The following is a 111401-nucleotide window of genomic DNA, read 5'->3' as shown; positions in this document are numbered from 1 at the left end:
CGACTGTGTGCCGGAAGCCGTGAAGACCGCCGAGGAGACGAAGGGAAGGCAGTGGCCGAAACGAGATACGTGGACCCGATCCGCTACCCTTCGTACGCCTCGCAGTCCACACGGGATGTGCGGGCCTGGCTGCTGCTCCTCGTCACCGTCGTCGTCCCCGGCGGCGTCCAGCTGCTATTCGGACATCGTCGGTGGGCGAAGATCTCCCTGTCGATCACCGCGATCAGCTGGGCTCTGGCCATCCTCGCCGGAGTCACCGTCCTCATCAACCGGACGTTCCTGTTCACCATCGGCACGAACCCCTTCATCCTCACCTTCCTCACGATCTGGGTTCCGGTCATCGCGATCAACTGGGCCGTGTGCCTGTTCGACTCCTTGCGCCGGATCCGACTCGTCACGATCTCGCAGAGGGCCCGCAAACGCTTCGTCGCGGCGTTCTGTGCTCTCCTCCTCATCGTCGTCGGCCCGCTGGCCTGGGGGACGTCGATGCTGAACTCTCAGCGCGGTCTCATGAGCGACCTCTTCGCCTCCGGCAAGGCCCTCAAACCCGTCGACGGCCGCTACAACATCCTGCTTCTGGGATCCGACGCCGGCAAGGGGCGCACGGGCATCCGTCCGGATTCTCTGTCGTTGGCCTCGATCGACGCGAAGACGGGCAAGACCGTGATCATCGGGCTGCCGCGCAATATGGAGAACGTGCCATTCACGGAGGATTCGCCGCTGCACAAGAAGTACCCGCAGGGGTACAACTGCGGCTCGGAGTGCCTGCTCAACGCCGTATTCCAGCAGGGCGAGCAGCACAAAGACGAATTCGACGACCCGGAGCAGGCCGGCGAGCAGGCAACGATGGACGCCGTATCCGCGATCACCGGGCTTGAGGTCCAGTACTACGCGATGATCAACCTCAAGGGATTCGAGCACCTCATCGACTCCCTCGGCGGAATCACTCTGGTCTCGGGCAAGCGGGTGCCGATCTCTTCGAAGGTCGACCGGAAGACGGGCCAGCACGGCCCGGTCAAAGGGTGGATCGAGCCGGGCAAGCAGAAGCTCGACGGATTCCACGCACTGTGGTTCGCCCGCTCCCGAGAGTTCTCCAGCGACTACGAGCGGATGATCCGGCAGCGCTGCGTGCAGACGGCCATGGTCAAGCAGCTCGATCCGGCTACGGTGCTCACTCGCTACCAGGCGATCGCCAAGGCCACTCCGGGGGCTGTGGCCACGAACATTCCGTCCTCCCAGGTGGACTCCTTCGTCGACTTGGCTCTCAAGGTGAAGTCGCAGAAGATTGAGTCCCTCGACCTCACTCCGCCGCGCGTGACACCGTCGAATCCGGACTTCGATGTGGCACGACAGCTCGTAGCCGATAGGATCGAGGAGGCGTCGAAGTCCTCGAAGGAGGACAAGGACGCATTCTCGGCTTCCGGAAGCGATCTGTCAGCTGCCGCCGGAGTCGATGCGGGACTCGATCCGAACCCCGGTTCCGGGCCGCAGCTGCTGGCACAGAGTGCCGGCGACAACTCTGCTGACAACGGCGATGAAGCCGACGCAAAGGCGATCTGCTACGTGCCGTGAGGCACCGGAAGCGGCTCGGGCGGCCGAACAATGACCGAAAACGTCCGGCCGACGACGATTCCGGGAAAAACTTTTGCTCGGTGTGTCCCTTGCCAATACTGGGAACCACACTCGTGTAATTAGAATATTCCGCTCTGTGGCTAGTCTGACACGCCGAAAATGTGTAACAATTTTGAGATGTTGGGGTTGCCCGCCGTACTGCCAACGGTGCAGGGGACCTCGAGGCCTGAACTTCCCTGTCTTCCTCGAAAAGGCTGTAACGATGAAATATCTATTGCCCACTGTCGCGGGCTGCGCTTCTGTCGCACTCGTCGGCACCTTAGCGGTCACGGCATCGACGGCCTCTGCGGCCACGACGTCGCCTGACGTGTCCAAAGAGGCGCTGAACGTCAGCGAAGAGGGACTCAACGTCCCCGGTGCCCGTGATTCCAGCGATTCCACCGCCACTGCCGCCAACCAGAGCGCCACGAGCAATCTGCCGAACATCTTCAAGTCGCAGACCGCTTTGGCCGGGACCAAGGTGCCGGAGTTCGTCAACGCATCCGCCTCGGCAGACACCGGGTCGGCCGTCAACGCCTCCGCTGCGACCGGGACGGTCAACACCACATCCGCCGGACTCGCCTCTGAATCCGACGAGACCGTGCCGTCCGAGGGTTCCTCCCCGTCCGAGACGGAGCAGACCCCTGCCAAGAAGTCCGAAGACTCCGAGGACGAGGGCGGGCAGGACTCCGCCGAGGAGTCGGAGGCCAAGGACGACGAAGACATCTCCGGCTCGGTCCGGCAGAAGACCGAAGACGGCGTGAACATCGCACTCATCTCTGATGTCCTCGATGTTCCGACGAAGAACCCGAGCCTCGTCGGGTTCACCTTCTCCGAGTCGAAGTCGAACATCCGCATTCAGATCCGCATCAAGCACGGATCCGAGTGGGGCAGCTGGGACACTCTCGACGAAGAGGAGCAGGACGAAGCCGAGAACAAGGGTTCGGAGCCGATGACGGTGACGGACGCCTCCGGAGTGCAGATGCGCATCCTCGGTGATTCCGCACCGAGTGACGCCGAGCTCGTCCTCGTCGATCCGAAGCGCGACTCCGGTGACGCACAGGCCGTCGCCGAGAACGCCCCCGTCGACCTCGAACAGCAGAACGCCGACGACGCGGAGACCTCCGATGCCGCGTCCGAGGAATCGACCGACGCCGAGGCGGCCGAGGCCGAGAACCTCAGCGACGTCTCCGGCGCGACCGTGGCCAACCAGAACTATGTGCCCGGTTCGTCGACGGTGTCCACCGTCGCGAAGAAGGTTGCGAAGCCGAAGATCGGTTCGCGCAGCTCCTGGGGTGCGAAAGCCTACCGGGGCAGCCCTGACTATGCCAGCGGGATCAAGCAGGCCGTGGTCCACCACACCTCCGGTTCGAACAGCTACTCAGCCGAGGACGTCCCGGGAATCATCCGCGGTATCCAGGCCTACCACCAGGACGGCCGTGGGTGGAGCGATATCGGCTACAACGTCGTCGCAGACAAGTACGGTCGCCTCTGGCACGCTCGCGGCGGTGACGTCTCGAAGGCCGTCATCGGCGCACACGTGGCCGGACACAACACCGGAACCTTCGGTATCTCCGTGCTGGGCACTTACAACAGCGCAGCTCCTCCGAAGAAGACCCGTGACGCCGTGGCTTCGGCCATCGCCTGGAAGTTCTCGCTCAACGGAATCTCCAAGGCGACGAAGTCGAACCTGGTCGGCCACCGTGACCTGGGCAGCACCGACTGCCCCGGTGATGCCTTCTACGCAAAGCTGGGCGAGGTCCGCTCAACGGTCAACTCGATCCTGAAGACCGGCGAACAGCCCAGCGACAAGAAGGACGACTCGAATAAGGACGATTCCAAGAAGGATGACTCCAAGAAGTCTGAGAAGCCGAAGACGAAGACTGCGATCGAGAAGTACGCCGAGAAGAACAAGCTCGGCAAGGCTGTCGGCAAGGAATACGCGGTCAAGGGCATCTCGGGTGCCAAGGCTCAGAAGTTCGAAAAGGGTGTCGTCTACTGGTCCAAGAAGACCGGCGCCTACCACCTGTCAGGAGCGATCGCCTCGTCGTACAAGGGCGACGCGGTCACCAACTTGGGGCTGCCCACCTCTGCGGAGAAGGGCGGCCTCAAGGACGGGGGTGTCGCACAGCGCTTCGAGAAGGGATCCTTCTACTGGTCGAAGGCCACCGGCGCCCACTACACCACCGGTGCGATCATGAAGTACTGGGGTGACAAGGGGACTGTCAAGGGCCACCTGGGCTACCCCAAGTCCGACGTGGTCTTCAAGGACGGTCGCGGCGAGCAGCTCTTCGAAGGTGCTCGACTGGTCTGGGCCGAAGGATACGGCACCACCGAATTCTCTCCCAAGGGTTCGATCGCCGGCGGAGTGACGGATGATAATGCTTCGGGCGACACGACACCGCCGGGAGACAAGTCCACCGATGGCGATTCGCCTGCAGACTCCGGGGAAGGTTCTGCAGACGACGAAGACTCGAAGGATGATGAGTCCAAGGACGATTCCACAAAGGATGACTCCAAGAAGGACGATTCGAAGAAGGACGACAAGTCCAAGGACGACTCCAAGAAGGACGACAAGTCCAAGGACGACTCCAAGAAGGACGATTCGAAGAAGAAGGACGACAAGAAGAAGGATAAGCCGACCAAGGCAGAGAAGATCGCGGCTCAGCGTGCGTCCGTGATCAAGGATGCCAAGGCCAACCTCGGTGTCAAGTACGTCTGGGGCGGCACCTCGCCGAAGTCCGGTTGGGACTGCTCGGGCTACACCCAGTACGTCTACGCCAAGAACGGCATCAAGCTGCCGCGCACGACCAGCCAGCAGCGCTCTGCGGGCAAGGAGATCCCCATCAAGGACGCGAAGGCAGGCGACCTGATCTGGATCCCCGGTCACATCGGAATCATCTCCGAGACCAAGGGGCAGATGTACGATGCGGGATCGACCCGGACGAACACCACGAAGCGCAGCTACAGCTGGATGCTCAACCGTGGAGCGAAGGTCATCCGCGTCATCGGCTGATCGACAGCCTCGCAGCGGGAATTCCAAGGCCCCACTGACAGTGCCCCCGCGGGGATCCGGTTCCGGAACCCCGCGGGGGCACTGTCAGGTTCTCCTGCGGATTCTTCTCGCCCTCTCAGCGGGCCGGATACGTCCTTGCAGGTGGCGGCGGTGAATAGTGTGTGACTTCGGCTGAACAGTCAGTGAAGTGCCGGGTCCGAACGCGCTGGTGACGCTATCGTGGACAGTGCACACCCGGAACAGCCGGATGTGGTTTCGACACCGATCCATCCAAGGGGGCCTCCAGTGCACCGCTTGCACAACACGGTCAAGAACTTCGAATGGGGCAGCACGGACGCGATTCCCGCGCTCCTGGGCACCGCCCCCGACGGCACCCCCTGCGCGGAATTGTGGCTGGGTGCCCATCCGATGAGTCCTTCCCGGCTCGATATACACCAGGATCGGACCCGCGCGGTCGACGAACGCCGCAGCCGCCTCGGCGGCATCGACTCGACTGGAACGGTGGCGACGGAGACCGCGCGCGAACTCGGCCCCAACCTCATCGAATACCTGGCTGGAGACCCCACGGGTCTGCTCGGGCAGGAATCCGTCGAGGCCTTCGGTGCTCGCCTCCCGTTCCTGCTCAAGGTGCTCTCGGCCCGGAAGGCACTGTCGATCCAGGTCCATCCTGACCGAGACCAGGCACGGGCCGGATTCGCCGCTGAAGAGGCCCACGGGCCGACACTGGATGCTCCCGAGCGCAACTACAAGGACGCCTCGGCGAAACCGGAACTCATCTATGCACTCACTGACTTCCACGCTCTCACCGGATTCCGTCCGCGCAAGGCTGTCCGAGCAACCTTCGAACGGATGCTCTGCCAGCCGCTGACGCCGCCTTCGCTGGACTTCCTCGGCAACGTCATCGGCGCGCTGAAGTCCCTCGGAGAGGGCCGAGCGCTCTCACACGCCGTCGAACTCGTCCTCGGCGATCCGCGGGCCGCAGGACTCGTCGACGAGGTGGCCGCGCACGGGATGGACGAACTGCCGGAACGGCACGTGAGCCGACTCGGCAGCGCCGTCGACCCGGCGCAGACCTTCTGCGAGCTCGTCGACGACTACCCGCACGACCCCGGTGTGCTCGTGGGGCTCATGCTCAACCGTGTGCATCTGCAGCCGGGGGAGGCGCTGGCTATGGAGGCCGGGGTGCTGCATGCCTACCTGTTCGGCACCGGCATCGAGATCATGGCCTCGAGCGACAATGTGCTGCGCGGGGGTCTGACCTCGAAGCACGTCGATATCGCGGAACTGACGAAGGTCGCTGACTTCCGCGCGGGCAGACCGCGCATGGTCGAACCCGACCGTGCCGGCGTCATGTTCGGAGCCACAGACGACTTCGCTCTGCAGGCGCTGCGTTGCCCCAGGCTGGCCACGCTCGAACGCCGCGGAGCCGCTATCGTGTTGTGCACCGCGGGAACGATCACGCTGAACTCGCTGGGCTCCTCGCTCACCCTCGAACGCGGCGAGAGTGCCTTCATCGCGGCCAACGAGCCGATGGTGACCGCCGACGGCCACGGCGACCTGTTCGTCGCCACCACCGGGCTCGCCCCCTCCGGACTCGCCCCCGCCGGACTCGCCCCCACCCCGTCTCTCGCCTGAGCGAAGCTATCTCACGCTCGTGACGCGCGGGGCTTCCTCCGGCTTGGCGCTCACAACGAGAAGTGGTCACGTTCGGATACCAGAACCGAGATTCCGTATCCGAACGTGACCACTTCTCTGTTGTTGGGCGTCTCTGTCGCTGGGGAGGCTCGCCTGCTGTCACCGAGAAACGGGTCGCGTGCCGAAACGCGGGTGTACACGGTATGTGTCAACCCGTTTCTCGGCACGCGACCCGTTATTCGGCGAGCGGCCCGGCGCTACTTGGTCAGCGGCCCGGCGCGTTTCAGTCAGCGGCCCGGCGCTACTCGGCCAGCGGCCTGGCGCTACTCGGTCAGCGGCCTGCCGGACATCCGGAGATGCTCAGGCGGCGACCTCGATAGTGGGCACGTCGTCGGGGACGATCACCTCTGCGGCGGTCTTCTCCTTGACCTCATCGACGGTGACGCCCGGAGCGAGTTCGACGAGGGTGAAGGAATCACCGGAGACGTCGAGGACCGCGATATCGGTGACGATGCGCGAGACCACGCCCTTGCCGGTCAGCGGCAGGTCGCAGGACTTGAGCAGCTTGTGCGATCCGTCCTTGGCCACATGGTCCATGATGACGATGACGCGCTGAGCACCGTGGACGAGGTCCATCGCACCGCCCATGCCCTTGACCATCTTGCCCGGGATCATCCAGTTCGCGATGTCGCCGTTGACGGCGACTTGCATCGCGCCGAGGATTGCGGCGTTGATCTTGCCTCCGCGGATCATGCCGAAGCTCGCAGCGGAGTCGAAGTAGGCCGCGCCCGGGTTCATGGTGACGATCTCCTTGCCCGCGTTGATGAGGTCGGGATCGATCTCGTCCTCGGTCGGGTAGGGGCCGACGCCGAGCAGGCCGTTTTCGGACTGGAGCACGAGGTGGACACCCTCGGGCAGGAAGTTCGGAACCAGGGTCGGCATGCCGATGCCGAGGTTGACGTAGCTGCCGTCTTCGAGTTCCTGGGCGGCACGGGCCGCCATCTGATTGCGTGTCAATGACATTGCTGTGTCTCCTCAGGCTTCTCGTACGGTGCGCTTCTCGATGGGCTTGTCAGCCACCTGTTCGGGCGTCAACGGCACCACACGGTGGACGAAGACCCCGGGCACGTGGACATCATCCGGATCGATCTCGCCGGGTTCGACGAGCTTCTCGACCTCGGCGATGGTGACGCGTGCGGACTGGGCCGCCGGGGGATTGAAGTTGCGGGCGGAGGAATGGAACACGAGGTTGCCGTGACGGTCGCCGACCGCGGCGCGCACGAGGGCGTAGTCGGGCGCCAGCGACTCTTCGAGGACGTATTCCTTCTCTTCGCCGAAGGTGTCGAAGACCTTCGTCTCCTTCGCAGGAGACTTCTTGACGACATTGCCCTCGGAGTCGTACTTCCATGGCATTCCGCCCTCAGCGACCTGCGTGCCGGCACCGGTGATGGTGTAGAAGCCCGGGATGCCGGCGCCTCCGGAACGCAGCTTCTCCGCCAGTGTGCCCTGCGGGGTGAGTTCGACCTCGAGTTCTCCCGAGAGGTACTGACGGGCGAATTCCTTGTTCTCACCGACGTAGGAGGCGATGATGCGGCGGAGGCGTCCGTCGGCGAGCAGAATGCCCAGACCGCGACCATCGACACCTGCGTTGTTCGAGATCACCTCGAGGTCTTTGGCACCCTGGTCCTGCAGCGCACGGATGAGGAATTCGGGTACGCCCACGACACCGAAGCCGCCTACGGCGATCGATGATCCATCTGCAATGTCGGCCACCGCTTCTGCGGGGCTATCAACTACTTTGTCCATGTGCCCAGTGTGCCATGAAGCACTCCGAGGCCGTGGGCCAGGTCCGTCATACGAGCATCGTCGACACTGCTGGTGAGGAGGAGTTCACCACCGCCGAGGAGATGCTGCAGCAGCCGCGGCCACTCATCGGGCCGTGGGGTCGAGTTCGACGCCAGCAGACCCTGCGGTCTGCCGCCGACAGGAGCCGCCTGCTCTGCTCCCGCCCAGTCGATGATCTGCCCGTCGACTTCGAGAGTGCCCGAGGCGTCGAGGCGACGTGAGGCGACATCGGGATAGGCCCGAATCGCCGAATTGACGTCGATGAAGTCCTCATCGACCGGCGTGCTCAGAGCCAGCGCCGGCGGGTTGAAGACGAAGACCTCTTCGGCATCGGCCACGGAACCAAGGTCCTCGTGGCCGAGCGGAACGAAGGCCATGAAGTCCTCCGTCGGCGGTTCTTCGCCGATGCAGACACGACCGCCGGCGAGGAGGACGCTGAGCAGCGCGACGAGTTCGCGCCAGTGCAGGCGTTGTGGAAGGGGCGCGAAGAGGGTGAAGTCGGGTCCGAGGTCATAGTCGCCGAAGAGTCCGACGCCCTTGTTGACCCAGTTCGCCACGACCGGCCCGGTGAGGTCGAGGCGGTCGTGGTCGGGTCCGCGCCAGATGAGGACCGGCCCGCCGGTGTTCGCAATGACTGTCAGATCCATATCCGTATCCATCCTTGAGTGTTGACAGTTGTGGCACGGCCGTCTCCGCCCGCCGAGGCGGCACCTGCGTAGGACAGGACCGTGCCGTTCAGGGGACGATGAGTCCGATGTCGATGGTCACTCCGCGCGGGAACGCGCCGAGTTCGCCGTCGACCCAGTGGTACCTGGTGGAGGCGCTGAGATCCTCGGCGAAGAGCGCCGTGTGGAGTCGCTCGACCAGTGACCCGAGTCCGACCATCGCTTCGAGCAGCGGGGGACCTCCCGACTGCGCTGTTGCCGGCGAATCCGAGGGGTTGAGGGTGATCCGCGAGCCCGCGCCTTCGATGCGCATCCGCCATGCCGCATGGCCGGGTGTCCGCGACTGCCCGGCGCGCACCAGTCGGATCGCACGTGAGACGCGCTCGAGGATGTCATCGCTGCTGTCCCCGGCGGGCGCCCCGCCGGGAAGTTCGGTGACGCCGAGGCTGCGCTGGACGGCTTCGACGTGTCCGTAGCGGAACCAGTCGTCGCCGAGCTCGCGCGACAGGGCCTTCGCTCCGTCGCGACCGTTGTCGAGGTACCCGCCGGCGCCGCGCACGAGAGCCATCGGCAGACCGCGGGAAGAGCCTTTGACGAGATCCGCGGCTGCCGCGATCTCATCGGCGATGGCTCGCACCGTCACAGTCTGGACGCGGCCGTCGTCGTCGGGGCGTCCGCGCTGATCGTCGAGCCCGGAGAAGCCGGACAGACCGAGGGCGATGTCGCCGACGCCGATCCTCCACGGTCGAGAGCTCGTGTCGGAGACGACGAGGCCGATGCGCACGGAGAACGCCTGCTCCACCCTCAGCCGCAGCCGGTCGGCCGAGCGATCGCTGTCGAGCGGGTGCATGATGACGGCGCCGGCAGAATTCGACTGATCGAGTCCCGCCGCGGCCTGCACGGTGCCGGCCGGGGTGCGCACGACCTGGACGGTGGTGCCGGAACCATAGGAGCGTTCGGCGACGAGATGTGTGCCGGTGGCTGTGACGAGCTCTTCGAACTCGCTGCGATCGGCGACGGTGCGCAGACGGCCCTCGGCCTTGGACACGACCTTCGAGGCGACGACGAGGATGTCGCCGTCCTTGAGGTCGATGCGATTGCGTCGCAGGGCGTTGATGAGGATCGCGGCGAGGTCGGAACCCGGCGCGATGTCCTCCTCGACGGGAGGAGCGTAGACGGTGAGGAGTCGGTCATTCATGCTCGGCCGCCGGTGATTCCACTCTCATTCCTCCATAATCCCATCGACGGCGCGTTCTTTCTAAATTCTCCAGGTTTGCTCAGGCGGATCCCACAGGTTGTGCTGGGGCTCAAGGGCTCTCCCTACATATGGTGTTCCGGGCGCGTGTGCATGTGAACATGTGTTCTATTCGGGTCTCAGGTGCTGTCCCAATACTCCATGAGGGCTTGACGGAGCGGTAATGACACGCGTGTAATTTATACCTAAAGGGGAACGCGCCGAGCATGGATCTCAGGATTCGACCGTACATCGGACTGATCGGCTCAGTCACGGTGAAGGACCTGCTCGAGCGTGAGAAAGGGGAAGACCGTGCAAAGCGCACAGAGAGAATGGCGGGAGAGAGAAGACTTCACCGCCGCACCGGGAGTCACCTCCCGCCGTGCCGAAGACTGGTTCATCGAACCGGGAGCACGTACACCCGAGACGCTGCCTGATCCGCTCGCCGTCGATCCGAGTGATCTGACGCCGCTGCAGCAGGACAACGCCGCGGTCTCGCCGCTGTCGTTGCTTCTCGGTGCCGCAGAAGACGGTGAACTGTCGTGGCAGGACCAGGCCCTCTGCGCCCAGACCGACCCGGAGGCGTTCTTTCCCGAGAAGGGAGGATCGACTCGCGAAGCCAAGCGTGTCTGTGCATCCTGCGACGTCCGTTCCGAATGCCTCGAATACGCTCTGGCCAACGATGAGCGTTTCGGCATCTGGGGCGGCATGTCCGAACGTGAACGCCGCCGGCTCAAGAAAAAGGTCGTGTGAGGCCAGCCGTCACTGTCGTTGTCACCTCCGGTGACGACGCCAGCAAGGTCGAGCTCGAAACAGCTCTGCGTCCGCTTTTCCCCGAGATCCCAGTCGTGGATCTCGGGGGACGGACGCTGACCGAGGCAACCGAGGATCCCGCTGTCGCGAACTCGGACTATCTGTGGTTCCTCACCCCCGACTGCCGACCGGAACCCGGCTGTCTCGATGAGCTGCTCGACGCCATCGGGGAAACCGAATCCATCGCCGCCGTGGGCCCGAAGCTCATGCGCGGCGATCGCATCGTCTCCGCCGGTGTGAGCACCACTCCGGCGGGGGAGCGCTTCAATCCCGTGGGCTCCGGCGAAATCGATCAGGGGCAGCGTGACAGCCGCACCGAAACGCTCGGCCTCGACCTGCCCGGCCTGCTCATGGCCACCGCCGAACTGACGCGCATCGGCGCCCCCTCTCGCGTCCTGGGTCCCGCATATCGCGGGATCGAATACTCCCGTCGGCTGCGTGATCTCGGGCGTCGTGTGCTGTTGGCCCCGGGAGCACGGATGGAGATCTCCGCCGAGGCGGCCGCTCAGCTCCGGTCCTCTCCCCAGCCCCCGGTTTCGAAGTTCCAGATCCGCACCGAACAGCGCTACCGACTCAGTCTCGCCGGTCAGGGCCAGGCTGCTCTGCTCTTCCTGCTCGCCTTCTCGAACTTCGGGCACATCCTCGGTGGGCTGCTGTCGAACAACTTCCGGTCCGCCGGTTGGTACCTCGGTGCCCTCTTCGGTCTGCCCGCGGACGCGAAGACCACGGCGCCGCTGCGCCGCGCCAATGCTCGGCGCAGCCGATCGGCCAAGCGCACCTCCACCTCCCACGTCGCCGCACTCTATGCCGATGCGGACGAACTGGCCGTCCAGCGTCGGTCGATGGGCGGCGTGGACGATGACTCGCATCCAGCCGAGGTGCCCACCGGCGGGCCCGACGCCGATGCCGAGCTCAATCCGATCGGCGACACCGAAGAGGCCATCGACTCCTTCTCCCGACTCGAGATCTCCGGCGGTTCGAGTCTGCTGCGTGCGCCCCTGACCTATGTGGTTCTGGCCGCCGTGGTGATGAGCGGCTTCATCAGCTACCGGCTCTTCGGACCCGGCCACCTCGACGGCGGCGCCCTGGGGACCACGGATGTCGGCCTGGGTGAGATCTTCTCCCGCCTGCTCGGCCGTCACCTCGATGTCTCGACCGGCGCGGCAGCCCCTGCCGACCCCTACCACCTCGTCCTCGGGACTCTCTCACTCCTCTTCTTCGGCCATGTCGACATCATGGTCCGCACCCTGCTGCTCGCGGCGCCGATCCTCGCCGGGATCACCGCCTATGCCGGGGCCGGAAGCGTGCTCCCACGCCGCTGGGTACGCGGATTCGCCGCTCTGCTGTGGATCGCTTCACCGCTGTTCACCTCCGCTCTCTCAGACGGCCGCCTCGGTGTGGTGCTCGTCTGGATCTGCGCGCCGCTGCTGGCGCTGAGCCTGCGACGGAGTCTGCGCACGGGATCGATCGCGGCCGCGGCCGGCAGCGGACTGCTGCTCTTCGTCATCATCTCCGGCATCCCGCTGCTGCTCACCGTGGCGGTCCTCGGCACTGCGGTGCTGCTCGTGGCCGGGCGCGGGCTGCGCCATCTGTGGCTGCTGGCACCGACACTGTTCCTCGCCTGGCCCTGGCTGTGGGCTCTCGTGCGGGAGCCCGGAACGCTGCTGACCATGCCCGGACAGACCATAGCGGCCGAGACCGCGCCGACCTACCTGCTGGCCGTCGGATTCCCGGGACCGATCGACCTGTCCTGGTTGGCGGACCTCGCCGAACACTTCGGACTCGGCGGAATCAGCCCGGGAGCGCTCCAGCTGTGGGCACCCGTCCTCGTTCTCCCGATGCTCATCCTCGCCTTCTTCACTCTCATCGAGGCCAGGCTCGAACTCACTCGGCTGACCTGGGCGGTGGGACTCTACCTCGGCGGGCTCATCCTCGCCGCCATCCAGGTGCACCTGCCCGCACAGACCGGCCCATTCCATCTCATCGGCTCCTACCCGGCCGCCGGCCTGACCCTGATCAGCCTCGGGGCGATCCTGCTGCTGTCCCTGGGGGCCGATCGCACCTCGGCGAGTCGGACCGGCAGCGGACGGATGCCCATGCGCGGCCTCGTCGGCCTGGTCGCCGTCGCCTCCATCGGACTCATCGCCATCGGCGCCGGCCGGGCCGCGACCTCGCCCGAGGCCGTCACCGCCACCGAGGACAGCACCGTCCCGGCCCTGGCCGCCGACCGTGCCGAAGGGGACGCGAAGGCTCGCACCCTGCGCCTGGACAATGTCGACGGGGAGGTCCTCGCGACTCTGCTGTCGGCCGAGGACGGAACCGTGTTGGGCACCTCGACGGTGACCGCAGCTGAGACCGTCGGCGGATGGCCGTGGCAGCGACGCCCGCTGCCGATCCCTGACGACCAGGTGCTCGTGGCACAGGCGGCGGCCGCCCTGTCGGCCGACGACGCCGGAGACGTCAGCGATATCCTCGGCGAACTCGGCGCCGACTTCGTCCTCGTCGGCACCAACGCCGAGGGGCTGCAGAAATCCGTCTCGGTCGCGCAGGGGCTGATCGCCGTCGGGCCCACCGAATCCGGACAGCTGTGGCGAGTCGACAAGCCCTCCAGCGGGCGCTTCCTCATCCGCGATGCCGATGGACGGCTGAGCACCGCACCGATGCACGGCACCACCGCCGAGGTGCCCGCCGGTGAGGACGGACGCACACTGATCATCGCCGATGCCGCAGACGGGATCACCGCCCGTTCGAACGGCGAAGTGCTGCCGCAGCCGGAAAATTCCCAGGAGACCTGGGTGAGCGAATTCGATCTCCCCGCCTCCGGCGGCCGAGTCGAGCTCTCACTCAATTCGCCGGCCTATCCGGTCGGGGTCATCGCCGGCTGGGTGCTCGGTGCGCTGAGCATCATCGCAGCCATCCCCTTCGGCGGATCTCGCAGACACACCCGCGTGTCCAGCAGGCAGTCCGGCGCTGCGACCGGGCAGACGTGCCGGACGAGCCGGACGACCGAGCGGACGGGCCGGACGACCGGGCAGACGGGCCGGACGACCGAGCGGACGAGTCGGACGACCGAGCGCACCGACGGCCACGGCAGCAAGGAGACGAGCGCATGAAGAATCTGCGCAGCATCATGACCTTCGGGGCCATCGCCGTACCCGGAGTGCTCGTGGCCACGACCTCATTCCTCGCGCCAATGACCCCGGGCACCCTCGATCGCAGTCCGGAACAGGTGCGAATGCCCACCGCCGACACGCGCGTCGTGTGCCCCGGCCCTCTGCTCACCGACGGAACGGCCGAGGGCACGGACGCGGAGTTCGTCGACGATTCGAAGGTCTCGACGCGAGTCGTCGCCGCTTCGGCACCGATCGGGGCCGCGGACGGATCGACCTCCTCGGCGAGGCTGCAGGTCGCCGACCTCGGCGGCTCGGTCGACTTCGACAACCCTGCCGGGCAGGGTTTCGTCTCCGGCGACGACAGCATCGACTCGACGAAAGTCGTCACGGGATTCGCCCGCCCCGGCGCCCCCGCTCTCACCACCGGTCTCGAAACCGTCGAAGGCAGCTCCGGCGACCTCACCGGTCTGGCCACACTCACCTGCGCACAGGCCGCGAGCAGCTTTCGCATCCTCGCCGGCTCCGGTGCCACCGGCTCGAATTCGCAGCTGCTGCTGAGCAACCCCGGCGACGCTCCCGTCCAGGCTGAAGTCAAGCTCATGACCCCCGGTGGAGGCGCAGCCGAGCCGACCGAACTGAGCATCAAAGCCGGCGAACAGCGCGCCGTGCGTCTGGCCGGACTGGCAGGCGGAGCCGAAGCCCTGGCCGTCGATGTCACCGTCGACGGGGGAGTCCTTGCCGGCTCCGTGCAGGAGACCGTGCTCGACGGGCTCAAACCTCAGGGAATCGACCTTGCCGCAGCCGGCGCGGATGCCGACCGTGAGCAGGTGCTCACCGGCTTGAACGGCAAAGACGTCCGGGTGCGTGTGGCGAACCCGGGCAAGGGGCTGGCCGAGGTCGGACTCAAGGCCTTCGGCCCCGATGGCGAAATCGACATTCCCCGACAGTCGATGACCGTGGTCGGACACGGAGTCGCCGAAGCCGATCTCGGTGACCTCGAGGCCACGAGTCTCGTCATCGACGCCGATCAGCAGATCCAGGCGGGAGCATTCATCGGCCAGGACGGCAAGAAGGGCGCCAGCGATTTCGGCAGCGTCCAAGCCAGCGAATCCCTGGCCGAAACCCAGATCATGGCGCTGCCGCGCACCGGAGAGACCTCCCTGCACCTCTCACCCGGACAGGGGCGCGTGCAGGTGCAGGGCATGCTCGACAACGGTTCGCTGACCGACCCGCAGACGGTCGACCTCAACCCCACCGGAACGACGGTGGTCGACACCGGCACGGTCTCCGAGGAATCGGTGCGCGCTCTGGTCCTCAAGGGTTCCCAGGCCTCGGGCTCACGCGCCGAGGGAGTGCACGCCACCGCCGTCGTGACGACCGACGATGGAATCTCCACCGTCGCTCCGGCCCCGGCACCGACCGGTGTGGCCTACCGCGACATCCGCCTCGGCTGAGTCGGCTGCACGGTTCGGGCTGAAGCCGCTTCGGCTCCGAGTCTGTGGGGACCGCGCGGAGACGGCCGTCACGTACGGCGGAGGATATCGACCTGATCGGCGACCACCTCGGCGATGAGCGCGTCCCTGTTCTCTGTGCCGGCGTGATCTTCGATGACCCGTCGGTAGAGGACGATATGGGTCGCACGATTCGCCGTCGCCGGGAACACTCGACCGAAACTCGGCTCGGTCGAACTCGCCGGTGGAACCGCATCGACGGCCAGCACCACCTCGGCGAGGAGATCCGGTTCGCGGGTGCGCATCCGGGCGAATTCGGCGGCAGCGGCCTGGGCGAAGCTCTCGGCCCGACTCAGCTTGGCCGGTACCGCGGCCCGGTGCAGCGGGGAGCGCAGGCCCCGTCCGTGCCGGTCGCGATGTCGCCTCGATCTCATAGGACGCCATTCTACGTGCGAGGCCGCCGCGCCTGAGCGAATCGGTCGAATCCGGCGTGTAGAGTATTGGACTGTGTCAGCCGTGAGAATGTGTTCAAAAGTCAGCTGCTCGCGCCCCGCCGCCGCCACTATGACGTACGTGCACGCTGATGCGACCGTCGTCATCGGGCCGCTGGGCAGGCGCGCCGAGCCGGGTGCCCACGACCTGTGCGCCGAACATGCTGCCAAGCTGACCGCGCCCGTGGACTGGCAGCTCATCCGCATCGATTCCGGGCAGGCCCCGCCCGAGCGCAGTCGCGACGACCTCTTGGCCATCGCCGATGCTGTGAGGGAAGCCGCCGACCGTGCCGACCGGACCCCGGCCCGCGGCGAACAGACCGGCGCGAACGATTCCGCGCACTCCGGCCGCAAGCACGGACACCTGCGCATCATCGGCGACTCATGAGCCCCACCGGCTCGTCCTCGTCCGAAGCCTCGCCCGAGACACCGAACCCCGCTTCGAACGACGCGGGCCCGGCCCCGCACCGCACCGCCGCCCTCACCGCGGTCGTGGGCTCCTATGACATCCGCGGGCGCATCCCGGACGAGCTCGACGATGACGTCCTCTTCGCCCTCGGCTTCGCGACCGCAGCGACGATGGCCGAGCTCCACTCCACCACCGAGGTGGTCCTCGGACATGACATGCGCCCGAGCTCGCCCGGGTTCGCCCACGCCTTCGCCGCGGGAGTCGAAGCCGCCGGATTACGACCGATGCTGCTGGGACTGTGCTCGACCGACCAGCTCTACTTCGCTTCGGGGATCTTCGACATCCCCGGTGCGATGATCACTGCCAGCCACAACCCCGCCGACTACAACGGGATCAAGATCTGCGGCCCCCGCGCCGCCGGGGTCAGCCTCGCCTCCGGTCTGTCCCGAGTCAGGGAGCTCGCCGCCACGGCACCTCTCAACGATGGCCGTGCCGTCGCCGTCGACGAAGGGGCAGCGAAGACCATGCGCGAACAGTACGTCGCGCGGATGCGGGCACTGACCCGCATCGAAGAGGTCACGGGACTGAAGATTGTCCTCGACGCCGGCAACGGCATGGCCGGCCGGCTCCTCGGGGAGGTCTTCGGCACCGACGCGGGAGCCGCCTCGGTGCCCTTCGAGGTGATCGGGCTGTACACGGAACTCGACGGCACCTTCCCCAACCACGAAGCGAATCCGCTCAAGCCCGAGAACCTCGTCGACGCCGCCCACGCCATCGTCGAGACCGGGGCGGATCTCGGACTCGTCTTCGACGGCGATGCCGATCGCTGCTTCTTCATCGACGAGACAGGAGCGACGATGTCGGCTTCGGCCGTCGGCGCCCTCGTCGCCGAACGAGAGATCGCCCGCGCACGAGCTCAGGGCAACGAACAGCCCACCGTCATCCACAACCTCATCACCTCCCGCAGCGTGGCCGAGACGATCACGGCCGCCGGCGGGCGTGCCCTGCGCTCGAAGGTCGGACACTCCGGGATCAAGACCCTCATGCGCGAAACCGGAGCGGTCTTCGCCTGCGAACACTCCGCCCACTTCTACTTCGAGGAGTTCTTCGGCGCGGACTCAGGCATGCTCGCCGCCTGCCACCTCATCTCGGCCCTGGCCGAGTCCGGAGCACCCGCCTCCCGACTCGTGGACTCCTTCGACCGTTTCGCGCAGTCCGGGGAGATCAACTTCACCGTGGCCGACCCCGACGCCGTGCTCTCGGACTTCGCCGCACACGCCGGAGACTTCCCGGACAACACGGTCGACGACCTCGACGGCATCGGACTCCAAGGTCACGACTGGTGGGTCAACCTGCGCAAGTCGAACACCGAACCCCTCGTCCGGCTCAACGTCGAAGCCGCGGACGTCGCCCGGATGCAGGAACTGCGGGATCGGGTCAGCGACTTCGTCACCGCTCGCGCCTGACCGACCGGTTCTCTGTCCGCGGACCGGGCCGGGTGGGACAAGCCAGCTGTTCGGGCAATAGACTCGAACACGATCCGACAGCCCGCCATATGGAGGTACCGTGCTCGATTCCACCGACTTCAAGGTCGCCGATCTCACCCTTGCCGAGGCCGGTCGGCACCAGATCCGCCTGGCCGAACGGGAGATGCCCGGGCTCATGGCCTTGCGCGACGAGTTCGCCGCCTCAGCGCCTCTGTCCGGTGCCCGCATCGCCGGCAGCCTGCACATGACCGTGCAGACCGCGGTGCTCATCGAAACCCTCGTGGCCCTCGGCGCCGAAGTCCGTTGGGCCAGCTGCAACATCTTCTCCACTCAGGACGAGGCCGCAGCCGCCGTCGTCGTCGGCTCCGGGACACCCGAGGCTCCGGCAGGGGTCCCGGTCTTCGCGTGGAAGGGCGAGACGCTCGAGGAGTACTGGTGGGCGGCCGACAAGATCTTCGACTTCCCCGAGGGCCCGAATCTCATCCTCGACGACGGCGGCGATGCCACCATGTACGTGCTCAAAGGCACCGAATTCGAGTCCGCTGGGGGAGTACCCACCGCAGCCGAGGACGACCCGGAGGAATTCAAGGTCCTGCTCACCCAGATCGCAGCGGCGATCGAGGCGAACCCGGGCCGCTTCGCCCGGCTGGCCACCGGCATCAAGGGCGTGAGCGAGGAGACGACGACCGGAGTCAACCGCCTCTACCGCCTCGCCGAGCAGGGAGCGCTGCCGTTCCCCGCCATCAACGTCAATGACTCGGTGACGAAGTCGAAGTTCGACAACCGCTACGGCATCCGCCATTCCCTGCCCGACGGACTCAACCGCGCCACCGACGTGCTCATCGGCGGCAAGATCGCCGTCGTCGTCGGCTACGGAGACGTGGGCAAAGGCGCCGCAGAAGCCCTGCGCGGTCAGGGGGCGCGCGTCATCGTCACAGAGATCGACCCGATCTGCGCACTGCAGGCGACGATGGACGGCTACCAGGTCGATCACCTCGCCGAGGCGGCACCACAGGCCGACATCATCATCACCACGACCGGGAACACCCGAGTCGTGAACGTCGAGGTGCTGCAGACGCTCAAGCCCGGAGCGATCGTCGGCAACGTCGGCCACTTCGACGATGAGATCGACCTGGCCGGACTGTCCCGGCTGCCCGGTGTGGAGAAGATCGAGATCAAACCGCAGGTCCACGAATGGTCCGTTCCGGTGCCCGCCGAGGCGGGACTCGACCGGGCGCGGACGGACTTCCTCGTCCTCTCCGAAGGGCGGCTGCTCAACCTCGGCAACGCCACCGGGCACCCGTCGTTCGTCATGAGCGCGTCGTTCGCCAATCAGGTGCTCGCCCAGATCGAACTGTGGACCGCCCACGAACGCTACGATGATTCGGTGCACCGTCTGGCGAAGGAACTCGACGAGAAGGTCGCACGTCTGCACCTGCCCGCGCTCGGAGCGAAGCTGAGCGAACTGAGCAAGGAACAGGCCGAATACATCGGCGTCGACGTGGCCGGACCGTACAAACCCGATCACTACCGCTACTGACGCCGCCAGCGGCCTCAGTGCGCTTTCGCCGGCATATGCAGTGCGACGCCGCCGGGCAGGCTCAGCACGCTGTCGTCGACGCGCTCAGCGCCGTGCTGGCGGCTCGCTCAGCGGCGGTGGAGGCTCAGGCCGTGGGGGAGCGTGTCGACCCCGGCTCTGAACTTCTCCGCCCGGGCCGCGCGCTGCCGGAGCGTGTCGACTTCGGCGGCGCGGATTCGGTGGATGACCGCGGACAGGAACTGTTCGGGGAAGGTTCCCTCCGGTGGTGCCGGCGCGACATAGGGGTTGAGTTCGGTGGCGAGTTCGATCGCCCGCTGCCATCTCGATTCGTTGCCGAGCTGCGGCGCCATGGCGAGGAACTGGACGATGCGCCGGTGCAGGCCCGCGGGCACTGCGGACACGTCCGTGCGGGCCAGCCACGCCTGCAGCTGCGGTGCCACATGTGTGTGCATCGGCGGAGGCGGAGCGCTGCGTTCGCTCACCGCCACGGTGCCGGCCAGATAATCGCCGAGGCGCTTCGCCTGAGGTGAGACGAGCCCGGACAGAGCGGCGATACCGCCGCCGGTGGACAGGATCTCGAAGGGCCACAGCAGTGCGCGGATGAACGAATGACGCAACCGCACGGCGCCGCCGTCGTCGCGGACGATGCGCAGACCGAGGATGAGCTTTCCCAGCGACCGGCCGTGGCTGAGCACCTCGACGAGCATCGGCAGCAGCACGAACACGGACACCGTCATGATGGTCATGATCGAGGCCAGCAGCAGCCCATTGACGTCGAGCGCGGCCAGCAGCAGCCAGAACGTGGCGATGAGCAGCCCGATGTTCACGAGGGAATAGACGATGTAGTCGATGAGGCAGCTCAACGCGCGTGCCGCCAACGCGGCTGGCTGGACGTTGAGTTCGACGGCTTCACCGGTGACCAGAGTACTCACCGGTCCATCGTGTCATATCCGGCCGAGAAATCGTCATGAGGCATGCGGTCTCCGATAGAGTGGAGGCATGGATCCGAACCTTCTGGCCGAGCTGCATGGCGATGACTGGCAGGAGCTGTCGGCACTGGCGAAGAAGAACACGCTGACCCCCGATCAGACGACACGGTTCCTCGACCTCTACCGGGCGGCGTCGAAGGATCTCTCTCGGATCATGACCGTCGCCCCGGACTCGCTCGAAGCCGCCCGGCTCTCCGCGATCGTCCACCGTTCCCGCAACCATCTGTCCTCCGTACCGAGCGGGGGACTGTCGGGTCTGTCGCGTTTCTTCGTCATCAGCCTGCCGCTGTCGCTGTACCGCCTGCGCTGGGATTTCGTCATCGTGGCCGCGGCGTTCCTCGCCGTCGCCGTCGTCTCCGGAGTGTGGGCGGGAATGCACCCGGAAGTGCTCGAGACCTTCGGCGACCGTGAGTTCCGCAGACAGTTCGCCGAACACGATTTCGTCGACTACTACAAGGAGAACCCGAACGGATTCTTCGCGGTGGGCGTGTGGACGAACAACGCGTGGATCGCCGTCCAATTCGTCCTCCTGGGCATCACCGGCGTCTATGTCGTCGCCGGACTGTTCTCCAACGCGATCAACGTCGGCTTCTCCGGCGCCATGATGTTCGAGTTCGACCGAGCGTCAGACTTCTTCCTCTACATCCTGCCGCACGGGATCCCCGAGATCAGCTGCATCATCCTCGCCGCAGCCGCCGGCCTGCGACTCTTCTTCGCCTGGGTCGTGCCGGGGCCCCGACTCCGTCGTGACAAGCTCGCCTCCGAAGCCCGGTCGCTGCTCATCGTCGCCGGCGGACTCGTGATTCTGCTCTTCGGTTCGGGCCTCATCGAGGGGTTCGTGACTCCGAACCCGATTCCGCCGGTGCTCAAGATCGCCATCGGAGTCCTCTACACCGCGGCCGTCGTCCTCTATGCCCGGCACTTCGGCAAACGCGCGGCCGAGGCCGGGCTCAGCGCCGATCTCGACGAACATCAGGCCGGTTATTCCGTCATCTCCACCGACCATTAGAACACCCGGTCAGCGGCCGCCGACGGGTCCGTGTGAGCTGGCAGATGAGTCCGGGGCCGGGAACCCGTTCACAGGCCCCCGGTGACCTTGAGCCGGATGTAGAGGTCGGCCAGGGCACCGGGAAGATCCTCCGGTGCGGCCTGCACCGAGGACACACCGAGCCCGCGCAGACGGGTCCGCAACGAGGTCGTCGTCAGCAGCTCCGCCTCGGCGGCGGCCGCGGTGTAGATCTCCTCGGCATCACCGCGAGCCTCGGCGAGGTCACGCAGGGAAGGATCCTCGACACTGGCCACGACCACCCGGTGACGGCTGGTCAGGGTGGGCAGGACCGGCAGAATGTCGTCGGCGAGCGTCGACTCATCGAGCTGCGTGACCAACACGACGAGCGCCTGCTGACGAGCCGTGGCCAGCACCGAGGCGGTGATCGACTCCCAATCCGCGTCGAAGAGCTCCGGATGCACCGGGGTCAATGCCACCGACAGGTCATGGACCGGGTCGTGGGCGCGTCGGCTCGAGGCCATGGCGCGCACCCGGGCATCGGCGACGATGACATCGACGCGGTCGCCTGCTCCGGTGGCCAGGGCGGTGAGCAGCAGAGACGCTTCGAGGGCCGCATCGAAGACCGTACCCTCACCGCAGCGGCGGGCGGCGAAGCGGGAGGAGTCGACGACGATGACGACCCTTCGGTCCTTCTCCGGTCGCCACGTCTTGACGACGAGATCCTGAGCGCGGGCACTGGCCCGCCAGTCGATGGAGCGCACATCATCACCGTCGACATAGTCGCGCAGCGAATCGAACTCGGTGCCCAGGCCGCGGATCATCACCGCGGACCGGCCCTCGAGCTCACGCAGCTTCTGCGTCTTCGACGGCAGTTCCCGGCGAGAGGCGAACGGGGGCAGCACACGGACTTCGGCGGGGACCTCGATGCTCTTCTGGCGGGCGATGAGACCGAGCACGCTGCGGCTGCGCACCGTCACCAGATCGGCCGGCAGGGCTCCACGCCTGACCGGCTGCAGTGCTGTGCGCACCTCGGCCTCCTCGCCGGGCGCCAGGTCATGATGTGAGCGGGTCCTCACCGCTCCGGCGCTCGGCGCCCACGCGTCACGGACGTCCAGTCGCAGTCGCCGCGGCGAATCGTTGATCAGCGTCAGCGTGCTGTGGGTCCCGGCGCCGAGGCGGACGAGGGGGCCCGGTGTGCGCTGCAGCCGCAGATCATGGATGCGGGGGACGAGGAAGAAGTCGAGGACTCCGACGATGATGAGCACCCCGATCACGATGAGCCCCATCGTCCAGGTGGGCACGAGGAGGATCGGGACGAGACCGAGGAGAGTGAGCAGGAACAGCCGGGCGGTCATTCAGCGCGGAACTTCGGTGGTGGCGATGATCGAATCGAGGACCTGATTGACGTCGAGGCCGTCCATCTGCGCCTCGGGCCGCAGGATGACACGGTGACCGAGCGTCATATGCGCCAGTGCCTTGACATCGTCGGGGGTGACGTAGTTCCGTCCGCTCAGCCACGCGTGGGCGCGGGCGGCTCCGAGCATCCTCGTCGCTCCTCGGGGGGAGACACCCAGCGCCAGGGACGGGGCCCGGCGGGTGGCGCGGGCGAGATCGACGACATAGGTGATGATCTGCGGCGCGATGTATATTCCCGCGATGGCCTCACGGGCGCCGGCGATGAGGTCGGCGTCGACGACCGGGCGCAGGCCCGCCGCCGAGAGCTCGGCGGCATCGAAGCCGCGAGCGTGGCGCTCGAGGATCTCGAACTCGTGTTCACGTTCCGGCAGGTCGAGGACGAGTTTGAACAGGAACCGGTCGAGCTGGGCTTCCGGCAGCGGATAAGTGCCTTCATATTCGACGGGGTTCTGCGTGGCGGCGACGAGGAACGGTTCGGGCAGCCGGCGGGGACGACCACCGACGGACACCTGGTGCTCCTCCATCGCTTCGAGCAGCGCCGACTGGGTCTTCGGCGGGGTGCGGTTGATCTCATCGGCGATGAGGATGTTCGTGAACACCGGTCCGGGACGGAACGAGAAGTCAGCGGCCGAGGCGTCGAAGACCAGCGAACCGGTGACATCGCTGGGCATGAGGTCAGGGGTGAACTGGACGCGTGAACTCTCGAGGGAGACGGCGGCGGCGAAGCTGCGCACGAGGAGTGTCTTGGCAACTCCGGGCACACCTTCGAGGAGGACATGTCCCTGGCTCAGCAGAGCGATGAGCATTCCGGTGACCGCTTGGTCCTGACCGACGACGGCTTTGGCGATCTCGGTGCGCACACCGGTGAAGGCCTCGCGCAGCGGATCCGGTCCCGGCGCAGTCACCTGCTGGGCGGGGGCCTCGCCGCCGACCGGGGTCTGCGGAGCAGGGGGCGTGTCCGGTTCGGGGGCCTCCGGCGCAGCGGGAGTCTGGGGTGCGGAGTTGTCCTGCGGCGACTGGGTCATGGGATCTCACTTTCGATCTGGGTGAGTTGATGGACGAGGTCGGTGAGTTCGGCATCCGTACGCACAGGAGCCGAGACGAAGACATGATGGAGCAGAGCCGGATCCGCCCCGGTGGTTGCGGCGATGCGGTCGAGGATGTCCGGCATGCGGGCATCGGGGCTCAGCGCCAGACGTTTGGCGATCCTCAGCAGCGCCGCTGTGCGCAGAGTGTGCAGAGCACCGGCACGGTCGTGGCTGCGGGAGCTCAGGGCAGCACGGCCGTGGACTGTCTCCACAGCGGGCACGATCGCGGGCAGTCGCTCGACGGCCAGGGGGCCGAACCTCCGCCCGAGGACGAGGAGGAGGACGAGCGTGCAGGGGATGAGCCACAGGGCACCGGCGAGGAACCACCTGGGCACGTAGTCGATGAGCGACGGCGGCGGTTGCTCATCGGCGTCGAACTGCGGGTAGTACACGACGAGATGGTCGGTCTCCGACAGCGTCGAGAGGGCCAGGGCGGCGTTGCCCTCCTCATCGATGTGTTCGTTCGTCACCCACTCCGGATTGCCGATCACGGTCAGGGGGACCGGACCACCGGTATCGGTGACGAGCTGTCCGCGCGCGGATCCGGGAGCCACCTCGGCGCCGTCGACCTCCGTCACACCCGGGCCCGCGAACGGGTAGCACGCGGTGATGCCGTCGGTGCCCTTCGCCGTTTCGGCGTATTCCATCTCACCGGTGGTCACGGTGCCGGCGGCACGGGCACTCGGGGCCGAACAGTCCGGTTGTGACACCGGGTCCGGGGTGCTCAGCGGACTCCCATTGTCATTGACGGTGATGCGGTCGGTGAATGAGGCGACGTTCGCGCCCGGGTCGACGAGCGCGAGCCGATTGGCGTGCTTGCGCAGAGTGAATTCGAACCCGTTGATGTCCCCGGCCGACAGGGCATCGGTGTTGGCGGGGATGAGCAGGGTCGTATCGGGACGTGCGGCTGCGGTGCGTGCCGTCTTCTTGTCCTCGGTGGTGGTCACCTCGACGCCGTGGGCGCGCAGCGTCTCGACAAGAGCCTTCGTCCCGCTCCGCGAGGTCGAATCAAAGTGGAGGGGCTCGTCGACTTCGTCATCGGTTGTGAGGACCATCATCGCGATGACGACGATGAGGATGACGATGGCCGCTGTGATCCAGACTCCGACCGAACGCATCCGGGTGCCGAAGGGGATGCGGGTGCTCGAACGGGTGCCGCGGGTGGCCACATCCAGCTGTGCGCTCATGCCGGTGCCTCCTGCCTGTTGCGGACCGGCAGCGCGCTCAGGCTCCGGTCGAGAGCGCACTGCTGCGCGTAGACCGCGGACAGGTCTCGGTCCGGTCGCGACCGCTGTGCGGTCCTCTGTCCGTAGAGGAGGTCGTTGAAGACCTCAGCGACGCGGTGCAGGTCCGGGCCGTGGTCGGGCAGGGCCGCCTCGGCGTCGTGGGCGATCTCATTGGCCGTCGCCGAGGACTCCAACGACACGATCTGCTTGACCGAGAGGACCGCGAAGATCGCGCGGGACTCGTCGATGACCGCAGTCTCGAAGTCTCCCGCGGCCGCGGCCCGGGCCGCGCTCTCGCGCCACGGACCGGGTTCGGGCAGGGACACGACCGGGTCGAAGGCCGACAGCGGGAGGCCGGTGCGGCGGAACCCGGCACGGCGGATGCGCCAGATGATGAGGGCGATGATCGCGATCACGGCGAGCACGACGAGGAGCAGCAGCCACGGCGAATTCGCCCCCAGCGCGGCGCTGACGAGGGAATCCCACAGGGAGGACAGCCACTGGCCGATCTGCTCGAGCGGGGTGAGGTCGTTGGCCGCGTATTCCTGCTTCGACAGTTCATGTTCGACCCATTCGCGGCCGGTCCTGCGGTCGATGCTCGCCGAGGCGGCGCTGAGCTGGGCCACCGAGACCGCGGTGGTGAAGAGGCTGCCGGTCATCGCTCCTCCTCACTGCGGATGAGGATGAGGTCGAGACCTTCGGTGCGCATCTGCTGGTCGAAGTAGCAGACCGTGACGAGGCAGGAGAAGTAGGCGAAGAGCACGGCTGAGGAGATCAGCGTCAGAGCCAGCAGCAGACCGCCGGCGACGACTCCGAGGACGAGCTGTGCGGTGTCGTTGCCCTCCGTCGTGGCGAAGCCGAGGCCGACGGCGATGGAGATGACGAAGACCAGCGGTGAGATGACGAGCTGGACGAGCTGATTCGACAGGAAATAGCCGAGCGCCAGCTGACCGAGCAGCCTCCAGTACCCGCGCGATGTCAGCGCCCACGACCGGCGGATCCCGGCGCGCACATTGAGATCCTCGACGACGATCGATGCGCCGAGGAAGGACAGGCGCAGATTGATCCACAGGAGTGCGAGCAGCCACAGCAGCACGGCGATTCCGGCCCAGACGAAGGCGAGAACCGGAGAATCGATGAGAGCGAACAGAGCGGTGGGGGCGGCGAGGGCGAGCAGCAGGCCGAGGTTGATCGCCGACATGAGCACGGTCGCTGAGACCAGGCGCAGCCGACGGCCGGCTAGGGCCTTCCACGCCTCGGACAGGGTGGTCCTGCGTGCTCCGAAGGAGGCGCGGGTGCCGGTGGCGATGAGTCCGGAGAGCAGATGTGCCAGTCCGAGGCTGAGCAGGCTGAGAGCAGCCGATCCCAGCTGGGCGAGGGCGAGGAAGCCGGAGAGGGCCTCGTCGTTGCCGCTGAGATCGTAGAGGAACGGCAGGAACTGCACGGCGACGAATGTGCCGATGGCGGTGAGCAGAAGGCTCCAGAGCGTGAAGACGATGAGGGAGGAGCCGATGCTCAGCCCCGGCGCGAATCGCAGCAGCCGAAACCCGGAATCGAGTGCCTCGATGAAGGTCAGCGGACGTTTGGGCAACAGTCCGCGAGGCGGCGGAGGCGCCCAGCTGTGATGCGGGGCGGATGCGGTGCGGGCCTGCCATCGGCCGGTGTGCCAGTCGACCTCCGAGGTCCATGCATTCGAGCGTCCCATCACTGCCAATCCTGCCATGATTCTCCTGTTCGTGCCGAGCAGAGGCCACGTGATGACCGAGGTGGTCGGCTCGGCCCGATAGGGTAGGAGTGTCGGGAACGAAAGAACAGGCGAACATAAGGGACAATGGGAGCATGAACGCTCGAATCCTCGTAGTTGATGATGACACGGCTTTGGCCGAAATGATCGGAATTGTGCTCAAAAGTGAAGGCTTCGAGCCCTTCTTCTGTGCCACAGGCGACCAGGCGTTCGAGGAGTTCCAGAAGGTCAGCCCGGACCTCGTCCTCCTCGACCTGATGCTGCCGGGCAAGGACGGTCTCGAAGTCTGCCGAGAGATCCGCGAGGTGTCCTCGGTGCCGATCATCATGCTCACGGCGAAATCGGACACCGTCGACGTCGTCCTCGGTCTCGAATCCGGTGCCGACGACTATGTGCCGAAGCCATTCAAACCCAAGGAGCTCATCGCCCGTGTCCGTGCCCGCCTGCGGATCTCCGAACCGCAGGCCCCGGAGCTGCTGACCGTCGGCGATGTCGTCGTCGACGTGGCCGGCCACACCGTGACCAAGGGCGGTTCCCCGGTATCGCTGACTCCCCTCGAATTCGATCTGCTGGTGGCCTTGGCCCGCAAACCCTGGCAGGTGTTCTCTCGTGAGACTCTCCTCGAAGAGGTCTGGGGCTACCGTCATGCCGCCGACACTCGACTGGTCAACGTGCACGTGCAGCGGCTGCGGTCGAAGATCGAACGCGACCCAGAGAAACCCGACATCATCGTCACTGTCCGCGGCGTCGGCTATAAGGCCGGCAGAGCCGCGTGAGTTCCGGGTCGGCAGCGGGCGGGCCCATCCGCACCGCGGCCTCGGCACTGCGAACGTTCTGGAGTTTCATCCTTCGATCGTTCAGCCACTCCCTGCAGGTCAGGATCGTCGCTCTCACCATCGTGCTCACTTCGGTGGCGATCTTCGGAGTCGGCACCTATATGTCCCAGCAGATCGCCCGCGGCCTCTTTGACACCCGTCTGGACTCTCTGTCCTCACAGGCCCGGTCGATCCTTTCCGAGCTGCGTTCTCTGGCTCCCGTCGATGGTCAGGCGGTGACTCAGGACACCCTGTCTTCGCAGTTGTCGTCGATCTACAACCGTTCGGCCGGGTCGGTGTATTCGCTGACACTGGAGCCGAAGGAACCGAACTCCTCGTTCACCACGATCACCGCCGGCGTCGCCGAGGAGGACGGGGAAACGGCGAAGGTGCCCGTCACCGACGAACTGCGCGAAGCCATCCGCAAAGCCCCGACCGATGACAAGCTCTACCAATCAGTGAGTCTGCCGGACGGCAACGGCCCCGGACTGCTCATCACCCAGGAGCTGCAGATCCCGGGCGCCGGCCAATTCCAGCTCTATTACCTGGGCGATCTCAGCGAACAGCAGGACACCCTGAACTTCGTGCAGAGGTCGATGTTCGTCGCCGCACACGTCCTCGTCGTCCTCGTCGGTGCCGTCGCCTGGATCGTCACACGCCTCGTCGTCACCCCTGTGCGCACGGGGGCCGAAGTCGCCCGCCTCATCGCCGACGGTGACCTCGACGAACGCATGCCCGTGCACGGCAACGACGAGATCGCGGTGCTCGGTGAGAGCTTCAACGACATGGCCGACACTCTGCAGCATCAGATCGAGCAGATGGAACGGCTGTCCGTGCTGCAGCGTCAGTTCGTCTCCGACGTCTCGCACGAACTGCGCACACCGCTGACGACGATCCGCGCCGCCGCGGACCTCATCTACGACTCGCGTGACGAACTCGACCCCGTCACCGCCCGCAGCGCCGAGCTGCTGAATTCGCAGGCCGAACGCTTCGACAATCTGCTCTCCGACCTGCTCGAGATCTCCCGCTACGATGCCGGTGCCGCAGCGCTCGTGGCCAAACCCGTCGACATCGGGGCCATCGTCACCTCCGTCATCGAGACGGTGTCGATGGTCGCCGAGCAGATGTCGACGGGCATCGTCGTCCACGCCCCGTCCTCGCCGGTGATGGCCGAGGTCGACCGGGTGCGCATCACCCGCATCGTGCGCAATCTCGTGGTGAATGCGATCGAGCATGGTGAGGGCAACCCGATCGACATCTATGTCGCCTCCAATGCCGAGGCCGTCGCAGTCAGCGTGCGCGACCACGGTGTGGGCATGAACTTGGAACAGGTCGAGCATGTCTTCGACCGGTTCTGGCGCGCCGACCCGGCCCGCAAACGCACCCTCGGCGGTTCCGGGCTGGGCTTGGCGATCTCACTCGAGGACGCTCACCTGCACAGCGGGTGGCTGCAGGTCTGGGGCAAACCCGGCGAGGGGTCCTGTTTCCGTCTGACGATTCCGCGTCGCCCGGATCAGGAGATCACCTCCTCACCGCTGCCGCTGCCGCCCCGCGATGCGCAGATCCAGGGTGCCGCCCTCGTCGCCGGTCCTCTGTCTTCCGATGGATCCGTGCGGATCCAGACCGGGTCGATCCCGATCGTCGTTGAAACCGATCAGACGATGGCCGCCGAGGACGAACAGCAGGACACCGATGCCGCCGAGGCGGCGGATTCCGATGAGGACGACAACCGCCTCGGCGACGCCGCCGAGACCGATGGCGAAGGCGAAGGAGGCCGATCATGACATCGCTGCAGTCACGAAGGTTCCGCATGCGGACGATCTTGGTCTCCGTATTCGCCTCTCTTGCCCTCGTCGGCTGCTCGTCGATCCCGACCTCCTCACCGGTCGGCCACATCGAAGACGATTCGGGGGATCCCGGGGCCAGCAATGCCCGCATCCCCGACGGGCCTGAACCCGGCGACAGCATTTCGGAGATCGTGCGCGGATTCCTCGCCGCGGGCGCGGGAACCGGCAACAACTTCTCCGTCGCCCGTTCCTTCCTCACCGAGGCCGAGGCGCAGGAGTGGAGTCCGCAGGAATCCGTGTCGGTGCTGCCCAACGACACGGACATCGATTCCTTGAACCAAGAGGTCACCTCCGACCAGAAGACCCTGAGCATGTCGGCCCCGGTAGTCGGCCTCGTCGACTCCTCCGGCGTGTATAACTCGACGAAACCCGGCACCCAGTCGACTCTGGAGTTCTCGCTGCGGCAGGAGAACGGCGAATGGCGGATCTCCTCGGCCCCGGACGGCCTGCTCATCAGCCAGTCCGATTTCCGCACGATCTTCCTCAACTACTCGCTGCAGTTCTTCACCTCCGACTACTCGTATCTCGTCCCCGACTCCCGGTGGTTCCTCCGCTCCTCGTCGACCCCGACTGCGCTGATGAACGAACTGCTCAGCGGGCCGGCCCCGTATCTGTCGGGCGCGGTGATCACCGCTGTCCCGGACGGCGCGAAGCTCAGCGAATCGAACGTTGTGACGATCGAGAACGGGGTCGCACATGTGTCGTTGGGACCGCAGAGCCCCGCCCTCTCGGACCGGGAGAAGGGGCTGATCCGCCAGCAGATCTCAACGACTCTTCAGGTCATCCCCTCGGTCTCGAGCATCGAACTGAGCATCGGCGGGCAGACGATCTCTGCGAGCCTGCAGCCGAAGACCGACACGTCCATCCAGGTCGACGGTCCTCCCGTGGTGCTCGCCGACAATCGGCTCTCCCGGGTCTCGGGCACCACCGTGGCCAAGGTCGAGAACAGTCCGAACCTCAAGGGGAAGAAGGCCAGCGATCCTGCGGTCTCGCTCGATGATTCCCTGTACGTGTACCTGCAGAACGAGCGCCGGGAACTCATGCGGTTGAAATCTGACGCGGTCGACGCCACCCCGATCCTCGAGGGCAGACAGCTCGTGCGTCCGAGTATCGACCGGTTCAACATGACGTGGACCGGGGAAGCCAAGAACAAGGGAGAGCTCAAGGCGGTGGGCCGTGACGGCAAGGTCTTCACCGTGGCCGTGGACTTCCTCTCCGGCAGGCAGCTCGCCGACGTCGAAGTCTCCCGCGACGGCACCCGAGTCGCCCTGCTCAGTCGCCATAAGGGAGAACCGGACCGCATCGACGTCGTGGGCATCCCCCGGGACAAGGCCGGCAATCCGTCCGGCCACGCTTCCGAGACCCCGATCTCCGTGGGCGCGAACTTCGACGAGGTCAAGGACGTCTCCTGGGCCGGTTCGACCAATCTGGTGGCTCTGGCGGCCGAAGAGGGCGACTCCGCGCAGCCGTTCCGCATCGGCGTCACCGGTCCCTCGGAGCAGCTCGGTGAGGTCTCCGGCGGAAGCCGTATCGCCGGTGGCGCCGATGGCCGCTCGATCCTGGTCACCGGCTCCGAGGGGGCGCTGTATTCGTATAACTCGAATGCGTGGCAGAAACTCGTCGATGTTGCGGCGAAGGATCCGTCCTACCCCGGCTGACCGCTAGGCCCGTGGGGTTGCGGGCGCATAGTAGATTGCTCCCATGGGGCTGCTCGAGGAGGTCGGCGAACTGCTCCTGCCCCGACGATGCGCCGGATGCGGGCGGGAGAACGTCTCGCTGTGTACGAGTTGCCTGCAGCTGCTCGGCGGAATCCCGCGGGCGATGGAGCCGCGCTACGGTCAGATTCCGATCGTCGGCGTCTGCGAATACAACTCGCGCATCTCGCGGATGGTCGTCGGATATAAGGACGGAGGCCGCCGCGACATCCTCGATCCCCTGGCACTGGCCCTGAACCGCTCGGTCGTCGCGGCCCTCGACCTCATCGGCTACAGGGGAGGGGCGATCAGACTCTTCCCGGCCCCAAGCTCAGCTCGTGCCAGGCGTCGTCGCGGCGGTTCCCATACCGCCGCTCTGGCGCGGAGGGCGCAGGAGCTGGCCCCGGAGCTGCCGTTGGAAGTCCATGACGTGCTGCGGGCCGAACGGTCCCGGGACCAGGTCGGGCTCGGAGCGAAGGAGCGGTCGAAGAACGCCTCTCGCACCCAGCATCTCGATGCGGTGGAACTGGAGATCATTCGGTCATCCGAACCGCGTGACCGGCGGCGGGCCGCCTCGGCGGACATCCTCGTCGATGACTTCTCCACGACCGGTGCGACCTTGGCAGAAAGCGCACGATTATTAGCATCGGTGCAGATCAGACCCGCTGCAGGAGCCGTTCTCGGGCTCGGCCGCGGGGGCACTCGATTTGTCTCTCCCTTTACTGTATAACGGTGTTTACCCATCCAAGGGCATGGGATCGGATGAATCCGACGAGCGAGTCGCTAAGGACACATCATGGACATCGTTGTCAACGGCCGTCAACTGACCATCTCCGACAGCTTTCGAGCCCACATCGAGGACAAGATCGCGAAGGTCGAACAGCTCGCTCCCCGAGCTCAGCGCGTCGAAGTGCACGTCACCCACGAGAAGAACTCCCGCCAGCCCGAGACGAGCGAGAGGGTTGAACTCACCGTGGTGGCGAAGGGGCCGGCGATTCGGGCTGAGGCCATGGCCAGCGACAAATACGCGGCCCTCGATCTGGCATGGGCCAAGCTCGTCGAGCGGCTGAGGCGCGCCAGAGATCGGCACAAGGTTCCGCGTTCGGGTCACCACCGCAAGGAATCCACCGCCGAAGCGTTGGCGAAGATGCCGATTGCCGAACCGCTGATTCCCGACCCTGACGCCGACTCTTCGGCCGCGGCAGACGATCAGCCGACGAACGTCGACAAGACGAACGGTCGGATCAAGGCCGAGGGCGATTCGCCGGTGGTCCTGCGGGAGAAGACCTTCACCGCCGCACCGATCGGCATCGAAGAGGCCCTCAACCGGATGGAGCTCGTCGGTCACGACTTCTACCTGTTCATCGATGAGGAGTCGAGCAAGCCCTCCGTCGTCTACCGCCGCAAGGGCTGGAGCTACGGAGTCATCGCCCTCGACCGCGAACTCGAAGAAGCAGCCGACTAACCTCCCCTATTACTACCCGACGGCGGCCCAGCAACCTCGCGCGAGGTTGCTGGGCCGCCGTCGGGTAGTAATAGGGGAGGGGAATGTAGCGTGGGATCATGCAGAAGATGACACGCGCGCAGGCACGCAGGACTGCCATCGCGGCGGCCGGACTCGACCGGCCGCGACCGCAGCGGGTCACGGCTCGCCACCTGAGATCAGTCTTCGCCACGATGGGGCTGACCCAGATCGACTCCGTGGCGCGTGTCGTCCGCTCCCACTACCTTCCATTCTTCTCCCGCCTGGGACCGTACCCACGCGAGACGCTCGACCGCCTGTTCTATTCCTCGCCGAGGATGGGCGTCGAATACTGGGCCCATGCGGCGGCGTTCGTGCCCCCGCAGACGTGGAACCACTTCGCACGCAACCGCGCCGAGTGGTGGCGAAACGACTACGGACAACGGCACCCCGAATCCGGTGCCGCCTTCCGTGGGCTGCAGACCTCCGTGCTCGACGTGCTGGCCGCAGGACCGAAGACGGCGCGCCAGGTCTCCGAACTCGTCGACCATGATCTGCCCGAACGGCATCGGGGGCACTGGGGCTGGAACCCCAGCCAGGTCAAACTCGCCCTCGAGGCGCTGTTCGCCGGAGGCGTGATCAGCGCCTCCGGGCGCAATGATCACTTCGAACGGATCTACGCACGCACGAAACACGTGTCCCCGGAACTGCCCGAGATCCCCTTGGCCTTCGGGACCCCTGAGAACCCGGACCTCGGCCTCGACCCCGTCGCTTCCCGTCAGCGGGGAGTCTCCGGCGTCGACAACGACGTCCTCGCCCTGACCCGCACCGCCTCCCGTGCTTTGGGAATCGCCCGTCCCGACGATATCGCGGACTACTTCCGACAGCTGCGCGCACCCACCGACACCGCCATCGCGGAACTGCTTGCCACTGGTGAACTGCGCGAAGTCGAGGTCGACGGCGTCACCGCCCTGCGCTGGCATGAGGCACGCACCCCGCGCACAGTGGACGCGCGAGCACTGTTGGCTCCCTTCGACCCACTCGTCTTCTACCGGCCGCGCATCGACTGGCTCTTCGACTTCCACTACCGCATCGAGATCTACACCCCCGCTCCGCAGCGCGTGTACGGCTACTATGTGACGCCGTTCCTCCTCGGTGATCGGCTCGTCGGCCGCGTCGATCTGCACCGGGACCGTGCGGCGGGCACCCTGCGTGCACACCGGGTGACATGGGAGCCGGGGGAGGAGCACACAGCGGAGCTCGTCCAAGAGCTCCAGGCGATGGCCACATGGCTGGGCCTGAGCGGAGTGGACCTCGAAGGCACTCACCTGCCATTAAGCTAGAGACTATACAGTCGTTCGAGTTGTTGTCCGGCAGTCATGCCGATTAGGAGAAAAGTGGCTAATTTCCTCGAGAAGCTTCTGCGCACAGGTGAAGGCAGAACTCTGAAGAAGCTCCGCCGATACACGGATGCCATCAATGAGCTGTCCGACGAGTTCAGCGAGATGTCCGACACTGAGCTGCGTGAGGAAACCGGCAGGTTCAAGGAGCGCTACAAGGACGGAGAGAGCCTCGACTCCCTGCTGCCCGAAGCCTTCGCCGCGGTGAGGGAGGCCTCGAGCCGCACCCTGGGCCTGCGTCACTTCGATGTCCAGCTCATGGGCGGCGCCGCTCTGCACCTGGGCAACATCGCAGAGATGAAGACCGGTGAGGGCAAGACCCTCGTGGCCACCGCGCCGGCGTACCTCAACGCACTGACCGGGGACCCGGTCCACATCATCACGGTCAACGACTATCTGGCCACCTACCAGTCCGAGCTCATGGGCCGTGTGTTCCGCTTCCTCGGTATGGAGACCGGCTGCATTCAGGCGAACATGCCTTCGGACCAGCGCCGGAAGCAGTACGCTGCGGACATCACCTACGGCACGAACAACGAATTCGGCTTCGACTACCTGCGCGACAACATGGCCTGGTCAGCCGACGAACTCGTCCAGCGCGGACACTCCTTCGCCATCGTCGACGAGGTCGACTCGATCCTCATCGACGAGGCACGCACCCCACTGATCATCTCCGGCCCGGCCGAAGGCGATGCGAACCGCTGGTACGGGGAGTTCGCCAAGGTCGTCAAGCGGCTGAAGACCGATCGCGATTACGAAGTCGATGAGAAGAAGCGCACCGTCGGCGTGCTCGAACCCGGCATCGAGCGTGTCGAAGACTACCTGGGCATCGGCAACCTCTACGACGCGGAGAACACTCCGCTCATCAGCTTCCTCAACAACGCCATCCGCGCCAAGGAGCTGTTCAAGAAGGACAAGGACTACGTCGTCCTTGACGGCGAAGTCCTCATCGTCGACGAACACACCGGCCGTGTGCTCAAGGGCCGCCGCTACAACGAAGGTCTACACCAGGCCATCGAGGCGAAGGAGAACGTCCAGGTCCAGGCCGAGAACCAGACCCTGGCGACGATCACTCTGCAGAACTTCTTCCGCCTCTACGACAAACTCTCCGGCATGACGGGCACGGCAGAGACCGAGGCCGCGGAGTTCATGTCGACGTACAAGCTCGGTGTGGTGCCGATCCCCACGAACAAGCCGATGCAGCGCGTCGACCAGTCGGACTTCGTCTACAAGAACGAGGTCGCGAAGTTCGCAGCCGTCGTCGACGACATCGTCTCTCGACACGAGGCCGGCCAGCCGGTCCTCGTCGGCACGACGAGCGTGGAGAAGAGCGAATACCTCTCCAAGCATCTGGCCAAGCGCGGGGTCAAGCACGAAGTCCTCAACGCAAAGAACCACGCTCGGGAAGCCTCGATCGTGGCGCTGGCCGGCCGCAAGGGCTCGGTCACCGTGGCCACGAATATGGCCGGTCGAGGCACCGACATCATGCTCGGCGGCAATGCGGAATTCCTCGCTGTCGCAGAGATGGAGCGGCGGGGTCTTGATCCGGCTGAGAATGAGGACCAGTACGAAGCCGAATGGCAGGATGTGCTCAAGGAGGCGGAGAAGAAGGTCAAGGCCGATGCGGAGGAGGTCGTCGAACTCGGCGGTCTCTACGTGCTCGGCACCGAACGCCACGAATCCCGCCGCATCGACAACCAGCTGCGCGGACGCTCCGGACGTCAGGGCGATCCGGGCGAATCCCGCTTCTACCTGTCGCTGACCGACGACCTCATGCGCCTGTTCGGTTCCGGCGCCGCCGAACGCATCATGGCCACGGCCAATGTGCCCGATGATGTGCCGCTGGAGTCGAAGATGGTCAGCCGCGCCATCCTCTCCGCCCAGTCGCAGATCGAACAGCGCAACGCCGAACAGCGCAAGAACGTCCTCAAATACGATGACGTACTCAACCGTCAGCGCACCGTCATCTACGACGAACGTCGCCGCGTCCTCCACGGAGCCGACCTCAAAGAGCAGGTCGCGAACTTCCGCGAAGAGATCATCGACGCCTACGTCGCCCAGGCGACGAGAGGACCGGTCGAGGACTGGCAGGTCGACGAACTCTTCGAAGCCCTCGGCAAGATCTATACTCCGTCGATCACCTCCGAAGACCTCGCCGAGGAGGTCGGCGGACTCGGCAACCTCACGAAGAATCGACTCAATACGGAGATCCAGTCGGACCTCGAAGTCTTCTACTCCCAGCGAGAGGAAGAGCTCGGTGAGGATGCGACCCGCGAACTCGAACGCCGTGTCGTGCTCTCCGTCATCGACAAACGCTGGCGCGAGCACCTGTACGAAATGGACTACCTGAAGAACGGCATCGGACTGCGCGCGATGGCGCAGCGTGATCCGCTGGTGGAATACCAGCGGGAGGGCTTCGACATGTTCACCACCATGCAGGATGGGATCAAGGAGGACGTCGTCCGCCTCACCAATACGCTCAAGGTCCAGGTCAGCTCCTCACCGGCGGAGTCCGGGGACGACTCCGAGGTCGAAGTCGACGCCGAGGAACTGCGGCATACGACCCCGAAGATGCAGCTGTCGGCCCCATCGGAGAACGGCTCCTCCTCGATCTCCGAATCTGAGGACGACGACGAACCGGCTCCGGCCAATCGGGCCGAGCGACGCGCGAAGAAGAAGGCCAAGAGCTGACTTAGGGGCGCGCAGACTTCACATCGTCTGCAGCGCCGTCAGCGTCCACCGGGTGGTGAGCAGCTCCAAACGGACTGCCACCGCCCGGATGCGGTTCGGGCTGCGGACGATGACCGTGACTTCGGCGATCCCGGGACTCACCTGGCACACATGTGCCCTCCCCGGCTGCACCGCCGGCTGCGCGCCGAGACCGCTGGCCGGATGTCGCGGCGCCACCTCTGCGCGCAGCTGAGCGCGGTGATCGATCTTCGCCAGCAGTTCGGGATCGACCCAGCGGGCGATCGTGTCGCTGCGTCGGACTCCGGCGAGGACTTCGAGGCAGGCCACCGCCAACGAGGCGGCCGTGGCCGCTATCCGCTGCCGTTCGTCCGCGGACTCATCGTCAAGTCCGCTGACCCGTGCGCTCACCCGGCGTCCCGATGGGGACGTGGACAGCGGTAAGGAGTTCCGCCGGGGCGCAGCTTGCGGCGCCTGCGGACGGGTGAGAGTGAGCGGGGCGGTCATGGCTGAATCTCCAATCTCTGACCTGCGATGATGAGGCTCGGGTCGGGCCCGATGATCTCGCGGTTGGCGGTATAGACGTCGTCGACAAGCTGCGGGGTGTCCTCTGGGGCATCGACGAGTTCGGCGGCGATCGACCACAGGCTCTCCCCAGGCTCGACCACGTGCACAGTCGGCGAGGGGGCTGCAGCATCCGGTCGTGATTCGGGATCCTCGGCAGCAGCGGGATCGTGCACGTCGTCGGCGGGTTCCCGGTGGTCGGTTCGCGGTGGTGCAGACGGATCCTCAGGCGGAGCAGCGGCTTCTTTCGGAGGTTCGGTGGGCCAGGCCGGATCATGCAGGTCCTCGTCCGCGGGCGCATCGCCATCGGAGTACTCACCATCGGCGGCCGAGGCGCCGCCTTCGACAGTCGGCCATCCGGGATCGGCGGGCGCAGCGGTCGCCGTGTACGGGCCCGCCGCGGGCATCGCGTCTCCGAGGTCTCCGGCGACCGGAGCGGCCTGCGCGGCCTGGACGACGAGACCGGCCGACACTGCGGCGAGCACGCTCGAGGCGAGAAGCCGCGGCATGGCTCTGACGAGGCAGTCCGCCAGGAGTGCCCTGAAGCGGCCGGAGGGAAGGAGCCGCAGCAGCAGGGTGAGGAGGGAGACGAGACCGAGACGTGAGAATGCCAGAGCGGCGGCGCCGATGATGGTGATGACGACGAGATCATTCGTCGTCCGCGGCTGCGGCAGCTGTGCCCACGCGGTGCAGAGTGAACCGAGCAGAACCAGCCAAGACCCCGCGCATGCGATCAAGAGATACATCTAGACATCCTCCATTGGATATTGATTCCAATGATGTCGTTAGATGTGATTTGTTGTCAATAGATTACGAATAACTACACCACTGTAGTTCTCACGCGCTTCGTTCCGGCTCTTGAAAGTCGACTACAGCTGGGGCAGGCTTAGCGATTATGGATGATCGCATCGATGCACTCCTGGCGGACGTCGAAGCCGCCGAGACCGCCGCCGAACGGCACGCCAGAAGGGGAGAGTTCGGTGACGAAGTAGCCGCTCAGGCCGCCGAGCGAACACTGCTGGAAAGGATCCGAGGGGCGCTCGGGCAGGCGGTGCAGGTGGTCATGCCGGCGCGGGAGATCGCGGGCACGGCCGACTTCCTCGGTCGCGACATCCTCGTCGTCGACGGAGCCGAGACCTCCGTCATCGCGATCAGCTGGATCCGCGGACTGCGGGCGGACTCACGTGTCCACCGCCTCGAGGCGGGAGGGCTCGAGCGCTTGGGTCTGGGTTCGGCGCTGCGCCGCTGGGCGGCAATGCATGAGGAAGTGGCGATCGACGTCGCAGACCGTCCCGGGCCGACACGCGGACGCTGCACTCTCGTCGGTGCCGACTATGTCGAGATCGCGGGCCGGATGATCCCGTTCGCCGCGATCGCCGCCGTCCACGCCCGAACCAACCCCTTCGGGTGAGTCGGCTGTGGAACTTGGGGTACGGGCAGAGGCGGAGTCAGTCCTCGATCGAGCCGGTCTTGATCTGGTGCTCGGTGCGCTCGTACATGCGCTGGATATAAGCCTCGATCTCCGACTTCTCGACGCGCCATTGGCCGCGTCCGCCGACCTTGATCGCACGGAGGTCGCCCGAGCGGACCAGGGCCCTGGCCTGAGCGATCGAGACATTGAGCAGTTCGGCCACATCGGTGAGCGGCAGGAAGCGGTTTTCGACGACCATGTGGTGACTTCTCCCATTCCAGATGTCTGTCTGCTTGTTGATTCACTTTGCCAAAAACATTGCTTTGGCATCATTTGATGCCTAATACTATCACTGAGAAACAGTTTCTGTCAGCGAAACTTCCGCGAATCTGGAGATGCAATGGAGCTCTCGAAGCGAATCCGCCGCCCCAAATGGACCGACACCCGACTTCTTGTGGGCGCGATGCTCGTCGTCCTCGCCGTGGTCGGCACCTATCTGCTCATCGCCGCGGCGAATTCCACCACCCGCGTCTGGGCAAGCGCTCATGCTCTCGTCCCCGGTGAAGTCCTTGATGCGACGGACCTCAGGGTGGCCGAGGTCAATCTCGCGGATATCGGCAGCAAATACCTTTCGGCGGATGAGGACCTGCCCGCAGGGACGAGCGTGCGCAGCGTCGTGGCCGCAGGGGAGCTGTTGGCCGCCTCGACGGTCGCGCCTCTGACGGAGCTCGAAGGCCGTGTCGTCGCCATCGATGTCGCCGGCTCCGTCCCCAGCGTCGTCGCCGCGGGAAGCCTCGTCGATGTGTGGGCGCAGCCGGAGCAGAACGGCCTCGACGATGACGGGCCCGCACCGCGTCAGCTCGTCGAATCCGCACCCGTCGCCCACATCACGCGGGACGTGGGCAGCTTCGGGGTCGGCGACGGAGCGCGCATCGAGGTCTTCGTCGAGACCGGGCAGCTCTCCGACGTGCTTGCCGCCCTCGACGGGCGCAGCGTACTCTCCGTGGTCGGGGCGCCCTCGGCGGTCGCGGCAGACAGCGGGCAGTGATGACTCAGGTCCTGCTCGCCGTCGACTTCGAATACGACCTCATCCTCTTCGAACTCCTCAGCGACATCGACGACGTCACCATCGTCGCCCGTCCCGCCGACGAGGTGGAGCTGCTGGCACACTGTCGGACCGGCAGCGCCGAGGTCGTCATCATCGGCCGCTACTTCCCGGGGCTCGATGCCGAGGTGGTCGCTGCTGTCGCGGCCACGGGGGCGAAGGTCCTCGGCTTCGGTGATGATGCCGACGCGCTTGCCGGGCTGGGCATCACCGTCCGGGTCGGCACCGACGCCGATGCGGCCGCTCTGGCCACGGCGCTCGACGATCTCCGCGCCTCCACCGTCGTTCCTCCACGACCGACAGCGCCTCCCGGCCCGGTCGGAGGACAGGGGAGGATCATCACGGTGTGGGGGACCGGCTCTTCGCCGGGGCGGACCCTCACTGCGGTCAACCTGGCCGACCAGGCCTCCCGCCTCGGCCGACGCTCCGTCATCGTCGACGCCGACACCGTTTCGGGGATGGTCGCCGCCACACTCGGGCTGACCGAGGAATCCTCCCATCTGGCCAGCCTGTGCCGGGCGCAGTCCGATCGGTCCGTCCCCCTCGACGGGCATTCCGTGCCCCACGCCGTGGTCCGGGAGGACTTCCACGTGATCACGGGACTGACGAAGCCCGAGCGATGGCCGGAGATCCGAGCGTCAGTGCTCGAAGCCGTGCTGCATCGGCTCGCGAGGCTCTACGATCTCGTCGTCGTCGACGTCAGCGACCGCGTCGATCCCGATGACGAGATGGCCGACCCCTTCTACGACCGGCATTGCGCCACCCGGGCGGCGCTCGCAGCGGCCGATGTCGTCCTCGTGCTCGCTGCAGGAGAGCCGATCGGTCTGCAGCGTCTGGTCAAGCTGCTGGGCACGCCGCGGGCAGAGGAGCTGCGGGAGAAGATGCGTCTGGTGATCACGAAGCTGCGACCCGGCGCGGTCGGTCATCCGCCCGAGGCGAGGATCCGCGAGGTCCTCAACCGCTTCGTCCGCGTCACCCCCGACTACGTCCTCAGCGATGATCGGGCCACCGCCGATGCCGCAATGCTGGCGGGCAAGACCCTGCACGAGCAGAATCCGCGCTCCCTCCTCTGCCAGGAGATCGCGGCCATGGCCGAGGATCTGCTGCCCGGCCGCAAACGCAGCCGCCGGACCGGGGGCGGAAGGGGCCGACGGGACGGCGGCGAAAGGAAGCAGGGCCGCAGGCCCGGCAGATCCAGGGTCCGATTGTGACGGGACTAGGATGAGGGCATGGCCATCCGCTGCTACATTCCGACCACCCTGAGCGCGCTGCGCACGGGACTGACCGACATTCGGGCTGTTGCCCCCGATGAGCACGGCCGCAGCCTGCGCGGCGAGGAGTTCGAGACCGCCGAATTCGACGCCATGTGCATCGCCGCCGCTCTCGCCTCCAGCGCGGCATTCGGTGCCGAGGAGTCCGGATCCGCAGTTCCCCTCGCCGAGGCGGGGCCCGCCGCCCGTGTCATCGTCGCCTACGATGCACCCGAGTCCAGCTCACGCCACCGGCTGACCGACGGATTCGAACTCATCGGCATCGACACCCTCGACATGTCCGCAGTCGCCAGCTTCCACCTCGACGAGGAAGCGGTCTGGGACGAAGCCGTGGAACTCGCCCGAACTGCGGGTGCGCAGGCGGCGGAGGACCGCCTCGGCGAGTCGGATCTGCTGTGGTACGACGTCACGGAACTGGATCAGCTCCTCGCCGAGGAGGGCTGAGTCGGAGTCGACTTCAGAGGGTTTCGAAACGGCGGAGACGCTCGCTCAGCCGCTTGTCCAGGATCGGCACCACGGCCTGTTCGATCATCGCCCCGAACATCGGGATCGACGAGCTGATCTCAGCGTGCGCCGTCAGCTTCGTCTCCGAGTCCACCTGCCTGAGTTCGATCACGGCGTCGATCTCCACGGGAACCCCGGCGGCACGTGCGGACATTCGGATCTCCGCCTCATCGCCGAGGACGTCTCCGGGGATCATGTAGACCTCGACGAGCTCGGTCTCATTCGGCAGGCGGGAGGCCAAGGCCGCGGGAAGTTCGCCTTTGGGCATCGGAGTCCGCACGGTCATCTCGGTGTCGGGATCGATGTGCTCCGAGCTGGCCCGGGATCCGAGCTTCTCCCAAGAGCCGACGTCGGCGAGTTTGGCCAAGAATGTCAGGAGGTCGACCGAGTAGTCATGATTGAGGGTCAGAGTTCGCATAGCTCCAGTTTGCCAGCGAATGAACGGTACACCACATCAGGCCGCTCGGCGTGCCTTTCTCGATATTTGGGCATAGTGTGGGAGATGGCGGTTCGAGGACGAACCGCGTGACGATTGCTCGGTTCTCATAGAGGTGGCACAGTGACTCAGGTCTCAATTTCGGACGTTGCAGAAGAGTGGAGGAAGCTGCGAGGGCAGGGTGCCCCCGAGAATTTCCTCGACGCGTACTATCCGCGATTCGAAACAGGGGCAAGCGACCCCGAGGCCTATGCCGCGGCAGCGGCTCGACACTTCGCCGTCGGCACCGAATATGACGGGCAGACGCCGGCGATCGCGATCTACAACCCGGCCGTCGACTCACCGGAATTCCGGGACAATCACACGGTCGTCGCGCTGGTGCTGGCAGATATGCCGCACCTCGTGTCCTCGATCGTCAGCGACCTGGCGGCGGCCGGTCGAGCCATCCGCCGCGTCCATCACCCGATCATCACCGTCTCCGGTTCCGGTTCCGACCTCTCGATTGTGTCCCCGGCCGAGGCCCCCTCGGTGACCGCTGATACGGCAAGCCTCCCGCAGGTCTCCGCAGCGCCGGACGCTCAGTCCTCCGATGACCCGCAGCAGCAGTCGTGGATCCGTCTCGAGATCGACCGGATCCCCGAAGACGACTTCGCCGAACTCGAGCAGCGGCTGCGTGAAGTCCTCGCCTACGTCGCTGCCGCCGCCCGCGACGCGCAGGCGATGGCGAGCAAGGCCAAGGACATCGCGGCCGAACTCTCCGCCCATGCTCCCCGCCCGGAGCTGGCCTCGGAAGCCGAAGCCGCAGCAGCCCTGCTCAACTGGCTCGACGGTCACTTCACCTTCCTCGGCTACCGCGAATACGACTACACCCACGATGCCGAGCACAGCAGCCTCGAACCGATCGAAGACACCTCGATGGGCATCTCCGCTCTGCGCCCCCTCGTGAAATCGCCGCTCAGCCGGGCCGTGGCCGAGAAGGCACTCGAACCGCATGTGCTCGTGCTGACGAAGGCGAACTCGCGCTCACGCGTCATCCGCTCGTCCTTCATGGACTACATCGGGGTGAAGACCTTCGACTCCTCCGGCGAGATCGTCGGCGAACGTCGCTTCGTCGGTGTGTTCAAACCCGAGTTCTACAACGACAGCGTCCTCAACATCCCCGTCATCGACCGCAAGGTCTCCCGGATCCTCTCCGCCAGCGGCTTCCCCGCCGGTTCGCACTCGGCCAACGAGCTCCTCGGCGTGCTTGAGACCTACCCGCGCGAAGATCTCCTCCACGAGGACACCGAAGAGATCTTCGACGTGGTCATGGAGATCGTCGACATGCAGGAGCGACGGGAGTCGCGGGTCTTCGTCCGCGCCGACCCGTACCAGCGCTTCGTCTCTGTCATCCTCTACCTGCCCCGCGACCTCTACAACACCGATGCCCGCGTGCGCGTGCAGGAGGTTCTGCGCGAGTTCTACAATGCCGACAGCGTCGACTTCGACGTGCTGCTGAGCGAATCGGCGCTGGCGCGCATCCACTTCGTGGCTCGTATGGCTCGCGATGAGCAGCTCCCGCAGATCAGCGCCGAGGATGTCGAACGACGCATCGTCGGTGCCGTCCGTTCGTGGTCCGAAGATGTCCACGCCTTCCTCATCCCCGCCGAACACGGCGACAGCGGAACGACGAATGCGCGCGCCGACCTGTGGTCGAAGGCGTTCCCGCCCAGCTACGGCGAGCATCACACCCCCGCCGAGGCGGTCGCTGACGTCGGCCGGTTCGAGGCCCTTGACGCGGGGCACGGTTCGGCGGTGCGCCTGTACCGGCCCGAACGCTCGGCCGACGCCTCCGTGCGCCTCGTCCTCTACCGCTACGAGCGGGTCGGCCTGTCCGAAGTGCTGCCCTTCCTCACGGCGTTCGGCGCCACCGTCATCGATGAGCGCCCGCACGAGCTCGACCTCGCCGACGGCAGCCACCGTTATATCTACGATTTCGGGCTCAGCTTCTCCGAAGAGCTGGGCGACGACGACTGCGAACGCATCTCCGACGCGTTCATGGCCGGATGGGAAGGCAAGAAGGAAGCGGGCGTCTTCGACCGCCTCATCGTCACCGGTCTGTCCTGGCAGCATGTGACGATCATCCGCGCCCTGGGCAAATACCTGCGCCAGGCCGGGTTCACCTACTCCGACGCCTATGTGGGTGAGGTCTACAGCGACCATCCGGAGATCTCGAAGCTGCTCGTCGACTACTTCGCCGCGAAGTTCGATCCTGCCGCCGACGACGAGAGCCGTGAAGGTGCGATGGCCGAGATCGATGACGCGATCGAAGCCGCACTGTCCGAAGTCGCGAGCCTCGATGCCGACCGGGTGCTGCGCTCCTCACTCGAGCTGCTGCGCGCCACTCTGCGCACGAACTACTACATCGATGAGTCCGGTGAGCTGCCGACCGCTCTCGTGCTCAAGATCCGGCCCACCGAGCTCAGCTTCGTCCCCAAGCCCAAACCGGCCCTGGAGATGTGGGTGTACTCGCCGCAGGTCGAAGGCGCGCACCTGCGCTTCGGCGCCGTCGCCCGCGGCGGTCTGCGCTGGTCGGACCGGCGCGATGACTTCCGCACCGAGGTCCTCGGCCTCGTCAAGGCGCAGATGGTCAAGAACGCCCTCATCGTCCCGACTGGCGCCAAGGGAGGGTTCTTCCCCAAGCAGCTGCCGCCGATGAGCGACCGGGACGCGTGGATGGCCGCCGGTCAGGCCGCCTACGAGGTGTTCATCGAGAGCATGCTCGAGGTCTCCGACGACCTCACCTACGGTGCCGACGACTCCAGCGTCGTCGTCCACCCCGACCGTGTGGTCCGCCACGACGGAGACGACTACTACCTCGTCGTCGCCGCTGACAAGGGCACTGCACGCTTCTCCGATGTGGCGAACGCGATTGCCGAACGCCGCGGGTTCTGGCTCGGGGATGCCTTCGCTTCGGGCGGATCGGTCGGCTACGACCACAAGAAGATGGCCATCACCTCCCGCGGCGCCTGGAAGTCCGTCGAACGGCACTTCCGCGAACTCGGTCTCAACACCGCCGCCGACGACTTCACCGTTGTGGGCATCGGCGATATGAGCGGCGACGTGTTCGGCAACGGCATGCTGCGCAGCGAGCACATCCGCCTCGTCGCGGCCTTCGACCACCGAGACATCTTCCTCGATCCGAACCCCGATGCCGCACGCAGCTTCGTTGAACGCCAAAGGCTGTTCGATCTGCCGCGCTCGAGCTGGCAGGACTACGACCGGGAGCTCATCTCCGCAGGCGGCGGGGTCTTCTCGCGGTCGGCGAAGTCGATCGACCTCAGTGCCGAAGCCGCCTCGGTGCTCGGAGTCGACCCCGGTCGTCGCAGCCCCGCCGATCTCATGTCCGAGATCCTCAAGGCTCCCGTCGACCTTGTCTACAACGGAGGCATCGGCACCTACATCAAGGCCTCGACAGAGAGCCATGCGGAGGTCGGGGACAAGTCCAACGACAGCATCCGCATCGACGGCGCCGATGTCCGGGCGCGGGTCATCGGGGAGGGCGGCAACCTCGGCGTCACCCAACTGGGCCGTGTCGAAGCGGCGCTGAATGGGGTCGAGATCAACACCGATGCGGTGGACAACTCGGCCGGCGTCGACAGCTCCGACCACGAGGTCAACATCAAGCTGCTCCTGCGCACCCTGGTGCACAAGGGCGCCTTCGCCGCCGAGGAGCGTGAACAGGTGCTCCACTCGTTCACCGATCAGGTGGCCGATCGGGTGCTGTCGAACAACTACTCGCAGAACGTCGTCCTCGGTGAGGCCAGGGCACAGACCGAAGCGATGTCCGGTACCTACGGCCGACTGCTGAATTACCTGGAGAAGCACGCCGACCTCGACCGTGCCGTCGAATTCCTGCCCAACGCCGACGAACTGGCCAAGCGTCGATTCGGCTACTACGTGTCGCCGGAGCTGGCCGTGCTTCTGGCCTATGTGAAGATGCACGCCGCCGACGAGATCCTCGACAGCGTCGTGCCCGATGAGATGTGGATGCGGCGGGAACTCGTCTCCTACTTCCCGGAGTCCCTGCAGGAGAAATACGGGGAGCTCATCCCGGAACACCCGCTGCACCGCGAGATCGCCACGGCGAAGCTGGTCAACCGCCTCGTCGACCGCGGCGGCCTGACCTACATCTACCGGATGCTCGAGGAGACACCCGCCTCGGTGCCGCAGATCGCACGTGTGTTCGTCGTCGTCTCCGAGATCTTCGGCCTCGACGACTACTTCGAGGCGGTGTGCGCACTCGACAACGAGGTGCCCACCGAGGTGCAGGTGAAGCTCCAACACGACTATGTGCGTCTGCTCGACCGGTCCTCGCGCTGGCTCGTGCAGCAGGCCCCGGACACCCTCGACGTCGATTCGGGCATCGAGATGTACGGCAAGGTGGTCGAGGCGCTGCGCTCCCGCGTGCCCGAGCTCGTCGACGGCTACGATGCGGAGTCCATGCAGGCGAAGGCGCAGGAGTACATCGACGACGGTGTGCCCAGCGATCTGGCATGGCGAGCGGCGGCTCTGCTCGATGAGTTCGTGCTCCTCGACATCACGCAGCTCGCGGCACGGGCGAACGAATCCGCTGAGGACGTCGCCGAGGTCTACTACGCGGTGAACGAACACTTCGCCGGGTCGCAGGTGCTCACTCTCATCGGCGGGCTCGACCGCAGCGACCGCTGGTCGGCGCTGGCGCGAGGCTCGATGCGCGACGACTTCTACTCCGCTATCCTCTCGGTGGCGGAAACGGTGCTGGCCGCCACGGATTCGCCGATCTCGGGCACCCCGGATGAGCGGGCGAAGCAGCGCGTGGCCGAATGGCTCGAACGCAACGAGACCGTGGTCTCCCGCGTGATCGAGACGACGGAGACGATCCTCGGGCTCGACTCCGTGACCCAGGCGCCGCTGTCGGTGCTGCTGCGGTCGCTGCGGTCGATGGTCCGCTCCTCGACGTGGGAGAGCGAACACAACTCCTGACTCCACGGCTCGGGCCCGGCCGAACAGTGCTCGGTCGGACCCGAACTGCCTTCCGGCCGCCTCGGCGAGTCCGGAGATGGGCGGATGAAGTGGTAGCGTCTGATCATCGACTCATCAGCAGATCCGAGGGGAACCCGGGTCTGCTGATCTCACCTGGGAGGAACGTATCGTGCTCAACGAACTGCTGGCGGCCGAGGGTCTCACGGATGAGTCAGACGTCGAACACATCCATCTGCTCGTCGGGGACTGGCAGCTGCTCGCCGATCTCTCCTTCGCCGACCTCGTGCTGTGGGTGCCCTCGCTGAGCGGCGCGTACACGGTGGTCGCCCACGCCCGATCGACGACCGGGGCGACCCTGTTCAACCGGGATCTCATCGGAGCCCGCGCGACCGGGATGGAGAAGGAGCTGCTCGACGAAGCCAGCGACACCCGCACCTACGTCACTCAGGTGGAGACGGCCCGTGACCTGGGGGTGAGCGCGGGTTCGGCCGATGTCGGCATCCTCGCCGAGGCGGTCCCGATCGTCCGGAACGGCGAGGCGATCGCGCTCGTCGTCCGCTACTCCGAAGAGGTTCGCCGCCGGGGTTCGTCCCGACTGGAGAAGTACTACCGCGAAACGGCGATGGCCCTGATGCGGATGATCGTCCAGGGCACCTTTCCCGATCGTGCCGCCCCGAGCGGGGCGCGGCACGGGGAACCGCGGGTCGGCGACGGCATCTTCATCCTCGATCGCGATTCCCATGTGCAGTATGCGTCCCCGAACGCCGTGTCGCTCATGCACCGGCTCGGCCACGGGGGAGAGATCGAAGGCAGCTACCTCGCCGAGGTGGTTTCGAGCCTGGGCGCCGAGCTGCGGCAGGTCGACGAGACCCTGCCGCTGGTGCTCACGGGGCGGGCCCCGTGGCGGACCGAACTCGAGGTCGGGCGCACGAGCATCTCTCTGCGCGCCATCCCGCTGACCGATGAGGGGGAGCGGGTCGGAGCGATCGTGCTCGCCCGTGACGTCTCCGAGATCCGGCGCCGCAAACGCGAGCTGCTGTCGCGGGACGCAATGATCAAGGAGATGCACCACCGGGTGAAGAACAACCTGCAGACCGTGTCGGCTCTGCTGCGTCTGCAGACCCGCCGGATCGACAGTCCCGAGGCCAAGAGCGCACTGACCGAAGCGATGCGGCGAGTCTCGATCATCGCCGTCGTCCACGACGTGCTCAGTCAGGGTGTCGAATCCGAAGTCGACTTCGATGAGGTCGTCGACAAAGGTCTGCGCCTGACGCCGGAGCTGACCAGCCCACTGGTGCACATGGAACTCAAACGGTGCGGCAGCTTCGGTGCGATCTCCTCAGCGGATGCGACCTCTCTGGCACTGGCGATCACCGAGCTGATCACGAACGCGATCGAACACGGTTTCCCTGCCGAGAAGCAGGAGAGTCTGGCGCCGGGGGAGACGCTCGACGGGCATGTGTGGGTGACTCCCGAACGCGATGGTGACCATCTGCGGGTGACGATTGCCGATGACGGTGTCGGACTCGGCGACTCACAGAATCCGGGCAACGGGCTCGGCACGCAGATCGTGCGCACCCTGGTGTCGGCGGACCTGGCCGGATCGATCCAGTGGGAAGCCCGTGAAGGAGGCGGCACCGTGGCGACTCTCGATGTTCCGCTGCGTCCGGACTCCTACGACTGAGCGGCTGACTTGTCCGTCCCGATCATCCGGGTTCCGGCTGCAGCATCGCCGGGGCTGTCCAGGGCCTCAGGGCGCGAAGACAACTGAGTCCCTTGTGCCGATGACGATGATTCGTCGTCGGCACAAGGGACTCAGTGGCTTGCGGGGCGGGCGCAGTGCAACGCCCGCGGTGTCTCAGGTGGTTCAGCCGGCGCGACGGGCACGGGCGGCGCGGCGCTTGAGCGCGCGACGCTCGTCTTCGCTCAATCCGCCCCAGACTCCAGCATCCTGACCGGATTCGAGTGCCCACTGGAGGCAGGTCTCGGCTACTTCACAGCGGCGGCAGACGGTCTTCGCTTCCTCAATCTGGAGCAGAGCGGGTCCGGTGTTGCCGATCGGGAAGAAGAGTTCCGGATCCTCATTGAGGCATGCTGCACGGTGTCGCCAATCCATGGTGACCTTTCGACGAATTCGGTGAACGCGGTTGACCGCGCCCGAATTCCGAGCGCGCAACTCTCTCAGTCAAGGTTCACATAACGCAATTGGGCGCACAAGGGTCCGGCAGTGTGAAATTTCTGACAAATATTTTCCCTATTGTCCTGCTATGGACGCGATCGCGCAAATCGGTCCGCTATGCGTCCCGACCGACCGTGTCAGGGCTCTCGGATTAGACTGTCAGACGCAAGCAGACAGTTCGTGAACCAATGGAGGACTCATGACCAACGACCTCGCCAGCCCCCGCATCGTCTCCGTCGGCGGGCACACCCCGCACGTCGATCCCGAGGCGTTCGTCGCCGCCGGTGCCACCCTCGTCGGTGATGTGCATGTGAAGAAGGGGGCGAGCGTCTTCTACGGCTGCGTGCTCCGGGCCGAAGCCGCACCGATCACGATCGGCGAGGACTCGAACGTCCAGGACAACACCGTGATGCACACCGATGCCGGCAAGCCCGTGGTCATCGGCGCCCGCGTCTCGATCGGCCACCAGGCGCTCGTCCACGGGGCCGTCGTCGACGACGATGTGCTCATCGGGATGCACTCGACCGTGCTCAATGACGCTCATGTCGGCAGCGAATCCCTCGTCGCCGCCGGGGCCGTCGTCCTCGAGGGCACACAGATCCCTCCGCGTTCCCTCGTGGCGGGAGTTCCGGCGAAGGTGCGCCGGGAGATGGACGACGACGGTGTGGAGAAGGTGCGGCAGAACGCACTGTCGTATGTGCTGCTCTCGACCCTGCACAAAGACACCGCCGAGGTGGTCGATCCGTCGTGATCGGACCGGGCGGATCGTGAGTCTCCGCTTCGGGCCGTGAGCCTCGGTTTCGGATCGCGAGCCCGATTGTGAGCTCGCGAGCGGGAACACCGGGGTTCCGTTCGCAAGGTCCGTGGCGATTTGAGACAATCGCAGTGTGAACACTGAATTTGATTCCACTGCAGATCGCGTCGTCATCATCGGCGGCGGCCCCGGCGGCTATGAGGCCGCGCTCGTCGCGGCTCAGCTGGGCGCCGATGTCATGCTCATCGAGCAGAACCGCTGCGGAGGCGCGGCGGTGCTCACCGATGTGGTTCCGTCGAAGTCCCTCATCGCCACCGCGGAGATGATGGATGAGATCGAACGATCCGACGGCCTCGGAATCCGGATCGAGAACGATGATGAGACCGCGGCCGATGCCCGCCGGGTGACCGCCGACCTCGAAGCCGTCAACAAGCGCATCCTGTCGCTCGCCGACGCGCAGGCCAACGACATCTACGAAGGCCTCATCCGGGCCGGGGTCAAAGCCATTCAGGGCAAAGCGACGCTGGCCGGTCGCGACCAGGTTCACGTCGTCGAGTCCGGCGGCACCGAGTACACCCTCGATGCCTCGACCATCCTGCTGTCCGTCGGCGCTCACCCGCGGGAACTGCCGACCGCGCAGCCCGACGGCGAGCGGATTCTCACCTGGACGCAGCTCTACGACCTCGACGAGCTGCCCGAACACCTCATCGTCGTCGGCTCCGGTGTCACCGGTGCCGAATTCGCGTCGGCCTACCGCGCCCTGGGCACCGAGGTGACTCTCGTGTCCTCGCGTGAGAAGGTTCTGCCCGGTCAGGACGAAGACGCGGCCGATGTCCTCGAATTCGTGTTCCGCAACAAGGGGATGAACGTCCTCTCCCGGTCCCGAGCCTCCTCGGTGACCCGCACCGACGACGGAGTCGAAGTGGTGCTCGCCGACGGCCGCCGTGTCGAAGGCTCCCACTGCCTCATGGCCGTCGGTTCGATCCCGAACACCGAAGGCCTCGGGCTCGAGAAGGCCGGTGTGCGGGTCAGCGAATCCGGACACATCGTCGTCGACGGGGTCTCGCGGACCTCACGGGCCGGAATCTATGCCGCCGGTGACTGCACCGGCGTGCTCCCGCTGGCCTCTGTGGCCGCGATGCAGGGCCGGATCGCGATGAACCACGCACTGGGCGACGCCGTGCAGCCGCTCAAGCTGCGCAACGTCGCTTCGAACGTGTTCACCGCTCCCGAGATCGCCACCGTCGGCTTCACCCAGCAGAACTACCGGGAGAACCCGACCGACATCGACACGGTGATGCTGCCGCTGGATACGAACCCGCGCGCGAAGATGCTCGGCATCGAAGACGGCTTCGTCAAGATCTTCGCGCGCCGCGGATCCGGCTCCATCCTCGGCGGAGTCGTCGTCGGCCCGCGGGCCAGCGAACTCATCCTGCCGATCACGATGGCAGTGGAGAACCGGCTCACCGTCGACCAGCTCTCGGCGACGTTCGTCGTCTACCCCTCGGTGAGCGGTTCGCTGACCGAGGCGGCGCGGAAGCTCCACCGCCACCTCTGATCTGGTCGATTCTGCGAACGCAGGAAAGTTTTTCTCCGCAGCTGTCGATCCGATCGCTCCTCGACCGTCATCATGGTGTCAGGCCGCCCGGCATGACATTGGAAACGACGGAGGAGAACGACATGAAGTACGCACTTCTGCTCATGGGAACCACACAGGATCCCGAATGCGGTGAGGACGGCGGAGCGGATCCGACCGAGTTCATGGCATTCGACAAGGAGATCAGCGAGGCGGGGGTCGTCGTCGGCGGCTTCGCCCTCGAAGGGCCCGAACTCGGGGTCCGCGTGAGCGAATCCGGAGGCGAGTGCCTTGTCACCTCGGGCCCGTTCGCCGAATCGAACGAGTTCGTCGGCGGCAGCTACGTCATCGAGGTCGCCGACATCGACGAGGCGATCGCCTGGGCGAAGAAGAGTCCCGCTGCGAAGTCCGGACACATCGAGATCCGTCCTGTGGCCGACTACTGATGGGTCCCGACCCCGATTCGGCCGCCCGAGTCCTCAGCGCCATCGGCGAGGAGGACTTCGGGCGGCTGCTCGCGGCGTTGGTCACCCGGTTCCGCGATTTCGACCTCGCCGAGGAGGCCCTCCACGACGCAGTGCTCCGCGCGGTCGAGACATGGCAGGGGCGAGGAGTGCCCGAACGTCCTCAGGCGTGGCTGATGGCTACGGCGAAGAACCGCGCCATCGATCTCATCCGCGCCGACGAGGTGCGCACCCGGCACCTCGCCCGGCTGCGCATCGAGGACGAGCTGCGACCAGGTGACCACGACGACCACGCGGTGCGCATCGGCGAGGAGATGGACGCAGCGGACATGCCCGACGAACGCCTCGGGCTGTTCTTCACCTGCTCCCACCCGACACTGCGTGAGGACGAGCGCATCGTCCTCATCCTTCGCTTCCTCTCCGGACTGACCACCGCCGAGGTGGCTGCCGGGTTCCTCGTCGAAACCGCCACGATGCAGCAGCGGATCGTGCGCGCCAAACAGCGGATCCGCAAGACCGGGATTCCCTTCGGCCGCCCGGCACCCGATGAGCTCGGCGACCGGCTGCCCGGGGTGTTGCGCGTCCTTTCCCTCATCTTCACCCAGGGCATCAACGCCACTGCAGGTCCCGCCCATACACGAGTCGATCTGCAGCAGGAAGCCATCCGCCTGGCCCGACTGCTCGTCGGATATCTGCCCGAGCAGACCGAAGCCCGTGGTCTGCTGGCCCTGTTCCTGCTCACCCGGGCACGCGACCGCTCTCGGGTGACCGCGGAGGGGCGGCCGGTGCCGCTGGCCGATCAGGACCGCAGCCAGTGGGACTCCCGCCTCATCGCCGAAGGCACCGCACTCGTCGGTGCGGCCGCCGGTGAACCGGCGGCCGGTGCTTTCACCATCCAGGCAGCGATCGCCGCCCTCCACGCCGACGCCGTGAGGTTCGCCGACACGGACTGGAAGCAGATCCTCGTGCTCTATCGGATGCTCTCCGACCTCGACCCGTCGCCGGTCGTGGCCCTCAACACCGCAATCGCCCTCGGCCAGGTTTCAGGCCCCGAAGCGGCCATGATCGCCCTGGACGAACTCGCCGACGATCCGCAGCTGCTGCGGCACAGGCCCTTCCACATTGCGAGGGCGATCACCCTCGGCGAACTCGGTCGCACGGCCGAAGCCGAGGACGCCTATGCCGCAGGTCTGAAATGCCCCGGCAACGATGCCGAATCCGAATACATCACTGCCCGGATCACCGATCTTCAGCGGTGACCCGGGCAGGGATTTCTGTGTTCGGGACTCCTGCGTTCGGTCGCCGGCGAACACAGGAAGTCGCAAGTCCTCAGGCGGCGAAGCGGACGATCGCCTCACCGGACTTCACCGAGGCGCCTGCGTCGACGAGCACCTCCGATACGGTGCCGGAATGACCGGCCTTGAGCGGCTGCTCCATCTTCATCGCTTCGATGACGGCGAGAGTGTCGCCGGCCTCGACGGTGTCACCGGGGTTGACGGCGACGGAGACGATGGTGCCCTGCATGGGGGCGTTGAGCGCGTTCGAATCGTCGGCGAGCTTCGCACCGTTGCGGCTGCTGAGGCTGCGCTTGCGCCGCGGCACGCTGGGGCTGGGCACATGGCCGAGATCGGAGATGACGTCCTTGGGGACCGACACGGTCATCCGACGGCCGTCGACCTCGACGACAACGCTGAAACTGTCGGTTGGAGCACTCATGACTTCTCCTGATTGGGAATCGGCGAGAGGGTTGACGAAAGCGGTTTCGAGCCAGTTGGTCCAGACCTTGAAATCAGCGGCGAAGGCAGGGTCGGAGACGAGGACGCGATGCAGAGGAAGCAGCGTCGAGACACCTTCGATGCGGTATTCCGCCAGCGCCCGACGGGCACGGGCCAGAGCTTCGTCACGGGTGGAGCCGGTGACGACGAGTTTGGCCATCATCGGGTCGAAGTCCGTGCCGACGACGCTTCCCTCTCCGATGCCTGAGTCCACACGCACGCCGGGACCGGACGGGGCGCGGTAGTTCTTGACAGCACCGGTGACGGGGAAGAATGTCGCGGGATCCTCGGCGTTGATCCGGAACTGCAGCGAGTGGCCGCGCACAGCGGGGAAGTCATCGGGCAGGGACTCGCCCGAGGCGATGCGCACCTGCCAGCCGACGAGGTCGACTCCGGTGATCTCCTCGGTCACGGTGTGCTCGACCTGGATGCGCGCATTGGCTTCCATGAAGATGATCGTGCCGTCTTCACCGAGGAGGAACTCGCAGGTGGCGGCGCCGACGTAGCCGACGTGTGCGAGCAGCCGGGCCGAGGCCTGGCTGACGATGCGTTCCTGCTCGGGGCTGAGGAACGGTGCGGGTGCCTCTTCGATGATCTTCTGATTGCGGCGCTGCAGGGTGCAGTCGCGGGTGGACACGATGGCGACATTGCCATGTGCATCGGCCAGACACTGCGTCTCGAGGTGACGGGGACGTACGATCTGCTTCTCGATGAGGCATTCGCCCCGACCGAACGCGGCCTGGGCCTCACGGGTGGCCGCAGTGTAGGCGCTTTCCAGGTCTTCGGCCGAAGCGCAGGCACGGAAACCGCGTCCGCCGCCGCCGTGGACGGCCTTGACGACGACGGGGAAGCCGATGCGTTCGGCCACCGAGGCGGCCTCGGCCAAATCGGCCACAGCACCGTCGGAACCGGGTGCGACAGGGGCATCGACGGCTTCGGCGACGCCGCGGGCGCCGGACTTGTCGCCGAGGAGCTCGATGGCGGCCGGGGGAGGGCCGATCCAGATCAGCCCGGCGTCGATGACCGCCTGCGCGAAGTGCGCGTTCTCGGCGAGATAGCCGTAGCCGGGATGGATGGCATCGGCGCCCGAGCGCTTGGCCAGTGCGAGGATCTTGTCGACGTCGAGGTAGGTCTCCCCGGCTCCGGAGCCGTCGAGCAGCCAGGCGTCATCGGCGAGGTCGACGAAGTCGGCATCCGAATCGGCGCGGGTGTACACGGCGACGGCCTTGATGCCGAGGTCGTGTGCGGCCCGGATGATGCGCAGTGCGATCTCACCGCGGTTGGCGATGAGGACTCGGCGGACGGCCCCGGTCGGCACAGTGGTGCTGAGTACCGTGGTCGCTGCGTCGGGGAGGACTGTGGTCATGGCGCTCCTTTGTATGATCACAGATCAATTTAGAGAAGGGCACCAACGGTTTGTAGGACACCGATAAAAAATTCGGGCGAGAACTTCAATGGCGTCGGGCGTGTCACCCTGCCGCAACCGAGTCTAGTGCTGATGCGACCAGAGATCGGGCCAGAACAGGCCGCTATCGGTGACCAATTCGCGCACTGCCGGCAGGCTGAGTCCGAGCACCGTGAGGTGATCGCCGTCGAGGCGGTCGACGAAGGCACCCCCATAGCCGTCGATCGTCAGTGCCCCGGCCACCTGAAAAGGTTCCTCCGTGGCGATATAGGCCTCGAGTTCCTCGGCGCTGGGGGAACCGATGAGCACCGAGGTGGTCGACCGCTTCGAACGCAGCGCGCCGAGTTCGAGTTCCGTCGCCTCGGCTTCGGCACCGGAGGCGCGGTTGAGCACGGCAACCGTGTGTCCCGAATGCAGCTGCGTCCACTCGCCGGCGATCGCCGACCAGATGGTGCGGGTGCGTTCCGCGGTGCCCGGCTTGCCGATGGCGTGTCCGTCGAATTCGAGCAGCGAATCCCCGGCGATGACGACGATGGTCTCCGAGCTGTGCAGCACCGGGGGAGGGGAAGCGATGATCCGGTCGACGACCGCCTGGGCCTTCGCCTCCGACAACGCGGTGGTGAGATCGCCGACGGAGCCGGTGAACTCCTCCTCGATGGCACGTTCGTCGACGTCGGAGACGATGATGAGCGGATCGATGCCCGCGGCCGTGAGGATCTGGCGACGGGACGGAGACTGTGAGGCGAGGACGACCGGGATCACGAGACGGCCGCCGACGGGTGCGGATCCTGGTCGGGAGCGAGTTCTTTGCGGCGAGCGGTTTCGCCCTTCTCCGGGATGTCGAGGCTGCGATCGACGACGACCGGCGCTTCGATGCGTTCGGCGATCGCGGCGAGCAGAGTCGACGACAGCTGCGCGTAGCCGAGTTCGCTGGGGAAGCGCCCGGACTCGTTGAGCAGGGACCTGCGTGTCGTGCCGCTCAGAGACCCGGTCGACCGCAGCGGCACGGCGCGTGCCGCCAGGGCGGCCAGCCACTGGGAACCGGCGAGGACCCGTGAGGTGCGGCGCAGCGAGGTCTTGAGCGGGTCGCGCAGTCCCGGCAGACCGCCGAGGTTGGGGCACACGAGGACGAACACCGTGTACCGGCCCTCCCGCTGGAGACGGTTGATGGCCTGATTGAGCACGGGAATGCCGATCGTCGCTTGGATCGGGTGGATGATGTCGCCGGTGCCGATCGAGATGATGGCGAAGCGACGGTCTTCGCTCCAGCGGTCGGACAGCTGGCGCGACAGCCATGGTGAGCGCAGCACTTCGTCGACCTGCCTGTGCAGGTCCTCGGACAGTGCTGAGGGGCGTGCGGTGGTCTGCACGCGAACGGTGGTGCCGAGCATGCGAGCCAGTCCGCGGCCGATGAGTGTGGGCGGGGCATGTTCGGGACCGACGTCGACCCCGCACAGCCAGGAATCGCCGATGACGGCTAAGGCGGCGGAATCGCCATCGTCGCGGTCTCTGGGGGCGGCGATCGCCTCGGCGAAGGTGGAATGGCGACGATTCTCATCGTCGTCGAAGGACCGACGCAGCGCACTCGCCTGATGGCGGAGGAGTCCGACCGCCGATGCACCGGCGCCGACCGCCGTGGCACCCATGGTCGCTACGGCAAGAATCATGCGTCTTCCCACTGATTTCCCTCCTCAGGCGTCATCATTCCACCTTAGTCAGTCTCTCAACAACTATTGTTGAGGCATGACCGATAACGATCAGCAGCATCCTACGAACCGTTTCCGTGGTGCCTGGGAGGCCTTCCGGCGAGGACGCGGTTCCTCCCGTTCCCGGCCCGAAGCAGAAATCTCCCCCGCCCGCAGCGTCAGCCCCGAGGAGATCGCCCTCAGCCGCATCGAAGCCGAAGCCAAGCCGTATGTGGCCCCGGGCCTCAAGCTCGCAGCCGCGTGGTCGTGGCGGTCGCTTCTCGTCCTCGTCGCCGTCGGCGTGGCGCTGTGGCTGCTGTCGAAGATCTCCAGCGTCGTTCTGCCGGTACTCATTGCGCTGCTGTTGGCCGCACTGCTGGCACCCCCGACCGGGTGGCTGGCGAAGAAGGGCATGCCCCGCGGTGGCGCGGCGGCGATCTCATTCGTCGGGTTCATCGTCGTCGTCCTCGGACTCTTCGGCCTCGTCGGGCAGCAGATCTATTCGGGCATGCCCGACCTCGTCAAACAGGTGATCGCCGGTGTCTCAGGCATCAGCAGCTGGCTGTCGACGAACCCCTTCGGCATCGACTCCACGACGGTCTCGGGCTACATCGAAAAAGGCATCGAGACCGCGACGAACTTCTTCCAGAACAACAGCAGCCAGCTCCTCGGCGGGGCGCTTGAGGCCACCTCCTCGGTCGGCACCTTCCTCACCGGGATGGCCGTGTGCCTGTTCACGACGTTCTTCTTCCTCTACGACGGAGCGAACATCTTCAAATGGGTGGTGGGCCTGCTGCCGATCCCCGCCCGCCCCGTCGCCACCGGTGCCGCTCAGCGGGGGTGGACCACGCTCGTGCAGTACGTGCGGGTGCAGATCCTCGTCGCCGCAGTCGACGCGATCGGCATCGGCATCGGTGCGGCGTTCCTCGGGATTCCGTTGGTCATCCCGTTGACCGTGCTCGTGTTCCTCACCTCGTTCGTCCCCGTCGTCGGCGCCATCGCCTCCGGTGCGGTGGCCGTTCTGGTGGCTCTGGTGTCGAACGGGTTGGGCAGCGCCGTCATCATGCTGATCGTCGTCATCGCCGTGCAGCAGATCGAAAGCCAGGCCCTCCAACCGTTCCTCATGGGCAAGGCCGTCTCTGTCCACCCGCTGGCCGTGATCCTCTCTGTCACCGGCGGCGGTTTCCTCTTCGGCATCGTCGGCGCGCTCTTCGCCGTGCCGTTGGTGGCCGTGCTCAACAGCGTGGTCGGCTACATCGCTCGCGCTGACAGCGCCGCCGGTGATGATGACGCGGAGGACGCGGAGGGCCCGCCGAGCGATCCGAAGGCCCGGGAGGCCGCGGCCGTGTTGGATGCGGCGAAGGAACGACTCACCGAGGCGGTCCATGAGTCCGCCGAGGATGACAGTGCGGGTGGAGCCGGATCGACTGCGACCGATCCCGAGGAACTCGGACCGGATTCTGCGGATGCCGACGGGGAGAGTCCCGACGATTCCGACGGTCGAAGGAAATGATCTGAGAACAGTTGTGGGCGGGTGATCTCACCCGCCCACAACTGTTCTGACACCGATTCAGCCGGTGAAGGCCTCCACGGATTCGACCTTGACCTCGATGGTCTTGCCGTTGGGAGCCTCATAGGAGCTCGTGTCTCCGGCCTTGACGCCGAGCACGGCGGCACCGAGCGGTGACTTCTCCGAGAACACGTCGATGTCGGAATCTCCGGCGATCTCGCGGTTGCCCAGCAGGAAGCGCATCGAGTTGCCGGCGACGCTGGCGGTCACGACGGTTCCGGGAGCCACGGTCTTGCCGTCGCTGTCGCTGGAGCCGACCTTCGCGTTGCGCAGCAGCACCTCGAGCTGGCGGATGCGTGCTTCCTGTTTGCCCTGCTCATCACGCGCTGCGTGGTAACCGCTGTTCTCCTTCAAGTCACCCTCGTCGCGGGCGGCTTCGATCTTCTCAGCAATCTCTGCACGACCCGGTCCGGAGAGATGCTCGAGTTCCTTCGACAGGCGGTCAAAGGCTTCCTGGGTCAACCATGTCTCTTCCTGGGTGACTTCCTCGGTCATGACTTCTCCTTCTTCGGTTCGGTGCGCTGACGGGCGTGTCAGGCAACGAAAAAACCGGGCGTATGGGCACGCCCGGAAGTTGAATGAAACTACAGTGTAACGCATCTGTGAGCGAAAACGATGAGCTGAGTCACGTTCCCGCAATCGAGTCTGTCGGTCGTGCGGCAGAACCCTGATGCGTGCGAGACCTATTCGAAGGGCTTCGCGCTATTCGAACCAGCAGGAATCGACGTGTCCCGATGCGGCCAGCTGTGTCGTCGCCAATTCGACCTCGACGCGTTTCGGCGAGTTCGGATCGTTGTCCGCGGAGGCCGGGACGGTCACCTCGGTGAAGCCGACGATCGCTTCGCTGTCGTTCGTGGCCTGAACGATGCAGTGGACATCGCGCTGCCGGTCGGGAAATATTCCGACGCTGACGTGCGTTGCAGAGGAGTCGACAACGGAATAGTCGAGGGTCTGCGGTGTCGTGGGATTCGTCTGCGGACGGAACGCCCACACGGCGATGACCGCGGCGACCACGAGGAGGACGATGACGGAGATGATCCTGGCTCGACGGCTCAGACCGCGTTTGTGCGTGCGGGGTCGACCGTAACGATCATCCTGCAGCGGTTGGGCCACTGTTACCTCAGTCATTGAATTCCTCTTTAAGTACTTCGCGCACTAATCTAGAGTAGTCGATCCTCTGCCGGCGATCATGTCAGACCCTGTGCCGGCAGCAGGTGGCGACCAGGCTGATTCGAAAGGGACATCTTCATTATGACTTCGCTTCCGTACCATGGGCTGCGACTGCTCGCGGTTCATGCCCACCCCGATGATGAATCTTCCAAGGGTGCGGCGACGAGCGCGAAGTACGCTTCTCTGGGGGCCCGGGTCCTCATCGCCACCATGACCGGCGGCGAGGCCGGAGACATCCTCAACCCCGCACTGCTGCAGAGTCCGAAGGCCAGTCGTGACATCGCCGGTCTCCGGCGTGAGGAGATGGCTGCCGCGGCCGCCGCGCTCGGTGCCGAGCACGTCTGGGTCGGCCATGTGGATTCGGGTCTGCCCGACGGCGACTTCGACAACCAGACTCCGCCCGGCTGCTTCTATCGGGTGCCGGACGAAGTGGCGATGCTGCCGCTGGTCCACATCATCCGCACCTTCCGTCCGCAGGTCGTGACCACCTATGACGAACTCGGCGGGTACCCGCACCCCGACCACATCAAGAACCATGCCGTGACCATGGCTGCCGTAGAAGCGGCAGCCGATGCGGATTCGCATCCCGAGCTCGGCGAGCCGTGGCAGGTGCAGAAGGTCTATTACAACCAGGACCTGTCAGCGAAGAAGTGGATCACCATCCACGAGAAGATGGCCGAGGCGGGACTCGAGTCCCCTTTCGCCGAACACCTCGAGGACTTCAAGAAGCGCGACAGTGCCCGTCGCAACTGGCTGAGCACCCGAATCGCCTGCTCGGAGTTCTTCCCCGCCAGAGACCGGGCGCTGCTCTCGCACGCCACCCAGATCGATCCCGAAGGCGGATTCTTCTCCGCTTCGCGCAATGCCGCTCGCACCTACTGGCCGACCGAGGAATTCGAACTGGCCGTCGACCGCACCGATCGTGCGCCGCTGACTCCGGACGTCGATTTCCAGGAAGAAGACCTCTTCGCGGGAGTGACCCGCGACGACGGGCGGCGTGTTCCGGACGAGGGGATGCTGCCGGATTCGCCAGCCGGTGAGGACACCACCGCCGCTGACTCCACCCTGACCGAAAGCGATACTCACGCATGATCCTCCTCGCCTCGACTCCAGCTCCGACCACCGACGGAGGCTCTCCGAATCCGGATCTGGTGACCCCGGGAACGATCGGTTTCCTCGCGACCCTGGCCGTGGTCGTCGTGACGATCTTCCTCATCCGCGATGCTCTGCGCCGAGTCCGTCGGGTCCGTGCACGTTCAGGGGCCAGCGACGCCTACCCGATTCCGCTGCGCAGGCACGTGGTTCCGAACCAGTCGAAGCTCTCGGGACCGGACGAGCCCGAACAGGCCCAGAAGCCCGCAGGCAACGAAGCGACAGGCAACGAAGCGGCAGGCGACGAAACGCCAGGGGCGAAGCAGGCGGACGAAGCCACGGAGGCGACAGGGGCGCAGGAGCGCACCGAAGACTCCGACAAACAGTCCTGAGACTCTGCTCGGCAGGGCCTGCTCGGCATCCCGCCGCCTCGGTGTGGGGATCAGTATGCGGCGACGGCCGCGACGATGAGCGCGGCGAGATGGCAGCCGTAACCGAGGATCGTGAGGATGTGGAAGATCTCGTGGAAGCCCAGCCACTTCGGTGACGGGTTCGGACGCTTGATGCCGTAGATGACGGCACCGGCGACATAGCACACGCCGCCGAGGACGACGAGGAGACCGACGGAGAGGTTCGTCGCCCAGATCTGCGGGATATAGCCGACTCCGGCGACTCCGAAGCCGACATAGATCGGTACGAAGAGCCACCTCGGTGCGGTGGTGAAGATCGTGCGGAAGGCGACGCCGAGCGCGGCCGCGCCCCACAGCACCGACAGGAGCAGGATGGCCTGATCGGTGCGGAGCATGAGCACGGCCAGCGGAGTGTAGGTGCCTGCCGTGATGAGGAAGATGTTCGCGTGGTCGAGGCGTCGCAGAACGAGGCGGACGCGGGTGCGCCACCGACCGCGGTGGTACACGGCGGAGGTGCCGAAGAGCAGCATTCCGGTGATCGCGAAGATTGCCGCCGCGATGCGCGATTCGATCGTCGGAGAGATGATCACGAGCGCGAGTCCGCCGAGCATCGCCAGCGGGAACGCACCGGCGTGGAACCAGCCGCGCAGCTTCGGCTTGACCTGCCCGGCGAGCTTGGTCAGTTCGGCACGCAACGCCATGCGACGGCGGGCGATGCGCTGGTGATTGCCTGTCGAAGCAGCGTCCGCGGAAGTATCGCCGATGGGCCGGGAGGCGTCGGGAACGATCGGGGACGGACCTGTGACGGGAGCATTCATGACACCATGGTAACCAGTGAGTCTGAAGCCTCATTCAGCGACGGCGGCTAGTAGTCTGTACAGTGTTCGAATCGACCGGAGACCAACGCGAAAGAGGACAGCCGTGGCGCGACCAGTGAACCTGCTCTATCGGCTGTATGAGCGACGGCTCAAGCGTGAGCTCGACAAGTCGGTGCCGGTTCCGCGCCATGTCGGGGTCATCACCGACGGCAACCGTCGGTGGGCGAAGGAATTCGGGGCGACGACCGCTGACGGGCATCGGGCGGGGGCGGCGAAGATCGTCGAGTTCCTCGGCTGGTGCTTCGAGATCGACGTGGAGATCGTCACCCTCTATGTGCTGTCCAAGGAGAATCTCGCACGATCGGCCGAAGAGGTCGCCATTCTCATCGAGATCATCTCGGACCTCGTGGAGAAGATCGCCGCACTCGACGGCGTCGGAGTGCAGTTGGTCGGTGACCTGGACATCCTCCCCGACGATCTGCGGGCCCGCCTGGAAGCGGTGACCACGAACACCGATGACTGCGGGATGCGCGTCAACGTCGCCGTCGGCTACGGCGGTCGGCAGGAGATCGTCAACGCGGTGAAGTCCCTGCTGCGGGCCCGCCGGGGTGAGGGCACGGATCTTGAGACGATCATCTCGGAACTGTCGCCGGAACAGATCGGCGAACACCTCTACACCAAGGGCCAGCCCGATCCCGACCTCATCATCCGCTCGTCCGGCGAGCAGCGACTCTCCGGATTCCTCATGTGGCAGAGCGCGTACTCCGAGTTCTACTTCTGCGAAGCCTACTGGCCGGACTTCCGGCGTACGGACTTCCTCCGCGCCGTCCGCGACTACGGTCTGCGTCAACGCCGCTTCGGCAAATAGGCAATGGTCATCCTCGTGCCCGCCGGCAGGGCATCGAGTACAGACAGCAGACCACGGTTTCGGGATGCGGACCGGGGCATCTCGCATTCACGCGAAGTTCACGACCTCGACGTGCCCGACCGCGCGTGCCGACACGTGATTGCGGTCGAATCGGGTTAGGTTGACAGTAGTTGGTCGACACCAACCCGAGATCGGGGGATGTCAGAACCGGATCTCGGCGGAACTCACGCCACAGAGGTCCTCATGGCTGAAAATGTTCACACCTACGTTCTCGACACCTCAGTGCTGCTCTCGGATCCCGGCGCACTTCTGCGCTTCGCCGAACATCACGTCGTCATCCCACTCATCGTCGTTTCCGAACTCGAAGCCAAACGCAACCATTCCGAGCTCGGTTTCACCGCCCGCAGAGCCCTGCACATCCTCGACGACTTCCGCTCGGAATTCGACCGACTGGACCAGCCGATACCCGTCGGCGAAGCGGGTGGGACGCTGCGCGTCGAACTCAACCACATCGACGCTTCGACGATGCCGGTGGGTTTCGACCGCACAGAGAACGACACACGCATCCTGGCGGTGGCCCGCAACCTCTCAGCCGAAGGCCACGATGTGGTCGTCGTGACCAAAGACGTGCCGATGCGGGTGAAGGCCTCTGCGCTGGGACTGCATGCCGAGGAGTATCTGGCGGAGCTGGCCGCCGATTCGGGCTTCACGGGAATGAGCGAACTCGCTCTCGACGAGGAGCAGATGAGCGAGTTCTACGAATCGGGGGCGATCGTCACCGAGGCGGTGTCCGAGGAGGTCGTCAACACCGGCGTGGTCATCACCTCACCGCGGGGTTCGGGTCTCGGGCGGGTCGAGGCAGGCAACCGTGTGTCCGTGGTCCGCGGGGACCGCGACCTCTTCGGAGTCCGCGGACGTTCGGCGGAGCAGAGGATCGCCATCGACATGCTGCTCGACGACGCATTGGGAATCGTCTCGATGGGAGGGCGAGCCGGAACGGGGAAGTCCGCGCTGGCCCTCACTGCCGGACTGCAGAAGGTGCTCGAAGAGAACAAGCACTCGAAGATCATGGTGTTCCGGCCGATCTACGCCGTGGGCGGGCAGAACCTCGGATACCTTCCCGGCAGCGAAGGGGAGAAGATGAACCCCTGGGCCGAGGCGGTGTTCGACACCCTGAGCGCACTGGTGAGCAAGAACGTCATCGACGAGGTGGTCAACAGGGGCATCCTCGAGGTGCTGCCGTTGACGCACATCAGAGGACGTTCGCTCCATGATGCCTTCGTCATCGTCGACGAGGCGCAGTCCCTGGAGCGCAATGTGCTGCTGACGGTGCTCTCACGCATCGGGATGAATTCGAAGGTGGTTCTCACCCACGACGTCGCGCAGCGGGACAATCTGCGGGTCGGCAGGCACGATGGAATCGCTGCGGTGATAGAGAAGCTCAAGGGCCACGACCTCTTCGCCCACGTCACGCTGACGCGTTCGGAACGATCGGAGATCGCGGCGCTGGTCACCGACGTGCTCGAGGAGTTCGATCCCTTCCGGGGCTGAAGAGCACGAAACGGCGCCCGGACGGGTCTGTCCGGGCGCCGTATGCTGATCGGCCGTGCCGAGTGCTGACCAGCATGGGCCGTCTGCTGATCAGAGAGGCCGGGTGCTTACTTGTAGTCGCCGATCATCGTCGTGACGTCGAGCGCCTGATCGAGATCCGCCTCGGTGATGGAGCCGTCTTCGACGAAGCCGAGGGCGATCGTCGCCTCCTTGACGGTCATCTTGTTGGCCACAGCGTGCTTGGCGATCTTCGCCGCAGCTTCGTAGCCGATCACCTTGTTCAGTGGGGTGACGATGGAGGGGCTGGCCTCGGCGAGGAAGCGAGCGCGCTCCTCGTTGGCGGTGAGCCCGTCGATCATCTTCTCGGCCATGACGGTCGAGGAGTTTGCGAGCAGGCGGATCGACTCCAGGAGATTGGAGGCCATGACGGGGATGCCGACATTGAGCTCGAAGGCACCGTTCGTCGAGGACAGGGACACCGCGGTGTCGTTGCCGACGACCTGGGCGGCGACCTGAATGGTGGCCTCACAGATGACCGGGTTGACCTTGCCGGGCATGATCGACGAACCGGGTTGCAGGTCGGGGATCGCGATCTCACCGAGACCGGTATTCGGGCCCGAACCCATCCAGCGCAGGTCGTTGCAGATCTTCATGTAGCCGTAGGCGATGGTCCGCAGCTGACCGGAGGCCTCGACGAGCCCGTCGCGGTTGGCCTGCGCTTCGAAATGGTTGCGCGCTTCGGTGATGGGCAGACCGGTCTCTTCGGCAAGGATCTCGACCACACGCGAGGAGAAGCCCTTGGGCGTATTGATGCCGGTGCCCACTGCAGTTCCGCCCTGCGGCACTTCGGCAACACGAGGCAGGGAGGCCTCGATGCGTTCGATGCCGTAGCGGACCTGCGCGGCGTATCCGCCGAACTCCTGGCCCAACGTCACCGGGGTGGCGTCCATGAGATGGGTGCGGCCGGACTTGACGATGGAGGAGAACTCCTCGGCCTTCTTCTCCAACGAAGTTGCCAGGGTCTGCATGGCCGGAACGAGCGTGTTGACGAGTGCCTTGGTCACGGCCAGGTGCACCGAAGTGGGGAACACGTCGTTGGAGGACTGCGAAGCATTGACATGGTCGTTCGGGTGGACATCGACACCGTCGGCTTCGAGGGACTTGGTCGCCAGCGAAGCGAGCACTTCGTTGGTGTTCATGTTCGAGGAGGTGCCCGAACCGGTCTGGAAGACGTCGATGGGGAAGTGCGCGTCGTACTCACCGGAGATGACCTTGTCGGCCGCGTCCTGGATCGCCTTGGCGCGGGCCTCGTCGAGGACGCCGAGTTCGAGGTTGGCCTTCGCAGCGGCCTTCTTCACCTGGGCGAGGGCCGCGATGTGCGCCGATTCGAGGCTCTTGCCGGAGATCGGGAAGTTGTCGACGGCGCGTTGGGTCTGGGCACTGTAGAGAGCGTCCTTGGGGACCTTGACCTCACCCATGGTGTCGTGTTCGATGCGAAATTCTTCGCTCATTGTTGTCCTTTCCGTTGGGCTGTCTGAGTTTTGTCGATGTGATCGACCACCGAAGTGGCCGAGCGTCAGGAGGCGTGGTGCGAGACTGCCGCCTCGTCGCCTCCGTATTGGGCGACGACGGTCGTGCGACCGTCGTGGAGCTGATAGGTGAGACCGACGATGATGAGTCGGCCCTCTTCGACTGCGGTCCTGATGATCGACGACAGCTGCATGATCTTGTCGACCGTGTCGATGGTGTTCTGCGCGACGGTCTCATTGACCGTGGTGCGTTTGTTCGTCCGGGCCCGGGCCACGGTGGGCAGGATGCGCGCGACGACATCGGAGATGAATCCCGGGGGCGTCTCACCTGAATCGTAGGCGTTGTAGGCTGCCGTCACGGCTCCGCAGCTGTCGTGGCCGAGCACGACGAGCAGGGGAGTGCCGAGGAGTTCGACACCGTATTCCAACGAGCCGAGGGTGACCGGATCGACGACCTGGCCGGCGTTGCGGACGACGAACATGTCGCCGAGGCCGACGTCGAAGATCATCTCCGCAGCGACTCGGGAGTCCGAGCAGCCGAAGAGCGTGACGAAGGGCGTCTGATCGCTCGACAGCGCTTCACGCCGTGCCGTGTCCTGATTGGGGTGCTGTGGAACGTCGTCGACGAAACGCCGATTTCCCTCCAAGAGTCGATTCCAAGCCGCATTGGGCATTGTTTTCGAACCTGCTTCCGATTTCGAGATGGTTGCGTCGCACCCGGGCTCGGGTCCGGCAGGGATGTCAGATGAGTCCGCGTCGGGCTGCTTCCTCGGCGGCTTCCACGTAGGAGTGGGTCTTCGCGGACTGATGCTCGGCGAAGACCTGACGGACAGTGCCCGACTTCGAACGCATGACGAGCGAGTGCGTGGTGACGTGACCGCCCTGGAACTTCACTCCGTCGAGCAGGTCGCCGTTGGTGATACCGGTGGCGACGAAGTAGCTGTTGTCGCCGGTGACGAGGTCATCGGTGTTGAGCACCTGGTTGACGTCCAGGCCCGCGGCCGCTGCGGCCTCGCGCTCGGAATCGTCCTGCGGCCACAGTCGACCCTGGATGACTCCGCCCAGAGCCTTGATCGCACATGCGGTGATGATGCCTTCGGGGGTGCCGCCGATGCCCATGAGCATATCGACTCCGGTGCCGGGGCGGCAGGCGGCGATGGCACCGGCGACGTCGCCGTCGGTGATGAGCTGGATACGCGCGCCGGCGGCGCGGATCTCGTCGATCATCTGCTGATGGCGTGGACGGTCGAGGATCATCACCGTCACCGAGGTGGGATCCTTCGTTCCCTTCGCCTTGGCGACCCGGCGGATGTTCTCAGCGATCGGCAGACGCAGATCCACCGCATCGGCGGCTTCGGGTCCGGTGACGAGCTTCTCCATGTAGAACACGGCGGATGGGTCGTACATGGCGCCGTCCTCTGTGACAGCCATGACCGAGATCGCATTGGGCATGCCCAGAGCGGTCAGGCGGGTGCCGTCGATCGGGTCGACGGCCACATCGCAGTGGGGTCCGGTGCCGTCTCCGACCTGCTCACCGTTGAAGAGCATCGGCGCTTCGTCTTTCTCGCCTTCGCCGATGACGACGGTGCCGGCCATCCGGACGGTGGAGATGACATTGCGCATGGCGGCCACGGCCGCTCCGTCGGCGGCGATCTTGTCGCCGCGGCCGACCCAGGGGGCGGCGGCGATGGCCGCCGCCTCGGTGACTCGGACAAGTTCGAGGGCGAGGTTGCGGTCGGGAGCGTCCTCTCCGACCTGTGCCTTCTGTGACCAAGCATCGGTCACTGCGACAGGGGGAGTCTCGTCATCGACTCGTCCTCGGTCATGGTGAGATTTCACGTCAACAGGCTCTTTGGAGTCACTCATGCTCTCAATTGTGCCACCCCTGTGATCGAGGTCGCGACAGCGGCACCGGGTTGTGGCCGCAGTCACCTCCGTGCTGTGGGATTGGCTCTTCGCGCGCGAGCCGAGGACAATGGCGGTGTGAATGTCCGAAATGCTGCCGACGAGACGGGAGCCCGAGCAGTCGTCGATGACACGGCGCGGGTCCCTGAGGGAGAGTCCATGGCTGACGAGTCCGGAGTGATGCTGCCAGGATCCCGTGAAGAGATGCGCTTCCTGAGGAAGAACTCCAACTGGGTCAACATGGTCATTGCGATCCTCGCCTGCCTGGCGGTCGCGGTGGGGATCCTGTTCCTCGCACCCCAGCCGGAGGTCGATTCCGAACGCGTCGTCGACTACCAGGGCATCGCCGAACAGTCGGAGGGAAACGCCGACTTCGATCTCATCGTTCCTCAGATTCCGCGCGGATGGACGTCGAACGAAGCCAGCCTCGATCGGCTCAATGACTCTGAATACACCTCGTGGTACATGTCGTTCATCGGCCCCGAGGACCAGTGGGTGAGCATCGAACAGTCCAAGTCGAGCGAGAACTGGGCGAAGAAGAAGACCGACGGCGCGATCGCCGCCGAGAAGGTCACCGTCGGCGGTGCCGACTTCCAGATCTACCGCACCGATGATGCGAAGGAATACTGGGTCACCAACAAGGGCGATGTCTACGTCGTGCTGACCGCAACCGCCGCACCCGATACCATCAACACCTTCGCCGACCAGGTCGCCGCACAGCTCAAGTGACCGCTGTGGGCCGGACTGAGTGATCAGTCGGTGCCTGCACTGTCGACCTGTGAGAGGTGGTCAGTGCTCAGTCGGCGTCGTCGGAGGTTTCCTGGCGTGCCTTGTCGAGGCGTTCCTTGGCCCCGTCGAGCCATGACTGGCAACGATCGGCCAGTGCCTCGCCGCGCTCCCACAGCCGGAGAGACTCTTCCAGCGGCAGATTGCCGGTCTCGAGACGTTTGACGGTCATGACGAGTTCTTCGCGAGCCTGTTCGTAGCTGAGCGAATTGATTTCGGGCTGATCCTGCTGGGTCGTCGGTTCGGTCATCGGAGTCTCCTTCGTGGAAATGGTGGAACTGTGCTGGTCTGTCTGTGCGGAGCTGGGGCGGTGTCGACGAACGGGATCGTCCGGTGAACCTTCAGCTCTCGGATCCGTTCGCCGTCTCGGCAGCGTCGGTGGAATCGGATGCGGGTTCGGGGGTGACGTCGGTGACCGCGGCATCGAAACGGCCATGGGCGACGCGCACATGCACCGCATCCCCGCTTGCGACCTCGGCGGCGCTGCGCACCGCCTGTCCGGCATCGGTCTGGACGACTGCGTACCCGCGTTCGAGGGTGCGCAGGGGCGAGAGTGAGCGGGCCTGTGAACGGAGATGGTGGATCTCGTTCTGCGCCTGAATGACAAGACCGGTCGTCGCTTGCAGGCTGCGGCGACGAATCGTCGCCAATTCGTTCTCATGAGCGATGATCATCGTCTGCGGTTCGGCCAGGACCGGTCGAGAGCGCACCGCGGTGAGCATCTCCTGTTCGCGGTCGAGGATGCGATGGACTGCGGCTTCGAGTTCGGCCCGGGCGCGCAGCAGGTTCATGCCCTCCTCGGCGACGTCGGGAACGATCCGCTTGGCAGCATCCGTCGGGGTCGAAGCTCGCATATCTGCGACTTCGTCGAGGATGGGCCGGTCGGCCTCATGCCCCACTGCAGAGACCACCGGAGTGCGTGCGGCGGACACGGCACGGACCAGAGCTTCGTTGGAGAAGGGAAGGAGATCTTCCATGCTGCCACCGCCGCGGGCGATGACGATGACGTCGATCTGCGGGTCCTCGTCGAGTTCGGCGAGGTTCTTCATCACTCCAGGCACCGCGTCAGGTCCCTGGACCGCACAGTTGCGGATCTCGAATTCCGCGGCCGGCCAGCGCAGGTGCACATTTCGCACAACATCTTTCTGCGCGTCGGAGTCACGGCCGGTGATGAGCCCGATCCTATTGGGCAGGAACGGCAGTCGCAGTTTGCGGCTGGGGTCGAAGAGCCCTTCCGCGGCCAGCTGCTTCTTCAGCCGCTCCAGACGAGCGAGCAGTTCGCCGAGGCCCACGGCGCGGATGTCGTTGGCGCGCATCGTGAGTCGACCGGTCTTCGTCCAGAAGTCGGCTTTGAGGTTGGCGACGACATGACTGCCCTCGGTCAGCGGAGCACCGGTGCGCTCGAGGACGTTCTTCCAGATCTGAACGGGCAGGGACATTTCGACATCGGTGTCGCGCAGGGTGAGGTAGCTGGCCTTGCCGCGATGGTTGAGCTCGACGACCTGTCCTTCGATCCACACGCTCGACATGCGATCGATATAGGACTTCATCTTCGACGAGAGCAGGCTCAGCGGCCACGGGTTCTCCGCGGTGGTCTCGGCCGCGGTGGCCGCGAGCTCCTTCGGCTCGACGGTTTCGCCGAGTGTGCCGGGAGTGCCGGAAATTCTTTGCGCCATGGTAAGTCCCCTTCCGAGCCCCAAGCCTAACGAACGACACGGACACAGCCCATTTCTCGGCTCTCGCCAGTCCGCCGCTTCTTCGGCGGGCATCCGCTTCTGCACCGTGCGTGCGGTAACCCTGGCCGCCACCGCCGGCCCCTGCTTAGACTGGAGAGGTGACTGCCGTTTCCGTACCCACCCCGACGATGCCGCGCCGGCGTGTGCCTGCCAGCGATATCCGCACCCCCGAGGGCACCGAACAGCGGGTGCTGCTGGCTGCCCCGCGCGGCTACTGCGCCGGGGTCGATCGCGCGGTGATCGCAGTCGAGCGTGCCCTTGAGCATTTCGGTGCGCCGATCTATGTGCGCAAGGAGATCGTGCACAACCGGCATGTCGTCGAAACCCTGTCCGACCGCGGTGCCGTCTTCGTCAATGACACTGATGAAGTGCCGGAAGGGGCACGGGTCGTATTCTCCGCTCACGGAGTCTCACCGGTCGTCCACGCCGAGGCAGCCGAACGATCACTGTCCACGATCGATGCGACCTGCCCGCTGGTGACGAAGGTCCACAAAGAAGCGATCCGGTTTGCTCGCGACGGTTTCCGGATCCTGCTCGTCGGCCATGCCGGACACGAAGAGGTCGAAGGAACCATGGGAGAGGCGCCGGAGCACATCACGCTCGTGCAGAGTCCCGACGATGCACGCACCGTCGAAGTCCCTGATTCAGAGAAGCTCGTGTGGATCTCCCAGACGACGCTGAGCGTAGACGAAACGATGGAGTCCGTCGAGATTCTGCGCGAGCGTTTCCCGCACCTGCAGAATCCGCCCAGCGATGACATCTGCTATGCCACACAGAACCGGCAGGTCGCAGTGAAGAAGATTGCTCCCGAGGCGGATCTCGTCCTCGTCGTCGGTTCGGCGAACTCCTCGAACTCTGTGCGTCTTGTCGAAGTCGCGCTCGAACACGGGGCGAAAGCCGCGCACCGTGTCGACTTCGCCCGCGAGATCGACGAAACCTGGTTCCACGATGTCGCCACCGTCGGGCTCACCTCAGGAGCGAGTGTTCCCGAGACTCTTGTCCAGGACGTGCTCGGGCTGCTGGCCGACTACGGCTTCGACAGCGTTGACGAGGTCATCACCGCCGAGGAAGACCTCCTGTTCTCCTTGCCGAAGGAACTGCGCAAACTCGGCTGAAGCTCCAGCCCCTGTGCGGCAGGGCAACCCGGGGCCGCCTGCGGTCGACTGTTCAGTGCGTACCGGTCTGTCGATCGCGCAGATCTGTGGGGCCACTGTGGTCGAATGCCGTCGAGTGAGGACGCGACAGCTCTTCGGCACTGACGCCTCGAGCACGGGTATCGAGTTCGGCAACGGTGTCGAGTTCATCGGCGACGATCCCTGTCGACGGGAACTTCCGCGCTGTGACGAGGAACCGGGACTCCAGGGAGGAGACGAACCGGTTGTAGTCCTCGACGGACCGGTCGAGGCTCGCACCCAGCCGCGACACATGCGTGACCAGTGTGCCGATGCGTTCATAGAGTTCTGTGCCCAGCCGCAGCACCTCGGAGGCCGAGGTCGACATGTCGGCTTGGCGCCAGTTGAGCGCGACCGTCTTGAGCAGAACGAGCAGTGTTGCCGGTGAGGCGAGGACGACGTTCTTGCCCAACGCATGATCGATCATCTTCGGGTAGCTGGCTGCGGCCGACGAGAGGAGACCGTCGGTGGGGACAAAGCAGACGACGAAATCAGGGGAGGAGTCGAAGGATTTCCAATACTCCTTCGACGCCAGCGCATCAACATGCCGCAGCAGCGCTCGGGCATGGTCATGGCCACCCGCCGCAGCCCCGCCGGCTGCCTCGGTGGTCTCTTCACTGATTCTGGCCGACAGGGGTGTCTTCGCATCGATGACGATCGTGCCGCCGCCAGGCAGGTGGACGACCATATCGGGGCGATGACGCTTCCCGTCGCGGTCGGCAGTGACTTGAGTGTCGAAGTCCACGTGGGGGAGGAGCCCCGCATATTCGACGATGCGTTTGAGCTGCACCTCACCCCAGTCACCACGGTGAGTAGTCGAATTCAGGGCGTTGGCCAAGGACCCGGTCGATTCCTGGAGTCGAAGGTTCTGCTGACTGAGGTGGCCGATCTGGGAGTTCAGCCGGGTGATCTGTTCGATCTGCGTGCGGTCCTGGGTCTGGAGATTGTCCTGGAGGCTCTTCACACTCGCCGCCAACGGCCCGATGGCTGCGGTGATCTCACCGGCCATCTGCGCATCGGCTTCGAGGTCTTCGGTGCGTTCGGACAGGATGCGGGAGGTCGTCTCCGCTCGGGTGATCCTCTCAAGGTAGCGCGAACGCGTGAGCGTGCGCCCGAGGAGGAACCCGAGGACGGCGGCGAAGAGGATCGCCACGACGAAGGCGATGATGACTCCGGATGCGGGGAAAGCATTCATGACTCCAGGGTGACAGAGGGCACGGACACGAGAATTCGAGGACCACCTCGGCGGCGGCTAGACTTGGATATCGTGGCTTTGACTATTGGAATCGTGGGGCTGCCGAATGTCGGCAAGTCGACCATGTTTAACGCACTGACCAAGAACCAAGTTCTCGCGGCGAACTACCCGTTCGCGACGATCGAACCGAACGTGGGCGTGGTCCCTCTGCCCGACGTCCGATTGACGCGGTTGGCGGAGATCTTCGGTTCCGAACGCATCCTCAACGCGACCGTCGACTTCGTCGACATCGCCGGGATCGTGCGCGGTGCCTCCGAAGGCGAGGGCTTGGGCAATCAGTTCCTCGCCAATATCCGCGAAGCCGACGCGATCTGTCAGGTCATCCGTGGGTTCGTCGACGACGATGTCGTCCACGTCGACGGCAAGATCAGTCCCGCCGATGACATCGACACGATCAACACCGAGCTCATCCTTGCCGACCTGCAGACGCTGGAAAAGGCGCGGCCGCGGATCGAGAAGGAAGTCAAGGGCAAGCGTGCCCCTGCCGAGCAGCTGACCGCGATCGACGCCGCCACCGAGATCCTCGAAGGCGGTCGGACGCTGTACCAGGCGATGCAAGCCGACAATTTCGATGTCTCAGCTCTGCGTGAGCTGCAGCTGATGACCGTCAAACCGTTCCTCTACGTGTTCAACGTTGATGACGATGTGCTCGGTGACGAGGGCAAGAAGAACGAGATGCGGTCCCTCGTGGCCCCGGTCGAGGCGATCTTCCTCGACGCGAAGTTCGAATCCGAACTCGCAGAACTCGATGAGGAAGAAGCCCGGGAGATGCTCGAGTCGACCGGTCAGGACGAAAGCGGGCTCGACCAGCTCGCACGTGTCGGCTTCGACACTCTCGGTCTGCAGACCTACCTGACGGCCGGCCCCAAGGAATCCCGAGCCTGGACGATCCCGAAAGGTGCCACCGCCCCCGAGGCAGCCGGGGTCATCCACACCGACTTCCAGAAGGGCTTCATCAAGGCTGAGGTCGTCTCCTTCGGTGATCTCGATGCCAACGGAACGATGGCGGCGGCGAAGGCCGCCGGCAAGGTCCGGATGGAAGGCAAGGACTACGTCATGGTCGATGGCGACGTGGTGGAGTTCCGCAGCGGATTAACCTCTGGGGGCAAGAGGTAGCGCATCCCAGCGGCACAGCCGCCTCGGGCGTCATCGTGAGAGACGATCATCGACTACGAGGAGGCTCGCATGTCCGCCGAGTCCAACGCCCGATCCCACGCTCAAGGCTTCTACTGGTGGCGCGGAGCACCTGACCTCACCGAGGCTGAGGCCGAACGCCGTGACCTCGAAGCCCTGAGCGATGCCTGTGCTGATCTGCTGAACGAAATCGACGGCTGAGAGGTGACGAGGTGGATGCCTTCGAGCACTGGTGCGAGGTCTGCGGTAAGACCGAAACCCTCACGACCGAGGACGCGTACCTGCGGGACGTGCCCAATGAACCGGACAGTCTGGTGGGCGGTATCTATGGACGGCTACGACGTCGAGCAGCTCAGCCCCGTCCAGCGCATGGTCGCCGCTCGCATCATCAACGAGACGCCCGACTGACGTAGCGCATGTCGGGGTTGTGACTCTTGGAGTCGAGCCCAGCCGAGACCTGTGACACGCATGTTCTCCTCGTATGTCAGGTCAAGAATGATACTTACTGAGACAATGAGGGGCATGAACGACGGACTTCTGAACACTGCGGACGAAGGCGCGCTACCAGCCAACGACTACGACGGCTTCGCCGCCGCTTACTCTGCCGAGAACGACGACAGCCTCGCAAACGCCTACTACGAACGGCCGGCCATGCTGGCGCTGGCCGGCGATGTATCAGGCCGCAGAGTCCTCGACGCGGGGTGCGGCGCGGGTGCAATGAGCGCGGCACTGCACGACCGAGGAGCGGTCGTCACGGGCATCGACGCCAGCGCCGGGATGCTCGACCACGCGAGTCAGCGTCTCGGCGACGAAGTCGATCTCCGTCAGGCCGATCTGAACGACCCGCTGCCGTTCAACGATAGCTCGTTCGACGATGTGATCGCCTCGCTCGTGCTGCACTACCTTGAGGACTGGGCACCGGCGTTGTCCGAGATGCGGCGAGTCCTTCGGCCGGGCGGCCGACTGTTCGCATCCGTCGACCATCCGATCGTCGCGTACACCATCCAGGAGCATCGACCGAACTACTTCGAGACCACCAGCTACGGTTTCGAGTGGGAGTTCGGCGGCAGGCGCATCCCGATGCGGTTCTGGCGCAGGTCCCTGCAGCAGATGCTCGACGAGTTCGCCTCGGCTGGGTTTCGGCTCACGAGCATCACCGAGCCGCAGCCACTGACAGAAGCTCGCGACCTGCACCCCGAGGACTTCGCCCGAGTCACGACTTCTCCCTGCTTCCTCTTCTTCGTGCTCGAAGCGGTACATGGATAGTTCTGATCACCTGCGCCACTTCGGCCACTTCGGCATCCCGCGACCGCGCCAGGTCTCTACCAGCGCCGTGAACCAGCGGACGGAGGTGAAGAGGGCGTAGCCGACCCCGGCGAGGCCAGCGCCGACTACGAGCCAGCGCCCGATGCCGAGCCACACGCTCCCGTCCACGTCCAACGCCCACTGCGCGCCGGTGATGAGTCCGGCGACGGCCATCCAGAGCCCGGCGACGACCACGGCCACCGGCAGGAGGACGAGGCACATCGCGGCGGCTGCCGACCAGAGCTGACGGGCCTCCAGCTTCGCCGTCGCCGCGATGATCCGCTCGGCCCTCTCGTTCGAGGCGTCGAGGTTCGCCGTAACGACCTGCCCAGCCTCCCCGGCGACCTGCTCGACGGCCTGGGAGACCCGCTCCTCGGTGCGCTTCTCGATCCGCTGCACCGCGCCGCCGACCTTGCTCACGAGCTCCTGGTTCGCCTCGGCCTGCCCCTGGAGCTTCTCAGTCGCCGAGGCCGTAGCCGCGTGATTCTTCTGCGCTTCGGCGACCAAACTCTGCGAGGCGGCGTTCAGCCTCTTCCCGTCGAGACTCTGCGCGAACTCGCTGAGCGTGCTCTCGATCTCGCTGAGCTTGCTCTCGACGCCTTCGATCTGCGGCGACGTGCTCGCGGAGGGCTGCGAGGTCACCGCGCGGTCGATCCGCTTCGTCAGCTCCTCGTCCATGATCTTCTGATGCCCGGTGAGCTCCTTCACGGCCTTCGTCAGCGTCGTGAGCTGCTGCTCGACGGCGGCGTGCTTCGAGGCCAACGTCTCCAGCATCTCCGAACTGCGCTCCTGCTCGTCGGCGGCCCTGGCCTTGTCCATCAATCCCATGATCCCGCTCCATCCTCTTCCGGTTGTGCTCGAACATCGCTTTTGCCTGGTCCGGGACGAACTCGGGCGAGAGCCTCGTCACCGCGTGCCGCAGCTCGGCCCGCTTCGCCTCGTCTCGGTCGTCTTCGATGTAGAGAGTCCAGCGCTCCTTACCCGCGATCTTGCCCTTCGTCGCCGTCGTCGAGTGCAGCCGCATCCGCGGCACCCGGTCGCCGTACTCGTCGGCCTGATCGTTCTGCTCGGCGATGACCTCTCGCAGGCCCTCGACATCAACTGAGCGCTTGTCGAGCAGAGCGGCCTCGAACCGGTCGCCCATCTGCTGGGACAGCGATCCCTCGGCGAACTCCTCCCGGCGCATGTCCCAGTCCTTCGCGGAGAGCTTCCGCTCGCGTGCGACGGTCAGCCCGTGCTCGGTCATCAACTCGTCGTTGACCGACTGGACACCGCGCTGCTGACCCTGGTCCGGCCGGTCCTTGAACGTGCGGTAATCAGACAGCGCCCGGCCCGTCTCGTTGTCGTGGTTGATGATCAGAATGTGGTTGTGCGGCTTGCGGCCCCGACCGTCCGTGTGGGTGACCACGAGGGCGTCCGAACAGGGATGCATCCTCTTCGCCAACTGGTAGCCGAGATCGTTCACCCGCTGCACGTCCTCGGCTTTGTCGGGGTCGAACTCGACGGCGTCGAAGGACTGCCGATAGTGCAAGGCTTCGACCTCACGGTCATTCGCTGCTGCCAGGGCCCCGGCGCGTCGCGAGAACGCCCCGGGGCCGCCAGGCACGTCGCAGGTGACGGCGACGCCGCGGTCGTCGGTCAGGCCGCGGACATAGCTCTCCGACGACGCCGCCGACCGGCTGGGCGCGTAGTGCGTCGTGCTCATCGTCCCGCGACCCGATCACCGAGCAGCTCCCGGACATCGCGGAGCACCTCGACCAGCTCGGACACCTCGTCCGAGAGCGTCACCGCCTGACCGGCGAGGGCCTTCGCCGCCAGAGTGTTGACGTTGACCGCGAGCGGGCGCACCTGGGCGGCAAGAGCGCGAGCATCTGCGTGAGCCTGCGCCGTGCGCTCGGCCTCGATCTGCGCGGTCCGCATCACCGCATCCAGTTCGTTCGACCGACGCGCATCAAGGGCGTCGAGCATCACATCGCGACCCCAGCGACTCGGCTTCACGCCGAGGCGCTGGGCACGTCGGCGGATCGCTTCGCGCTCCGTCTCCGTGAGCCGCACATCCAACGAGACCCGGCGTCGCTCGGGGGTGGTCTCGTCGGCTGCGCGGCTGTCGCTCACCGGTGCCTGCACGGTGGAGTTCGCGACGACGCAAGCAGTAGCCGTGTCGGACATTTCGCTGACGCTCATGTCCTCCCCGGCTGCTTGCGAGGGGGCTCCACCCCCTTCGATCCCCTGGAAGAGCGCATCACGTTCGGTGCTCATCGCGCACCTCCCGCGACCAGCAGCCCGCCGTTCGCCCGGAGGCGATCGACCTTCGCGTCGAGGGCCTTCCGCCTGGCGTCGGCACGACGCTCGCGCTCTTCCTCGGAGAGCGCGGGGCAGTCGTCGCCATGACGCGCGTAGGAGCCCGACTGCGGTGCCGAACAGGTGCAGAGCCTCAGCTCACGGTTGTGCTCCTCCAGCTCGGCGAGCCGCTTGCGCTGCTGCCCCTCGACGATCTCGCGATCACGCCTGGCCACCTCCTCTGCGGCGGCGATCTCCTCAGCGCTCGGCTGGATCGGCTGGCCGACCCCGGCGAACTCCGCGAACAGATCGTCCCCGTCGATCGCGTCCAGCTCCGGACGGGCGATCCGATCGTGCTGCTCGACGATCGGCGCGACCGTGCGCGCCTCGATCTCACCGCGCACGCGCTCGCGCTCCGCCGTGTCCTTGATCGCCTTGCACTTGCGAGCCAGCAGCTCCAGGTCCTGGCGCATGTGCTCGTACCGCTCGTAGCTCTGGTACTCGCGGGTGCCGTTGAGCACGCCGGAATTCACGAAGATCGAGAACTCGCGCTCGGCGACCGGAATGATCACCGGGAAGCGGCGGAACCCCTGCCCGAGGTTCTCCGCCTGATGCTTGACCCGCACGCCGCCTTGCATCGACTCGTACTCGCCCGCCAGACCCCGGAGGAACTCCTCGTAGCATTCCGGCCCCGTCACGATGTTCACCTGGTTGAGCAGCTGGGTCTTCGATCCCTTGATGTTGACGATCGGCTTCTCGTCCGCCTCGCGCCAGGGTCCCAGGATCCGGAAGAGCATGCCGCGACTCTTCGCCGTGCGGATCATGTCGCCAACGCGCATGTCCTCCCAGATCACGGCCGGCTCGCCGTCGTATCCCTCCCACGAGACGTTCTCGCCGCCCACCTTGAAGTACGGCTTATCCGCGTCCGGGCCCAGGGCGCGCGCGAGCGCCTTCGCGAGCAGATCCTTACCCGTGCCGCCCTCGCCAAACACGTAGAAGTTCATGACCGACTCCGGCGCGTCCTGGTACGCGAGGAAGTCGCCGCGCAGCTTCTGGAAGTGGGCAAGGTTGCCCTTCCCGAAGTAGATCGCGGGCTCCTGATTGCGGACCTGCCTCAGCGTCAGCGAACCCTTGCCTACGGCCTGGAAGAGCTTGTTGAGCTTCGCGCCTCCGCCGCCCTCCGCGGCGTTGCGGCGCATTGCCGTATGCGCATCCAGCTCCCGGCCAAAGTCGAAGTTCGCGACGATCCGCCCGCGGCCGTACTGGTACTTGCCGGGATTGCCCTCCTGTGCCTTGTCCACGAGGTAGTGCCGATCCGACTGATGGATGCCGGGGATGGCGTCCTTTCCGCGCGACTCGTGCGGCAGGTACTCGCTGAGGTCGAAGAACGCCTTCTCCGCCGCGCCGCGGCCCTTGTGCTCGGTGCCGTCCTGCTCGGCGGTCTCCTTCGGCGACTTCACCCGGGCCGAGGGGATCGAGAAGGCATCGGAGACGGTGCGGATCGTGGGGCGCGGACCATCGGCGTCAGCGACCCACAGCACCATGTGAGCGTGCAGGCCCTTGATCCCGCAGCACACCGTCTCGCCGGTGCCCTCGTCCACCTCGATCAGGCGGTCATATGGGTGCCACACGTAGGCCCAGCGGTGGAGGCGGTCGCCCAGCGCCGTGAGACCCTCGTCGATCTGCTCCTGCGTCAGCATGGTCTCGTCGGTCTCCGGGTGCTCCCGGTACTGCATCACCGAGAACACGCGCGACTGCATCCGGGCGCGCTTCACCTGCTCCGGGCTCTCAGCGGCCTTCGCGGCGGCGAAGAACGCCTTCGCCTCGGCGACCTGAGCGGGCGTGGACTCGACGACGAACGCCTCGACATCATCGCCAGGATCGGCCCCCGGCACGTCCAGCTCGGCGAAGTCCATCCCTGCAACCGAGGTAGGCGCCTGTGCAGCCGTTTCCGAAACGGATGCGCGCCCACCCAAGGAAGGCCGCGCATACAACACGGCGTCAGTTCCCTGGTCAGAGCTGGGATCGGCGGTCATCCCGGAGCCGTCGGAATCAGTCGGTGCAGCCGTATAGCCGTTTCCCGCGAAAACCTCCTCGACAACGAGAACCTGGTTCCCGTCGTTCGGAACGGCAGCGGGTGCCAGGTCAGGCCCTCCGGGCGGGGTCAGGGTCGAGGGCTCGGCATGATCGCCATAGTTGCGACGGCTCCTCATCACCGATCACCACCCAGCAGGCTGGCCAGCTTCTCACGCTGTGCGTCACTGAGCGGGGGAGCGGCGGCGACGATCCTGTCGATCGCCTCATCGACCTCGCGAGAAAGCGTCGAGCAGGTCGGGACGCCGAGGGCGTCGAGGTCGGACTGGCGGACCTTGAGCAGACGGCCGACTCGTCGCGCTGGGAGCTTGCCCTTGGCGATGTACTGTCGAAGAGTCGAGTAACCGCCATAGCCGTTATCGACGGCGAACTGAAGCGACCGCAACGGGTCGATGGCCTGGGTCTGTGACACTGGAGCCTCCAGAGACAAGCACGCCGAACGTGCTGCTGTCTCTGGCTGACGCGCTCACAGATGACGGTCTCTGTCCCGTCCGCGCTGCCAGATGGAGAACTCCCCGGCGGTAACCTCTGGCCGCCGTCCCAGCCTCCGACCGTTTCATTGACCCTGCATCACCCTGTCGGGTTCTGCGTCGAGGTGGTCTCATCCCTCGGGTGATCTCTTAACGGGCTGCGAAACCCGACATGCCTCTGTTGTTGAAAGGCCGAGTTGCCTTGTCATTCAATCGTCTCACACTCAGCGCCACTAAGCCATTCATGGCGCTTTGACTCGTGAGACTCATCGCCAGTCGATGGTGACTGTACTCGGATCGAATGCCTTGTGGCCGCGAGGGTGTGGGAACAGCTTGACCTTGCACAGCACGTCGATCACGCTCCGGCGCAGGGCGAGGTCGGCCTCGTCAAAGGCGTCGCGCGGCTTCTCGGCGCTGAGGACAGAGTTCAGCACCGAGGCGCTGGACAGACTCAGGCGTTCGGACTCCAGCGCCGCGATCTTCGTCTCACGATCGGTCGTGATCTTGTTCAGCATCCGAGAGCTGATGCGTTCGTCGTCGTTGTCGCTGTCGTAGTCACGCTCCGCCCTGGCGATCCGGGCACGGTGAACGCCGATCTCTTCTTTGATTTCCTTGATCCTGGGCTCGTCCTGCCCTGGCAGGAGGTCGTGAAGGTCGGGGCGGGCCAGCCTCCGCCGAATCACCTCGATGACGAACCCATCGACCTGCTCCCGTGAGCGCATCACGTGACCGGCGCAGCGATAGCGGGACGAGTGTCCGCGCACCCTCGTCTCGCACTGCCCGCACAGGTAGAGCCCTGAGCCAAGGTGCTTACGGTCCGTGCCCTTCTTGTTGGTCACCCGCGCCGGGTCGTCGAGCCGGTCCTGCACGTTCTCCCACACGTCCGGGGGCACGAGGCGCTCCCACTGCCCGGCGACCGGGGCACCGTCATCGTCACGGATGATTTGCGCCCGCCACGTCCGGCGACGATTCCCGTCCTTCTGTATCTCCTTCGGCGTGTAGGTCGAGTACCCCGCATACCGGGGGTTCCGCAGAATGCCAAGCACGGTGGACGGTGCCCAGGGGCCATCGTCAGGCACTGGACGCTCCGCATAACCTTCATCGACGCGCTTCGCATTACGCTCGATGGCCAGCGTGCGAATGTGCTTCTGGAGGCGCGGCACATCGGGCAGGTCGTCCCGGTCGGCACCTGAGAGGGCCATGGCCAGCGAGCGGAGAGATGCCCCGGCGTTGAACGACTCGTACAGTTTTCGGACTGCCTCGGCCTCGTGGTCGATGACCTCACCACCGACCGTGTACCCCAGTGGCCTGACCCCCTTCGGTGCTCGGCCCATCATCGCCCGTTGACGCTGAGCGAGGGTCTGGCGCTCACCTTTGGTCTCGATCTCATTCTGTGCGACCTCGGCGAGGATGCCCGCCGTCATCCGGCCCGAGGGCGTGGACATGTCGAGATCGGAGCCGCGGACCAGGGCGACCTTGGCCTTGGCCTGCTGCCCGGTCTCGATCAGTCGCACGGTGTCGGGGCGGTTCCTCGTCAGCCGGTCCCAGTTCCACGCGATGACCACCGCGATGCGACCGGCGGTGACTGCGGCGAGGAGAGCCTCGAACCCGGGCCTCTTCTTGCCCCCAGCCGCAGAGATGTCGTTGTCGGTGAACACCTCCGCGACCGTGTAGCCGTTGGACCTCGCGTAGTCCTCGGCCGCCTCCCGCTGCCGATCGACGCCGAGCTGCTCGCCGGTGAGGTCTCTGCTGATCCTGAGATAGAGTGCTGCTGTCGTCATGTCTCCATCATAGGTTATTCTGTTACGGAACGCGGTGGAGTTCCGGTTCAACGTGTGATCCGTGCTGGGGTGGAACCTCGTCAGTTGACGGTCTGCACGACCTGCACCAGATGTCCGTCGAGGTCCTCGACCCAGGCGATGAGCAGACGGTCGAGCCATGGCTCGGGCAGCTTGATGGGCGTCGCGCCGAGCTTGACCAGACGTGCATAGCCGGCAGGAACGTCGTCCGTCCAGAGGATCAACGCTGCACGCTGGCCGTCCGCGACAGGATCGAGCCCGTGGTCATCGCGGGTGCTGGTCTCGGTCGCGAGTCCGATCCGGTACTCGTCGAGGACGAGATCGACGTGGATCGGTGTCCCTGTCCGGGGCGTGCGGAACACTTCGTCGAAGCCGAGGCCACGATAGAACTCCGCTGCACGGTCGATGTCGCGCGTGAACAGAACGACCTGGGGTGTTCGAAAGACCGTCATGTCGTCAGTTTGCCATGGGCAGGGATGACAACAGGATGAGAGAGCAAGCCCCCAGGCGCGAGCTGCCACCTGGTCGGCGCGCAGATCAGGGAGTTGTGCCACCTGAGCCTGGTGAACCGACCATTGCGCCGATGTCGAGGAGATGGCCGTATGTGCCGGAACACGGTGAAGATCCGGGTTAACGTCTAGCGTTATTGACGGTTGCCGTTATACAATGGGTTCATGATCAGATCGTTCGGGAGCAAGGACGCCGAGCGGATCTGGCATGAGCAGTACGTCAAGAGCGTTGACCGGACGGTGCAGCGGGCGACCTTGCGGAAGCTGGAACTCATCCACGCGGCGAAGGATGTCGAGGACCTCAGGGCACCGCCAGGCAACCGCCTGGAGCGTCTGGTCGGCGACCGACGCGGGCAGCACAGCATCCGCGTCAATGCGCAATGGCGTCTCTGCTTCGTCTGGAGAGATGGAGGTGCGGACAATGTCGAACTCGTCGACTACCACTGAGAGCGACCTGATCGAGCCGATCCACCCGGGAGAGATCCTGATGGAGGATTTCATCGAGGGCTTCGGTATCACGCAGAACAAGCTCGCCGTGTCCATCGGTGTGCCGCCGCGCCGGATCAACGAGATTGTGCACGGCAAGCGGGGGATCACCGCTGATACTGCGATCCGTCTGGCGCGCTACTTCGGAACGTCCGAGGAGTTGTGGATGAACTTGCAGTCGAACTACGAGCTGCGGCTCCAGCGCCGTGCACTGCACGACAAGGTTGCCGCGATCACGCCGTTGCAGGTCGCATGAGCAACTCGCTCCAAGGAGACATGGACGGTCCGTAACAGCAATGGAGTGGTCGTCGGTGCCACGCTGATCGATCGCCACTTTCCGTATGTCGCTGAAGTGCACCTCACCGTCGTCGACCGGTCAGTTCACGGGACCGGCGTCGGCACCGCAATGCTCAGGGCCGTCGAAGTCGATGCGGTTTGCCGTGAGGTGCGGCTGTTGCAGGTGAAGACCGTCGGAGCCTCGCACCCAGATCCCGGATATGCGCGCACTCGGCTCTTCTATGAGCGGTGGGGTTTTCTGCCGCTTGAGGAGACCGCGCTCTGGAGTCAAGGCACCCCTGTCTGATCATGGTGAAGTCGCTGCCTCGCGAACAGCAGGTACGCCCTGACGATCCCTGTATCATCGAGGTTTTGAGAGGTATGCGGGCACGAGCGTTGCGCGAGTTCCACCCAGAAGTTGGTATCGGTCGGAACTCGGTGGAGTTCCGGTTCAACGTGTGAGTCTCGAAGCGACAGAACGGCCTCATTTGCTGAAGCAGACGATGCCGTTCCGCTAATCGACCATGGCCGTATGCGGGGGAGCGGACCGGTTTGCTCGACGTGGCTCGTGGCGCCACTGTTGGCGGTGGAGCTCGGGGCCAGGGCTGCCCTCATCACCGGAATCGAGCCGACCTGCCCGCGTCGACGTCGAATGGTCAGGCTGAGTCAATCAGCCCCATCGAGCGCGGGCGCCGCATGAAGTCATGGACTACCGGACCTCTAGATCGTTCAGCTGATCGGTGATGCTGCGGGGTTCGCGCTCCAGGAGTCGCGAGAGTGTGGGGTCCGCACCTGAGAAGTGTCCGCTCCTGGTGGCTTGGAACATCGATAGGGTAAAGCGCGCGACGGCCTCGGGCATTCCGCTGGTGGTCGCATCGGACACCCATTTCTCGTCTTCGATGACGATGCGATCGATCTGGCGGCCGGTGATCTCGGACGCGGAGGCGGCGAAGTCCGCGAGGGTGACTGGCTGAGGCAGCGTCAGATCGATCGGCCCGTCGAAGGGGTCATCAGCGGTGAGGATCGCAGCGGCGGCCTCTGCAGCATCTCGCCGATCGACCCAAGAGAAGGGGCCGTCGGCGGGCATGGCGATCACGCCCGTTTCCTGCCACGCGCCGAGCAGCTGGGCGGGATCGCCGTAGAAGCCGTGGCGCAAAGCAGTCCAGGCGACTCCGGATGCTGCGAGATGCTGTTCGGTGGCGGCGTGGATCGCGAGCGGCGGGTACGGCGTGTCGAAAGCCGTCCCCTGGGCGCTCGTGTACAAAATCCGCTGTGCTCCTGCATCGACGGCAGCATCAATCGCCCTATGGTGCTGCGCGACGACGTCAGAAGAGAGGTCGCTCGAGGAGACCAGGAGGACCTGCTCGGCGTCAGCGAAGGAGTGGCGCAGGGCCGGGGTCGTCGTAGCTGCCTTGCCGCACGCGGACTCCGCGAGCGGCAAGGTGCGCCGCACGCGTGGGGTCACGGACGCTGACACCGATCTGGTGTGGCGGCATCCGCTTGAGGAGGTGGTCGACCGTGGCCCCATTGAGAGTGCCTGTAGCTCCGGTCACAACAATCATCTGAACGTCCTTTCGTGCGGCGGTGACCCGGCATGCTGCTTTGGTCGAACGCCGGGCGGGGATGAACGTGAAGTTGACTCTCATGGTCAACTTCCCCGCGATCCATCCTGCATTAACTTGACTGCTAGGATCAAGTTAGTCGTCGATCCGGAAGGAGCCTGCACCATGACCGACTCTCGAGGCGCGTCAGCTCTGCGGGCGGATGCCCGCCGAAACGTCGATCGGATCCGGCATGCGGCGGCGCAGGTTTTCCGGGAGCAGGGGTTCTCTGCACCGCTCGAGGAGGTCGCCGCAGCCGCCAAAGTGAGCAAGGCGACCATTTTCAATCGGCTCGGCGGGAGGATCGGGCTGATCGATGCCGTCATCGACGACGTCGTCGCGGTGAAGCTGCGGGCCATCATCGAGGATGCGCGGTCCGTTGTCGAGGTCCGAGAGCGGATCTGCTCCTACGTTGGAGCGCTCCGGGACCTGCAGTATCGACTTCCAGCAGTGAATGATGTCCTGCTGCAGGTGTACCGCGACTCCGAGCCTCTGCTCGCTCTGTGTCATGCTGGGACGGCTTTTCACGACAGCCTCGTCGCTCAAGGGCATGCCGCAGGCTTCCTGGCTCCCGACTTCACCCCTGCTGACTTCCACGCACTCGCTCGAGACAATGCTCTGGCCCTCAAGCACGGTGGTCGGCCGACTCGGGCCGACTACGATCGCCGAACCGCGTTCGTGCTCGGTGGGATCTGCGCATCGTCATGTGCGTCCGATTAGCCTCGCGGGGTCGAAGAGACTGCCCTGGGTGCAGGGTGCTCTGCAGTCTGCAACATCCCGCTCCTCGTCTTCGCCGCACACGAAACAGCAAGATTGTGCGAATCGACCTGAGTTAGAGTGACCCCTGGCATCAGCATGTGATCGCAACGATGAGATCTGCGTTAGGGGAATACCAGCCCGAAAGATCGAAAGTCGAGGACCGAAGATGACAGGCAACAAGAGTTCGTCACAGCTGTCGGTGTCGCAGAACGTCGCCCATACACTTCGAGCCACAGGTCTCATCCTCGCGCTCATGCTGGGTGCGATCTCTGCGGTCTTCGGCCTCGCATCGCTCATTCCCGGGCTTGGCCCACTCAGTCCGATCGCGTCTCGATGGGCTCCCACCGTGGCGCCGCCGGTAGCGCTGGCGGGGTTGATTGCGCTCCTGATCGGAATCGCTGCTGTGCGCAGGGGTACTCGACGAACCGGAGCGGTCGCAGCAGTGCTGGGCGGGGTCGGCACGCTGGGGAACTTCGCGGTCATCATCGTCCTCGTCGGCGCCATCTCGGCCGCCGGCGGCACGGTGAACCTTTTCACCGCAACGTTCGGGCTGTCCGCAATAGACGCGGCGACGCCCGATCGACAGGAAGTGTACGACAAGACCGGATCCGGCGACGACCTTTCCGTATCGATCTACGAACCGGAGGGCGTGACAGGCTCGGCACCGACGATCATGTACGTTCACGGGGGCGGTTGGATCGCGGGCGAGCCGAACGCTTCGAGCTCGGAGCTCCGCGAACTCGCTGATCACGGCTACCTGGTCGTCTCGGTCGAATACGAACTCGCGAGCCTGGACAACGCAACCTGGCAGAGCGCGCCCTCGCAGGTTGCGTGTGCGGCGAGCTGGATTCAGACCCACTCAGATGCGCTCGGTGCAGATATGGACCGCCTCGTGTTCTGGGGCGAGAGCTCAGGCAGCAACATGGTCGCCAATACCGCCGGCGCCGCAGCCCAAGGCACCGCCGAATCGTCATGTGGTGGGAAGGTTCCGGTTCCGGCCGCTGTCGTCGCAGATTACCCTGCGTTCGACGTGACTGGCCTTTACGAGAACGCTCCGGCCGGCCCTGGAGCGGGAGCCGGCACTCGCCTTTTTGCCACCAGCTACACGGGTGGCACACCGGAGGAATATCCGGAACGCTACGCAGCGGTGAATTCCGTTACTCATCTCGAGGATCCCGCGCCTCCGATGCTCATGATGACTGCGATGCGCGATGACGTCATCACCCCAGCCGACCAGTTTGCATGGGCGGAAGCGGCCCGAAGCCGTGGAGTCGACGTCCAGACCGTGCGTATTCCACTCGCCAACCATGCCTACACGCAGAAATCGAAGAACTCACTCGGCAGTCAAGGTCATCTGAGCATCGCAGAGGCATACCTGTCCGAACGGCTTCGCTGACCCCTGCCTCCCGACCCGAAAAGCGCTTCGGAGGTGCGCAGGAAGCTTCAGGACAAGATTGATGATCACCAATTGGCTATGGTGGTGCCGGAAGGGGCATACCGGTCCCACCCATATTCGAATCAGGAGTCTTCGATCATGAGCTTCAGCGTCTATCTCTCCGGCGAGATCCACACCGACTGGCGTGACGAGATCCAACACGGTGCCAAGGCGGCCGGCCTGGATGTCGTGTTCACTGCACCGGTGACCGACCACCCTGCCAGCGATGCCGCCGGCGACCACCTCGGTGAGAATGACAGCCAGTTCTGGCGGGATCATCAATCAGCCAAGGTCAATGCGATCCGCACACGTACCCTGATCGAGAAGGCTGACATGGTTGTGGTGCGCTTCGGCGACAAGTACAAACAATGGAATGCTGCCTTCGACGCTGGATACTGCGCCGCACTGGGCAAACCCTATGTGACTCTCCACGACGCCGACATCATCCACCCGCTCAAAGAAGTCGACGCCGAGGCCAAAGCCTGGTGCACGACAACCGATCAGGTCGTCGAGACCCTGCGCTACATTCTCAGGGACTGAGCCTGTCACCATCTCGTCATCGACTCGGCGACGACGTACCTTTCCGACGACATCACCTGCCGTGCTCCAGGAGTAGATTTGGACGGCAAAGACGCCGATCAGAAATTCATCGGCGGTTTCGCCCCAATACTCATCGGTCCGCCCGAGCAGAACTGAAGCGAGTACATGGCATGACTCCCGAACAGAACATTCTCATCGAACGCATCCGCGCCCTGCTTGTCGACGATCCGTGACAACAGCCAGCTGTCCTCCTGGGTCGAGATCGCGATGGAATACAATCGCGCCGTGACGGGCGGACGCTCGTGAGTGCAGTTCAATGACTTCTGCCCCGCTGGCGGGCAGGGAGGTCCGATATGTGTGACAACTCGGTGATCCCATCGTTCAACCCGAGCGAGGACTGGTACGCAGACTGGCCGCACGGAGTGTCGACGTCGGTTCAGATCCTCGCCTCTGTCACCGGAGCGGCGGCGACACGTGCGGTACAGCATTTCCTGGAACCCCTCACACACAACCCCGATGCCCGAGTGCCAGCCGGCGTCGACCTCTACTACCAGGGCGGTTTCACCGTCGAGACCATGCCGACGGATGATGCTGGCGCTCTGCAGATCGTTCTGGCGTCGGCAGGTGAGGACGGATTCGACTCGGTGCTGAGCGCAGCCGATGACCTCACTGCGGCACTTCGGGAAACCTCGGGTGAGGTCCGGCTCACCTGGCACGAGTTGGCAGCCACCAGAGCGCCCTGACCCGAGACCTGGAATGACGGGCCCACCAGGGTGAACCCGACGCCGAGGCCGAAGCCTGGTGCACGACAACCGATCAGGTCGTCGAGCCCCTGCGTTGCATTCTCAGGGACTGATCCCGTCACCAGCTCGTCAGTGCCGGTGACGTTCCCGGAATCCATCGATGTGATTGGATGGGGCCATGGCACACCACCTCGATCTCAACGATGATGACCGCAGGCACCTCGAGCGCTGTGTGGATTTGGCACGCGAGGCTCTCGACGCAGGAGACGAACCCTTCGGCTCCGTGCTCGTCTCCGGTGACGGGCGTGAACTCTTCGCCGATCGCAACCATGTCGCCGGCGGAGACCACACCCGTCACCCCGAGTTCGAAATCGCTCGCTGGGCGGCCGAGCACCTCGCCCCGAAAGAACGAGAGAAAACGACCGTGTACACCTCGGGCGAGCACTGCCCGATGTGTTCGGCGGCGCACGCGTGGGTCGGCCTCGGACGCATCGTCTACGCCAGCAGCAGCGAACAGCTCACAACTTGGCAGAGAGAATGGGGAGTGGCACCCGGGCCCGTGCTGCCGCTGCCGGTGCGAGCCGTGGCCCCCGGACTCGACGTGGACGGACCAGACTCGGAACTCAGCGAGCAGGTGCGAAGGCTGCAGGCACGGCTGCACGGGATCGAACTCTGAACTCGGCCGGCCGGACGTGCTCCCCACGGAGCTGAGCCCTGCGATACAGTGATCTGGATCATACTGCTAGTTCGACCTGCACCCGAGGAGTCCTGCCGTGGCGATTGATGAAATCGACTTCACTTCGAGCAACGACCGCGATACCATCCACGGCTGGCTCTACACACCGACCACCACGCCGACCGGAATCATTCATCTCATCCACGGTCTCGGCGAACACTCCCGACGCTACCTTCACCTCATCACAACCCTCCTCGACTCCGGTTTCGCCGTCGTCGCCGATGACCATGCCGGGCACGGGAGGACGGCGATGCAATCAGGGATCTGGGGCGACGCCGGCGACGAAGCAGCCCGCATCGTCGTCAGCGATGAGCTGACGCTGCAGCGTAAGGCCCGTGAGATTCTCCCGGGCCTGCCGTACATCGTGTTCGGCCACAGCTGGGGATCGATGATCGCCCGTGTCATGGCCTCCCACCCGGATGCCGACCTCGCCGGGCTCGCCTTGTGCGGGGTCGCTGCGCAGATGCGCGGGATCGACCAGACCATCGACCGGGATGAGCTCGCCGAGGCGGCCATCGGCGACCGACGGGCCGACCCTGCATCCGATCACTTGGTGGGCCAGCTCTTCGACGGATTCATCGAACGTTTCGGTCCGGATGCCGGCCCCACCGCCTGGGTCGCCCTCGACGAGGCTGTCGTCGCCGATCATGGGCGCGACCCCTTCAACAACTTCGGCGCCCCGATGAGTGCGCGATTCCTGCAGGGGTTCGTCGACCTCTATGACGGTGCCAATGCCGATTCCTGGTACGCGACGATCCCCAGCGGTCTGCCGGTGCTCATCCTCGCAGGTGACCAGGATCCTGTCGCGAACTACGGCGAAGGCGCCTATCACGTCGCGAACCGCCTCCGCGCGACCGGACACGACGATGTGCGCACCCGCGTCTTCGCCGGAGTCCGCCACGAAGTCCACAACGAACCGACCACCCGCCTCGAGGTCGAGGCGGAGATCGTCGACTTCGCTTCCCGCGTCAGCAATCGGACGAGGCCCGTTCAAACGAACGAGAGCTGAATCCGTGAACCCGGCAGAAAGCTCGAACCGCAGTGTGAATTGGCCACGGGCGACACCCATCGTCACCGACAGGCTGCAGCTTGAGCCGCTCGCAGTCCACCATGCGTCGGAGATGGTGGAGACACTGTCCTCACCCGACCTATACACCCATATCGGTGGGACGAGCCCGAGCCTGTCCGAACTCGAACGACTCTATGCACTCCAATCCGCAGGTGCCTCTCCGACCGGTGACGCCGGCTGGCTGAACTGGATCGTTCGCGAAACGGCTGAGTCCGCTGCAGTCGGATATGTCCAGGCCACAGTGACAACAGTCGAAACCGGTTATCAAGCCGACATCGCTTGGGTCATCGGCGTCGACAGTCAAGGGCAGGGATTCGCAACCGAGGCGGCCCGAGCCATGGTCGATTGGCTGGCGGATCACCTCGTGACTGTATTGCAAGCGGCCATCCATCCTGACAACGCCGCTTCCGCCCGAATCGCTGACCGTCTCGGACTGCAGCCGACCGACGAGATCGACGACGGTGAAGTCATCTGGCGAGCAGAGACGAGGACAGAGGAATGACCATGTCGAAACCGACTACGACGGACCTGCCGGGCATCATCGACACCGTCGGGTCCTGGCAGCGCGAAGGACTGCCTCTGCAGGTTCATCCCGGCGACCTGGGCTGGTATCAGCGTTTCGGAGCCGAAGCGCTCGCCTCGGCCCTGCGGGTGTGGACGGTCGGTGACGACCCCGCGGCCGTCGGATTCCTCGACGAATCCGAACTCATCCGAATGGCCATCTCACCCGATCACTCCGATGACCAAGCGCTCGCCGAGGCGATCTTGGCCGACTTCACCGGAGATCTCACCGAACTGCTGCCTGCAGGGAAGGGCATCGTCGAAGCTCGATTCGGATCCGCCCTGCAACATACCCTCACCGAGGCGGGATGGGGATCCGACGAAGCGTGGACCACGCTCCACCGAGATCTGAGCGAACCGATCCCATCCGTTACCCAGCGGATCGAAACGGTCGACCCCGACAGAGCAGATAACCGTATCGCCGACCGTATCGCGGTCGAATCCTCGGCTTTTCCCGGGTCCTCATTGACTGCGGACCGTTGGCGGTCCATGGCCGACGGTCACGCTTACAAGCAGGCCAAATGTCTCGTCGGATTTACCGCCGACGGCGCTCCAGCCGGTGCCACAACCGTTTGGTCGGCCGGCCCTAGGCGCCCCGGTGTCATCGAACCACTCGGCGTCCACGGCGACCACCGGGGTCACGGATTCGGAGTCGAGATGACACTGGCCGCGGCCGCGGCGCTGAGGGAGATGGGAGCCTCGAGCGTCACCGTTGCCACGCCGACATCGAACACAGTCGCCGTCGCCACTTACCGTGCGGCTGGGATGAGCATCCTCGGCGAAGTCAGGGATTTCTGTCGACCCTGAACCGTATCAAACAGACGCACCTGCGATGAAGGCCGCCTGCGCGACATGCTGGATCGCATCGTCGATGATCGAGACCATCCGAACGCCACGAGTGACTGCGGGAGTCCAGTTCCTGTCGATGACTTCGTCGAAGTCATCCTCGGAGAGCGTCTTTGCATAGTCGGTGAACGCGTTCAGAGTAGCGGCGAGGTAGTCGACGAGCAGCTGTTGATCGTCGACCTTGATCTCTGCCGCCTGTTCGGGACTGTGTCCGTAGCCGAAGGTCTCGCCGATCTCGCCGAGATCGAACCGGTTCCGGAAGTCCTCCCACTGCTCGGGCTTGCCCGTGAGGGCTGAGAGCTGCACGTCGATCTCACGGCCGCTGTGCCACAGCAGCCAGGCGACGGAATTCGGATGACCGCCCAGACGGCTGTTGAGCTGTTCGGGGGGAGAGGTCGGGCAGAGCTTGTGCTGCCTGGAGAGGGCGCTGGGACAGGTCGGTGAGAATGTCGATGCTGTTCATGTCGCCCATTCTGCTCTTCACGTCAACCGCTGTCACCACCGGGGCTCAATCGAGACGGGGCCTGCGGCGGTTGCGTTTGATCTCCGAGCGGCGCTGTTCGGACCTGACTCGTCTGCGCCGGGAATTCCTGGACGGCTTCGTTGCTCGTCTCTGCACCGGCGGAGCCAGCGCATCGCGCAGCAGCTGCGCCAGACGCCTCCGCGCGTCCTGGCGATTCTTCAGCTGAGAACGCTGCTTCTCCGAGGTCACGGTGAGTACCGTGCCCGACAGGCGAGGCGACAATCGGCCGAGCACCCGCTCGCGCTGAGTCTCGGTGAGGAAGCTCGCCGAAGCCAGATCGAGGCTCAGCTGCACCCGCGAATCAGAGGTGTTGACATGCTGGCCGCCGGGGCCGGAAGACCGGGAGAACTGTTCGGAGATCTCTGCTGCGGGGATGACGAGTCCGGTCGGGATCCCCGGCCCGGACGGCACCCGCACATCACCGTCCATCTCAGTTCGACTCCGCTTCGCCGCTGCGCGGATCTGCTTCGGGGCTCTCCTCACGCAGACTCGGAACGATCTGCAGATGCGGGCGGATGCCGTGCTTGTCGGCATAGAACGCGCGGATCCGGTCCATGTCATTGACCAGGTCATCGGTCATGTCCAAGGTCGGGCCGAGCCCAGTGGTGTGTGTGGCCGAATCAAGATATCCCAAGGTCACGGGCATGCCGGTCTGACGGGCGATGCGGTGGAAGCCGGATTTCCAATGCGAGTGTCCGCCGCGGGTGCCGTCGGGGGTGATGACGAGGCCGAAGACTTCGCCGGCGCGGACACGTTCGACCATCTCGGTGACGATTCTGCTGGGATCGGACCGATCGACGGGAACCCCTCCGAGGCCACGCATGATCGGACCCCGCCAGCCGGTGAACAGAGAATGTTTGCCCAGCCAATGCACCTTCACCCCCAAGCTCCAGGCGATGGCGAGCATGAGCGCGAAGTCCCAATTGGACGTGTGCGGTGCGCCGATGAGGACGGTCGGGCGCCGTGGGGCGGGCTCGCTGACGAGCTTCCACTTGCTGAACGTCCAGAATGCGCGAGCGAGGAGGCGTCGGATCATGATCTCAACGGTAGAGCACGCGCATGTGCAGGCCTACCGGCGCCCATGAATGCGGGGTGCGAATCGCGCATGGGCGGCCGCCAGCACCGGGTAGAGCCGACGATGGCTGAGGACGAACCCGCCCTTCACGAGCTGCCGTGGGTTGAGGCTGCGGCCACGCCGTCGACGGGTCGCGTCCTCAGTGAGAATATAAGCCAGTGCCTTCGGCCCTCGGCGCACCGCCTGTTCGAAGACAACCGCCGCGATGTCGTGCCAGGGCAGCAGCGTGCCGGGCAGAACCTCACCATGCCGGGCCAACGCGACGCCTGCGGGGGAGAGAACGAGGGACTCGCGCCTGCCCATCTGCACCACCACAGCGATCGGTGCGACGACTAAGCACCCGACGATGCCGACGACGAGAGCCCAGATGCGCAGATTGGCGACGATGAGCCACCAGGTGCGCCCGTCCTGGAGCGTTGCGGTGACGATGAAGACGAAGAAGGCGAGCAGGCCGATCCCGATGACAAAGGCAAGGACCAGAACGAGGATGGAATGTCGCTTCGAGGAGGGGATGAGCACCGATCGACCGTGCTCCAACGTGGCCACGACAGCGGTAGGGGAGAAGTCGTCGGCCATGGTCATCAGAATACCCCGCGCCGGCGTGGTCCGAACCGAAGAGCGGATGATCATCGTCGACGGCTGAGATGCGCTCGCCGAGGCGGTCGACGGCTCCGGTCTCACCTGTCCGGGAATATTCGCGCCGGAGACATCGCTGTACCCAGCACCAAGCATCACCGACAACGGAGGTAGATATGTCTGATTCAGCTCGTGTCGTCATTCTCGGCGGCCATGGAAAGATCGCGCTCCTGGCAGCACCCAAACTCACGGCTGCGGGCTTCGCCGTTGACTCAGTGATCCGCAATCCTGACCAGTCCTCCGACGTCGAAGCCGCAGAGGCCAACCCGGTCGTGCTCGACATCGAAACCGCCGACACCCAGGCGCTCGCCGACGTCTTCGCCGGAGCCCAAGCGGTCGTGTTCTCCGCCGGTGCCGGCGGCGGCAACCCTGACCGGACGAAGGCCGTTGACCTCGACGCTGCCAAGCGCTCTGTCGATGCCGCCGAACAGGCCGGCGTCAAGCGCTTCGTCATGGTCTCCTACGCCAGCGCGAGTGTCGACTCCGACCGCGTCGATCCGGACAGCTCCTTCTACCCCTACGTGCAGGCCAAGAGTGGTGCCGATGAGCATCTGCGAGCCAGCTCGCTCGACTATACGATCCTCGGTCCCGGCGGGCTCACCCTCGAACCTTCCAGCGGCGAAGTCCTCATCGCCGACGCCGCTGGTGACCTCGACGGGCAGAAGCCGGCAGACGATGTGCGCGTGACCTCCCGCGAACTCGTCGCTGACGTCATGACCCACGTCATCGCCGAAACGGTGGCCGTGCGTGAGACCGTGAACTTCTACGACGGGCAGACCCCCATCGCCGAGGCGATCAGCTGACCTGATCATCCACACGGACACAGCCCCGTGCGATGGCCTGTCGTCTCCGATCGGAGACGACAGGCCATCGGTGTATTCAGTGCAGGTATGTCGAAGCTGCCGTCGAGGCCTTCCCAGAGCCAGATCCCGCGGCCGTCGAAGTAGGAGAACAGCGCCTGCGCTTGACCGATCGGCTGGTCGAAGGTGACGAACTCGCCGGCAGCGAAGCCGTCGAGGGAGACGAAGAGGTTGTTGACACACGCTTTGGCCATGAGCACCCCGATGTGATGGTTCGGCTGATGTCTGCAGTCGGATGGATAGCGTCGGTTCCCGGGAAGTGGACCCAGTGTAAGATTAAGTAGTTTCAGAATGCAATCACTGGAGGTGGATCGATGCCTGCACAGCCGCGCTCAGGATGTGCGATCAACGCCGCCGTCGAAGTCCTCGGCGACAACTGGTCGCTCATCGTCCTGCGCGACATCATCTTTGGCAATCGCCGGCACTTCCGCGAGCTGCTCACCCACAACAATGAGGGCATAGCCTCGAACATGCTCGCCAGTCGTCTGAAGAAGCTCATCGACGAAGGGCTGCTGACAAAGGCGGAAGCCGCACGCGGGCAGCGAGCCGAATACTCCCTCACCGAGGCTGGAATCCAGACTCTGCCGGTCATGGTCGCTCTCGGGAGCTGGGGGATGACCCACCGTGAGACCTCCCGGGAATTGACGATCCGCTCCCGCCTCATGGCAGAAGATCCGCAGCTCGTGGACGGCCTCATGGATGAACTCCGAGAGACCCACCTCGGAGTGCCCCGCCCGAACCCTGGTGCTCCGCGTTCCTCTCAGCGACTGCAGGCCGCCTACGAGGCGGAGATCGCCGGAAGTTGAATCAGATGGGGGCTATTGTCTCGGCAGTCTCAGCCGCTCCAGCTGCTTCCTTGAGGTGATCGAGACGATGCCGACCATTCTGCCGTCTGCCACGGTGCATGCCATGAATCCCAAGCGGCGGCCGCTCGGCGTCAAAACGAGGAGACCTGGCTCGCCGTTGACGTTGACCTTTCGAATTTCGATCCTGTCCGGATCGCCTCGCCGAATCGCTGTGAGCACCTCGTTCGCACCCATCTGGACCATGTGACCGCGGGCGGTGGTGCGGTGCCAAGTCAGACTCGGGTCGAGGATGTGCAACAGGGCGTCGAAGTCACTGTTCCGTGCGGCAGTGAGGAAGGCGTCGACGACAGCACGACGCTGCGCGAGCTCTCCTGAGGGGCTTGGTGCGTCCTTGACCTTGCGCCGCGCCCGACTGGCGGCCATCTTCGCCGCCGCCTCCGAGGAACCGATGACGGCGGCGATCTCAGCAAAGGGCACTGAGAACATGTCATGCAGAACGAAGGCGAATCGCTCTTCCGAGCGCAGTGAGTCGAGCACGATGAGCATGGCCGGTCCCAACAGATCCGACAGTGTCGCACTCTGCTCAGGAGTCAGCTCATCCTCGTTGACGATGGCTTCATCGACCCAGGCGTCAAGCGACGATTCTCCCCGGGCGGTACGGCGGCGGAGCATATCGAGACAGATTCGTCCGACGACACGGGTCAGCCACCCGCCGAGATTGTCGACGGACTCCGAACTGTGTCTCTCCCAGCGGAGCCACGCCTCCTGAACGGCATCCTCGGCGTCCGAGTGGGATCCGAGCACTCGTGTGGCCAGCGCGGTGAGGCGAGGGCGATGAGCTTCGAACTCTGAGATCGAAGGTGACTCCGCGATGGCTGTTACCTTTCCGGGCGGCGGTGCGTCATCGGAGTGAGAGCCCGACCGGGCTCTTTCGGCAAAGGAGAATTGCAATGATGGATATCGTACTATGGGTCGTCGCCGCCGCGATGGCATTGGCTTTCGGCATCGGCGGAGCCTCGCAGATCGTCCTGCCAAAGGAGAGATACCGTGCGCTGGCTCGCAGCCAGCACTGGGTGGATGATTTCGGCCCTGGGCATATCAAAGCCATCGGAACCATCAAGCTCCTCGGCGTGCTCGGGCTGATCGTACCGCCACTCGTCGGGATCTTCCCGGTCCTCTCACCGATCGCGGCGTGTGGACTCATGCTGGTGATGACAGGGGCGGCGACGACACGATTTCGTCGCAGCGAATGGGGCCTCATGGCAGGGGACACCGCATACCTGCTGGTGTTTGCGTTCCTCGCGTGGGGTCGATTTGCCCTGGCCCCGTTCGGCGGCTGAGTTGAACATCGCTCTTGTCCCCGGGGCCGATGTGTGCTTCTATGGAACAAGTGATTGCAAACTGCAAGCACCTATACTCCAGGCTGATCCCGAAGGAGCGATCATGTTCACAGGACTCATGGCCAATATCGTTGTCACCGGCGAGAAAGAAGCGACCGAATGGTACTCTCGACTCTTCGAAAGGCAGCCGGATGACAAGCCGATGGCGGGGCTGGCCCAATGGTGCTTCGACGAGAAGTTCGGCGTCCAGATCTGGGAGGACCCGCAGCGAGCCGGAGGCTCCAATGTGGTCATCGACGTGGACGACCTCGACACGATGGCCGAGCATCTGCGAGCGGCCGGAATCGACCACGACGAGCCGAGCCGCGGTGGCGGACAGCGCATCCTCCCGGTCAGCGACCCGGATGGAAATCAGGTGGTGTTCTTCGGTGAGTGAGGCAGCATCCGATCAGGGCGCACCTGTGACCGCGACGATCAGCCTCAGCGCCGATGTCGATCATCCGATCGCAGCGGTGTGGAACGCCTTCGCCGACACCCGTCAGCGCGTGCAGTGGGGCGTCCCCGAGGGAGAGGAGATGGTCTGCGACGTCGACGAATTCCGCCCCGGCGGATCGATCAGCGCCCGCTGCGGGTCGCCAGGAGCACTGGAGTTCGAATCCACTGGGCAGTACTGCGCTCTCGCACCGGAACGCTTCCTCGTGACCACCGAGACTCTCACCAGAGACGGTGAGATCCTCTCGACCGCCATCATCACCTGGTCCTTCACCGCCACCACGACAGGCACCCGTGTGGACCTCGTCGACCAGGTAGTGTCCTTCGTCGGCCAGGGAATGATCGACGGACACCGCAGCGGACATCAGATCTGCCTGCGACAGCTCGGGGAATTCCTCAGCTCTTGAGATCCGCGGCCCAGGGGAGATCGGCGCCGGTGCGACCGACTGTGATCCCTGCCAGAACCGTCGCCCTGTCGCCCAAAGTCGTCAGATCCGCAGCGTCGAGGCCGGAGACGGCTGTCGTCGAATCCTGCAGATCGTGGATGAGGGAGACCATGAACGTGTCACCGGCACCGATCGTATCCGCGACTTCGACCCGAGCCGAAGCCACAGTCACCCGCGCCGAGGCGGTTGCCAGGGTCGCACCGTCCCCGCCGCGAGTCATCACCACGAGGTCCGGCCCAAGTCCGAGCAGGTGGTCGATCTGAGCCGCCTCAGTGAGATCGGGGTAGAGCCAATCGGCATCGACATCGCTGAGCTTGAGGACATCGACCCGCCGAGAGAGAGCCTCGAACCGCGGCAGAACCTCCTCGCGGGGGCCGATGATCGACGGCCGAATATTCGGGTCGAAGGTGACGATGGCGTCAGATCCCTGCGATTCTGACCGCTCCGCGACAGCGTCGAGCAGCCGATCGATCACCGCAGAACCCGGTTCGAGGAACGCCGCGATCGACCCGAAGTGCAGAACCGAACGGGCGCTGTCATCGAGCAGCGACGAATCCGGATCCCACCGCAGCCGGAACTCGTATTCGGCGGACCCGTCCTCGGCGAGACTGGCCAGCGCCGTGGATGTGGCACCGCGCGGCGAAGTGTGCACGGCGACCTGGGACTCCCGCAGGTGAGCGAGAAGGAATCCGCCGTGGAAGTCATCACCGACATCGGTGAGGAACCCGACATCGTCGCCGAGGCGGCCCAATCCGAGAGCGACATTGGCCGGGGCCCCACCCGGTGCATAGCGGTCTGGAGCGCCGGACGTGCTGACGATATCGATGAGGGCTTCACCGATGACGAGAATGCTCATGGGCACGATTCTAAAGTGAAAGCCTTTCGGCGGGCGCGACCTGCAGCATTAGGACGAAAATCGGGGGCATCAGCGAATCTCCTTCATTTCATGTCAGTGGCGGCTGGAAGTATGCGGTTATGGACAAGAACACCATTGACAACGACGTCAGAACGATCATCGACGAGGAAACCGCCCGCGTCTTCACCCCGCGGCCGGGAGAATGCCTGGCCTGCTATGTGTTCCGCCAACTCGGCGAATTCGGCTGCAACGGCACTCACCGATTCGCGGAAGGATTCCGTGACCGAACGGCTCCACGTGCCACCACGCTGCTCGCACGACTCAGCTCCATGGGCGCCTGCTGCTGTGACTGTGAGATGTTCTTCAACGCCTTCACCTTCGCCTCCAAACCGTGGATCACCAGCATGCCGTTCGGTGAGCTCATCGGCACTGCCTTCGGCAGTGAGGAAGCCGTCGACATGAGGGAGAGATTCGGAATCGACGAACCTGCCTCGACGACGCTCTACCTTTGCTGCCGGCTGGTGAGACGGGGATCCACCCAAGCCTGCGGAAACTGGGCCCGCATCCGACGGCGGTGACCGCAGGCATCCGGCAGAATAGGACCATGTCTTCCACTCTGCCGCTGTTCCTCGACTGCGATCCCGGGATCGACGATGCTATTGCGCTGGCCTACCTGTGCTGCCAAGACGACGTCGATGTCGTCGGGATCGCCGCCTCAGGGGGCAACGTCGCCACCGCACAGGTCGTCGAGAACACCCGCGGATGGCTCGAACTGGCCGGACGCAGCGACATCCCTGTCCATGCAGGGCACGAGCTGCCGCTGGCCCGGCAATCGGTCGGCACCGACGCCGAACCGGAATACGCCGACCTCACCCACGGGGCCACCGGTGCCGGATATGCCGAACTGCCTGCACCTGTCGGTCCTGCGAGTTCGTTGTCGGCGGCCGAGGCTTGGGTGGAGGCGGCACGCGCGAACCCCGGCGGGCTCATCGGCGTCGTGATCGGACCAGCGACGAACCTGGCGCTCGCCCTGGAGATCGCACCCGAATTGCCGCGTCTGCTCAAGCGGCTGTTCATCATGGGAGGAGCGTTCAACTACCGGGGCAACACCCATCCGACGACCGAATGGAACGTCACCTTCGATCCGGAGTCCACTGCCCGAGTGCTCGCAGCCTTCGGGGCCGCCGACACGAGCGGACCCCACGGACACCTCCCAGTCATCGCCCCGATCGAAGCCACCGAAGCCGTCGAAATGACTCCTGATCGGCTCGCTCGCATCAGCGAGTCAGCCGCGTCCGCCGGACAGTCGTGGCAAGAGCTGATGGCCCAGCTGTCCGAGGCGCTGCGATTCTATTTCGAATTCCACGAATCCGACGGACTCGGCTATCTCGCCCACATCCACGATCCCTTCGTTCTCGCCTGTGCGCTGACCTGGGCACGACAGGACACCGCTGCCTCGAACGGCCGGCAGGACGAGGACCCGAATGCCGACGGAGGCCCGGTGACAGCCTCGGTGCCGGTGCGGGGAACAGACGGTGTGCTGCCCTGGGCGACGACGCTGTGGGCACCTGTCGATGTCGAGCTCACGGGTACACTCACACGAGGCGAAACCGTCGCCGACTGGTTGGGCCGGTGGGGCAGACCCGTGAACGCAGAGATCATCCGCACCATCGACGCCCCCGCCTTCCTCGACCACCTCAGCACCACCCTGATGAAAGGACCACGCGCATGACCACCCGCTCCAGACAATCTGGGCAGGGGCCGACCGCCACGGTCGGTCCCGGACAAAACCGCAACCGCACACTTCCCCTCACCCTCACACTTCTCGGCACCCTCGTCATCATCGGCACCTACCTCGCCGTGCTCCTCACCCAACCGGCCAACCTCGGCGTCGACCTCGGCCACACCACCTTATGGGTCATGCTCGGTTATCTGGGCGGCGGCATCCTGCTTGCAGCCGGCACCCTCCCGCTCATTCCTCGCAGCGTTCTCGCGCTCATCCCGGTCGCCATCGCCCTCAATATCGTCATCGGGCAGATCATCGGCAACTACACGCCCGTCCCGCTCTACCTCGACTCCATCGGAACGGTGCTCATCGGCGTTCTGGCAGGTCCCGCCGCAGGAGCCTTCACCGGCATCATCTCGAATCTCATCTGGGGTGTGACCCTGAGCCCCAGCGTCATCGCCTTCAGCTCCGGGGCCGCCTTCATCGGCGCCGCCGCCGGCTGGGCCGCACGTCTCGGAGTCTTCCGCACACCATGGACCGCGATCATAGTCGGCGCCGTCGCAGGAGTTCCCGCCGGTGCCATCGGGGCACCAGTCGCCGCCTACGTCTTCGGCGGGGGTCTGGGAGCCGGCACCGGGGGAGTCGTCGCGATCCTCCAGGCCGCGGGCCTCGAGATGTTCAATGCCACCTTCGCCCAGAGCATGGTCTCCGACATCGTCGACAAAGCGCTCATCTTCGCCCTGGCCTACGTCGTCATCCGCTCGCTGCCGAAACGCATCATCGGTCGCTATGCATTCGCCGCCCACAGCCGACCTCGCTCGACGACACGTGGCTCCGGGTCCGTGCCACCGGTCGAGTCGGCACAGACGGCGGAATGAGCCCAGCCGCACCTGTCAGACACGCTTCCGCCGACCCTGCTGGGGCTCCTCGCCCGACGCGTCGTCTGCATCCGGCCACTGAGCTGGTGATCCTCGGCTGCAGCCTCATGCTCGTCTTCGGTATTCCCTCTCCGATCGTGCCGGTCATCATCCTTGCCGGCACGATCGTGACCGTGGCGGCATCTCCTGTCGTCCGACTGCGGTCATGGTCGATGACTGTGGGTTTCCTTTGTCTGCCGACTCTGGCCGTACTCATCGTCGTGCAGGGACTGTTCTATCCCGGCGCCGAGGTGCACGTACTCTGGCAGGCCGGACCTGCCCGCCTCAGTGTCGAAGGACTGACCATCGCCGTCCAGATCTGGCTGCGTGTGAGCAGCTTGATCGGGCTGTGTGCGCTGTTCGGACTCGGTGCTGACTCCGCCCGCCTCTTCGACGGGCTTCGCCGACTCCGTCTGCCGTCGACAGTCGCCTATGTGTGCGCCTCTGCCATCGGACTCATCCCGCTCATCGGCACACGCACTCGACACATCATCGAGGCGAGACGAGCCCGAGGCTGGGCCACCGACTCTTGGCGGGTGAGGATGCGACTCCTGCCGGGAATCGTCGTCGGACTCGTCACCGCGATCCTCCTGACCGTCGATCAGCGTCACGAAGTGCTTGAAGCCAGTGGGCTCGATTCGAGCCCGAGCACGGTTGCACTGCAGGACCACACGGACGGGACAGGGCAGAGAATCCTGCGGATCCTGACTCCGCTCGTGACTCTCGGACTCATCGCCGCCTCGGTGGCAGGAGCCCTGCCTCTGCCCGGTGCCGCACGACTGATCGGCGGGGTCTGAGATTTCCGCTGAGATCATGGACGCCGACTTCACCTATCACGGCGATGACGCTCCAACACTGTCCGGCATCAGTCTCGACATCACCGGCGGAACCATCACCGCGGTGCTCGGACCGATCGTATCGGGAACGTCGACTCTGTGCCGACTGCTGTCCGGCCAGCTCGCCTCACGCGGAACCATGACCGGCACCATCGACCTCGGCGGAACGGTCGCACTGCTCGGCGATGATCCGGAAGCGCAGCTGAGCGGAATGACCAGCCAGGTCGGTGACGAGACGCAGCTGGTATGCCGACTGCACGGATACGCCCCGTCTGAAGCCCGCGACCGAGCCCGAAGCACGGTCGAGCTGCTCGGGATCGCCGAACTGTGGGGTCGACGACTGGACACACTCTCCGGCGGTCAGAGACAGCTGGTCGCTTTGGCCCGGATCCTCGCGCCGCAGCTCGATCTGGTCGTCCTCGACCAACCCGCACAGTCCCTGGACTCGCAGATGCGGGCCCGTCTGGCGACAGTGCTCCAGGATTTCTGTGCCCGAGGTGGGGCGGTGTTCATCACCGGTCACCAGATCGACGAACTGACTCGGATCTGTGAACAGGTCAACCTCCTCGATGCAGGGCGACTGCAGTCGGCGACTCGGTCGACTCGATCCGGCGGCATCTGGAACAGCCGCACCGATGTCGCCACGGCCGTTCCCACAGAGGCCACCGATCCGGCAGATGCACTTCTCTCTGTTCGCGACCTTACGGTGGACCGGGGAAGCAGGCGCATCCTCGACGGCGTCGACTTCGATCTGCAGCCCGGCGAACTCACCACCGTCACGGGAGCCAACGGGGCCGGGAAGTCCACGCTGCTGCGGGCACTGCTCGGGCTTCTCGACCGGTCCGCGATGGTGACGGGCACGATCACGGTCAGCCGCCTCGACGAGATGACTCGGTTGGATGCGCTGCCTGCCCACGTACGCAGCGTCCACCTCGGGTGGGTGGGCCAGGATCCCGGACTTCAGCTCTCCGCGGCAACGGTGGCACGTGAACTGCTTCATGCAGCCCCATTTCCGCCGCATCGTCGGCGAGAGCGGGCGCGTGTGCTGGCCCGACGCAGATCCGACGTGAATGCCGTTCTCACCGCGACCGATCTCACGGAGGTCGCCGACGAACACCCCTTTGACCTCGACGTGCCCCGACGCAAAGACGTCGTCATCGCCTCCGCACTGATGACCGAAGCGAAAATCCTGCTGCTCGACGAACCGACGATCGGACGCGACCTGGCCGCGATGACTCGCCTGAACGCGATCATCGAGCGGTTCCTTCGCCGTGGAGGCGCCGTTCTGGCGACCACCCACGACCAGCGATGGGCGAACGAGTCGGCGCATCGCCGGCTGCGGCTGGGCAACGGGCTTATCCGATCATGATGCACTGGTGAGCACCTGCTCGTCAGCGGGATTCGGTAGATGCAGACCTGAGGGGAGCCCGCATGGAAGCAGCGGCCGTGGTTGCCCGGCTCGTGATGCGAATCGACTGGACGAACGGGTTCAGAAGTCGAATGAGTCATCGCCGGCAGCCGCGGGGCCGCGCAGCCTCTGCAGGTGCAGATGCCTGACGAGGCGGATGACCGGACGAATGAGCATCTCGACGCTGCCGATGACGAACAGCCACGTTCCCGAATAGGTCAGCGATTCAGAGAAGAACATGAAGCTGCCGACGAGGAACCACAGACCGATGAGCACATCATTGGCGATGCTGATGACCTGATAGCGCTGCCGGATGACGAGTTCTTCCCGTCCGATCCGCAGGTGAATGTCCCGATTGCTCTCGGTCAATGTCCTCTCCCCTCCCGCTGAACCATTCTCACTGCGAGCCTACTGCCACTGCTGAGGCGAGGACGCCGAGACGACGACGCCGAGGCGAGGACGCCGACCGTCGCTCAATCTCGTGTCAGTGGCTGCGCCTACCGTGAGGACATGGATCAGAACTCGCACTCATCCGATTCCCTCGGCACCGAGGCGCATGACCATCGCCCACTGATGCCATGGGACCAGGTGCTCGCCTTCATCCGGCGGTCCCCACAGCTGTCCGCCGTCAATGCGGCACTCATTGCCCAACGGCGACCGGAGGCCACAGCGGATATGCTCAGTCCCTTTCGCGCAGCCGGCGCGCCCACCTGGGACGGAGTGGACACAGTGCTCAGTACGCTGCGCAGGAAGAACCTGTTGCCGACGCATCTGCCGCAGACACGCAGCGCCTCCGTGATGCTCACCCGGCTCCTCACCGAACTCGCTCCCATCTTCACCGGACAGCGAGGGGCACGGCCCGACCTCGGAGTGGCAGAGGCAGAATCGGCGACCGAAGCCGCACAGGCGCGTTTCGAAACCGAATGCATCACTTGGCTCGTCGCCGGTCGGCTCGGGGTGAGGGCCGCCGCAACAGGGCTGCTCAAGGGCTATCTCAAACACGGAGAGCTCATTCCCGAGTTCTCCCGGGAACAGGTGCTGCAGACAGTCGACTCGATCGAAGATCTCTTCGGCGGAGCGCACGACTTCGGGACCATGATCCGAGAGGAGCTCCCGAGTCTGTTCGACCTGGGTGAGAGCCTGGCTGTCTGATCCCTGACAACCGGGTCACAGCCCTGGCGCTCATGCACCCGCCGGAGCAGAATGACCACCACGTCCATCTCACCACAGCGAAGAATATGCAAGACACTGCGGTCACGCTGGAACGCATCGATGGCAGAACCGGACCATAGGGAGCAACCGACAATGAGCCGAACAGTCCAAGTCACCGTCGACTGCCGTGATTCCGAAAGACTCGCTCGCTTCTGGGCCGAGGCGCTCGGCTACATCATTCCTGGCCCGCCGGGGGTGCGACTCGGTGACGGCGAGGACCCGATCACCGCTTGGAAGGAATTCATCGCCGCCCTCGGAATCGAATTGGGTCCCGAGAACATGCGTGCCGCCATCGACGATCCCGAAGAGGTCGGTCCCCGGGTCTTCTTCCAGACGGTGGCCGAGGCCAAGACGGTGAAGAACCGCTTGCACTTCGACGTCCGTGCCGCGCCCGGACTCGACGGCGATGCCCGGATGGACGCACTGGAAGCCGAATGTGCTCGGCTGACAGAGATCGGAGGCAGCCGGCTTCGTCGCATCGACCCGGATCCGCCTCTGGAACAGGGGTTCATCGTGATGGCGGACCCCGAAGGCAACGAATTCTGCCTCGACTGAGCACCGGCTTCAGACTCGGGCCAGATGAGATTGTTCTCAGAAACTCCTGGTCGGACGTATTTGCTTGTTAGCGTGGGAACCATGAAGACGAATCGCATGGCAATGAGCACAGTGGCAGGACTTGCGGCACTCACTCTCGGCCTGGCCGGGTGTGGGGGAAGTGATTCCGACAACGGAGCTGATGAGGCGCAGAATTCGTCTGCAGCAAGCGAATCGGCTCCTGCGGGCACTGCCGCGGACGACGATCAGAGCGAGGACACCGACGACGGCAAGGACGAGGCCAAGGACTCGACTCAGGATTCGTCCGGGAAGGGTCTGTCCGCCGACGCCGACCTGAGCAGTGAATCGCCGGCAACCAGTGCCGAAGACGCGATCAAGACGGCCGAAAAGGAAGTCGGGAACGGAATCGTTCACGGCATCGAGCTCGACTGGGATGACAAGGACCAGGCCTGGCAGTACGAAGTGTCCATCCTCGACGGAAACACCGATCATGACGTCGAGATCGACGCCGAGACCGGAAAGATCGTCAAACACGAACAGGACTCGACCGATGACAAGGAGGAGGCCATCGATCTCAATGATCCGATGACCTTCGACGAAGCTCTCAAGCTGGCCCAGGAGAAGGCCGAGGGAAAGCTCGTCGGCTGGAAGCTCGAATACGACGATGAGATGAAGGAATTCCAGTTCGACTTCGACCAGAACGGCGAAGAGACGGAAGTCACCGTCGACACCGACTCCAAGCGAGTCAGCGTCGATGACTGACTCCGGTCGGCTCGTGGTCATCGCCGGACCCATGTTCTCCGGAAAGTCCGAAGAGCTCATGCGCCGGGTCCGGCGAGCCACGATCGCGGGAGTCGATGTCCTCGTCGTGTCCCATTCCCTCGACACCCGTTCGGACATCTCCACGATCACCTCGCACACCGGGGTGAATATCCCTGCGGTGCCGCTCGGTGACGTCGCCTCCATCGCCGAGGCGGCCGGGCAGAAGGACTATGACCTCATCGCCATCGACGAGGCCCAGTTCTTCGGCCCGGACCTCGTCCCCGCAGTCGACGAACTCCTCGGACGGGGAATCGACGTCATCGTCGAAGGCCTTTGCGTGACTTTCGACGGGCAGCCGTTCGAACCGCTGCCCAGCTTCATGGCTGTGGCCGAGGACGTCCTCAGACTCACCGCAGTGTGCACCGTCTGCGGGAGAGACGCTGTGTTCCACCAACGCCTGGAGCTGACAGAGAGCCCACTCGGATCAGAAGCAGCGACGGCAGCTCCGGCTCCCGCGTCGACGCTCGCCGCGACCGCAATCGATGCGAGTCATATCGGTGGACTGGATACCTATGTCGCTCGCTGTCGGCAGCACTTCACAGGAGCCGGGCAACGGGCCTAATCGTCGATGCCGTCCCAGACCTCACGCCAGATCCGCGCGAGATCAGGTATCTGATAATGGGCGTTGAGTCCGCTCGGCTGCGGCACCACATACAGAGCCACATCGGCGGGCCACCCGTCGATCAGTGATGTATTCTGCCGACCGAGCTGGGCTTTCGGCAACCGGTAGCCGGTGCGGAATGCTGTGATCCCGGCGATCGCCACCGCACGCGGTCGAATGTCGGCAAGACGTTCGATGAGATGAGCCGCACCCTCATGCAGTTCCTGCCGGGAGAGTTCGTCGGCGCGAACGGTCGCCCGTCCGACGAGGTTGGTCAAGCCGATTCCACGGCTGAGCAGCTGCTGTTCATCGGCGGGTTCGAGCCCACACGAGGCATCGACCTGATGATCGGTGAGACCTGCCTGGTGCAAGGACGGCCAGAAGCGGTTTCCGGGACGTGCAAAAGGGGCATTGACCGCGGCCGTCCACAGCCCCGGATTGATGCCGACGATGAGCATCTTCAGCCCGGAGGAGCCGCACGGCAGGATATCGTCGATCGCATTCGGATCATCCGTAGCGAACGCCGCAAGGTCGTCCTTGGTCGGTTTTCGGCCGCCCAATGGGGAGGGCCGACGGTTGCTGACGAAGTTGTCCTCACTCACATCCTTCACAGTACCGTCGTACCATGAGCCACGAGCACGTGACCCCACGCACCGGAGAATCAGCGCCCTTCCACTTCGAGGACCGATGGATCGTCGACGTCGGCGCCCAGACCGCGTGGGCGGTGCTGGAACGGGTTGCAGAGTGGCCGCAGTGGTGGCCGGGCCTGACCGCGGCCGAAGAGGCAGGGCTTGCACGCACCGACGACTCGACCGACGGAACCGCTGTGATGCCCGGCAGTCGGGCCCATCTCCTGGTCCATGCCCCGATCGGGTGGTCCCTGCGATTCACCATCGAGGTCGACGAGGTCGATGCTCCCCGCCTCATCCGGTTCCGTTCGGATGGTGATCTGCGCGGCGAAGGCCTGTGGACCCTCACCGATGTCCAGGGCAGGACGGAAATAGATTCACTGTGGTGCGTAACGACGACCAGAACGATCGTCAGGGCGATGCGACCATTGTCCGGACTCATGCACGGTGCTGTGATGAGGGCCGGCGAACGGGGCCTCAGATCCCGCCTGACAGACCGGCCCATCATCTGAACTCACCGCCCTAGTCCGCCTGCGCTGACTGCAGCCGGTCGGCAGCCGACCACGCATCGATGCCGCCGGCGAGTGAGCGCAGACGGACTCCGTTCGGTGCCGAACCGGACAGAATCCCGACGGCCTCGGCGGACCGAGCACCGGACTTGCAGTGGAGGACGATATCGACCGGTGGCTCCGGAGAGACGGCACTGTCACTGAGCACCGTTGTCAGCGCCTCCCAACCGCCGTCTCGGATGCCGCCCAGAGGAAGATGCACAGAACCGTCGATAGCCGACAATTCGCGTTCCCAGTCCTCCCGCACATCGACGACGACCACCTCGGCGCGACCGGACCGGATTTCGTCGACGTCGATCTCGTCCGCCGAGGGGCCAGCCACCCCGCCACCGTCCGAATCCACGGCACAGGCGGCAGCCACCTCGGTGAGATCGGTGACCGTCGGACGATCGGGGTCGGGGGAGAACCGCAGTGTCGAATACTCCCCGGACAGCGCCTCATAGCGCAGCAGCCGACCGATGAACGGTGCACCGATTCCGCAGATGAGCTTGATCGCCTCGGTCGCCATCGCCGAACCCACTGTTCCGCACAGCACCCCGAGCACCCCTCCCTCCGCACAGTTGGGCACCGAATCAGGTTCCGGGATGTCCGGGAACAGGTCGCGCAGCATCGGCCCGTGACCCGGGACGAAGGTGCTCACCTGACCGGCGAATCGGAAGATCGTGCCCCACACCAGAGGAGTGCCGGTGAGCTCCGCAGCATCATTGGACAGGTACCTGGTCGCGAAATTGTCCGCACCGTCGAGGACGACATCGTGGGCAGCGAAGAGATCGAGCGCGTTCTCCGGGGTCAGCCGGCCCACGATCGGGTGGACCGTGAGCGTAGGATCCAGCCGTTCCAGCGCTGCTGCCGCAGATTCGGCCTTCGCTCGGCCCACATCGGCATCCCGGTGGATGATCTGGCGCTGCAGATTCGAGGCCTCCACCACGTCATCGTCGATGATTGTGATCGACCCGATTCCGGCGGCTGTCAGATAGCCCAGCACCGGAGATCCGAGCCCGCCTGCCCCGATGACCAGCACCGAGGCCGCACGCAGACGTCGTTGACCCTCGAGTCCGAATCCCGGCAGGCTCAGGTGTCGGGAGTAGCGCTCCAGCTCCTCCCGGGGCAGGGCCTCCACCGGGTCGACGAGTGGAGGCAACGACACCGCAGCCGCGGTCGAGATCTTGGACCCGGCACTCATCGTGCTGCCACCATTCCGTCGAACGGCGACGATGCCACTGCCAACGGCCGCTTCGGAATCCTTCCTGCCGCGCTCGCCAGGTGCCCGGCTTCCACAGCCAGAGCCATTGCCCGGGCCATAGCGTGAGCATCATGGGCGCGGGTGACGGCGGAGGCCAGGAGCACCGCGGTGCACCCGAGCTCCATCGCCAGAGCCGCATCCGAGGCGGTTCCGACGCCGGCGTCGAGGATGATCGGCACCTGTGCACGGGAGACGATGGTTTCGATGTTGTGTGGGTTGAGGATGCCCAGCCCGCTGCCGATGGGAGCGCCGGCCGGCATGACCACAGCCACCCCGGCATCCTCCAGACGTTTCGCCAGAGCCGGATCATCGTTCGTGTAGGCGAAGACCGTGAACCCGTCGAGGACGAGCTCCTCGGCGGCGGCGAAGAGTTCGACGGGATCCGGCAGCAGTGTGTCCTCGTCGGCGATGACCTCGAGTTTCACCCAGTTCGTCTCCAGCGCCTCCCGGGCCAATCGGGCAGTGAGCACGGCATCCCGGGCGGTATAGCAGCCGGCCGTATTCGGCAGGACCCGTATCCCCAAGCGCTGCAGCATGCTGAATACCGAGTCCCGGGACTCGGCGTCGAAACGGCGCATCGCCACAGTCGTCAGCTCAGTCCCCGAGGCCCGCAGTGCGTCTTCGAGGATGCTCAGAGAACTCGCCCCGCCCGTGCCCATCACGAGTCGAGCCGACATCTCCACGTCATCGATCGTCCAGGTCATCTCAGCCTCCCTGAACAGCGGTGACGATGTCGACGGTGTGTCCGTCGACCAGAGGGAAGCCGGACCAGGCTCCGCGACGAATGACTTCCCCGTCGACGGCCAGGGCCAGCCCTAAGCGTCCGCCGTCGGCAGGTGTCCCATCGGTGTTCAGTTCCCGTCCGGTGACGTGGGCGATGAGGTCGAGCGCCGAGGTGGCGCTCGACAGCTCATGATGTTCGCCGTTGAGGACGATGGTCGGTGAGTGTTCACGGTCGGTCATGAAATGCTCCTCGCTGCGAGATTGGTGGTGGTGTCTTCTGTGGTGAAGCGGAAAGGGGATACGGACTCGAGTGCCCCGTCGGGTGGCCAGTCAGACGAGGCGCCCAGGGCGAGTTCGGCACCGATCCTGCCGCCGAGCGGGCATAAGAGGATGCCATGTCGGAAATACCCCGTGCTCACGACACAGCCGGAATCGATGCGCCCGATCATCGGCAGGTCATCGGGGGACCCGGGCCGGGCGCGGGTGGTGATATCGGTGATCTCGGCATCCAGGATGCCCGGAACCAGTCGCTGCCCGTCATTGAGCAGTCGGTGGATGGCCCCGGCCGGGGTGCCGGAGAGTCCGTCTTCACGGGAGCTGGCACCGAGCACGATCTCTCCGTCGGGGCGAGGTACCAGGTAGACGGGGCGACCGTTGACCAATCCGCGGATGGTGCGAGTCAGCAGGGGAGTCACCTCGGCGGGGGCACGCAGTCGCAGGACATCGCCCCAGACCTTTCGGATCGGCAGTGCCGGCGCCCCCACGATCTCAGTGACGGCATCGCCGGCACAGATGATCACCTGATCGGCTTCGACGCGTCGGCCATCGGCCAGTCGGACACCCACGGTCGCATCGACATCCTTGAGCAGCTGGGTCACCCGCTGCCGAACGAGGGACACCTCGTCAGCCGTCAGGGCAGAGCGCAGAGCGGCGGAGACCCGACGGGGGTCGATCGACCGATCACCGGGAATGTGCACGGCCCCGGCCACGGAAGGCGCCAGCGACGGCTCGATTCGGCGAGCAGCACTTCCGGTGATCAGCTCGGTTGCGAAACCGGACTGCGACTGTGCCTCGCGCAGCTCCCGCAGCGCCTGCAGATCGGCCCGGTCACCGGCGCAGACCAGGGTCCCGGCATCTGTGAAGCCGAGATCGGCTCCGGCTGCGCTCGCCACCTCGGCGGCGAAACCCGGATACATCTCCGCCGAGGCCTGCATCAGCGGGTACAGGGGAGTCTGCCCCCACACCACCTCGGCGGCGGGAGCGAGCATCCCCGCGGCGGCATGGCTCGCTCCCCTGGCAGGGGCAGGGTCGATGATGGTGACTTCGGCACCGAGGCGGCGCAGATACCAAGCCGTGGACAGGCCGATGATCCCGGCACCGACGACGATGACTCTCACAGCTTCTCCCTCCGGCGGCATGATCCGCATCAGGTCTGACGGTCGGCTCTTACGCCCTCTCAGCCTCTTTGGGAGGCTCCCGCGAACTCCTCTACTCTATGACCATGACCACACAGATGCCACCGCGTACCGCAGCGCGGCAGACGAAGAGAGCCTGGCGGGAGGCCCGATTGGCCGAAGCGTCGCTCTACCTGTGCACCGACGCCAGGACCGCTCAAGGTGACCTCGCCGAGTTCCTCGACGCCGCCTATTCCGGGGGAGTCGACATCATCCAACTGAGGGACAAGAGCCTCGAAGCCCGCGCCGAGATCACAGCACTGGAGGTCCTCAGGGACGCCGCGGCACGGCACGGCAAGCTCTTCTCCGTCAATGACCGCGCCGATGTCGCACTGCTGACCGACGCCGA

113 protein-coding genes and 1 riboswitch (1 of these 114 only partly in view) are annotated in these 111401 nt (G+C 65.3%); of the genes, 64 read left to right on the top strand and 49 right to left on the bottom strand.

Translation table 11 applies throughout. The annotated features are described in order from the left end of the window. The first annotated feature begins 51 nt into the window (after positions 1-51). The 3 genes from ACQE2J_RS13275 to manA all read left to right on the top strand — a co-directional run bounded on the left by ACQE2J_RS13275 (position 52) and on the right by manA (position 6262). A complete protein-coding gene (locus ACQE2J_RS13275) occupies positions 52-1572 on the top strand; it encodes an LCP family protein (protein ID WP_135538112.1) in 1521 nt (506 codons plus the stop codon). Positions 1573-1834: 262 nt separating this feature from the next. Then, on the top strand, positions 1835-4627 hold the full coding sequence (locus ACQE2J_RS13270; RefSeq protein WP_425119475.1) for an NlpC/P60 family protein: 2793 nt from the start codon (positions 1835-1837) through the stop codon (positions 4625-4627). A 285-nt stretch (positions 4628-4912) separates the two neighbouring features. Beyond that, positions 4913-6262: a mannose-6-phosphate isomerase, class I gene (gene manA / locus ACQE2J_RS13265; protein WP_135538114.1), complete on the top strand. Its 1350-nt coding sequence runs from the start codon at positions 4913-4915 to the stop codon at positions 6260-6262. A gap of 360 nt (positions 6263-6622) precedes the next feature. On the opposite strand, the gene ACQE2J_RS13260 is transcribed toward manA, so the two are convergent. The 4 genes from ACQE2J_RS13260 to ACQE2J_RS13245 all read right to left on the bottom strand — a co-directional run bounded on the left by ACQE2J_RS13260 (position 6623) and on the right by ACQE2J_RS13245 (position 9970). Beyond that, positions 6623-7285 carry a CoA transferase subunit B gene (locus ACQE2J_RS13260; protein WP_135538116.1) on the bottom strand — a complete coding sequence of 221 codons (663 nt, stop codon included), beginning with the start codon at positions 7283-7285 and terminating at the stop codon, positions 6623-6625. A gap of 12 nt (positions 7286-7297) precedes the next feature. After that, entirely contained in the window at positions 7298-8068 is a 771-nt protein-coding gene (locus tag ACQE2J_RS13255) for a CoA transferase subunit A (protein ID WP_135538117.1), read from the bottom strand. Continuing rightward, positions 8056-8754, bottom strand: a complete 699-nt coding sequence (locus tag ACQE2J_RS13250) for a hypothetical protein (protein WP_135538119.1) — start codon at positions 8752-8754, stop codon at positions 8056-8058. Before ACQE2J_RS13250 ends, ACQE2J_RS13255 begins: the two co-directional genes overlap by 13 nt. Before the next feature lie 88 nt (positions 8755-8842). Beyond that, complete coding sequence (locus ACQE2J_RS13245; RefSeq protein WP_426936458.1) at positions 8843-9970, bottom strand: coenzyme F420-0:L-glutamate ligase; 1128 nt, start codon at positions 9968-9970, stop codon at positions 8843-8845. A 348-nt stretch (positions 9971-10318) separates the two neighbouring features. On the opposite strand from ACQE2J_RS13245, the gene ACQE2J_RS13240 reads away from it, so the two are divergent. Genes ACQE2J_RS13240 through ACQE2J_RS13230 form a run of 3 tightly spaced genes read left to right on the top strand, consistent with a single transcriptional unit; the run spans position 10319 to position 15386 of the window. After that, positions 10319-10759 carry a WhiB family transcriptional regulator gene (locus ACQE2J_RS13240; protein ID WP_426937518.1) on the top strand — a complete coding sequence of 147 codons (441 nt, stop codon included), beginning with the start codon at positions 10319-10321 and terminating at the stop codon, positions 10757-10759. Beyond that, complete coding sequence (locus tag ACQE2J_RS13235; RefSeq protein WP_426936457.1) at positions 10756-13932, top strand: glycosyl transferase; 3177 nt, start codon at positions 10756-10758, stop codon at positions 13930-13932. Before ACQE2J_RS13240 ends, ACQE2J_RS13235 begins: the two co-directional genes overlap by 4 nt. Next, a complete protein-coding gene (locus ACQE2J_RS13230) occupies positions 13929-15386 on the top strand; it encodes a DUF5719 family protein (RefSeq protein ID WP_135538125.1) in 1458 nt (485 codons plus the stop codon). The genes ACQE2J_RS13235 and ACQE2J_RS13230 overlap by 4 nt, the downstream gene beginning before the upstream one ends. Positions 15387-15454: 68 nt before the next feature. Here ACQE2J_RS13230 and ACQE2J_RS13225 read toward each other — a convergent pair whose 3' ends face one another. Beyond that, positions 15455-15817 (bottom strand): hypothetical protein, encoded by a 363-nt coding sequence (locus ACQE2J_RS13225; RefSeq protein ID WP_135538127.1) that lies wholly within the window; start codon positions 15815-15817, stop codon positions 15455-15457. An 88-nt stretch (positions 15818-15905) separates the two neighbouring features. Between ACQE2J_RS13225 and ACQE2J_RS13220 the strand changes: the two genes are divergently transcribed. The 3 genes from ACQE2J_RS13220 (at position 15906) to ahcY (ending at position 19310) form a co-directional block, all read left to right on the top strand. Further along, positions 15906-16262 (top strand): DUF3499 domain-containing protein, encoded by a 357-nt coding sequence (locus ACQE2J_RS13220; RefSeq protein WP_135538407.1) that lies wholly within the window; start codon positions 15906-15908, stop codon positions 16260-16262. Next, entirely contained in the window at positions 16259-17749 is a 1491-nt protein-coding gene (gene manB / locus ACQE2J_RS13215) for a phosphomannomutase/phosphoglucomutase (RefSeq protein WP_135538129.1), read from the top strand. Before ACQE2J_RS13220 ends, manB begins: the two co-directional genes overlap by 4 nt. Before the next feature lie 100 nt (positions 17750-17849). After that, positions 17850-19310, top strand: coding sequence for an adenosylhomocysteinase (gene ahcY / locus ACQE2J_RS13210; protein WP_426936456.1), 1461 nt, complete (start codon positions 17850-17852; stop codon positions 19308-19310). A 107-nt stretch (positions 19311-19417) separates the two neighbouring features. Here the strand turns inward: ahcY and ACQE2J_RS13205 are convergent, their stop codons facing one another. Continuing rightward, positions 19418-20242, bottom strand: coding sequence for an RDD family protein (locus ACQE2J_RS13205; RefSeq protein ID WP_135538133.1), 825 nt, complete (start codon positions 20240-20242; stop codon positions 19418-19420). A 67-nt stretch (positions 20243-20309) separates the two neighbouring features. Here ACQE2J_RS13205 and ACQE2J_RS13200 point away from each other — a divergent pair, with 67 nt between their 5' ends. Next, positions 20310-21308 (top strand): stage II sporulation protein M, encoded by a 999-nt coding sequence (locus ACQE2J_RS13200; RefSeq protein WP_426936455.1) that lies wholly within the window; start codon positions 20310-20312, stop codon positions 21306-21308. A gap of 68 nt (positions 21309-21376) precedes the next feature. Here the strand turns inward: ACQE2J_RS13200 and ACQE2J_RS13195 are convergent, their stop codons facing one another. The 5 genes from ACQE2J_RS13195 to ACQE2J_RS13175 are packed head-to-tail and all read right to left on the bottom strand — an operon-like array spanning position 21377 to position 26761. Continuing rightward, positions 21377-22663: a DUF58 domain-containing protein gene (locus tag ACQE2J_RS13195; protein WP_135538137.1), complete on the bottom strand. Its 1287-nt coding sequence runs from the start codon at positions 22661-22663 to the stop codon at positions 21377-21379. Then, positions 22664-23749, bottom strand: coding sequence for an AAA family ATPase (locus ACQE2J_RS13190; RefSeq protein ID WP_135538139.1), 1086 nt, complete (start codon positions 23747-23749; stop codon positions 22664-22666). After that, on the bottom strand, positions 23746-24999 hold the full coding sequence (locus ACQE2J_RS13185) for a DUF4350 domain-containing protein (protein ID WP_135538140.1): 1254 nt from the start codon (positions 24997-24999) through the stop codon (positions 23746-23748). The genes ACQE2J_RS13190 and ACQE2J_RS13185 overlap by 4 nt, the downstream gene beginning before the upstream one ends. Continuing rightward, entirely contained in the window at positions 24996-25697 is a 702-nt protein-coding gene (locus tag ACQE2J_RS13180) for a DUF4129 domain-containing protein (protein ID WP_135538142.1), read from the bottom strand. Before ACQE2J_RS13180 ends, ACQE2J_RS13185 begins: the two co-directional genes overlap by 4 nt. Next, positions 25694-26761: a hypothetical protein gene (locus ACQE2J_RS13175; protein ID WP_240689609.1), complete on the bottom strand. Its 1068-nt coding sequence runs from the start codon at positions 26759-26761 to the stop codon at positions 25694-25696. The genes ACQE2J_RS13180 and ACQE2J_RS13175 overlap by 4 nt, the downstream gene beginning before the upstream one ends. A 116-nt stretch (positions 26762-26877) precedes the next feature. Between ACQE2J_RS13175 and mtrA the strand changes: the two genes are divergently transcribed. From mtrA to secA, 7 genes are all read left to right on the top strand, one after another. Continuing rightward, complete coding sequence (gene mtrA / locus ACQE2J_RS13170; RefSeq protein WP_135538143.1) at positions 26878-27558, top strand: MtrAB system response regulator MtrA; 681 nt, start codon at positions 26878-26880, stop codon at positions 27556-27558. Next, positions 27555-29381 carry an MtrAB system histidine kinase MtrB gene (gene mtrB, locus ACQE2J_RS13165; RefSeq protein WP_426936454.1) on the top strand — a complete coding sequence of 609 codons (1827 nt, stop codon included), beginning with the start codon at positions 27555-27557 and terminating at the stop codon, positions 29379-29381. The genes mtrA and mtrB overlap by 4 nt, the downstream gene beginning before the upstream one ends. Beyond that, positions 29378-31102 carry an LpqB family beta-propeller domain-containing protein gene (locus ACQE2J_RS13160; protein WP_425119473.1) on the top strand — a complete coding sequence of 575 codons (1725 nt, stop codon included), beginning with the start codon at positions 29378-29380 and terminating at the stop codon, positions 31100-31102. The genes mtrB and ACQE2J_RS13160 overlap by 4 nt, the downstream gene beginning before the upstream one ends. Before the next feature lie 43 nt (positions 31103-31145). Then, the gene (locus tag ACQE2J_RS13155; protein WP_135538147.1) at positions 31146-31868 is read left to right on the top strand and encodes a ComF family protein; all 723 of its coding nucleotides are present in this window, start codon (positions 31146-31148) and stop codon (positions 31866-31868) included. 66 nt (positions 31869-31934) lie between these two features. Beyond that, a complete protein-coding gene (gene hpf / locus ACQE2J_RS13150; protein WP_135538148.1) occupies positions 31935-32603 on the top strand; it encodes a ribosome hibernation-promoting factor, HPF/YfiA family in 669 nt (222 codons plus the stop codon). Between the two features lie 98 nt (positions 32604-32701). Next, entirely contained in the window at positions 32702-33943 is a 1242-nt protein-coding gene (locus tag ACQE2J_RS13145) for a winged helix-turn-helix domain-containing protein (RefSeq protein ID WP_135538150.1), read from the top strand. A gap of 54 nt (positions 33944-33997) precedes the next feature. Continuing rightward, entirely contained in the window at positions 33998-36688 is a 2691-nt protein-coding gene (secA, locus tag ACQE2J_RS13140) for a preprotein translocase subunit SecA (RefSeq protein ID WP_135538152.1), read from the top strand. Positions 36689-36706: 18 nt separating this feature from the next. Here the strand turns inward: secA and ACQE2J_RS13135 are convergent, their stop codons facing one another. Together ACQE2J_RS13135 and ACQE2J_RS13130 are read right to left on the bottom strand one after the other, a co-directional pair. After that, positions 36707-37096 carry an Rv3235 family protein gene (locus ACQE2J_RS13135; RefSeq protein ID WP_240689611.1) on the bottom strand — a complete coding sequence of 130 codons (390 nt, stop codon included), beginning with the start codon at positions 37094-37096 and terminating at the stop codon, positions 36707-36709. Positions 37097-37188: 92 nt separating this feature from the next. Continuing rightward, the gene (locus ACQE2J_RS13130) at positions 37189-37995 is read right to left on the bottom strand and encodes a LysM peptidoglycan-binding domain-containing protein (protein WP_135538156.1); all 807 of its coding nucleotides are present in this window, start codon (positions 37993-37995) and stop codon (positions 37189-37191) included. 149 nt (positions 37996-38144) lie between these two features. Between ACQE2J_RS13130 and ACQE2J_RS13125 the strand changes: the two genes are divergently transcribed. Further along, positions 38145-38660, top strand: coding sequence for a hypothetical protein (locus ACQE2J_RS13125; RefSeq protein WP_135538158.1), 516 nt, complete (start codon positions 38145-38147; stop codon positions 38658-38660). A 37-nt stretch (positions 38661-38697) separates the two neighbouring features. Here the strand turns inward: ACQE2J_RS13125 and ACQE2J_RS13120 are convergent, their stop codons facing one another. Beyond that, entirely contained in the window at positions 38698-38919 is a 222-nt protein-coding gene (locus ACQE2J_RS13120; protein WP_135538160.1) for a helix-turn-helix domain-containing protein, read from the bottom strand. A gap of 141 nt (positions 38920-39060) precedes the next feature. Here ACQE2J_RS13120 and ACQE2J_RS13115 point away from each other — a divergent pair, with 141 nt between their 5' ends. Genes ACQE2J_RS13115 through ACQE2J_RS13105 form a run of 3 tightly spaced genes read left to right on the top strand, consistent with a single transcriptional unit; the run spans position 39061 to position 41480 of the window. Next, on the top strand, positions 39061-39708 hold the full coding sequence (locus ACQE2J_RS13115) for an SAF domain-containing protein (RefSeq protein WP_135538162.1): 648 nt from the start codon (positions 39061-39063) through the stop codon (positions 39706-39708). Further along, the gene (locus tag ACQE2J_RS13110; protein WP_240689628.1) at positions 39708-40976 is read left to right on the top strand and encodes an AAA family ATPase; all 1269 of its coding nucleotides are present in this window, start codon (positions 39708-39710) and stop codon (positions 40974-40976) included. Before ACQE2J_RS13115 ends, ACQE2J_RS13110 begins: the two co-directional genes overlap by 1 nt. 18 nt (positions 40977-40994) lie before the next feature. Beyond that, positions 40995-41480 carry a DUF6912 family protein gene (locus ACQE2J_RS13105; RefSeq protein WP_135538164.1) on the top strand — a complete coding sequence of 162 codons (486 nt, stop codon included), beginning with the start codon at positions 40995-40997 and terminating at the stop codon, positions 41478-41480. A gap of 13 nt (positions 41481-41493) precedes the next feature. On the opposite strand, the gene ACQE2J_RS13100 is transcribed toward ACQE2J_RS13105, so the two are convergent. Further along, the gene (locus ACQE2J_RS13100; RefSeq protein WP_135538166.1) at positions 41494-41958 is read right to left on the bottom strand and encodes a DUF2505 family protein; all 465 of its coding nucleotides are present in this window, start codon (positions 41956-41958) and stop codon (positions 41494-41496) included. A 141-nt stretch (positions 41959-42099) separates the two neighbouring features. On the opposite strand from ACQE2J_RS13100, the gene ACQE2J_RS13095 reads away from it, so the two are divergent. Both ACQE2J_RS13095 and ACQE2J_RS13090 read left to right on the top strand, forming a co-directional pair. Further along, the gene (locus ACQE2J_RS13095) at positions 42100-46980 is read left to right on the top strand and encodes an NAD-glutamate dehydrogenase (protein ID WP_135538168.1); all 4881 of its coding nucleotides are present in this window, start codon (positions 42100-42102) and stop codon (positions 46978-46980) included. A gap of 169 nt (positions 46981-47149) precedes the next feature. Continuing rightward, complete coding sequence (locus ACQE2J_RS13090; RefSeq protein WP_135538170.1) at positions 47150-48664, top strand: sensor histidine kinase; 1515 nt, start codon at positions 47150-47152, stop codon at positions 48662-48664. A 183-nt stretch (positions 48665-48847) separates the two neighbouring features. Here ACQE2J_RS13090 and ACQE2J_RS13085 read toward each other — a convergent pair whose 3' ends face one another. Further along, complete coding sequence (locus ACQE2J_RS13085; protein ID WP_009374875.1) at positions 48848-49096, bottom strand: WhiB family transcriptional regulator; 249 nt, start codon at positions 49094-49096, stop codon at positions 48848-48850. 262 nt (positions 49097-49358) lie between these two features. On the opposite strand from ACQE2J_RS13085, the gene ACQE2J_RS13080 reads away from it, so the two are divergent. The 4 genes from ACQE2J_RS13080 (at position 49359) to ACQE2J_RS13065 (ending at position 53212) form a co-directional block, all read left to right on the top strand. Further along, on the top strand, positions 49359-49910 hold the full coding sequence (locus tag ACQE2J_RS13080) for a gamma carbonic anhydrase family protein (RefSeq protein ID WP_135538171.1): 552 nt from the start codon (positions 49359-49361) through the stop codon (positions 49908-49910). 136 nt (positions 49911-50046) lie between these two features. Continuing rightward, positions 50047-51471 carry an NAD(P)H-quinone dehydrogenase gene (locus tag ACQE2J_RS13075; RefSeq protein WP_135538173.1) on the top strand — a complete coding sequence of 475 codons (1425 nt, stop codon included), beginning with the start codon at positions 50047-50049 and terminating at the stop codon, positions 51469-51471. A gap of 92 nt (positions 51472-51563) precedes the next feature. Continuing rightward, the gene (locus tag ACQE2J_RS13070; RefSeq protein WP_426936453.1) at positions 51564-51935 is read left to right on the top strand and encodes a YciI family protein; all 372 of its coding nucleotides are present in this window, start codon (positions 51564-51566) and stop codon (positions 51933-51935) included. Next, positions 51935-53212 (top strand): RNA polymerase sigma factor, encoded by a 1278-nt coding sequence (locus ACQE2J_RS13065; RefSeq protein WP_135538177.1) that lies wholly within the window; start codon positions 51935-51937, stop codon positions 53210-53212. The genes ACQE2J_RS13070 and ACQE2J_RS13065 overlap by 1 nt, the downstream gene beginning before the upstream one ends. 70 nt (positions 53213-53282) lie before the next feature. On the opposite strand, the gene ACQE2J_RS13060 is transcribed toward ACQE2J_RS13065, so the two are convergent. The 3 genes from ACQE2J_RS13060 to ACQE2J_RS13050 form a co-directional block, all read right to left on the bottom strand. Then, positions 53283-55094, bottom strand: a complete 1812-nt coding sequence (locus ACQE2J_RS13060; protein ID WP_135538179.1) for an acetyl/propionyl/methylcrotonyl-CoA carboxylase subunit alpha — start codon at positions 55092-55094, stop codon at positions 53283-53285. A gap of 123 nt (positions 55095-55217) precedes the next feature. Continuing rightward, positions 55218-55895 (bottom strand): Maf family protein, encoded by a 678-nt coding sequence (locus tag ACQE2J_RS13055; protein WP_135538181.1) that lies wholly within the window; start codon positions 55893-55895, stop codon positions 55218-55220. Beyond that, positions 55892-56800, bottom strand: coding sequence for an SGNH/GDSL hydrolase family protein (locus ACQE2J_RS13050; protein WP_135538183.1), 909 nt, complete (start codon positions 56798-56800; stop codon positions 55892-55894). The genes ACQE2J_RS13055 and ACQE2J_RS13050 overlap by 4 nt, the downstream gene beginning before the upstream one ends. Positions 56801-56876: 76 nt before the next feature. On the opposite strand from ACQE2J_RS13050, the gene ACQE2J_RS13045 reads away from it, so the two are divergent. Beyond that, complete coding sequence (locus ACQE2J_RS13045) at positions 56877-58331, top strand: AI-2E family transporter (protein ID WP_135538185.1); 1455 nt, start codon at positions 56877-56879, stop codon at positions 58329-58331. A gap of 57 nt (positions 58332-58388) precedes the next feature. On the opposite strand, the gene greA is transcribed toward ACQE2J_RS13045, so the two are convergent. After that, positions 58389-58883 (bottom strand): transcription elongation factor GreA, encoded by a 495-nt coding sequence (greA, locus tag ACQE2J_RS13040; protein ID WP_135538186.1) that lies wholly within the window; start codon positions 58881-58883, stop codon positions 58389-58391. 207 nt (positions 58884-59090) lie between these two features. Continuing rightward, the gene (locus tag ACQE2J_RS13035; protein ID WP_426936452.1) at positions 59091-59516 is read right to left on the bottom strand and encodes a DUF4307 domain-containing protein; all 426 of its coding nucleotides are present in this window, start codon (positions 59514-59516) and stop codon (positions 59091-59093) included. Between the two features lie 123 nt (positions 59517-59639). On the opposite strand from ACQE2J_RS13035, the gene mca reads away from it, so the two are divergent. Next, positions 59640-60650, top strand: a complete 1011-nt coding sequence (gene mca / locus ACQE2J_RS13030; RefSeq protein ID WP_426936451.1) for a mycothiol conjugate amidase Mca — start codon at positions 59640-59642, stop codon at positions 60648-60650. Then, positions 60647-61042 carry a hypothetical protein gene (locus ACQE2J_RS13025; RefSeq protein WP_240689612.1) on the top strand — a complete coding sequence of 132 codons (396 nt, stop codon included), beginning with the start codon at positions 60647-60649 and terminating at the stop codon, positions 61040-61042. Before mca ends, ACQE2J_RS13025 begins: the two co-directional genes overlap by 4 nt. A gap of 50 nt (positions 61043-61092) precedes the next feature. On the opposite strand, the gene trhA is transcribed toward ACQE2J_RS13025, so the two are convergent. Then, positions 61093-61878 (bottom strand): PAQR family membrane homeostasis protein TrhA, encoded by a 786-nt coding sequence (gene trhA / locus ACQE2J_RS13020; RefSeq protein WP_135538192.1) that lies wholly within the window; start codon positions 61876-61878, stop codon positions 61093-61095. 103 nt (positions 61879-61981) lie between these two features. Here trhA and ACQE2J_RS13015 point away from each other — a divergent pair, with 103 nt between their 5' ends. Together ACQE2J_RS13015 and ACQE2J_RS13010 are read left to right on the top strand one after the other, a co-directional pair. Continuing rightward, positions 61982-62746 carry an isoprenyl transferase gene (locus tag ACQE2J_RS13015; protein WP_135538194.1) on the top strand — a complete coding sequence of 255 codons (765 nt, stop codon included), beginning with the start codon at positions 61982-61984 and terminating at the stop codon, positions 62744-62746. 243 nt (positions 62747-62989) lie between these two features. After that, complete coding sequence (locus ACQE2J_RS13010) at positions 62990-64297, top strand: PhoH family protein (RefSeq protein ID WP_135538196.1); 1308 nt, start codon at positions 62990-62992, stop codon at positions 64295-64297. A 107-nt stretch (positions 64298-64404) separates the two neighbouring features. Here the strand turns inward: ACQE2J_RS13010 and ACQE2J_RS13005 are convergent, their stop codons facing one another. From ACQE2J_RS13005 to glpX, 3 genes are all read right to left on the bottom strand, one after another. Then, the gene (locus ACQE2J_RS13005) at positions 64405-65808 is read right to left on the bottom strand and encodes a class II fumarate hydratase (RefSeq protein WP_135538198.1); all 1404 of its coding nucleotides are present in this window, start codon (positions 65806-65808) and stop codon (positions 64405-64407) included. Positions 65809-65873: 65 nt separating this feature from the next. After that, positions 65874-66500, bottom strand: a complete 627-nt coding sequence (locus tag ACQE2J_RS13000; RefSeq protein WP_135538200.1) for a carbonic anhydrase — start codon at positions 66498-66500, stop codon at positions 65874-65876. A 67-nt stretch (positions 66501-66567) separates the two neighbouring features. Continuing rightward, positions 66568-67692: a class II fructose-bisphosphatase gene (gene glpX, locus ACQE2J_RS12995; RefSeq protein WP_205683308.1), complete on the bottom strand. Its 1125-nt coding sequence runs from the start codon at positions 67690-67692 to the stop codon at positions 66568-66570. A 198-nt stretch (positions 67693-67890) separates the two neighbouring features. On the opposite strand from glpX, the gene ACQE2J_RS12990 reads away from it, so the two are divergent. Continuing rightward, positions 67891-68460, top strand: coding sequence for a DUF4245 domain-containing protein (locus ACQE2J_RS12990; protein WP_240689613.1), 570 nt, complete (start codon positions 67891-67893; stop codon positions 68458-68460). Between the two features lie 67 nt (positions 68461-68527). On the opposite strand, the gene ACQE2J_RS12985 is transcribed toward ACQE2J_RS12990, so the two are convergent. Beyond that, positions 68528-68767, bottom strand: coding sequence for an exodeoxyribonuclease VII small subunit (locus ACQE2J_RS12985; RefSeq protein ID WP_135538202.1), 240 nt, complete (start codon positions 68765-68767; stop codon positions 68528-68530). Between the two features lie 91 nt (positions 68768-68858). Continuing rightward, positions 68859-70193 (bottom strand): exodeoxyribonuclease VII large subunit, encoded by a 1335-nt coding sequence (gene xseA / locus ACQE2J_RS12980; protein ID WP_135538204.1) that lies wholly within the window; start codon positions 70191-70193, stop codon positions 68859-68861. Positions 70194-70381: 188 nt separating this feature from the next. Here xseA and ACQE2J_RS12975 point away from each other — a divergent pair, with 188 nt between their 5' ends. Beyond that, complete coding sequence (locus ACQE2J_RS12975) at positions 70382-71368, top strand: 4-hydroxy-3-methylbut-2-enyl diphosphate reductase (RefSeq protein ID WP_135538414.1); 987 nt, start codon at positions 70382-70384, stop codon at positions 71366-71368. A gap of 52 nt (positions 71369-71420) precedes the next feature. On the opposite strand, the gene ACQE2J_RS12970 is transcribed toward ACQE2J_RS12975, so the two are convergent. Further along, a complete protein-coding gene (locus tag ACQE2J_RS12970) occupies positions 71421-72620 on the bottom strand; it encodes a DNA recombination protein RmuC (protein ID WP_135538206.1) in 1200 nt (399 codons plus the stop codon). A 72-nt stretch (positions 72621-72692) separates the two neighbouring features. Here ACQE2J_RS12970 and ychF point away from each other — a divergent pair, with 72 nt between their 5' ends. The 3 genes from ychF to ACQE2J_RS12955 all read left to right on the top strand — a co-directional run bounded on the left by ychF (position 72693) and on the right by ACQE2J_RS12955 (position 75080). Continuing rightward, a complete protein-coding gene (ychF, locus tag ACQE2J_RS12965; protein ID WP_135538208.1) occupies positions 72693-73796 on the top strand; it encodes a redox-regulated ATPase YchF in 1104 nt (367 codons plus the stop codon). A gap of 69 nt (positions 73797-73865) precedes the next feature. Next, positions 73866-74015 carry a hypothetical protein gene (locus ACQE2J_RS12960; protein ID WP_167854357.1) on the top strand — a complete coding sequence of 50 codons (150 nt, stop codon included), beginning with the start codon at positions 73866-73868 and terminating at the stop codon, positions 74013-74015. A 321-nt stretch (positions 74016-74336) separates the two neighbouring features. Then, the gene (locus tag ACQE2J_RS12955) at positions 74337-75080 is read left to right on the top strand and encodes a class I SAM-dependent methyltransferase (protein ID WP_205683309.1); all 744 of its coding nucleotides are present in this window, start codon (positions 74337-74339) and stop codon (positions 75078-75080) included. 6 nt (positions 75081-75086) lie between these two features. Here ACQE2J_RS12955 and ACQE2J_RS12950 read toward each other — a convergent pair whose 3' ends face one another. The 7 genes from ACQE2J_RS12950 to ACQE2J_RS12920 form a co-directional block, all read right to left on the bottom strand. Beyond that, on the bottom strand, positions 75087-75539 hold the full coding sequence (locus ACQE2J_RS12950) for a hypothetical protein (RefSeq protein ID WP_135538418.1): 453 nt from the start codon (positions 75537-75539) through the stop codon (positions 75087-75089). Positions 75540-75576: 37 nt separating this feature from the next. Next, entirely contained in the window at positions 75577-76824 is a 1248-nt protein-coding gene (locus ACQE2J_RS12945; protein WP_135538210.1) for a relaxase/mobilization nuclease domain-containing protein, read from the bottom strand. Next, positions 76821-77378 carry a hypothetical protein gene (locus ACQE2J_RS12940; RefSeq protein ID WP_135538212.1) on the bottom strand — a complete coding sequence of 186 codons (558 nt, stop codon included), beginning with the start codon at positions 77376-77378 and terminating at the stop codon, positions 76821-76823. The genes ACQE2J_RS12945 and ACQE2J_RS12940 overlap by 4 nt, the downstream gene beginning before the upstream one ends. Then, positions 77375-79315 (bottom strand): RNA helicase, encoded by a 1941-nt coding sequence (locus tag ACQE2J_RS12935; RefSeq protein WP_135538214.1) that lies wholly within the window; start codon positions 79313-79315, stop codon positions 77375-77377. Before ACQE2J_RS12935 ends, ACQE2J_RS12940 begins: the two co-directional genes overlap by 4 nt. 296 nt (positions 79316-79611) lie before the next feature. Then, positions 79612-79905, bottom strand: coding sequence for a helix-turn-helix domain-containing protein (locus ACQE2J_RS12930; RefSeq protein WP_240689614.1), 294 nt, complete (start codon positions 79903-79905; stop codon positions 79612-79614). A 324-nt stretch (positions 79906-80229) separates the two neighbouring features. Beyond that, entirely contained in the window at positions 80230-81795 is a 1566-nt protein-coding gene (locus ACQE2J_RS12925; protein WP_426936450.1) for a recombinase family protein, read from the bottom strand. A gap of 29 nt (positions 81796-81824) precedes the next feature. Then, positions 81825-82214 carry a VOC family protein gene (locus ACQE2J_RS12920; RefSeq protein WP_135538218.1) on the bottom strand — a complete coding sequence of 130 codons (390 nt, stop codon included), beginning with the start codon at positions 82212-82214 and terminating at the stop codon, positions 81825-81827. 222 nt (positions 82215-82436) lie between these two features. On the opposite strand from ACQE2J_RS12920, the gene ACQE2J_RS12915 reads away from it, so the two are divergent. From ACQE2J_RS12915 to ACQE2J_RS12905, 3 genes are read left to right on the top strand one after another with little or no spacing between them, the layout of a single operon-like run. Then, on the top strand, positions 82437-82718 hold the full coding sequence (locus tag ACQE2J_RS12915) for a type II toxin-antitoxin system RelE/ParE family toxin (protein WP_135538220.1): 282 nt from the start codon (positions 82437-82439) through the stop codon (positions 82716-82718). Continuing rightward, positions 82693-83013, top strand: coding sequence for a HigA family addiction module antitoxin (locus ACQE2J_RS12910; RefSeq protein WP_135538222.1), 321 nt, complete (start codon positions 82693-82695; stop codon positions 83011-83013). The genes ACQE2J_RS12915 and ACQE2J_RS12910 overlap by 26 nt, the downstream gene beginning before the upstream one ends. Before the next feature lie 45 nt (positions 83014-83058). Next, on the top strand, positions 83059-83340 hold the full coding sequence (locus ACQE2J_RS12905; RefSeq protein ID WP_240689615.1) for a GNAT family N-acetyltransferase: 282 nt from the start codon (positions 83059-83061) through the stop codon (positions 83338-83340). 402 nt (positions 83341-83742) lie between these two features. Here the strand turns inward: ACQE2J_RS12905 and ACQE2J_RS12900 are convergent, their stop codons facing one another. After that, complete coding sequence (locus ACQE2J_RS12900; protein WP_426936449.1) at positions 83743-84510, bottom strand: NAD(P)H-binding protein; 768 nt, start codon at positions 84508-84510, stop codon at positions 83743-83745. 250 nt (positions 84511-84760) lie between these two features. Here ACQE2J_RS12900 and ACQE2J_RS12895 point away from each other — a divergent pair, with 250 nt between their 5' ends. The 8 genes from ACQE2J_RS12895 to ACQE2J_RS12860 all read left to right on the top strand — a co-directional run bounded on the left by ACQE2J_RS12895 (position 84761) and on the right by ACQE2J_RS12860 (position 91284). After that, positions 84761-85354, top strand: a complete 594-nt coding sequence (locus tag ACQE2J_RS12895) for a TetR/AcrR family transcriptional regulator (RefSeq protein ID WP_426936448.1) — start codon at positions 84761-84763, stop codon at positions 85352-85354. 292 nt (positions 85355-85646) lie between these two features. Continuing rightward, positions 85647-86789 (top strand): alpha/beta hydrolase fold domain-containing protein, encoded by a 1143-nt coding sequence (locus tag ACQE2J_RS12890; RefSeq protein ID WP_425119462.1) that lies wholly within the window; start codon positions 85647-85649, stop codon positions 86787-86789. A gap of 138 nt (positions 86790-86927) precedes the next feature. Further along, positions 86928-87368: a YtoQ family protein gene (locus ACQE2J_RS12885; protein WP_135538228.1), complete on the top strand. Its 441-nt coding sequence runs from the start codon at positions 86928-86930 to the stop codon at positions 87366-87368. A gap of 353 nt (positions 87369-87721) precedes the next feature. Next, positions 87722-88111, top strand: a complete 390-nt coding sequence (locus ACQE2J_RS12880; RefSeq protein WP_135538229.1) for a hypothetical protein — start codon at positions 87722-87724, stop codon at positions 88109-88111. Positions 88112-88289: 178 nt separating this feature from the next. After that, complete coding sequence (locus ACQE2J_RS12875; protein ID WP_135538231.1) at positions 88290-88787, top strand: nucleoside deaminase; 498 nt, start codon at positions 88290-88292, stop codon at positions 88785-88787. Between the two features lie 97 nt (positions 88788-88884). Beyond that, complete coding sequence (locus tag ACQE2J_RS12870) at positions 88885-89856, top strand: alpha/beta fold hydrolase (protein ID WP_135538233.1); 972 nt, start codon at positions 88885-88887, stop codon at positions 89854-89856. Between the two features lie 4 nt (positions 89857-89860). Further along, the gene (locus ACQE2J_RS12865) at positions 89861-90418 is read left to right on the top strand and encodes a GNAT family N-acetyltransferase (protein ID WP_425119461.1); all 558 of its coding nucleotides are present in this window, start codon (positions 89861-89863) and stop codon (positions 90416-90418) included. 2 nt (positions 90419-90420) lie between these two features. Next, a complete protein-coding gene (locus ACQE2J_RS12860; RefSeq protein ID WP_205683312.1) occupies positions 90421-91284 on the top strand; it encodes a GNAT family N-acetyltransferase in 864 nt (287 codons plus the stop codon). 6 nt (positions 91285-91290) lie between these two features. Here ACQE2J_RS12860 and ACQE2J_RS12855 read toward each other — a convergent pair whose 3' ends face one another. From ACQE2J_RS12855 to ACQE2J_RS12840, 4 genes are all read right to left on the bottom strand, one after another. Then, entirely contained in the window at positions 91291-91689 is a 399-nt protein-coding gene (locus ACQE2J_RS12855) for an aspartate/tyrosine/aromatic aminotransferase (RefSeq protein ID WP_426937517.1), read from the bottom strand. A 142-nt stretch (positions 91690-91831) separates the two neighbouring features. Beyond that, positions 91832-92275: an alternative ribosome rescue aminoacyl-tRNA hydrolase ArfB gene (arfB, locus tag ACQE2J_RS12850; RefSeq protein WP_135538241.1), complete on the bottom strand. Its 444-nt coding sequence runs from the start codon at positions 92273-92275 to the stop codon at positions 91832-91834. 1 nt (position 92276) lies between these two features. Then, positions 92277-92882, bottom strand: a complete 606-nt coding sequence (locus ACQE2J_RS12845; RefSeq protein WP_426936447.1) for a 1-acyl-sn-glycerol-3-phosphate acyltransferase — start codon at positions 92880-92882, stop codon at positions 92277-92279. 33 nt (positions 92883-92915) lie between these two features. Then, positions 92916-93497 carry a hypothetical protein gene (locus tag ACQE2J_RS12840; RefSeq protein ID WP_426936446.1) on the bottom strand — a complete coding sequence of 194 codons (582 nt, stop codon included), beginning with the start codon at positions 93495-93497 and terminating at the stop codon, positions 92916-92918. A gap of 176 nt (positions 93498-93673) precedes the next feature. Here ACQE2J_RS12840 and ACQE2J_RS12835 point away from each other — a divergent pair, with 176 nt between their 5' ends. Then, positions 93674-94360 carry an SDR family oxidoreductase gene (locus ACQE2J_RS12835; protein ID WP_135538247.1) on the top strand — a complete coding sequence of 229 codons (687 nt, stop codon included), beginning with the start codon at positions 93674-93676 and terminating at the stop codon, positions 94358-94360. Positions 94361-94365: 5 nt separating this feature from the next. Here the strand turns inward: ACQE2J_RS12835 and ACQE2J_RS12830 are convergent, their stop codons facing one another. Beyond that, positions 94366-94611 carry a hypothetical protein gene (locus ACQE2J_RS12830; protein ID WP_135538249.1) on the bottom strand — a complete coding sequence of 82 codons (246 nt, stop codon included), beginning with the start codon at positions 94609-94611 and terminating at the stop codon, positions 94366-94368. 120 nt (positions 94612-94731) lie between these two features. Here ACQE2J_RS12830 and ACQE2J_RS12825 point away from each other — a divergent pair, with 120 nt between their 5' ends. After that, positions 94732-95223 (top strand): winged helix-turn-helix transcriptional regulator, encoded by a 492-nt coding sequence (locus ACQE2J_RS12825; protein ID WP_135538251.1) that lies wholly within the window; start codon positions 94732-94734, stop codon positions 95221-95223. Positions 95224-95235: 12 nt separating this feature from the next. Here ACQE2J_RS12825 and ACQE2J_RS12820 read toward each other — a convergent pair whose 3' ends face one another. Next, the gene (locus ACQE2J_RS12820; protein WP_426936445.1) at positions 95236-96174 is read right to left on the bottom strand and encodes a sigma-70 family RNA polymerase sigma factor; all 939 of its coding nucleotides are present in this window, start codon (positions 96172-96174) and stop codon (positions 95236-95238) included. Between ACQE2J_RS12820 and ACQE2J_RS12815 the strand changes: the two genes are divergently transcribed. The 3 genes from ACQE2J_RS12815 to ACQE2J_RS12805 all read left to right on the top strand — a co-directional run bounded on the left by ACQE2J_RS12815 (position 96174) and on the right by ACQE2J_RS12805 (position 97462). Next, positions 96174-96563: a DoxX family protein gene (locus tag ACQE2J_RS12815; protein ID WP_426936444.1), complete on the top strand. Its 390-nt coding sequence runs from the start codon at positions 96174-96176 to the stop codon at positions 96561-96563. The genes ACQE2J_RS12820 and ACQE2J_RS12815 overlap by 1 nt on opposite strands. A gap of 103 nt (positions 96564-96666) precedes the next feature. Beyond that, positions 96667-96999 (top strand): VOC family protein, encoded by a 333-nt coding sequence (locus ACQE2J_RS12810; protein WP_135538255.1) that lies wholly within the window; start codon positions 96667-96669, stop codon positions 96997-96999. Next, positions 96992-97462, top strand: coding sequence for an SRPBCC domain-containing protein (locus ACQE2J_RS12805; protein WP_426936443.1), 471 nt, complete (start codon positions 96992-96994; stop codon positions 97460-97462). Before ACQE2J_RS12810 ends, ACQE2J_RS12805 begins: the two co-directional genes overlap by 8 nt. Here the strand turns inward: ACQE2J_RS12805 and ACQE2J_RS12800 are convergent. Further along, on the bottom strand, positions 97452-98357 hold the full coding sequence (locus ACQE2J_RS12800) for a carbohydrate kinase family protein (protein WP_426936442.1): 906 nt from the start codon (positions 98355-98357) through the stop codon (positions 97452-97454). The genes ACQE2J_RS12805 and ACQE2J_RS12800 overlap by 11 nt on opposite strands. 119 nt (positions 98358-98476) lie before the next feature. Here ACQE2J_RS12800 and ACQE2J_RS12795 point away from each other — a divergent pair, with 119 nt between their 5' ends. From ACQE2J_RS12795 to ACQE2J_RS12775, 5 genes are read left to right on the top strand one after another with little or no spacing between them, the layout of a single operon-like run. Further along, positions 98477-98935 carry a DUF2695 domain-containing protein gene (locus ACQE2J_RS12795; protein WP_426936441.1) on the top strand — a complete coding sequence of 153 codons (459 nt, stop codon included), beginning with the start codon at positions 98477-98479 and terminating at the stop codon, positions 98933-98935. Between the two features lie 26 nt (positions 98936-98961). Beyond that, entirely contained in the window at positions 98962-100089 is a 1128-nt protein-coding gene (locus ACQE2J_RS12790) for a nucleoside hydrolase (RefSeq protein WP_426936440.1), read from the top strand. Continuing rightward, positions 100086-100961 (top strand): histidine kinase, encoded by an 876-nt coding sequence (locus tag ACQE2J_RS12785; protein ID WP_426936439.1) that lies wholly within the window; start codon positions 100086-100088, stop codon positions 100959-100961. Before ACQE2J_RS12790 ends, ACQE2J_RS12785 begins: the two co-directional genes overlap by 4 nt. Then, the gene (locus ACQE2J_RS12780; RefSeq protein WP_426936438.1) at positions 100958-101797 is read left to right on the top strand and encodes an energy-coupling factor transporter transmembrane component T family protein; all 840 of its coding nucleotides are present in this window, start codon (positions 100958-100960) and stop codon (positions 101795-101797) included. The genes ACQE2J_RS12785 and ACQE2J_RS12780 overlap by 4 nt, the downstream gene beginning before the upstream one ends. Before the next feature lie 16 nt (positions 101798-101813). Beyond that, entirely contained in the window at positions 101814-103205 is a 1392-nt protein-coding gene (locus ACQE2J_RS12775) for an ATP-binding cassette domain-containing protein (RefSeq protein ID WP_426936437.1), read from the top strand. A 120-nt stretch (positions 103206-103325) separates the two neighbouring features. Here the strand turns inward: ACQE2J_RS12775 and ACQE2J_RS12770 are convergent, their stop codons facing one another. Then, positions 103326-103613 carry a YrhK family protein gene (locus ACQE2J_RS12770; protein WP_426936436.1) on the bottom strand — a complete coding sequence of 96 codons (288 nt, stop codon included), beginning with the start codon at positions 103611-103613 and terminating at the stop codon, positions 103326-103328. A gap of 141 nt (positions 103614-103754) precedes the next feature. On the opposite strand from ACQE2J_RS12770, the gene ACQE2J_RS12765 reads away from it, so the two are divergent. The 4 genes from ACQE2J_RS12765 (at position 103755) to ACQE2J_RS12750 (ending at position 106395) form a co-directional block, all read left to right on the top strand. Then, positions 103755-104396, top strand: coding sequence for a hypothetical protein (locus ACQE2J_RS12765; protein WP_426936435.1), 642 nt, complete (start codon positions 103755-103757; stop codon positions 104394-104396). 153 nt (positions 104397-104549) lie between these two features. Then, entirely contained in the window at positions 104550-105011 is a 462-nt protein-coding gene (locus tag ACQE2J_RS12760; RefSeq protein WP_426936434.1) for a VOC family protein, read from the top strand. A gap of 81 nt (positions 105012-105092) precedes the next feature. After that, positions 105093-105773 (top strand): PepSY domain-containing protein, encoded by a 681-nt coding sequence (locus ACQE2J_RS12755; RefSeq protein WP_426936433.1) that lies wholly within the window; start codon positions 105093-105095, stop codon positions 105771-105773. Next, on the top strand, positions 105766-106395 hold the full coding sequence (locus tag ACQE2J_RS12750) for a thymidine kinase (protein WP_426936432.1): 630 nt from the start codon (positions 105766-105768) through the stop codon (positions 106393-106395). The genes ACQE2J_RS12755 and ACQE2J_RS12750 overlap by 8 nt, the downstream gene beginning before the upstream one ends. Here ACQE2J_RS12750 and ACQE2J_RS12745 read toward each other — a convergent pair. Beyond that, positions 106392-107036: a mismatch-specific DNA-glycosylase gene (locus tag ACQE2J_RS12745; RefSeq protein ID WP_426936431.1), complete on the bottom strand. Its 645-nt coding sequence runs from the start codon at positions 107034-107036 to the stop codon at positions 106392-106394. The two genes, ACQE2J_RS12750 and ACQE2J_RS12745, sit on opposite strands and share 4 nt — an antisense overlap. A gap of 23 nt (positions 107037-107059) precedes the next feature. Between ACQE2J_RS12745 and ACQE2J_RS12740 the strand changes: the two genes are divergently transcribed. Next, positions 107060-107575 (top strand): SRPBCC family protein, encoded by a 516-nt coding sequence (locus ACQE2J_RS12740; RefSeq protein WP_426936430.1) that lies wholly within the window; start codon positions 107060-107062, stop codon positions 107573-107575. A 10-nt stretch (positions 107576-107585) separates the two neighbouring features. On the opposite strand, the gene ACQE2J_RS12735 is transcribed toward ACQE2J_RS12740, so the two are convergent. The 4 genes from ACQE2J_RS12735 to thiO form a co-directional block, all read right to left on the bottom strand. Beyond that, positions 107586-108815, bottom strand: a complete 1230-nt coding sequence (locus ACQE2J_RS12735) for a ThiF family adenylyltransferase (protein ID WP_426936429.1) — start codon at positions 108813-108815, stop codon at positions 107586-107588. Beyond that, positions 108812-109579, bottom strand: a complete 768-nt coding sequence (locus ACQE2J_RS12730; RefSeq protein ID WP_426936428.1) for a thiazole synthase — start codon at positions 109577-109579, stop codon at positions 108812-108814. The genes ACQE2J_RS12735 and ACQE2J_RS12730 overlap by 4 nt, the downstream gene beginning before the upstream one ends. 1 nt (position 109580) lies before the next feature. Beyond that, positions 109581-109838 carry a sulfur carrier protein ThiS gene (gene thiS / locus ACQE2J_RS12725; RefSeq protein WP_426936427.1) on the bottom strand — a complete coding sequence of 86 codons (258 nt, stop codon included), beginning with the start codon at positions 109836-109838 and terminating at the stop codon, positions 109581-109583. Then, positions 109835-110995 carry a glycine oxidase ThiO gene (gene thiO, locus ACQE2J_RS12720; RefSeq protein WP_426936426.1) on the bottom strand — a complete coding sequence of 387 codons (1161 nt, stop codon included), beginning with the start codon at positions 110993-110995 and terminating at the stop codon, positions 109835-109837. Before thiO ends, thiS begins: the two co-directional genes overlap by 4 nt. After that, positions 110985-111088: riboswitch (TPP riboswitch) on the bottom strand. Its footprint overlaps the gene before it by 11 nt. An 11-nt stretch (positions 111089-111099) precedes the next feature. On the opposite strand from thiO, the gene thiE reads away from it, so the two are divergent. Then, positions 111100-111401, top strand: partial view of a thiamine phosphate synthase gene (gene thiE, locus ACQE2J_RS12715; protein ID WP_426936425.1) — the start only. Its footprint extends 382 nt past the window's final position; only the first 302 of its 684 coding nucleotides appear in the window; it begins with the start codon at positions 111100-111102; the stop codon falls past the right edge of the window.

The organism is Brevibacterium sp. LE-L (assembly GCF_050214925.1).
GTDB lineage: Bacteria > Actinomycetota > Actinomycetes > Actinomycetales > Brevibacteriaceae > Brevibacterium.
The sequence above is the reverse complement of the archived record's forward strand: the minus strand, read 5'-3'. Positions and strand labels throughout refer to the sequence as shown.

What these genes read in the sequence shown, in the direction of transcription:
- ACQE2J_RS13270 (WP_425119475.1), top strand. Translation starts at nt 1,835, where the DNA reads ATGAAATATCTATTGCCCACTGTCGCGGGCTGCGCTTCTGTCGCACTC.
- ACQE2J_RS13260 (WP_135538116.1), bottom strand. Translation starts at nt 7,285, where the DNA reads ATGTCATTGACACGCAATCAGATGGCGGCCCGTGCCGCCCAGGAACTC.
- ACQE2J_RS13255 (WP_135538117.1), bottom strand. Translation starts at nt 8,068, where the DNA reads ATGGACAAAGTAGTTGATAGCCCCGCAGAAGCGGTGGCCGACATTGCA.
- ACQE2J_RS13250 (WP_135538119.1), bottom strand. Translation starts at nt 8,754, where the DNA reads ATGGATCTGACAGTCATTGCGAACACCGGCGGGCCGGTCCTCATCTGG.
- ACQE2J_RS13245 (WP_426936458.1), bottom strand. Translation starts at nt 9,970, where the DNA reads ATGAATGACCGACTCCTCACCGTCTACGCTCCTCCCGTCGAGGAGGAC.
- ACQE2J_RS13230 (WP_135538125.1), top strand. Translation starts at nt 13,929, where the DNA reads ATGAAGAATCTGCGCAGCATCATGACCTTCGGGGCCATCGCCGTACCC.
- ACQE2J_RS13225 (WP_135538127.1), bottom strand. Translation starts at nt 15,817, where the DNA reads ATGAGATCGAGGCGACATCGCGACCGGCACGGACGGGGCCTGCGCTCC.
- ACQE2J_RS13220 (WP_135538407.1), top strand. Translation starts at nt 15,906, where the DNA reads ATGTGTTCAAAAGTCAGCTGCTCGCGCCCCGCCGCCGCCACTATGACG.
- manB (WP_135538129.1), top strand. Translation starts at nt 16,259, where the DNA reads ATGAGCCCCACCGGCTCGTCCTCGTCCGAAGCCTCGCCCGAGACACCG.
- ACQE2J_RS13200 (WP_426936455.1), top strand. Translation starts at nt 20,310, where the DNA reads ATGGATCCGAACCTTCTGGCCGAGCTGCATGGCGATGACTGGCAGGAG.
- ACQE2J_RS13195 (WP_135538137.1), bottom strand. Translation starts at nt 22,663, where the DNA reads ATGACCGCCCGGCTGTTCCTGCTCACTCTCCTCGGTCTCGTCCCGATC.
- ACQE2J_RS13190 (WP_135538139.1), bottom strand. Translation starts at nt 23,749, where the DNA reads ATGACCCAGTCGCCGCAGGACAACTCCGCACCCCAGACTCCCGCTGCG.
- ACQE2J_RS13185 (WP_135538140.1), bottom strand. Translation starts at nt 24,999, where the DNA reads ATGAGCGCACAGCTGGATGTGGCCACCCGCGGCACCCGTTCGAGCACC.
- ACQE2J_RS13180 (WP_135538142.1), bottom strand. Translation starts at nt 25,697, where the DNA reads ATGACCGGCAGCCTCTTCACCACCGCGGTCTCGGTGGCCCAGCTCAGC.
- ACQE2J_RS13175 (WP_240689609.1), bottom strand. Translation starts at nt 26,761, where the DNA reads ATGGCAGGATTGGCAGTGATGGGACGCTCGAATGCATGGACCTCGGAG.
- mtrA (WP_135538143.1), top strand. Translation starts at nt 26,878, where the DNA reads ATGAACGCTCGAATCCTCGTAGTTGATGATGACACGGCTTTGGCCGAA.
- ACQE2J_RS13160 (WP_425119473.1), top strand. Translation starts at nt 29,378, where the DNA reads ATGACATCGCTGCAGTCACGAAGGTTCCGCATGCGGACGATCTTGGTC.
- ACQE2J_RS13155 (WP_135538147.1), top strand. Translation starts at nt 31,146, where the DNA reads ATGGGGCTGCTCGAGGAGGTCGGCGAACTGCTCCTGCCCCGACGATGC.
- hpf (WP_135538148.1), top strand. Translation starts at nt 31,935, where the DNA reads ATGGACATCGTTGTCAACGGCCGTCAACTGACCATCTCCGACAGCTTT.
- ACQE2J_RS13145 (WP_135538150.1), top strand. Translation starts at nt 32,702, where the DNA reads ATGCAGAAGATGACACGCGCGCAGGCACGCAGGACTGCCATCGCGGCG.
- ACQE2J_RS13130 (WP_135538156.1), bottom strand. Translation starts at nt 37,995, where the DNA reads ATGTATCTCTTGATCGCATGCGCGGGGTCTTGGCTGGTTCTGCTCGGT.
- ACQE2J_RS13125 (WP_135538158.1), top strand. Translation starts at nt 38,145, where the DNA reads ATGGATGATCGCATCGATGCACTCCTGGCGGACGTCGAAGCCGCCGAG.
- ACQE2J_RS13120 (WP_135538160.1), bottom strand. Translation starts at nt 38,919, where the DNA reads ATGGTCGTCGAAAACCGCTTCCTGCCGCTCACCGATGTGGCCGAACTG.
- ACQE2J_RS13115 (WP_135538162.1), top strand. Translation starts at nt 39,061, where the DNA reads ATGGAGCTCTCGAAGCGAATCCGCCGCCCCAAATGGACCGACACCCGA.
- ACQE2J_RS13110 (WP_240689628.1), top strand. Translation starts at nt 39,708, where the DNA reads ATGACTCAGGTCCTGCTCGCCGTCGACTTCGAATACGACCTCATCCTC.
- ACQE2J_RS13105 (WP_135538164.1), top strand. Translation starts at nt 40,995, where the DNA reads ATGGCCATCCGCTGCTACATTCCGACCACCCTGAGCGCGCTGCGCACG.
- ACQE2J_RS13100 (WP_135538166.1), bottom strand. Translation starts at nt 41,958, where the DNA reads ATGCGAACTCTGACCCTCAATCATGACTACTCGGTCGACCTCCTGACA.
- ACQE2J_RS13085 (WP_009374875.1), bottom strand. Translation starts at nt 49,096, where the DNA reads ATGGATTGGCGACACCGTGCAGCATGCCTCAATGAGGATCCGGAACTC.
- ACQE2J_RS13080 (WP_135538171.1), top strand. Translation starts at nt 49,359, where the DNA reads ATGACCAACGACCTCGCCAGCCCCCGCATCGTCTCCGTCGGCGGGCAC.
- ACQE2J_RS13070 (WP_426936453.1), top strand. Translation starts at nt 51,564, where the DNA reads ATGACATTGGAAACGACGGAGGAGAACGACATGAAGTACGCACTTCTG.
- ACQE2J_RS13065 (WP_135538177.1), top strand. Translation starts at nt 51,935, where the DNA reads ATGGGTCCCGACCCCGATTCGGCCGCCCGAGTCCTCAGCGCCATCGGC.
- ACQE2J_RS13060 (WP_135538179.1), bottom strand. Translation starts at nt 55,094, where the DNA reads ATGACCACAGTCCTCCCCGACGCAGCGACCACGGTACTCAGCACCACT.
- ACQE2J_RS13050 (WP_135538183.1), bottom strand. Translation starts at nt 56,800, where the DNA reads ATGATTCTTGCCGTAGCGACCATGGGTGCCACGGCGGTCGGCGCCGGT.
- ACQE2J_RS13045 (WP_135538185.1), top strand. Translation starts at nt 56,877, where the DNA reads ATGACCGATAACGATCAGCAGCATCCTACGAACCGTTTCCGTGGTGCC.
- greA (WP_135538186.1), bottom strand. Translation starts at nt 58,883, where the DNA reads ATGACCGAGGAAGTCACCCAGGAAGAGACATGGTTGACCCAGGAAGCC.
- ACQE2J_RS13035 (WP_426936452.1), bottom strand. Translation starts at nt 59,516, where the DNA reads ATGACTGAGGTAACAGTGGCCCAACCGCTGCAGGATGATCGTTACGGT.
- mca (WP_426936451.1), top strand. Translation starts at nt 59,640, where the DNA reads ATGACTTCGCTTCCGTACCATGGGCTGCGACTGCTCGCGGTTCATGCC.
- ACQE2J_RS13025 (WP_240689612.1), top strand. Translation starts at nt 60,647, where the DNA reads ATGATCCTCCTCGCCTCGACTCCAGCTCCGACCACCGACGGAGGCTCT.
- trhA (WP_135538192.1), bottom strand. Translation starts at nt 61,878, where the DNA reads ATGAATGCTCCCGTCACAGGTCCGTCCCCGATCGTTCCCGACGCCTCC.
- ACQE2J_RS13010 (WP_135538196.1), top strand. Translation starts at nt 62,990, where the DNA reads ATGGCTGAAAATGTTCACACCTACGTTCTCGACACCTCAGTGCTGCTC.
- ACQE2J_RS13005 (WP_135538198.1), bottom strand. Translation starts at nt 65,808, where the DNA reads ATGAGCGAAGAATTTCGCATCGAACACGACACCATGGGTGAGGTCAAG.
- ACQE2J_RS13000 (WP_135538200.1), bottom strand. Translation starts at nt 66,500, where the DNA reads ATGCCCAATGCGGCTTGGAATCGACTCTTGGAGGGAAATCGGCGTTTC.
- glpX (WP_205683308.1), bottom strand. Translation starts at nt 67,692, where the DNA reads ATGAGTGACTCCAAAGAGCCTGTTGACGTGAAATCTCACCATGACCGA.
- ACQE2J_RS12990 (WP_240689613.1), top strand. Translation starts at nt 67,891, where the DNA reads ATGGCTGACGAGTCCGGAGTGATGCTGCCAGGATCCCGTGAAGAGATG.
- ACQE2J_RS12985 (WP_135538202.1), bottom strand. Translation starts at nt 68,767, where the DNA reads ATGACCGAACCGACGACCCAGCAGGATCAGCCCGAAATCAATTCGCTC.
- xseA (WP_135538204.1), bottom strand. Translation starts at nt 70,193, where the DNA reads ATGGCGCAAAGAATTTCCGGCACTCCCGGCACACTCGGCGAAACCGTC.
- ACQE2J_RS12975 (WP_135538414.1), top strand. Translation starts at nt 70,382, where the DNA reads ATGCCGCGCCGGCGTGTGCCTGCCAGCGATATCCGCACCCCCGAGGGC.
- ACQE2J_RS12970 (WP_135538206.1), bottom strand. Translation starts at nt 72,620, where the DNA reads ATGAATGCTTTCCCCGCATCCGGAGTCATCATCGCCTTCGTCGTGGCG.
- ACQE2J_RS12960 (WP_167854357.1), top strand. Translation starts at nt 73,866, where the DNA reads ATGTCCGCCGAGTCCAACGCCCGATCCCACGCTCAAGGCTTCTACTGG.
- ACQE2J_RS12955 (WP_205683309.1), top strand. Translation starts at nt 74,337, where the DNA reads ATGAACGACGGACTTCTGAACACTGCGGACGAAGGCGCGCTACCAGCC.
- ACQE2J_RS12945 (WP_135538210.1), bottom strand. Translation starts at nt 76,824, where the DNA reads ATGAGCACGACGCACTACGCGCCCAGCCGGTCGGCGGCGTCGTCGGAG.
- ACQE2J_RS12940 (WP_135538212.1), bottom strand. Translation starts at nt 77,378, where the DNA reads ATGAGCACCGAACGTGATGCGCTCTTCCAGGGGATCGAAGGGGGTGGA.
- ACQE2J_RS12935 (WP_135538214.1), bottom strand. Translation starts at nt 79,315, where the DNA reads ATGGACTTCGCCGAGCTGGACGTGCCGGGGGCCGATCCTGGCGATGAT.
- ACQE2J_RS12920 (WP_135538218.1), bottom strand. Translation starts at nt 82,214, where the DNA reads ATGACGGTCTTTCGAACACCCCAGGTCGTTCTGTTCACGCGCGACATC.
- ACQE2J_RS12915 (WP_135538220.1), top strand. Translation starts at nt 82,437, where the DNA reads ATGATCAGATCGTTCGGGAGCAAGGACGCCGAGCGGATCTGGCATGAG.
- ACQE2J_RS12910 (WP_135538222.1), top strand. Translation starts at nt 82,693, where the DNA reads ATGTCGAACTCGTCGACTACCACTGAGAGCGACCTGATCGAGCCGATC.
- ACQE2J_RS12895 (WP_426936448.1), top strand. Translation starts at nt 84,761, where the DNA reads ATGACCGACTCTCGAGGCGCGTCAGCTCTGCGGGCGGATGCCCGCCGA.
- ACQE2J_RS12890 (WP_425119462.1), top strand. Translation starts at nt 85,647, where the DNA reads ATGCTGGGTGCGATCTCTGCGGTCTTCGGCCTCGCATCGCTCATTCCC.
- ACQE2J_RS12885 (WP_135538228.1), top strand. Translation starts at nt 86,928, where the DNA reads ATGAGCTTCAGCGTCTATCTCTCCGGCGAGATCCACACCGACTGGCGT.
- ACQE2J_RS12880 (WP_135538229.1), top strand. Translation starts at nt 87,722, where the DNA reads ATGTGTGACAACTCGGTGATCCCATCGTTCAACCCGAGCGAGGACTGG.
- ACQE2J_RS12875 (WP_135538231.1), top strand. Translation starts at nt 88,290, where the DNA reads ATGGCACACCACCTCGATCTCAACGATGATGACCGCAGGCACCTCGAG.
- ACQE2J_RS12860 (WP_205683312.1), top strand. Translation starts at nt 90,421, where the DNA reads ATGTCGAAACCGACTACGACGGACCTGCCGGGCATCATCGACACCGTC.
- arfB (WP_135538241.1), bottom strand. Translation starts at nt 92,275, where the DNA reads ATGGACGGTGATGTGCGGGTGCCGTCCGGGCCGGGGATCCCGACCGGA.
- ACQE2J_RS12845 (WP_426936447.1), bottom strand. Translation starts at nt 92,882, where the DNA reads ATGATCCGACGCCTCCTCGCTCGCGCATTCTGGACGTTCAGCAAGTGG.
- ACQE2J_RS12840 (WP_426936446.1), bottom strand. Translation starts at nt 93,497, where the DNA reads ATGGCCGACGACTTCTCCCCTACCGCTGTCGTGGCCACGTTGGAGCAC.
- ACQE2J_RS12835 (WP_135538247.1), top strand. Translation starts at nt 93,674, where the DNA reads ATGTCTGATTCAGCTCGTGTCGTCATTCTCGGCGGCCATGGAAAGATC.
- ACQE2J_RS12830 (WP_135538249.1), bottom strand. Translation starts at nt 94,611, where the DNA reads ATGGCCAAAGCGTGTGTCAACAACCTCTTCGTCTCCCTCGACGGCTTC.
- ACQE2J_RS12825 (WP_135538251.1), top strand. Translation starts at nt 94,732, where the DNA reads ATGCCTGCACAGCCGCGCTCAGGATGTGCGATCAACGCCGCCGTCGAA.
- ACQE2J_RS12815 (WP_426936444.1), top strand. Translation starts at nt 96,174, where the DNA reads ATGATGGATATCGTACTATGGGTCGTCGCCGCCGCGATGGCATTGGCT.
- ACQE2J_RS12810 (WP_135538255.1), top strand. Translation starts at nt 96,667, where the DNA reads ATGTTCACAGGACTCATGGCCAATATCGTTGTCACCGGCGAGAAAGAA.
- ACQE2J_RS12800 (WP_426936442.1), bottom strand. Translation starts at nt 98,357, where the DNA reads ATGAGCATTCTCGTCATCGGTGAAGCCCTCATCGATATCGTCAGCACG.
- ACQE2J_RS12795 (WP_426936441.1), top strand. Translation starts at nt 98,477, where the DNA reads ATGGACAAGAACACCATTGACAACGACGTCAGAACGATCATCGACGAG.
- ACQE2J_RS12790 (WP_426936440.1), top strand. Translation starts at nt 98,962, where the DNA reads ATGTCTTCCACTCTGCCGCTGTTCCTCGACTGCGATCCCGGGATCGAC.
- ACQE2J_RS12785 (WP_426936439.1), top strand. Translation starts at nt 100,086, where the DNA reads ATGACCACCCGCTCCAGACAATCTGGGCAGGGGCCGACCGCCACGGTC.
- ACQE2J_RS12780 (WP_426936438.1), top strand. Translation starts at nt 100,958, where the DNA reads ATGAGCCCAGCCGCACCTGTCAGACACGCTTCCGCCGACCCTGCTGGG.
- ACQE2J_RS12775 (WP_426936437.1), top strand. Translation starts at nt 101,814, where the DNA reads ATGGACGCCGACTTCACCTATCACGGCGATGACGCTCCAACACTGTCC.
- ACQE2J_RS12765 (WP_426936435.1), top strand. Translation starts at nt 103,755, where the DNA reads ATGGATCAGAACTCGCACTCATCCGATTCCCTCGGCACCGAGGCGCAT.
- ACQE2J_RS12760 (WP_426936434.1), top strand. Translation starts at nt 104,550, where the DNA reads ATGAGCCGAACAGTCCAAGTCACCGTCGACTGCCGTGATTCCGAAAGA.
- ACQE2J_RS12755 (WP_426936433.1), top strand. Translation starts at nt 105,093, where the DNA reads ATGAAGACGAATCGCATGGCAATGAGCACAGTGGCAGGACTTGCGGCA.
- ACQE2J_RS12750 (WP_426936432.1), top strand. Translation starts at nt 105,766, where the DNA reads ATGACTGACTCCGGTCGGCTCGTGGTCATCGCCGGACCCATGTTCTCC.
- ACQE2J_RS12740 (WP_426936430.1), top strand. Translation starts at nt 107,060, where the DNA reads ATGAGCCACGAGCACGTGACCCCACGCACCGGAGAATCAGCGCCCTTC.
- ACQE2J_RS12735 (WP_426936429.1), bottom strand. Translation starts at nt 108,815, where the DNA reads ATGAGTGCCGGGTCCAAGATCTCGACCGCGGCTGCGGTGTCGTTGCCT.
- ACQE2J_RS12730 (WP_426936428.1), bottom strand. Translation starts at nt 109,579, where the DNA reads ATGACCTGGACGATCGATGACGTGGAGATGTCGGCTCGACTCGTGATG.
- thiS (WP_426936427.1), bottom strand. Translation starts at nt 109,838, where the DNA reads ATGACCGACCGTGAACACTCACCGACCATCGTCCTCAACGGCGAACAT.